Below are 115,343 nucleotides of genomic sequence, written 5' to 3'. Positions count from 1 at the left end.
GCTGCTCAGTCCGGTACAGTGCGTTCACTGCGGCTGCTGTCATTGCTCGACGATCTCGAGGTCATCACCGCCGCCAAGGAAATCGCGCATGCTGTGGTGGAATCCGATCCCGGCTTGGTCGGGCACCCCGGTTTGGCCGGGATGATGCATGCCGCTGTGGACTCCGAGCGGCTGGAGTATCTGGCCAAGTCCTGATATTCGGCTGTCGAGCGTCCTGTTCGGTGGGCTGTGGTGTTGGGGGCCCGGCCGGAGCGCAACGGGATCGAGGCCGCTCAGCGGACGATACGTGGGTAGGGCAGGTCGGTCGTGGTGTGTTCGGTGATCGCCAGCGGGCTGCCGATATGCGGGAACGCCCGCTGCGTGCACGCGGGGCGCTCACATACCTTGCACCCCGCGCCGATCGGTACCGTGGCGGCCGGATCATCCAGTTGTATCCCGGACGAGTACACCAGGTGTTCGGCGTATTCGATATCGCAGCCGAGGCCGATCGCGAAGTTCTTCGCCGTGCCGCCGAATCCGTGCGGTGTGGCCGCGGTGGTGCGGGCTATCCACAGGTAGCGCTGGCCATCGGGCATTTCGGCGACTTGGGTGAGGATCCGGCCGGGATGCGTGAATGCCTCGTGCACCACCCACAGCGGGCAGCTGCCACCCACCCGAGAGAAGTGGAATGCGGTAGCGGACTGGCGTTTGGAGATATTGCCCGCCCGGTCGGTGCGGACGAAGAAGAAAGGTATGCCGCGCTGTCCCTGCCGCTGCAGGGTGCTGAGCCGGTGACAGACCGTTTCGAAGCCGACTTCGAAACGTAGGCCGAGTAGATCGATGTCATAGTGCAGTTCCTCGGCCGATCGCAGAAATCGCCCATAAGGCAGCATCAGCGCGGCCGCGAAATACTTGGCCAGCCCGATCCGGGCCAAGGTGCGGGATTCGCCTCTGAGTGAGGGGGTTTCCGCCAGTACCGCGTCCAGTTCGGTCCCGTACAGCAGGAAGGCGAGGGTGGTGGCGATCTGGAAGGCGCGCTGACCGGGACGTAAGCGTCTGGCCAGCGTCAGGGTGCGGTTTTCCGGCTGGTAATGCCGTTTGGGGACAGTCGGGTCCGCGCCGTCACCGCGGACGAGCACCTTCACCCCGGCGCGTTCTTCGGCGATGCGTGCCAGCTGACGATCGAGTGAGCCGATACTGAGCCCGGAGTTCTCGAACAGCTGCTCGGCGGCGATATCCAGCAGCGAGATGTGGTTGTGATGGTCGTAGAAGAAATCGCGCACATCTTCGTAGGGAAGGGATATCCCCGGCGTGTCCGCAGGCGCGGATACCCGTGCCGAGAGCAGGTCGAGCTGGTCGGTAGTGGCGCGTAACCTGCGGTGCATTGCCACGATGATCTTGGCGATCTCCGGCTGTCTGGTCGCCAGCTCCTCCACCTCGGTCAGCGGCGCGGTATGTCCGCCTGCGGCATCGGCCAGCACTTCGTGCAGGTCGGACACCAGGCGAGCGTCCGAATCGGCGGCGAAGAATTGGACGTCGAGGTCGAAGGTGGAGTTGAGTTTCAGCAGTACCGGAATGGTGATGGGTCGCTGGTCGTGCTCGAGCTGATTGAGGTAGCTGGGCGACAGATCCAGCGATTTCGCCAGGGCTGCCTGGGTCAGTCTCCGCTCTTCGCGTAATCGCCGAAGTCGGGCGCCCGCATACATCTTGCGCACGCGCATGATGGTAGTGGCGACTATTTGCAGTCATCGCAAAATCGCACGGTATTTCCCGTGGAAATGTGCTTCTGTCGAGCTACTCGGCGGTAGGTCGGGGCTGCGTAGGGTGCGAAGGTGCTTCCGGATCCGGCAGGATCACCGCTTGCGCGGCGATCACGTTCGCACCGTTGAAGGTGATCGCGGGCGAGCCGTGCAGGCGATAGCCCTGTGCCAGCAGATCGCTGATCCTGGCGCAGAATTGCGCGTCGTCGACGCCGGTGATCAGTCGGTAGCGTAGTGGTTCTTCTCTGGTCACTTCCTGAGCTTAAGACAGCGCGTGCCGGTGGCGGTGCCGGTGCCGGTGGCGGTGCGAGAAGTCGTCCATCACTTCCATACCGAGCAATCGCTTGGTTGAATCGAGGTGGTCTGTGCACCAGCCGCTCTTCGGCGACAAGAAAGTGAGCCAAGCGAATGACAAGCCCTGACGAACTCGTGCGTGCGATGTGCCGAAGCTGGTCTGCTCCTGATCCCGATCGGATCAGCGCGTACTTCGCCGCGGATGCCGTTTATCACAATATTCCGATGGAACCCATCGTCGGCCGCGATGCCATCCGCGACTTCATCGCAGGCTTTCTGACCACTTTCGATTCCATCGATTTCGATATCCACCATCAAGTTTCGTCCGGAAACGTGGTCATGAACGAACGCACCGACACACTGCACTCCGCGGGAGGGGCGACGCCGCTTCCGGTTATGGGCTTCTTCGAGGTCGCCGACGGTCTTATCACCACATGGCGCGACTACTTCGATATGGCCGCCATCAACCGCGCCTTCGGTCTTTGAGGACGGCGCACTGGCCCGCACCCGGTAGCCGAGCTCGCGCATACAACACGCTCGAGTACCCAAGTGAGAAACCGGACGATCCGGCCTGCGCGGGATTCAGGGCGGAATTCGCTGTCGTCGCGGGGAACCGAATCGGATATGCGCGCGTCGAAGTAGATGAGTAAGGAAAAGCATGAGACGTTGACGACATGCGAGGAGGGGGTGTCGATGGAGCGTTGTCCCGGGTGTCATACCGCGTGGCGGCGGGGGATGCGGCCACGCGCGCGGGTTCTGCCGGTCACACGGAGGGAGGAGCCGTGTGACCGATACACCTCGCGGCGGCAGCACCCGCCGCGTCCGGAACCGGAAACAGGCTGAGAACGGCGATGTTCCGGTGCTCTCTCGCGATAGGAAGGGACACCGGAACATCGTTCGGGCCGAGGTGTGTACCGTGCGGCCATTGGTGACTGCCGTAGGGCTGTCGCGGCAGCGAGCATATTGCGCAGTGCCTGCAGTCGTAAGCGATCCCGCGGTAGTTGGCCGCGCCGGTCGGCGGGGGCGCCGCGCGTGGCGCCCGGTGTCACTGGCTCGTACCTGTGAACTGTTCTGCGGTCGTGACGATCAGGTATCGGTCCGGTGACCGTGTTTTCCCCTCTGCGTCGGTTGCGGTGTGCGGAACCTTGTGATCCTGGATTCCGGGGCTGTGCGGTGTACGAGGGCGGGTACCTTAGGGCAATGTTCTCGAAAGTCTTGGTCGCCAACCGTGGCGAGATCGCTATCCGGGCCTTCCGTGCGGCGTATGAACTCGGCATCGGGACCGTCGCCGTGTTCCCCCACGAGGATCGCAATTCGGTCCACCGGCTGAAGGCGGACGAGTCGTATCAGATCGGCGAGCCGGGACATCCCGTCCGGGCGTATCTATCCATCGATGCGATCGTCGAGGCAGCCAAGTCCGCGGGGGCGGACGCGATCTACCCGGGGTACGGATTTCTCTCGGAGAATCCGGAACTGGCGGCGGCCTGCGCACGCGAGGGCATCACCTTTGTCGGTCCGTCCGCCGAGGTGCTCGAACTGGCGGGTAATAAGGCGCGCGCCATCGCGGCAGCCGAGGCCGCGGGTCTGCCGGTGCTGCGTTCCAGCGCTCCGTCGGCGGATGCGGACGAGTTGATCGCCGCCTCGCGGGAGCTGGAGTACCCGATCTTCGTCAAAGCGGTGGCGGGCGGTGGCGGGCGTGGTATGCGCCGGGTGGCCGCGGCTGATCAGCTACGCGAATCGATCGAGGCGGCCTCGCGTGAGGCGGAATCGGCCTTCGGCGACCCCACCGTGTTCCTGGAACAGGCGGTGGTGAACCCACGCCATATCGAGGTGCAGATCCTGGCCGATCAGCAGGGCAATGTGATGCACCTGTTCGAGCGGGACTGTTCGGTGCAGCGCCGCCACCAGAAGGTGATCGAGCTCGCGCCCGCGCCGAATCTCGACCCAGCGTTGCGGGACCGGATCTGCGCCGACGCGGTGGCCTTCGCCAGGCAGATCGGTTACTCCTGTGCGGGCACCGTCGAATTCCTGCTCGATGAGCGCGGCAATCATGTCTTCATCGAGATGAACCCGCGCATCCAGGTCGAGCACACGGTGACCGAAGAGATCACCGATGTGGACCTGGTGCAATCACAGCTGCGCATCGCCGCGGGCGAAACACTGGAGCAGCTCGGCCTGAGCCAGGAGTCGGTCGCCATTCGCGGCGCCGCGTTGCAGTGCCGGATCACCACCGAGGACCCGGCCAATGGCTTCCGTCCGGACACCGGAAGGATCACCGCCTACCGCACCCCGGGTGGTGCAGGCATCCGTTTGGACGGCGGGGCGAACCTCGGCGCGGAGATCGGTGCCTATTTCGATTCGATGCTGGTCAAGCTCACCTGTCGCGGTCGTGATTTCGGTGCGGCGCTCGCACGGGCGAGCCGGGCGCTGGCGGAGTTCCGCATCCGCGGCGTGACCACCAACATCCCGTTCCTGCTCGCGGTGCTCGATGATCCCGACTTCGCGGCGGGCCGGTTGACCACGTCGTTCATCGATGAGCGTCCGCAGCTGCTCACCCTGCGTGGTTCGGCCGACCGGGGCACCAAGATCCTCAACTACTTGGCCGATATCACCGTCAACAAGCCGCACGGGGAGCGGCCGACCGCGGTGTATCCGCACGACAAGTTGCCTCCGATCGATCTGAGCGTGCCACCGCCGCCCGGTTCTCGGCAGCGGCTGTTGCAGCTGGGGCCGGAGGGTTTCGCGCGGGCGTTGCGCGAGCAACGTGCGGTCGGGGTCACCGATACCACCTTCCGGGACGCGCACCAGTCGCTGCTGGCCACCCGGGTGCGGACCAACGGTCTGCTGGAGGTGGCCGGGCACGTGGCGCGGATGACCCCGGAGCTGTTGTCCATCGAGGCCTGGGGCGGCGCCACGTATGACGTGGCGCTGCGCTTCCTGTACGAGGATCCGTGGGAGCGGCTGGCCGCACTGCGTGAAGCGGTGCCGAATATCTGTCTGCAGATGCTGCTGCGCGGGCGTAATACGGTGGGTTACACACCCTATCCGGAACAGGTGACCCGTGCGTTCGTGCGGGAAGCCACCAGCACCGGTATCGATATCTTCCGCATCTTCGACGCACTCAACAACGTCGACCAGATGCGCCCTGCCATCGACGCCGTCCGCGAGACCGGCACGGCTGTCGCGGAAGTCGCGATGAGTTATACCGGTGATCTTGCCGATCCGGACGAATCGCTCTACACCCTCGACTACTACCTGAAATTGGCCGAACAGATCGTCGACGCGGGCGCGCATGTGCTCGCCATCAAGGACATGGCCGGTCTGTTGCGCGCACCCGCCGCTACCAAGCTGGTCACCGCGCTGCGAAACAACTTCGACCTGCCGGTGCATGTGCATACCCACGACACTCCAGGCGGTCAGCTGGCGACCTACCTGGCCGCCTGGCAGGCGGGTGCGGACGCGGTGGACGGCGCCAGTGCCGCGATGGCCGGGACCACCAGCCAGCCCGCGCTGTCGGCGATCGTCGCGGCCGCGGCGCACAGCGAGTACGACACCGGCCTGAGCCTGCGAAACGTCTGCGATCTGGAGCCGTACTGGGAAGCGCTGCGGAAGGTATACGCGCCCTTCGAATCCGGGCTGCCCGCACCGACCGGGCGGGTCTATACCCACGAAATCCCCGGTGGCCAGCTGTCCAACCTGCGGCAGCAGGCGATTGCGCTCGGCCTCGGTGATCGGTTCGAGGAGATCGAGGCGAAGTACGCCGCGGCAGACCGGTTGCTCGGCCGTCTGGTCAAGGTCACTCCCTCGTCGAAGGTCGTCGGCGATCTGGCCCTCGCGCTGGTCGGTACCGGTGTCGACATCGAGGATTTCGCCGCCGACCCCGGCCGCTACGACATACCCGATTCGGTGATCGGTTTCCTGCGTGGCGAGCTCGGTACTCCTGCGGGCGGCTGGCCCGAGCCGTTCCGCAGCAAGGCATTGGCAGGCCGTTCGGTGGCGAAGCCGGAGACGCCGTTGACTCCGGCGGACGAGGCAGGGCTCGCAGGCACCTCCGAGGAACGCCGCGCGACGCTGAACCGGTTACTGTTCCCCGGCCCGACCGCTGAATTCCTCGCTCACCGCGAGCAGTACGGCGATACTTCCAGGTTGTCGACCAACCAGTTCCTCTACGGCCTGCGTCGTGGCGAGGAGCACCGAGTGCAGCTGGAGAAAGGGGTCACTCTGCTCATCGGTCTGGAAGCCATTTCGGAGCCGGACGAGCGCGGGATGCGCACGGTGATGTGCATCATCAATGGGCAGTTGCGCCCGATCGCGGTGCGTGATCGTTCCATCGCGGGCGAGGTTCCGGCCGCGGAGAAGGCCGACAAAGCCAATGCGGGCCATATCGCCGCGCCGTTCGCGGGCGTGGTGACCCTCGCGGTGTCCGAAGGTGATGAGGTCGTGGCGGGCGATACCATCGGCACCATCGAGGCGATGAAGATGGAGGCGGCGATCACCGCACCGCGCGCGGGCGTCGTCGGCAGGGTCGCGATCGGTTCGCTGCAGCAGGTCGAGGGCGGCGATCTGCTGATCGAGCTGACGGTGCCGGAGCACAGGGAGCGCGCCACCCGATGACCCGGATCGTTGCGGGAACAGCGGGTGGCAGGCGTCTGCGGGTGCCGCCCGCTGGTACCAGGCCGACGTCGGATCGGGTGCGGGAGGCGCTGTTCAGCGCCTTGACCGCCCGGTTGGATTTCGCGGGTGCCAGGGTGCTCGATCTGTACGCGGGCTCCGGTGCGCTCGGGCTGGAGGCACTGTCGCGCGGTGCCGCGCACGCTCTGCTCATCGAGTCCGACCGTAAAGCGGCTGCGGTAGTGCGTGGCAATATCGCCGACCTCGGGCTGCCCGGTGCCGAGCTGCGGGTCGCTACGGTGGCGAACGCGCTGCAAGCGGGTGGGGCGGCCGCGGGCTTCGATATGGTTTTCTCCGACCCGCCCTACGCGGTGGACGATGCCGCTGTGCTGGCGGATCTGCGTGCGCTGGCCGAGCGTGGCTGGCTGCGTCCCGGCGCCATGGTCGTTGTCGAGCGCTCCGCGCGTTCGCCCGAAATCAGGTGGCCGGCAAGCTTTGTCCCTTCCACCTCGCGCCGATATGGCGAAACGCGCATTGAGCTGGCCGAATTCGATCCGGACGGATAGGCGTTATCCGGTCGCTGCTGCTGGACTGCCGGGGTCGGTGCTAGCGTCGGCTCATGGCAGGAGCGCTGTGCCCGGGATCCTTCGACCCGGTGACCTATGGACATCTCGACGTCTTCACTCGGGCGGCGGCCCAGTTCGACGAGGTCGTGATCACCGTCTTGATCAACAAGAACAAGCAGGGCATGTTCAGTGTCGAGGAGCGCATCGAGATGTTGCGCGAATCCACTTCCCACCTGGGCAATGTCCGGGTGGAGTCATGGCATGGCCTGCTCGTCGACTTCGCCCGCGAGCAGGGCGTCACCGCTATCGTCAAGGGTTTGCGCGATGCGGGCGACTTCGGCTACGAGCTGCAGATGGCGCAGATGAACAAGAAACTCTCCGGAGTGGACACCTTCTTCATCGCCACCAATCCTTCGCTCAGCTTCCTATCCAGCTCCCTGGTCAAAGAGGTGGCCGCGTTCGGTGGCGACGTCACCGATATGCTGCCGCCCTCCGTGCACAAACGGATGCTCGACCGGCTCGCCGAACGTCGACGCTGAACTCGCGTCTGCCCGCGCTTCGAATGCCTGGAGGTTCAGAAAACCAGGCCGCGTAACGCCAGAAAGCGCATACCCCCGACCGCGGCGGTGATGGCCAGGATCGCGACCGCCTGTGCGGTATCGCCGAGGCCGGGGGCCCATACCCCGAGGGCGGCCAGCGCCGCGGTCGTGATGCCGAGACCGACCAGTGCCAGTCCGCCACCTTCCCACTGTGCGGTGAACCAGCCGATCCGGCCCGCGGCATGGAAGGTGAGCTGACGGTGCAGCTCATTGGCGATCATGGTGCTGACGAGGGAACCGACGATATTGGCCGACAGTGGTCCGATGCTGTGCATGGCGAAGAACAGCAGTACGTAGGCGATGTTGCTCGATCCACCGACGAGGGCGAACCGGATCAGCTGGGCCGAGGCGTGGTCGCTGCGCAGATACCGGGGCAGCTGTGCCAGCTTATCCGCGACCGGTGTGGTGCGTAGTGCCGGATAAGGCCCGTACCACGGCACGAAGAGGCTGGTGGAGCGCGCTCCCCTCGGCCGAGGTAGTTCCAGAACAGTCATCGTTTTTCCGATCGAACACGAGCCGTCGGCCGGGGCAACGGCAGTGGTCATCGTTTCCTCCGTCGGTTCTCGGCAAGTTCCGTTTGTAGCGCATGCGTAACTATCGCTGCGCGCCGGAGCCTGTCGACACCCGACGGGTGATGCCGATTCCGCCCGCTGTTTCTGCCTTCCGGCTGTTTCCGCTTTCCGGCTGCACCGCCAGCGATCCCGGGATTCGCGGACGATATCGCAGAGCTTGGTCGACCTTCCCGACGAATGTAACATGAAGCGGAGAGTTAATCTCCACTTGATTGTTGTGGCATACAAGACACCGGCGCGACACACCGGAAAGTGCTCGGTGCGGGCCATAGTGCGGGGCAGACTGAGCGTTGGTGGGGAGTCTCACCGTGAGTCCGCAGGAGGGTAGTGAGCATGTATCGCGTATTCGAAGCGCTCGACGAACTGGTCGCCATCGTCGAAGAGGCCCGCGGTATCCCACCCACCCGTAGCTGCATCGTTCCGCGTGGCGATGTGCTCGAACTACTCGATGACGTCCGGGACGCCCTGCCTGGTGAATTGGACGATGCCCAGGATGTGCTCGATCATCGGGACAAGATCGTTTCCGATGCCAGGACCTCGGCCGAGATCACGGTGAGTGGCGCCAATGAGCAGGCCGAGCGCGCCATCGGAACGGCCCGCGATGAGGCCGACCGCATGCTGGCCGACGCCAAGGCCCATGCCGACCGCATGGTCGCCGAGGCGAGCGCGCACGCTGATCGTCTGGTCACCTCCGCGCAGGAGGAGGCCGAACGGGTGATAGCCGACGGCAACGCCGAATACGAGGCGGTGACCGGCCGGGCTCGCGCCGAGGCGGACCGGATGATCGAGGCGGGTAAGGCCGCCTATGAGCGCTCCGTCGCGGAAGGGCTTGCCGAGCAGGAACGGATGGTCGCGCAAACCGAGGTGGTGCGTGCCGCGCATGCCGAATCGGCCAAGGTGATCGACGCCGCGCATGCCGAAGCGGATCGGTTACGTGAGGAGTGCGATCACTATGTCGACTCCAGGCTGGCCGAGTTCGAGGAAACGCTCAGCAGTGTGTTGCGCACGGTAGGTCGCGGACGTCATCAGTTGCGGGTCGGGACGGGAGCGCCCGACTACGCCACGGAATTCCGGAGGTAGTGGTCCCGTCGGTGACAGTTTCGGCGGTGACCGCTCGGTCGGTGACGGTTTCATCGGCGACAGCTGGAACCAGCGATCTTTTTGGGAAAATCGCGTGGTCGCGTATTGTGGAGTGGTTGCCCATAGTCCCCGATCGTGAGTGAGTTCGTGATGTCTGCCGGTTCCGCATCGCGTCCGCAGTCGGCCAAGCGCCGAATGCCGGACGCGGCTTTCGTGCTGGACACCCGCAGCCTCGGCCGCAGGCCGGGAACCATGCGCGAGCTGCACCGCACCGTGACCACGCAGGAGCGGATCGGTCTGGAGTTGATCGCCGTTCCCGTTGGCGCGCCGGTGGAGCTCGACGTGCAGCTGCAGGCGGTGTCCGAAGGGGTGCTGGTCACCGGAACGGTGTCCGCGCCGACGCAGGGAGAGTGTTCGCGCTGCCTGGAGCCGTTCACCGGCGAGGTGGAAGTGCGACTCACCGAGCTGTTCGCCTATCCGGACAGCGCCACCGAACAGACCACCGAAGACGACGAGATCTACCGCATGATCGATGACACCATCGATCTGGAGCCCGTGGTGGTCGATGCGTTCGGCTTGGAGCTTCCGCTGCAGCCGCTGTGCACTCCGGATTGCGCCGGGCTGTGCTCGGAATGCGGAGTACGGATGGCGATTGCGGGATCCGGGCACAAGCATGAGATACTGGATCCCCGCTGGGCCGGGCTGGCCGAATTCGCCTCCGGATCCCCCGGCACAGGCAGCCCCGATGAGGGTGCGGCCGACCGAGACCATTGAACCAAGGCCGATCAGCCGAAGCGGCAAGCCAATGAAGACAGAGGAGAAGTAGTCGTGGCCGTTCCCAAGCGCCGGATGTCCCGTTCCAACACCAGGTCGCGGCGCAGCCAGTGGAAGGCCACCGCGCCGACCCTGATCACCTGCCCGAACCGCTCCTGTGGCGAGAAGACCTTGCCGCATATCGCCTGCCCGTCCTGCGGCACCTACAAGGGCCGCCAGGTCACTGCCGCGATCTGATTCCTTCGAGCTGTCGTAGCGACGTGACCTACGAAAACGACTCGCCCGGTGAGCACGCGACCCTACTTGCCGCGCTGGGCGTCGATGTGCGGCCGGATTTGTTGCGCCTGGCGCTGACACATCGGTCGTACGCGTACGAGAACGGTGGTCTGCCGACGAACGAGCGACTCGAGTTCCTCGGCGACTCCGTACTCGGGTTGAGCATCACCGAGCGGCTGTATCACGAACATCCCGATAAGTCCGAGGGCGAGCTGGCCAAACTGCGCGCAAGCGTAGTGAACATGCGTGCGCTCGCCGAGGTCGCTCGTGGTCTCGGCGAAGGTGGACTCGGGGCGCATTTGTTGCTCGGCAAAGGTGAGGAGCTCACCGGCGGCCGGAACAAGGAGAGCATCCTCGCCGACGGGATGGAGTCGCTGCTCGGTGCCGTGCATCTGCAGTACGGCATCGAGGTGGCGCGCACCGTGGTGTTGCGGCTGTTCGCCGAGTTGCTCGAGCGTGGTCCGCGCATAGGCGCAGGCCTGGACTGGAAGACGAGTCTGCAGGAGCTGACCGCGGAGCGTGGCCTCGGTGTGCCGAGCTACGAGATCACCTCGACCGGCCCGGATCACGACAAGGAATTCACCGCGACCACGGTGATCGGCGGCCGGTCCTATGGCCAGGGTGTCGGCCGGTCCAAGAAAGAAGCCGAGCAGAAGGCCGCTGGCGCCGCCTACACGGTGCTGACCGCAGAAACCTGACGTGCCCGAGCTTCCCGAGGTCGAAGTCGTCCGTCGTGGTCTCGCCGAGCATGTGGTCGGGCGCGTGATCGAATCCGTTGCGGTCACCCATCCGCGCTCGGTGCGTCGTCACCTCGGCGGCTCCGCCGACCTCATTGCACGATTGACCGGACGGAAGGTCGATTCGGTCGCGCGGCGCGGCAAGTTTCTCTGGTTGACCTTCGCCGACCAGGAAGACGCTTTGGTCGTGCACCTGGGCATGAGTGGTCAGATGCTGGTCCAGGCCGCGGACGTTCCGCTGGAAAAACACGCGCATATCCGTGCCGCCCTCAGCGATGGTACCGAGCTGCGTTTCGTCGACCAGCGCACCTTCGGCGGCTGGGCACTCGCACCGCTGGTCGAGGTGGACGGAACATCGGTGCCGGAGCCGGTCGCGCATATCGCCCGCGATCCGCTGGATCCGCGTTTCGACGCCGCATCCGTGATCAGGCTCATTCGAGGTAGGCAGAGCGAGATCAAACGTGTCCTGCTCGATCAGTCCATGGTGTCGGGCATCGGCAATATCTATGCCGACGAGGCGCTCTGGCGGGCCCGCGTCCACGGTGGCCGGTCGGCGGCAAGCCTGTCTCGGCTCACGGTGCGCGGTCTGCTCACCGAGGTCGGTGTGGTGATGAGCGAAGCGCTCGACGTAGGGGGGACATCCTTCGACGCGCTCTATGTGAATGTCAACGGACAGTCCGGTTACTTCGGACGCTCCCTCGCTGTCTACGGCAGGGAGAACGAGCCGTGTAGCCGGTGTGGCGCGCCGATCATCCGGGAGCGGTTCATGAACCGCTCGTCTTATTCCTGCCCACGTTGCCAACCGAAGCCTCGCCGTCGCTAGCCGGAGCGAGCTACGGTTTTCTCATAAGGCCCGGAGTGCTACCGGACCGTGTGGAAGGAAGTATGCGCTAGCTCACGTCTTGTCGATCATCGCAACCGGCTCTGGGGTGCTGAACCATGCGAAAACTCACTTATTACGTAGCGTCGACCATCGACGGATTCATTGCTACCGAAGAAGGCTCTGTCGACTTCTTCCCGGTCGGCGGCGATCACGGCCCGGCGATCAATGCGCAGTACCCGGAGACATTGCCGACCAAAGTGCGGGAAGCGATCGGTGTCGAGGAGCGCAATCGCTACTTCGATACCGTGCTGATGGGACGTAAGACACATGATTTCGGGGTACGTACCGGCACTTCGAGCCCATACTCGCATCTGCGGCAGTTCGTCGTCTCGACCACTCTGCCGGAGAGCCCCGATCCGGCTGTGGAACTGATCGCCGAGAATCCCATCGAGAAGGTCCGCGAGCTCAAGCGGGAAAGTGGATTGGGTATCTGGCTGTGTGGCGGTGGGCAACTGGCACAGGTATTGCTCCCGGAGATAGACCAGATCTTCCTCAAGTTGTATCCGGTCGTGCTCGGTCGTGGCCGCCCGCTGTTCGGTGCGGGGCCACAACTGCCGGAACCGGCCAAGTTCCGGGTGATCACCAGTACGGTTTTCGAGGACGGTGTGGCTGTTGTGAAGTACAGCCGAGTGCGGTAGTTCGGCGTTCGATCGCGGTCACCTGGACGTGGCTGTTCTCTAGGATGCCACCATGGGCCGCCGTCGGTGGCAGGCTTATCGGAAGAGCCTGCCACCGACGGCGGTGGTGGTGTGTTGTTGTTTCCCGGCCGGGTTCTACCGTGTGGGGTGCTGGTGGGGCTCGGCTGCTCGGCGATCGCCAGGAGACTCCGGTGACACTACAGGTAGGTGAATTCGGTAATGGGGGGGTTGGGACCGGACTCTCCTCCTGGGGCAGTGATGAAGACATCGACGGTGGTCCCGGCAGTGTTCGCGGGAGATATCGCGGTGATCTGGGTGTCGGAGTCGATAGTGAACACCGCCGACGTTGGGCCGAAGGCCACTGTGGCGGCATCGGTGAAGCCGATGCCGGCGATCGTCACCGAGGTGCCCCCTGCTGCCGGGCCGGAGTTCGGAGAAAGTGAATCGATGGCAGGTGCCGGGGCATAGGTATAGGGGAACGGGACGCTGGTACCTGCGGGGGCGGTGACGGTGACTCCGATTGTCCCGGTGCCTGCGGGTGCGGTGGCGGTGATCTGGGTGTCTGTGTCGATGGTGAACGAGGTGGCCGGGGTGGGGCCGAAGGTGACCGCGGTGGTTCCGGTGAAGCCGGTGCCGGTGATGGTTACGGTGTTGCCGCCGGCTTCTGGGCCCGAGGGTGGGGAAAGGGTGGTGATGGTCGGTGCCGGGAGGTAGGCGTAATCGACGATGTTGCTGGTGCCTGCGGGGGTGGTGACGGTGACTCCGATGGCCCCGGTGCCTGCGGGTGCGGTGGCGGTGATCTGGGTGGCGGAGTCGACGGTGAACGAGGTGGCTGGGGTGGGGCCGAAGGTGACCGCGGTGGTTCCGGTGAAGCCGGTGCCGGTGATGGTTACGGTGTTGCCGCCGGCTTCTGGGCCTGCGGGTGGGGAAAGGGTGGTGATGGTCGGTGCCGGGAGGTAGGCGTAATCGACGATGTTGCTGGTGCCTGCGGGGGTGGTGACGGTGACTCCGATGGCCCCGGTGCCTGCGGGTGCGATGGCGGTGATCTGGGTGGCGGAGTCGACGGTGAATGTCGCTGGGGTGGGGCCGAAGGTGACCGCGGTGGTTCCGGTGAAGCCGGTGCCGGTGATGGTTACGGTGTTGCCGCCGGCTTCCGGGCCCGAGGGTGGGGAGATCGCGGTGATGGTCGGGGCGGTGGTGGTGTAGGTGTAGGTGACTTGGTTGCTTGTGCCTGCGGGGGTGGTGACGGTGACCCCGACGGTCCCGGTGCCTGCGGGTGCGGTGGCGGTGATCTGGGTGGCGGAGTCGACGGTGAACGCCGCGGGGGTGCCGTCGAAGCTGACCGAGGTGGTGCCGGTGAGGTTGGTGCCGGTGATGGTGACGTTGTTGCCGCCGGTGGCCGGGCCGCTGGTCGGGCTGAGCGCGAGGATGGTTGGGGCGGCGAGGTAGGTGTAGCCGATCGGGCCGCTGGTGCCTGCGGTGGTGGTGACGGTGACTCCGATCGTTCCGGTGCCTGCGGGTGCGGTGGCGGTGATCTGGGTGGGTGAGTCGACGGTGAACGAGGGCGCGGGGGTGATACCGAAGGTGACGGCGGTGGTGCCGGTGAGGTTGGTGCCGGTGATGATGACGGGGTTGCCGCCGGTGGCGGGGCCGGAGGTGGGGCTGAGCGCGAGCAGGGTCGGGGCCGAGAGGTAGGTGTAGCCGATCGGACCGCTGGTGCCTGCGGGGGTGGTGACGGTGACTCCGATCGTTCCGGTGCCCGGTGGTGCGGTGGCGGTGATCTGTGTGGGTGAGTCGACGGTGAACGAGGGTGCCGGTGTCCCGCCGAAGGTGACGGCGGTGGTGCCGGTGAGGTTGGTGCCGGTGAGCACCACGGTGTTGCCGCCGGTGGCCGGGCCCGAGGTGGGTGTGATCGTGGTCAGGGTCGGTAGGGCGGGGGTGCCGTAGGTGTAGGGCATGCCGTTGCTGACGCCGCCGGAGTTGATCACGACGACTTGGACGGTGCCGGATCCGGGTGGGGCCAGTGCGGTGATCTGGCTGGGGTTGTTCTGAATGAAGGTGGTGGCGGTGCCACCGAAGTAGACGGTGGTTGGGCCGACGAAGCCGGTGCCGGTGATGGCGACGAGGTTCCCGCCCGAGGGTGGGCCTGAGGTCGGGAAGATGGCGGTGATGGTAGGCATACCACTACCCCTTTGTGTGGTGATGGGTAATGTGCACCGGGGGGTGCCCGACGTGTGTTGGCCCGGCTGTTTCCATTAACACGCTGGCAACCCTTGTTGGGCAAGGGGTTTCGTGGTCTGTTTTCATCCGTTTTCGGATTGTTGCCGTCCGAGCTGCTCGAGTCGAGTCCAGCGGAGAACGAAGCCCTCGACCAGTTTCGGCCGCTGACGAGGACCGCCATGAATAGGCTCTATATCGAGACGTGCGTCCGCGCCGACCTGGACCTGTTGTGGGAGGCGTACTCAGAACCCGGCCGCTCACCGCCGCTGGGACCTGCGCTTCACCGATATCGACTCTCGCAGAGGGGAGCCGGGGCAGTCCCAGCATTTCCGCTATGCAACTCGCTTCCTACCGCTGCGTCCGATCGCGGGGGCCGGGATCAGCGCGGGAGACCGCGATCGTCCCGACGGCAGTCGTACCTCCGCGCCGAGGCTCCATTCGGCTGACCGGCTCTCGACCATCGAGCAGGGAAGCGGATACTGGCGATATATCCTGACCTCCAATGGAATTCGTTTCTACAGTGGATGTTTGTTTGCCCTTGGTCGCGCACGGCCGCGCTGAGGCACGCGAACGGTTCGATGACACCAGCGGCCGTTTCCGCACCAACGTCCAGGTGACCGATCCACTCATCGGCCCGGTCTTCGGCTCCCGCGGCACGTTTACTGCCGGCTATGTCGATGCTCGTGCCTATGGTCTCCGTCCCGTTCTTCTCCCTCTCCATGCGCAGCCCCGCCGATAGCAGCACGACGGTTGTCCGGCCTCTGGACCGGTGGGGATATGGCGACGGGGGTGCCGCGCGGACTGTCATCGTGGGTTGACACGCGCGGGATACGCGGGTCGCCATGTGGGCGCGGGCCGTGTTCTTCGTGGCCAGGGCAGGCAAAGCGGGTCAACGGACTACCCACTTGACGTGGAATGAACGCGGTATGCGGCGATTTTCCTCGAACTGTTTGGTTTGATCGAACCAGTTTGAGGTACCTACCCAAGTGGCCCCCCTGATCATGTCGCAATCGTGACCAGGCCAACCAAGCCCCATGGACGGCGGTGCAGCACGGTCTTCACCCCCGCCGCGGCGGCCACTAGTTCAGTTCGGCACCCGGTGCTCCGAGTGCTGGGTGGATGCGAGTGTTACTGGTTGTCCCTGGAAGGAGGGTCATGAGCGCTGTTTCGGCGCAGAAGGTACCGTTCGATCTGTCGATGGCGTCGTCCGACTATCCACAGTCCGACTATCTGCGGATAGATCATTCCAGCGGTCCGTTTCGCATTGCGATGGTGGTGCCGCCGTATTTCGATGTTCCCCCGAAGGCGTATGGCGGTGTCGAGGCAGTGGTCGCCGATCTGGTCGACTCCCTGGTCGACCGTGGTCATGAGGTGACCCTGCTCGGCGCGGGGGAGTCGGGTACCAAGGCCAAGTTCATGCCGGTGTGGGATCGGGCGGTGCCGGAGCGTCTCGGAGAGCCGTTCCCCGAGGTCGTACACGCGTTGCGGGTGCGCCGCGCGATCGAAGAGCTCGCCGCCACATCGAGTGTGGATCTGGTACACGATCACACCTTCGCGGGCCCGCTCAACGCGTTCGCTTTTCAGCAGCTCGGCTTGCCGACCGTGCTAACCGTGCACGGGCCGATAGAGGACGATATCTACCGCTACTACCGGGATCTGGGCGATGAGGTGGCGCTGGTGGCGATCAGCGACCGGCAGCGCGAACTCGCCTCCGGCTTGAATTGGTCCGGGCGCGTGCACAATGCGCTGAACGTCGACGACTGGCCGTTCCGGGTGGAGAAAGACGATTATGCCTTGTTCCTAGGCAGGTTCAACGAATGCAAGGCCCCGCATCTGGCGTTGGAAGCCGCGCACGCCGCTGGTATCCCGCTGGTGCTCGCCGGTAAATGCAGCGAACGCACCGAGCAGGCGTACTTCGAGGAGAAAGTGCGGCCGCTGCTGACCGATAACGATCATCTGTTCGGCCTCGCCGACACCTCGGCCAAGCGTAAACTGCTTGCCAACGCGCGTTGCCTGCTGTTCCCGATTCGCTGGGAGGAACCGTTCGGCATGGTGATGATCGAATCCATGGTCTGTGGCACCCCGGTGGTCGCATTGCGCGGCGGGGCGGTGTCCGAGGTGATCGTCGACGGCGTGACCGGTCGGATCTGTGACGATCCCGCCGAGCTTCCCGAGGCCATCGAAGCGGTCAAGGAGATGGACCCGATCGCTTGCCGGGCACATGTGCAGGCGAAATTCGGTTCCGATACTTTGGGTTTCGGTTATGAGCAGGTGTACCGCAGGTTGTTGCGGGCCAAGAAACGTTTCGGCGCAGTGCCCGTCGATGCCAAGCCCATCGATGCAGAGCCCGTCGATACCACAATGCCTGTTCCTACATCGATCAGAGTCGCGGCGAGCGGATTGGCGTGACCGGTAGACCTTTGAATTCCGCCCCCCTGAATTCCGGTGAGCCGACCGGATTCGGGGGGTGCGGTTCGGTGACCCTGGTCGAGGGTGGCACATTCTGTTTGTCGAATCGGCTCGGAGATGTCGAACCGGGTAAGCCGCACGGATTGTTCTTCCGGGACGCGCGGGTGCTGTCCCGCTGGGAGCTGCTGGTGAACGGCAGACCCGCTGAGCCGCTTTCGGTGCTGAGTCCAGAGGCGTTCGCCGCCAGGTTCGTGTTGCGCAGACCGCCGCAAGCCGGTCTGGCCGACAGCACGTTGCTGGTGGTGCGCGAACGGATCGTCGCCGATGGTATGCACGAATTACTCACGCTGGAGAACATGGGGCGTGAGCCCACAGCGGTATTGCTGGAGCTGCACGTGGACGCGGACTTCATCGACCTGTTCGCGGTGAAGGAAGGGCGGGCGGGAAATACGAGGGCCGATGTCACGGTCGCCGATAGCGAGTTGGTGCTGCACGACTATGCCGATCGTAGCCGGGGAATCTCGATCTCGACGACGGTGGAAGCGGAAGTGTTGCCCGGCACCATGATCTGGCGGGTGATCGTTCCGGTCGGCGAGTGCTGGCAGACCGAGATCATCGCGCAACCGACCTTGGGCAATCAGCGTTTTCAAGCGGTCGCCCCCGGCGCGCACTACGGAGTCAGCGCACCGGGCCGCAAGATCGAGGCATGGCGGGATACCGCCACCGATATCACCACCTCTGACCCGGTGCTCACCCGGATACTGCGCCGCACCGAAAGTGACCTCGGTGCGTTGCAGATTCACGACGAATCCAGTGAGGCGCGCCCGTTCGTCGCCGCGGGAGCCCCGTGGTTCATGACCTTGTTCGGTCGCGACAGCCTGCTCACCGCGTGGATGGCGTTACCGCTGGCGGTCGATCTGGCCCTGGGTACCTTGCAGCAGCTGGCAGAACTCCAAGGGCAAGAGGTGAATCCGCTCACCGAGGAGGAACCGGGGCGCATCATGCACGAGATGCGCCGTGGTCCGGCGGGCGGGCAGGTGCTCGGCGGCAATATTTACTACGGAAGCGCCGACGCCACACCGCTGTTCGTGATGTTGCTCGCCGAATGTCATCGCTGGGGCGCGGATCCGGAAGCGATCCGGTTACTGTTGCCTGCTGCCGATGCCGCGCTGCACTGGATCACCGACTACGGCGATCGTGACGGCGACGGTTTCATCGAGTACCGCCGTGCGACCGACCGTGGCTTGATCAATCAGGGCTGGAAGGACAGTTTCGACGGAATCAACCACGCCACTGGCCATCTCGCCGAAACCCCCATCGCGCTATGTGAGGTGCAGGGGTATGTGCACGCGGCATTGCTTGCTCGCGCCGAGCTGGCCGATGCTTTCGACGAGCCGCGATCGGCCGGACGGCTCCGGGAGCGCGCGGAGGTATTGCGCGGTAAGTTCGCCGAGCAGTTCTGGTTACCCGATCGCGGCTGGTACGCCGTGGCGCTGGATGGCAGCAAACGCCAGGTCGACGCGCTCACCAGTAATGCGGCGCACTGCCTGTGGTCGGGTATCGCCAGTGACGAGCACGCGGCCGAATTGATTCTGCATATGGCTGGCCCGGAGATGGACTCCGGATTCGGATTGCGCACCCTGGCATCGAATATGGGCGCCTACAATCCGATGAGCTACCACTGCGGTTCGGTCTGGCCGCACGATACCGCGATCGCGGTGGCCGGTCTGCTGCGTTATCGGCACCTGCCCGGTGCGGTCGAACTGGCTACCCAGCTGACCATCGGTTTGCTGGATGCCGCGGCGGTGTTCGATGGCAGGCTGCCGGAATTGTTCTGCGGCTTTCCGCGGGCGCGTTTCGCCACACCGGTGCCCTATCCGACCTCGTGTTCGCCGCAGGCATGGGCGAGCGCCGCGCCGCTGCTGCTGGTGCGAGCGTTTCTCGGGCTCGATCCGGATGCTCCGACCAGGACGCTCACCGCTCGCCCGCAACTGCCGGAGCACTGGGGCAGGGTCTCGCTGCGCGCGTTGCGGCTCGGCGCCACCACTGTCGATCTGGAGGCGGAGGGCACGCAGATCACCGCGGCGCGTTTACCCGACGACTGGCGTCTGGTATCTAGATGACCCGGGTACGGCAGGCGGATGATGCTCGGTTCCTGGCGCTGGATGGTGCGTGTTCACTATCGCCCCCATCATCACCCTCACCGGAATCAGCACGGAGACTACCGCTCCTCGAAACCGGTCGAATCACCCCGTGCGGATTCCCAGCTTTCCACAACCACTGTTACGTGCCCAGGTGTCTCCCCTGAACGCAACAGTTCCAGCAGGTCCTCACATGCGGATCGCGGTCCTTCCGCCACTACGTGCACCCGGCCGTCTCTGGTATTGGTCGCGCTGCCGACCAGCCCGAGTTCCAGTGCCCGTGACCGGGTCCACCAACGGAAACCCACGCCTTGGACCAGACCGTGCACCCACGCGCTCAACCGAACGGGCTCGTTCATCGAAGATTGCTCCCGTGCCTCGAGTTCTCGTCAGGTTCCCGTTCTTCACGTCTCGTCGTACTTCACGCCTCGGCGTCGAACGAGAGCGTAACCTTCGCCCCTGCCTGCAGGGTCCGTCCCACCGTGCACACCTTGCCGATCGCGCGCTGCACGGTGACCAGCAATCGTTCGCGTGCGTCGTCGTCGAGTTCGCTGAGGTCCAGTTCGAACACTTCGTCCAGCTGGGGGTAGACCTCGTTGTCTCGGTCGGCATCGCCGGAGACCCGGATGGTCGCGTCGAAGTTGTCGCCGAGTTTGCGCGACAGCGGGAAATCCGCGCTCAGGCCGGAGCAGGCGGCTAAGGCGATCTTCAACAGCTCGCCAGGAGTGAACGCGCCGTGGACACCCTGTGAACCGATCAAGACCTCGGCGCCACGGGAGCTGCGGCCGGTGTATGCCCTGGTCCCGGTGCGCTCGACCCATAACGTAGTCGGTTCCTGCGCGCTCGGTGTCGCGGTGGCGGTGGTAGCGGTCTGTTCAGCCATGGGCCAGATCCTGCCATCTCCCTCGCCCCGGGTTCGCGCCCCGGTGCGTAGCGCCCGGCGGCGCCGGTACCGGTAGCCGGGGGTTACTCCTGGAATCGATAGCCCATACGCGCTTCAGTGAGCAGATGTTTCGGCCGGGACGGATCGTCTTCCAGCTTGCGCCGCAGTTGTGCCAGATACACCCGCAGATAGTGCGTCTCGGTGGCATAAGAGGGGCCCCACACCTCGCGGAGCAGCTCACGTTGCCCGACCAGTTTGCCGCGATTGCGCACCAGCATCTCCAGCATGCCCCATTCGGTAGGGGTCAGATGCACGGTCTCGCCGCGTTTGGTGACCTTTTTGGCGGCCAGGTCGACCGTGAACGATTCAGTTGTCACCACCGGCGCCGAATCATCGGCCTCGGTGGTGCCGCGGCGGACCGCGGCGCGTAACCGGGCCATCAGCTCGTCCATGCCGAACGGTTTGGCGACATAATCGTCGGCGCCTGCATCCAGTGCCTGGACCTTGTCGGTGGAGTCGCTTCGCGCGGACAGTACGATCACCGGTGCCGAGGTCCAGCCGCGCAGCCCGGCGAGCACTTCGATGCCATCGATATCGGGCAGCCCGAGGTCGAGGATCACAACGTCCGGATGCTGGTCGGCCGCTGCGCGCAGCGCCGCGCCGCCGGTCGACGCGGTGATCACCTCGTACCCGCGGACAGAGAGATTGATCCGCAATGCGCGCACGATCTGCTGTTCATCGTCGACTACGAGCACCTTTGTCGGCGTAGCCTCCAGCGCCTTCGTCACTATCACCGCCTCCTGGGGGTACCGCCTCCGAAATCGCCGCTTCCTGCTTTTGCGGGGGCGGCACGCTCACCTGCGTTCATCGTCTCGGCTGCGGTCTCGGTATCCAGGGCAGGCACCTCAGCCGAGGGCAGGTCGACCACCATGGTCAATCCTCCCCCCGCTGTCGGCTCGGCTCGTACGGTGCCGCCCATCGCCTGCACGAATCCGTGCACCACCGATAAGCCCAGCCCGACACCGGAGGTATTGTCCCGGTCGCCGAGACGTTGGAATGGTTCGAACAGACGCTCCTCCATGCCCTGTGGTACGCCGGGGCCGGAGTCCACCACGGAGATCGTCGTTCGGTCACCGGTGCATGCGGCAGTGACCAGGATCGGGCTGCCGTCCGGTGTATGCCGCAGCGCGTTGTCGAGCAGGTTGGCCAGTACCCGTTCCAACAGGCCGCTATCGGCCTGGACCACGATATCGCCGACATCGACCCGGACCCGGGCTGTGACGGCGCGCCGCTGCCCGCGTGCACCCATCCCGACGCTCACCATCGCACGATGTACCGCTTCCTCCGCGTACACCCGTTGCACCTGTGGTGTGACCACACCGACCGCGAGCCGGGACGAGTCGAGCAGGTTGTCGACCAGCGCAGTGAGCTGGTCCACCGATTCCTCGATTGTCTCCAAGAGTTCGGCGATGTCCTCCTGGGAGAATTCGATGTCGTCGTCATCGCTGCACAAGCTGGAAACCGCCGCTTTGGCTCCGGCCAAGGGGGTGCGCAGATCGTGGCTCACCGCGGAGAGCAGTGCTTGCCGTAGGCGGTTGGCCTCTTGTAACGCCGCGGCGGCGCTGGCCTCTTCGGCCAAGCGGGTCTGCCGTACCAGCGCGACCGATTGGTTGGCCACCGCGTTGAGTACCGGCCGGTCGGCTGCCGCGAGTGGGCCGCCTGCGAGCAACAGCTGATGGTGGGCGTCGCTCGCTTCGACGACGGTACTCGCCTCCGAGGGCAACCGCGGTGGATCGGCACCGACCTCGGCCAGCACCAGTTCACCCGCCACCAGACTGACCGCTCGTTGCGCGAAGACCTCCCTGAGCTGCTCGAGCAGCTTGGGGAGATCGGCGCCGTGCAGAATGGCGCCGGAGAACATGGTCAGCAACTCGGCCTGCCGAGAGGCTTGACGTGCCTGCCTGGTCTGCTTCGCGGCGAGATCGACCAGTTGCACTATCGCGACACCGACCGCGAGCAGCACGATCAAGGTGATCCATTCGGTCAGTTCGGTGACAGCCAGGCTGTAGCGCGGTGGCGTGATAAATCTCATCAGCAGGCCGGACAACAAGGCCGCGAACAGTGCGGGCACGATCCTGCCGAGTAGCGCCACCGCGACGACACCGACCACGAACAGCGCGCTGATCGCGGCGAGACCCATGAGGTTGTCCAGGACCGTGGCACTGATCGCGAATACCGTGGGGGGGAGGAGAACTGCGGCGAGCCAGGCGATGGTGCGCCGGCGGGCGCCGGGAGCCAGGCGCCGGGTAGCTCGTTGCGCGTATTCGTGGGTCACGATATGAACGTCGATCTCACCGGAGAGCCGCAGCACGGTGGCGCTGGTGCCTTCGGTGAAGAGTCCGCTCCAGCGGGAGCGTTGCGGTGCGCCGAGCACAAGTTGTGTGACGTTGGTCTCGTGGGCGAACTCGAGTAGCGCGGTGGGCACATCGTCACTGGTGATGGTGTGCAGTGAGGCGCCGAGTTCTTCCGCGAGTTCGCGCAGCCAGGTGAGGCGTTCGGCGGAGACCCCGGCCAGATCGGCGCTGCGGACGACGTGCACGATTGCCAGCTCGGCGCTTGACCTGCTCGCGATCCGGCCTGCCCGGCGCACGATGGTTTCCGATCCGGGGCCGCCGGTCACCGCTGCCATAACGCGCTCGGGTACCTCCCGCGGTTCGGTGCTCGGGTGATCGGTCCGGTACTTCGCCAGCGCGGCATCGATCTGACCGGCCAGCCACAGCAGGCTCAACTCCCGTAGCGCAGCGGGTTCTTTCCACTGGGAATAGTCGTGCAGCGCCGCGGCTGTCTTCTCTGCGGTGCTCATGCTTCTATGCGAGAAAGTGCGGCGCAGTATTTCCGGGGTGATGTCGACCAGCTCTACCCGATTCGCGGCGCGCACCACTGCATCCGGCACGGTTTCGCAGTGTGGCCTTCCGGTGAGCTGCGTTACGACGTCGCTGAGGCCTTCCAGCTGCTGCAACTCGAGTGTGGAGAGCACGTCGATGCCCGCGTCGAGGAGATCGTCCACATCCTGCCAGCGCTTGTCGTTTTTGCCGCCGGGCAGGTTGGCGTGTGCCAGTTCTTCGACAAGCACCATCGCGGGGGCGCGCCGCAGTACTGCTTCGAGATCGAGTTCGGCGGAGGTTGTGCCGTGATACTCGATCAGCTTCGGGGGAATGCGTTCGATGCCTTCGAGTAGCCGCGCGGTTTCCATATCGTCGTGGGTTCCGGTTACCGCGGCCACCACATCCCGGCCGAGCTGTAGCCATCGATGCGCTTCGTTCAGCATGGCATGAGTTCTGCCTGCTCCCGGCGCGGCACCGAGGTATATCCGCAGCTGACCGCGTTCCACATCTTCCATCATGGCGCGTCGTGCGTCCCCAGTGGAACAGTCTCCGAATGATTCGTGGCGGGGCGCGCTCGCTACCGGTGTTCACCAGAGCACCACTGACCGAAGCACGTCGCCGGTGCGTATCTTGTTCAGGGCCGGTTCCACTTGATCGATCCGGATGCGTTCGGTGACGAAACGGTCCAGCGGGAGCCTGCCCTGGCGATACAGATCGATCAGGGTGGGGAAATCGCGTTCCGGCAAACAGTCGCCGTACCAGGAGGACTTCAGTGCGCCGCCGCGGGAGAACAGGTCGAGCAGGGGCAGCTCTACAAGCATATCCGGCGTCGGTACACCGACCAGGACGACAGTGCCTGCCAGGTCGCGTCCGTAGAATGCCTGCTGCCACGTCTCCGGCCGTCCGACCGCATCGATGACGATATCGGCGCCCCAGCCGCCGGTATGCCGCTGGATTTGTTCGACCACATTCTCCACGGTCGCGTCGACCGTATGCGTGGCGCCGAACTCGGTAGCCCAGCCCAGCTTCCTGGCATCCCGGTCGATCGCGATGATGGTCTTCGCTCCGGCCAGCCTGGCCCCGGCGATCGCCGCGTCCCCGACTCCGCCGCAGCCGATCACCGCGACGGTGTCTCCTGGGGCTACTTCGCCGGTGTGCAGTGCCGCGCCGAGGCCTGCCATTACGCCGCAGCCGAGCAATCCGGCTACCGCCGGATCGGTTTCCGGGTCGACCTTGGTGCACTGCCGTTCGTGCACGAGAGTCTTATCGGCGAACGCGCCGATACCGAGGGCAGGACTCAGCTCGGCACCATCGGCGAGGGTCATCGGCACGCTTGCGTTGTGGCTGTCGAAGCAGGACCAGGGACGGCCGCGCAGGCATGCTCGGCACTCGCCACAGACCGCGCGCCAATTGAGGACTACGAAGTCGCCCACGGCCACATGTGTGACCGCGGCGCCGACCGTGTGCACCACGCCTGCTGCCTCGTGCCCGAGCAGGAAGGGGAAGTCGTCGGTGATCCCACCCTCCCGATAGTGCAGGTCGGTATGGCACACCCCGCAGGCCCGCATCCGGACCACCACATCGTGTGGTCCTGGATCGGGGATGGTCACATCGACGAGCTCGACCGGCGCCGCTTTGCCGCGCGCTATGATCCCGCGCACCGTTTCCGGCATGTGTGCCTCCTCGCGAATTCACCGATAGCGCGGTTGAGGTCGCTCGGTGACCCGTGTGTCGAGCACCCGTCCGCGCTGCTGTGTCGGATGTTTCGCACGCTACCGCTGGACGATCGGCGAGTATGCCTTTTCGGCATCGGAAAGTGCGTGTTCACCTTCTAGCTCGGATGCGCAACGGTTCGGCTTTGTCGATGACTCTGCGCGCAGAGCGCAGCAGCATGTTCGGTGCGGTGTGCGGTCGGGACAGAGTTCCCGGTGTGCGCCGGATATCATAACTGGTCGCCGATGGCGCTGCCTGCGATCAGGCGGACCGGTGGCGCTGTCCTGGACGGGGTAAGGATCGCCGACCGAGCAGAGTACGGAAAGGCCGAATTTGCACCTGAAAAGTCTGACGTTGAAGGGTTTCAAGTCCTTCGCGTCCGCGACGACGCTGCGATTGGAGCCCGGCATCACCTGCGTGGTGGGTCCGAACGGATCAGGTAAGTCGAATGTCGTCGACGCGCTCTCCTGGGTGATGGGTGAGCAGGGTGCGAAAGCGCTGCGGGGCGGCAAGATGCAGGATGTGATCTTCGCGGGTACCGCGGGGCGCGCACCACTCGGTCGCGCCGAAGTCACATTGACCATCGACAACTCCGACGGCGCACTCCCGATCGAGTACGCCGAGGTGTCCATCACCAGGCGCATGTTCCGGGACGGTGCGGGCGAGTACGAGATCAATGGCAGCTCCTGTCGTCTGATGGATGTGCAGGAACTGCTCAGCGATTCCGGCATCGGCCGCGAGATGCACGTCATCGTAGGGCAGGGCAGGCTATCGGCCATCCTGGAGTCGCGCCCGGAGGATCGCCGGGCATTCATCGAGGAGGCCGCCGGTGTACTCAAACATCGCAAGCGCAAGGAAAAGGCGGTTCGTAAGCTAGAGGCGATGCAGGCCAACCTGTCTCGCCTCACCGATCTCACCACTGAGCTACGCCGTCAGCTCAAACCGCTGGGCAGGCAGGCGGAGGTGGCCAGGAGAGCGGCGACCGTACAGGCCGATCTCCGTGATTCCCGGCTGCGGCTGGCAGCCGACGATCTGGTCATTCGCCGCAACGAACTGGAAAGTCAGCAGAGTAAAGAGGCATATGCCCGCGAGCAGCAGATCACGGTGCAGTCGGAGCTGGACGCCGCGAACGCGGCGCTGGCGCAGCAGGAATTCCAGCTGTCGCGGTTGACTCCGAGTGCCGAGGCCGCGGCGCAGATCTGGTTTCAGCTTTCCGCGCTGGCCGAACGGGTCAACGCAACCATTCGCATCGCTGATGACCGCGCGCGTCATCTGGCCGCCGCTGCTCCGGTCGGCACTGGTCGTGACCCGGAGCAGCTGGAGGCCGAGGCCGATCGGATCGCGGCCGAGGAGGCCGAACTGCGAGAGGCGGTCGAGATCGCGGCCGAGATGTTGGAGGCGGCCAGAGATCAGCTGGCCGACCGCGACCACGCGGCCAAGGCCGCGGAGCAGGCGCATCTGGCCGCGGTGCGTGCGGTCGCCGACCGGCGCGAGGGACTGGCCCGGTTGGCAGGCCAGGTCGACACGCTGCGTACCAGGGCACAGTCGATGGATACGGAGATCGCCAGGCTCTCGGTCGCCGTCGATGAGGCCGGACACCGCGGCGCGGCCGCACAGGAAGAATTCGACAGTGGGCAGGCCGAACTCGACGAGCTGGAGGCAGGCGAGGCAGGGCTGGACACCCAGCATGAACATGCGATGCAGGCCCTGGAGCTGGCCGATCAACGGGTTGCCGAACTGCGTGCACAGGACCGGGAGGCGAGTAAGCGAGTGGCGTCGCTGAGCGCGCGGATCGAGGCGCTCGGGATGAACCTGGCTCGCCGCGATGGGGGAGCTTGGCTGATGGAACACCGGGAAAAGGGTTTACTCGGCCCGCTCTCGGCGCTGTTGGGGGTGCGGGCAGGCTACGAGGCGGCGGTCGCCGCCGCGCTCGGTCCGATCGCCGACGCGGTCGCCGCCGATACCGGTGAATCCGCCCACGCCGCGATCCACGCGCTCAAGGAATCCGATGCCGGGCGTGCCGCGGTGGTTTTCGGCACCGTGCCTACCGATCGGCCGCAGCCCGATGCCTTGCCTACCGGCGCCGACTGGCTGATAGATGTGATCGAGTGTCCCGATACCATGCGCGGTGCGATCACCGCGCTCACGGCGGGTATCGCGGTGGTAGACGATTTGTCCGCGGCCGAGGCCGCTCTCCTGTCCGCCCCCGATATCCGCGTGGTCACTCGTGATGGTGACCTCGCGGGCAATGGCTGGCTGCTCGGCGGTTCCGATCGCGCACCGAGCCAGCTGGAGATCCAGGCCGATATCGATGCGGCCGAGGCCGAGCTGGTGCTGACCCAGCGCCGCGCCGAGGAACTCGAAGCGGCGCTGTCCGGTGCGCTTGCCGAGCAGGCCGATCGTAAGGATGCTGTCGACCAGGCATTACTCGCTCTACATGAATCAGACCAGGCATTGGTGGCGATCTACGAGCGGCTCGGCAGGCTCGGCCAGACTGCCCGCACCGCGCACGCCGAACGTGAGCGGTTATCCGCCCAACGCACCGAGGCCGAGGCGAGCAGAGGGGAGGCGCTGACCTCCCTCGCCGAACTGGAGGATCGCCTGCGGCACGCGGAAGATGAGCAATCCGAGGTCGAGGCCGACGGTGCGAGTACGGCAGGCGCCGAATCCGCGGGTTATGCGCGGGAGGAGGCGGCGGCCGCGCTGGCAGAGGCACGGACGATGGAGGTCGAGGCCAGGCTCGCTGTGCGCACCGCCGAAGAGCGTGCGGAATCGGTGCGTGGCAAGGCGGATTCGTTACGTCGTGCCGCGCGCGCTGAGCGGGAGAGCCGGGCCCGTGCCGAGCGTGCCCAGGCCGCGCGCAAGCGGGCCGCCGAGGTGGCTACCGCCGTAGCCGAGTCCGGTGGGCGGATCGCCGCCGAATTGGAGCAGGTGATCGCCGCGGCGGGTACCAGAAGGGATGAGCTGGTCCGCAGCCGCTCCGAATGCGCTGCTCAGGTCGAGCAGATCAAAGAGCGGGTTCGTGCGCTCACTGCGCAATCGGCCCAGCTCACCGACGCGGTACACCGCGATGAGGTGGCCAAGGCTCAGGCGACGCTGCGTATCGAGCAGCTACAGACGACCATCGCCGAGCAATTCGGCATCGCGCTCGATGATCTGATCGCCGAATACGGTCCCGAGGTACCGGTCCCCCCAACGGCACTGCAGCTGAGCGAGTACGACCAGGCCAAGGAGCGCGGCGAACAGGTCAGCATGCCTGCTCCGATGCCCTATGACCGGTCGACTCAGGAGCGGCGCGCCAAACGTGCGGAGAAGGACCTCGCCACCCTCGGTAAGGTCAATCCCCTCGCGTTGGAAGAGTTCGCGGCGCTGGAAGAGCGCTACAATTTCCTGGCCACCCAGCTGGAAGACGTCAAGAGCGCGCGCAAAGACCTCTTGGACGTAGTCGCCGAGGTGGACGCCCGCATCCTGCAGGTGTTCACCGAGGCCTACGCCGATGTCGAACGAGAGTTCGTCCAAGTGTTCGCGAAACTGTTTCCCGGTGGTGAAGGCAGGCTGTTGCTCACCGACCCCTCCGATATGCTCACCACCGGTATCGAGGTGGAAGCTCGCCCGCCGGGCAAGAAGGTCAAGCGGCTTTCACTGCTGTCCGGTGGGGAGAAATCGCTCACGGCCGTCGCGCTTTTGGTGGCGATCTTCCGCGCCAGGCCCTCGCCGTTCTACGTAATGGACGAGGTCGAGGCCGCGCTGGACGATACCAATCTGCGCCGCCTGATCGGGCTGTTCGAACAGTTACGGGAGAAAAGTCAGCTGATCGTCATCACGCACCAGAAACCGACGATGGAGATCGCCGACGCGCTCTATGGGGTCAGCATGCGTGGTGACGGTATCACCCAGGTGATCTCGCAGCGGTTGCGCGGGGAGAATCTGGCTCCGGCCGGCGCAGTGGGCTGAGCCGCCAGGCGCGGATCATGAGTATGCCGCCGGACAGTGGCCACGGGTGCGCTGGACAAGCCCGCTCAGGACAAATCAGAGTAAGTCACTGACATCGTCCGGTACGTCGACGGCATACTTGCGCAGGATATCCATCGAGATCACTTCCAAGGCGTTCTCATGTGTGGCCGCGAGCACCACCGGTGCGGCGACACCGTCCTCATGCGCGTGTAACCAGCGCACGGCCACCACGCACCACCGATCACCCGGTTGCAGGCCGGGGAAGTTGTTCTCGGGGCGCGGCGTGCTCAGATCGTTACCGATAGACGCTTGATGCTCCAAGAACTCGGCCGTGACGACAGTGCATACGGTATGGCTGCCCAGATCCTCCGGCCCGGTACTGCAACAGCCGTCCCGGTAGAAGCCGGTGAGAGGATCGGTGCCGCACTCTTCTAGCGGCCCCCCAAGCACGTTTCGATCAGTCACGCCGCCGATCCTATTGTCACTTTGCGACAAGTTCCGCAGGACAAGAAATCTCGTAGGCTGTGTCGAGGGTTGTGCCGGGGCTCTCGGAGCGCGGTATCCACGGCACCACCGTGCGCGCCGGGGCGACCCGATCGCATGCGGCGTGGCTCGTGCCCGGTTCGTGCCGGTCGATCTGCAAGGATGGTCCGCGTGAGTTCTGAAGTGTGGATTCTGATCGCCGCGGTCGCCGTATTGCTGCTGGCGGTGGTGCTTGTCGCCGGTTTCATCCGGTACAAGCGTGGCCGCGTGTCGCTGGCCCCGCCCACGCGCGATAAAGAGGTGACCGACCGGTCCGGTGGCTATACCGCGTCCAGCGGATTCAGCTTCAGCGGAGGTGGTGCCGCGACCGAACCGAAGCCCGTCGAGCGCACCGACACCGAAGGACAACCGCATATCGGTGACGACGCCGCGATCCCACGCGACGCGCCGAGGCGGGGTATCACCGATGTTCCGCTACCGGAGACGGGCACTGTCGCGCCGCCGACCGTCGCAGGCGATACGAAGCCGACGACAGCCCCCGCCGAGCCCGAATCCGCGGCACAGCCCCCGACAGCCGATCCGATCCCGCCGGTACCGGCCGATCGAGCGGAATCGCCGGTGGAACAGGCTCCGGCGGACACCGCCTCGCCCGACGTAGGCACGGCCGACACTGGTGTGCCGGATGTGGTTGTTCCCGACGCGGTTGCGCCCGACACCAGCGCGGCCGACACCGCTGTGGCCGACACCGATACCGCCACCGAATTCGTCGCTCCGGAGACCCCGGCGAGCGCGGAAACCGCGGTCGCGCTGGAAGAGATCGAGCCAACCGCGGGCCGCCTGGTGCGTTTGCGCGGACGGTTGTCCCGCTCGCAGAACGCGGTAGGCAAGAGCCTGCTCGGGCTGCTCGGTGGTGGCGATCTCGATGAAGATTCGTGGGAAGAGGTCGAAGACACACTCGTGCTCGCCGATCTCGGCACCGCGAGCACCGAGGCAGTGGTCTCTCGTTTGCGTGCCGAGATGGCCGCGCGCAGTGTGCGTACCACCGATCAGGCACGGTCCGTGCTGCGCGAAGTACTCGTCGAGCAGTTGCGACCGGAACTCGACCGTTCGCTCCGTGCGCTGCCCCACCCCGATCACCCGTCGATCCTGCTTGTGGTCGGCGTGAACGGTACCGGGAAGACCACCACCACCGGCAAGCTCGCCAGGGTGCTCGTCGCCGACGGTCGGCGGGTGCTGCTCGGCGCCGCCGATACCTTCCGGGCCGCGGCCGCCGATCAGTTGCAGACCTGGGGAGAGCGGGTCGGTGCCGATACCGTCCGTGGCCGTGAAGGCGCCGATCCGGCCGCGGTGGCGTTCGACGCGGTGGCCGCGGGTATCGATCGTGGTGTCGATACGGTGCTCATCGACACCGCGGGCAGGCTGCACACCAAGACCGGCTTGATGGACGAGCTGGGCAAGGTCAAACGCGTCGTGGAGAAGAAGGCCGCCGTCGACGAGGTGTTGCTGGTGCTCGATGCCACCGTCGGGCAGAACGGGTTGACCCAGGCGCGGGTATTCGCCGAGGTGGTCGATATCACCGGTGTCGTGCTCACCAAGCTGGACGGGACGGCCAAGGGTGGGATCGTCTTCCAGGTCCAGCACGAGCTCGGGGTGCCGGTGAAGCTGGTCGGCCTCGGGGAGGGCGCCGACGACCTCGCTCCCTTCGAGCCCACCGCGTTCGTGGACGCGCTGCTGGGTTGAGCTTCCGTCCCCGGGATGTGTGGTCGCGGGGGTGTGGCCCGCGGCCGGTGTCGTCGGACACGCCTCGTGAGTCATGCATCTCGGGTCACGCATCCCGAGCCTTTGCTTCCGCGGAGTGGGCGCGATCACACCCTGAAGGTTTGCTGGTGCCGCGTTCCGCGGCGACGAACAGCCACGAATGCCGGAGGGGGTTGAAACGCTGCTCACAGCGTTGAGCGGCCATCGGCTCACTGCGCCGGGAAACTTCCAGCGCACTATATGAAACGTGGAAGCAACACAGCTACGCCATCCGTTCACTCAGGTGAAACACCATAGCTCTCCAGATGAAACACCGACTGAGCACCCTTCTCTGCAGGTCCATTCGCCGGAACCGACTGGGCCCGAGATGAGGAGGACATAAGGTGGAATATCCGTCTATCGGTGTACCGGACACCGGTGATACCGCATGGATGCTGGTGAGCGCAGCATTCGTTTTGTTGATGACCCCGGGTCTGGCTTTCTTCTACGGCGGCATGGTCCGGGCGAAGAACGTGCTCAACATGCTCATGATGAGCATAAGCGCCATGGGTCTTGTCGGTGTGCTGTGGGCGCTGTACGGCTACTCGATCGCGTTCGGCGACAACACCTTCGGCCTGATCGGTGACCCCACGCAGTTCTTCGGCCTCAAGGGTCTGCTCAGTGGTGCGGAGGAGGTTCCGCTCGCGGGCACGATTCCGGCGTCGGTCTTCGTCGCTTTCCAGATGATGTTCGCCATCATCACGGTAGCCCTCATCTCGGGCGCGGTGGCCGATCGCCTGAAGTTCAGCGCGTGGCTGTTGTTCGCAGGTATCTGGGCCACGGTGGTCTACTTCCCGGTGGCGCACTGGGTGTTCGACTTCGACGCCACCGACGACGACGGCAACCTCGTCCACGAAGGCGGTTGGATCGCCAACAAGCTCGAAGCGGTCGACTTCGCCGGTGGTACGGCGGTGCACATCAACGCCGGTGCCGCCGCGCTGGCACTGGTGTTGGTGATCGGTAGGCGCAAGGGCTGGCCCGGCACTCCGTTCCGGCCGCACAACCTGCCGTTCGTCATGCTCGGCGCCGGTCTGCTCTGGTTCGGCTGGTTCGGGTTCAACGCCGGTTCCGCTCTCGGTTCCAACGGTCTGGCCGGTTCCACCTTCGTCATCACCTCCGTCGCGACCAGCACCGCGATGCTGGCATGGCTGCTGGTGGAGAAACTCCGCGACGGTAAGGCCACCTCGCTCGGCGCCGCTTCGGGCATCGTGGCAGGTCTGGTCGCCATCACTCCGTCCTGCTCCTCGGTGAACGTGCTCGGCGCGCTCGCCATCGGCGCGGTCTCCGGCGCGCTGTGTGCCCTGGCGGTCGGCCTCAAGTTCAAGTTCGGTTTCGACGACTCGCTCGATGTGGTCGGTGTGCACCTGGTCGGCGGTATCGTCGGCACGGTGATGGTCGGTTTCGTCGCGGCTCCCGAGATGGGTGCCGGTGTCACCGGTCTGTTCTACGGTGGCGGATTCGATCTGTTGTGGCGTCAGACGGTGGGCGCCGCTGTGGTGCTTGCCTTCTCCTTCATCGCAACGTTGATCATTGCCTATATCGTGAAGTTCACCATTGGGCTGCGCGCGAGCGAAGAAGCCGAGTCGGTGGGCTTGGATGAGTCCGAGCACGCGGAAACCGCCTACGACTTCGCCGCTGTGGGTAGCACGGCACGTTCCGCCGTCAAGGAGGCATGACGAACATGAAATTGATCACCGCAATCGTCAAACCGTTCACGCTCGAAGATGTCAAGGCCGGGCTGGAGCAGGCGGGCGTGCTGGGCATGACCGTCAGCGAGGTGCAGGGGTACGGCAGGCAGAAGGGGCACACCGAGGTGTACCGCGGTGCCGAGTACTCGGTCGACTTCGTGCCCAAGGTCCGCGTCGAGGTCGTGGTGGACGACGCCTCCGTCGACAAGGTCGTCGAGGTGATCGTCGAGGCTTCCCGCACCGGGAAGATCGGTGACGGCAAGGTCTGGGTCACCCCGGTGGATTCGATCATCCGGGTGCGGACCGGCGAACGCGGTACCGACGCGCTATAACGAATACCGAGTCGAGCGGTGGCCCCGCTCCCACCGGCGTGCCGGTCGGGGCGGGGCCGCGCGTGTGAAATGGGTGGTGGCTGTGAGTAGGCAGAACGAGCGAGACAGTAACCAGAGGGGGGCCGCAGCGGCAGCAGACAAGGCAGTAGCGGACAAGGCCCCAGCAGGGGCAGCGGATCTGGTCCGTGCCCGAACCCAGCTGCTCGACGGTGGTTCACCGCGCAGTCCACGCCTTGATGCCGAATCATTGCGCCGCGCTCTGGTCGACCTGTACGAATTCTGGCTCACCAGTAAAGGCGCCGAACTCGGCATCACCGCCGACAGCGGACTGGCTGTGGTGGCCGTCGGTGGGCTCGCCCGCGGTGAGATGTTGCCCTACTCCGATCTGGATCTGGTGTTGGTGCACGCCGATGTCGATCCGGCCAGGGTGGCCGAGGTCGCCGACCAGCTCTGGTATCCGCTCTGGGACGCGCATATCAAACTCGACCACAGCGTACGGACGGTGCCGCAAGCGGTCCGGGTGGCTTCCGAGGATCTCATCGCCGCGCTCGGCATGCTGGAGGCCAGGCATATCGTCGGCGACCAGGAGTTGAGCAATCTGCTCATCAGCGGGGTACGCCGAGATTGGCGTACCGGAATCCGCGACCGCTTCGATGAGCTCGTGGCCTTGGCGAAGGTCCGCTGGGAGCGCAGCGGCGAGATCGCGCATCGTGCCGAGCCCGATCTGAAGAACGGGCGCGGCGGACTGCGTGACATCCAGTTACTCGACGCGCTGGCCATCGCCCAGCTGACCGACGCAATGCCGGGATTGGGGCCGGATGCGCCAGGGGGCGGACTGCGCCAGGCACACCGGCGACTGCTGGACGTGCGCACCGAACTGCATCGGGTGGCAGGCCGTGCCCGCGACCAGTTGCGGGCGCAGGACGCCGATGAGATCGGGGCGGCCTTGCGCCTCGGTGACCGGTTCGATCTGGCTCGTACGCTGAGCGATTCGGCGCGGACAGTGAGTTATTCCGTGGATGTCGGGCTGCGTACCGCGGCCAATGCGCTCCCGCGCCGTGGATTGGCCCGGCTTCGCCGGATGCCGGTGCGCCGACCACTCGATGAGGGGGTGGTCGAGCACGCGGGCGAAGTCGTGCTGGCCAGGGACGCGCGTCCACAGCGCGATCCCGGGCTCGTGCTGCGGGTGGCTGCGGCCTCGGCGCAGACCGGGCTGCCGATGTCGGCCACCACGCTGAACCGGCTTTCCGAAGACGCGCCGGAGCTGCGCGAGCCGTGGCCGAGGGACGCCCTCAATGATCTGTTGATTCTGTTGGGCGCCGGTCGCGGCACCATCGACGCGGTCGAGGCATTGGACCGTACCGGTCTGTGGGGCAGGTTGCTTCCGGAATGGGGCGCCGTGCGTGACCTGCCACCACGTGATGTCGTACATACCTGGACCGTCGACCGTCACCTCATGGAGACGGTCGCCTACGCCGGCGCGATCAGCACCAGGGTGGCCCGACCGGATCTGCTCGCTCTCGGTGCGCTGCTGCACGATATCGGCAAGGGGCGCGCAGGCGACCACAGCATCGTCGGCGCCGAACTCGCCACCCATATCGGTCGGCGCCTCGGGCTGTGGCCATCGGATGTGCGGACGCTCAGTGCGGTCGTCCGTCACCATCTCCTGCTGCCGGAGATCGCGACCCGGCGTGATCTATCCGATCCGGCGACGGTGCGATATGTGGTCGAGGCGCTCGACGGTGATCCGCAGTTGCTGGAACTCCTGCACACCTTGGCCGAGGCGGATTCGCTGGCCACCGGTCCAGGGGTGTGGGGGGACTGGAAGGCTTCGCTGATCCGTGAGCTGGTCCGGCGCTGTCGGGTGGTCATGGCGGGCGGTCAGCTGCCCGTGCCGGAGCCGATCGCACCGGAATTGCTGGAGCGGGCCAGGGCGGGCGGGGTGTATGTCACGCTGGGGCCGGGGGAGAGCAAACACACCTATGCGGTGACCGTTATCGCGCCGGACAATCCTGGACTGCTTTCCGACGCCGCCGGTGTGCTCGCATTGCACTCGTTGCGGGTGTTGTCGGCCACGCTCGGTGTCGAGGGCGCTTCCGCTGTGGACACTTTCGTGGTCGCGCCCATATTCGGTGATCCACCGGATCCCGGCTTGTTACGGCAGGAACTGATCCGCGCCATAGCGGGGGATCTGGACGTGTCCGCAGCGCTGGCCACCAGGGAGTACGCGGCGAGCGGCAGCGGTTCGAGCCGGTACGCGCAAGCTCAGCCGCGGGTGATCTGGTCGGATACCTCGGTGCCAGGTCAAGTGATCCTGGAACTACGCGCCGAGGACCGGATCGGTTTGTTGAGCAGGCTCGCCGCCGCACTGGCCGATTGTGGCGCCGATGTCTGCTGGGCCAAGGTGGTGACCATGGGCTCAGCGGTGGTCGACAGCTTCTGCCTCGAGCTTGGTGCCGAGGACGGTCCGGTGCGTCGGGAAACGATCGAGAAAGCCGTTCTCGCAGTGGTTCCGAGGCCGGCGCCGAAGCCGCCGGAGAATGCTGAATAGCGCCTGGATCGTGGTTACCGCATGACATGGTGCGCGGTGGCCGATACCGCGGTGATCAATATGTTGCAGGATATTCGCTCTGACTGAGCTCTGTACGACGGATCACCCTTTACGATCTAGAGCGTCTGGCTATCGCGAACGCGAGGGGAGCGGGTCGGTGGCAATTGAAGTCGTTTCGGCGTCGACTATGACGAGTGACGAGACCACCCATATGGCGCGCTGCGTCGGAGGTGACCGCTGGGTGGTCTCATGGCTACCTGGGCGCACTGTGACCGGGCGACAGGCGGTGACCGCGATGACGATCGCTTCCGCGGTCGCCGCTACGCCCATCCCGAGTACGGTGGAATGGGCCTTCCTCGATCATCTGGCGCTCGAATTGGGGTTGACCGCCAACGAGGCGGCTTTCCTGGTGGCGGAGGAGAACCACGACTACCGCAAAACCGCAAGACCACGCCGTGGTGTGCTCGACGAGTAGGGTGTTCCGCCGGAAAGGGCGCACCGCCTGCGCGATCGGGTAGGCGATCCCATTACTCTGGGAGGCAATTGTGACGTCCCCCGAGATCAGGAGCGCGATCGGTGTTCGAATCCCTGTCCGACCGGCTTACCGGTGCCCTCAAGGACCTGCGCGGTAAGGGGCGTCTGTCACCGGCTGACATCGATGCCACCTGCCGCGAGATCCGCCTCGCTCTGCTGGAGGCCGACGTCGCATTGCCTGTGGTGCGAGGTTTCATCGGCCGGATCAAGGAGCGTGCCAAGGGGGCGGAGGTCTCCGCGGCGCTGAATCCGGCCCAGCAGGTCGTGAAGATCGTCAACGAGGAGCTCATCGGCATTCTCGGCGGCGAGACCAGACGCGTGCATCTGGCCAAGAATCCGCCGACGGTGATCATGCTCGCCGGTCTGCAGGGTGCGGGCAAGACGACACTCGCGGGCAAACTGGCGAAGTACCTGAAGGGGCAGGGGCATCAGCCGCTGCTTGTGGCCTGTGACCTGCAGCGACCCGGCGCTGTCACCCAGTTGCAGGTGGTCGGTGAACGCGCGGGCGTGCCCGTCTACGCGCCGCACGCGGGCACCTCTATCGGCGGTGGGGAGAACCCGCTCGGTATCTCGGCCGCCGATCCGGTGCGCGTGGCGAGCGGCGGTGTCGAGGAAGCACGTCAGAAGCAGTACGACATCGTCATCGTCGATACCGCTGGCCGTCTCGGTATCGATGAAGAGCTCATGCGGCAGGCGGCGGGCATTCGTGATGCCGTGCAGCCGGATGAGACCTTGTTCGTGCTGGACGCGATGATCGGTCAGGACGCGGTCGCCACGGCCGAGGCGTTCCGTGACGGTGTCGGCTTCACCGGTGTTGTGCTCACCAAACTCGACGGCGATGCCAGGGGTGGTGCGGCACTGAGTGTCCGCGAGGTCACCGGCGTGCCGATCCTGTTCGCCTCCACCGGCGAGAAGCTGGAAGACTTCGACGTCTTCCATCCGGACCGGATGGCAAGCCGCATTCTCGGTATGGGTGATGTGCTCACTCTGATCGAACAAGCCGAGCAGGTTTACGATGCCGAGCAGGCCGAGGAGGCCGCGCGCAAGATCGGCAGCGGCGAACTGACCCTCGAGGACTTCCTCGATCAGATGCTGGCCATCCGGAAGATGGGCCCGATCGGCAATCTGCTCGGCATGCTGCCCGGCGCGGGGCAGATGAAAGACGCCATCGCCCAGGTCGACGACAAACAACTCGACCGGGTGCAGGCGATCATCCGTGGTATGACTCCGGCCGAACGGGATAACCCCAAGATCATCAATGCCTCTCGCCGCTTGCGCATCGCCAATGGCTCGGGTGTACAGGTTTCCGAGGTCAACCAGTTGGTCGACCGCTTCTTCGAAGCCAAGAAGATGATGGCGATGATGGGCAGGCAGATGGGGTTGCCCGGTTCCCGCCGACGTAATACGAAGAAGGGGAAGAAAGGCAAGAAAGGTGGCCGCGGGCCGACGCCACCGAAGGTGCGTGGCGGCTTCCCCGGGATGGGCGGTATGCCGCCAGGGATGCCGGCCGGGATGCCCGATCTCTCCAGCATGCCCGATGGCCTCAACCAGTTGCCTCCTGGGCTGGAGGGCTTCGATCTCTCGGAGCTGGTCAACCGTAACCAGCCCAAGAAGGGCAGCTGATCTGCCGTCGCGCGGATATCGGTACTCCGGCTCCTCGGTGCCATCGCGCACCGGGGAGCTCTGTCGAAAATGTCAGGAAGCCGACATGCTCATGACTGGATGGGCAACTATACGACAACTCGAGCTGTATTGATTCCGCCGACCTCGCCGAGGCTGATGAAATCAGCTCGAGAATGTGTTCATATACCACACAATAGCGACTGCACTCGACTGTTTCTCGAAAAATACTTCAGTTATGTTGTGGCCGAGCAAGAGTACGCAGAATTACCGGCAGATGCGCTTCGTGTGGCGGCACGAAATCTGCTATTCCGGTGCGCGTAGGAAGTATTTCGTGGCGATCACGGCTTGCGGTGTCCGGCTGCCGAATCATCTTTTGCAACTGAAGATTCGGATGATCGTTGTTCCGTGGGGTGTGCGGGTGCCGGCTTCGTGACGTCTGATCGGAATAGCTCGACGGCATCCTGGAGAGCGAGTGTGCCGACTGCATCGAATGCCCTACCACATCGGCATGTGCGGAAAGGTGTAATCGGCTGTATGGAGTTGTGACACAACATTATTCGAATGGTTTGAGCAATTGACTGCCGGATATCGAACACGGTAGAGTTCGGGTGACTCGAACAGAGTGCAGCAGCCCGAGGAAACCAAAATTTCGCTGTCCGAAATCTTTCCGACCTCTCGGCTCGGAGTCCGTCGGAAAGTCAGTCATGGGCCACGTCCGTCGTTGCGCGCGCGCCCTCCCCATGCCGCGTGAACGCGGCGAAACAAGCTAGGGGGATAGACCCGATGCTCGACAGGGTTGATGCCAATGGCCATTTGCGGGAAACCATTACCTCGACCGAGATCTCGCAGACCTTTGATGTGCTGCTCGTGGAGAGTGACGACGAGCATATCGATGTCCTGAGTCGGGGGTTGCAGCGGCACGGGTATTCGGTGACCGCCGTCAAGACTGCGATCGAGGCGTTGCGTACGCATGACGGGGCCTCGATCGTCTTGCTCGACCTGGAATTACCGGATCTCGACGGTATCGAAGTCTGTCGCGCGATCCGATCCTCCAGTGATGTGCCGCTGATCGCGGTGACTACGAGGGAGAGTGAGCTCGATATGGTTCTGGGTTTCCAAGCCGGCCTCGACGACTATGTCGTCAAGCCCTACCGGTTCCGTGAGCTCTTGGTGCGAATGGAGGCGGTGATGCGTCGCACCCTACCGACCAGGGAGGCGTTGCATCGCGTGATCGTGCATGGGCCCCTGCGTATCGACTCCGCCACGCGTGCGGTTCATCTCCGCGATCATCCCGTTTCTGTCACCCCGAAGGAATTCGACCTGCTCTATCTGCTCGCTTCGTCACCGGGGCGGGTGATGCCGCGTAAACAGATCATGCACCGGGTATGGGGCGACTGCTGGTCGCGTCGGACTCTCGACACCCATGTGAGCAGCCTGCGCAACAAGCTCGGCGGCGCCGACTGGATCGTGACCGTGCGCGGCATCGGTTTCCGGATCGGCGAGGTGTAGTGCCCGAACACACGCCTGCTCCTGCGTTCAGGGATCGAGATCTGAGCGCAGGAGCAGGCATTGCTTCACGTTAGGTGCGCGGCGGTGAAGAACACTGTCGCACCGCCCCATCCGCGAGCGACGTGAGATCAGGGGGCGGTGGCCTTCTCGCCGGATCGCGGCGTGGCCGCTTCGAGATTGTCCAGCATCGTGGCGAGTGTGCGCAGGACCGTTTCGTAGTCCTCGGGAGGTACCCCGTCGGATACGATCTCGGCGGTGCGTGCCTGCGTGCGACTCATCTGTTCGAGTAGTTCGCGGCCGGCAGCGGTGATCCGCATGCCGGTGGCGCCGGTAGCTACCGGAACGAGGAGCAGCCAGCCGTTGTCGGTCAGTGATAGGAGCAGCTTCTCGATATCATCGGGGGTGTAGAAGGCGCCGGCCTCCTCGGTGAACTTTTCGCGGGTCAGATCCGGATCATTCTGCGCGGTGCGCAGTGCTTGCCAGTGACCGCGGCTGACGCCGTGGTTCTCGCGCAGCACGCCATCGACATAGCGGTGCAGGGCGTTGTCGAGTGACTTGATCAGATAGCCGAGCGGCTGCTGAGTACTCATGCGGGTGTTTCCTCTTCCACGGGGCTGGATGCATTTGCCGCACTACGCTTTTCCGGATCATTGTCTGCTTCGCTCGCGCCGGTGGAAGCGGTCTCCTCGGCACCACGGATGAGCCACGGGATGGCCACGGCGAGTATCGCCATAGTGACCGCGGCGCCGATCGCGGCGACAGTAAGTCCTGAGGTGAAGGCCTGGTTGGCATGTGCGAGCAGGTCGTCGCGTAATTGTTCGGGCAGGGACGCGGCCGCTTCGCGCGCGCCGGCGAGGGATTCGCGGGCGGCAGCCGGTATATCGCCCACGTTGTCGAGTTCGGATCGGTACACCGCGGCGCCGAGCGAGCCCATGAACGCGATGCCGAGCGCGCCACCGAATTCGGATCCGGTCTCCTGTACGGCGGATGTCGCGCCGGCCTGTTCCGGTGTCGCGGCGGCGATGACGATGTCGGTGGCCAAGGTCATGACGGTGGTCACGCCCGCGGCCAATATCACACCGCCGGCCACCATGATCACGGCACCGTCCGAGGGCGGGGTGAGTGCGATGACAGCGAGTCCGATCGCGGCGGTGGTGAATCCGATGGCGATCGCGACCGCTGTGCTGGTCTTGGCGCGCAGTTGCGGTGCGAGCATCGCTCCCGACATGGCGGCGATGGTCATGGGGACCATCCACAGCGCCGCGGTGAGCGGAGCCTGGCCGATGACGAGTTGCAGGTACTGGGCCAGGTACATATTGGGCCCGAGCATCGCCATGATGCCGAGTGTGATCGCGGTCAGCGCCCCGAGGATACGGCGGTTACGCAGCAGCGAGGTGTCGATGAGCGGATGGGTCGCGGTGCGCAGGCGCAGGATGAACAGTATCGCGCCGACGACGCCGATGGCGGTCGCCAGGGATGCCCGAGCATCCCAACCGGTGATCTCGGCGGCGTGTTTGACCGCGTACACCAGCGGCAGAACCGCCACCATGGACAGCGCCGCGCCGGGGAGATCCAATCGCGCGCCGGAGCGGTCGCGGTGCTCTGGGACCAGAACGGGGGCCGCGATCAGCAGCACGATCAAGACCGGCACATTGATCAGGAATACCGTGCCCCAGGGGAAGTAGTTCAGCAGTGCGCCGCCGATTATCGGGCCGAGGGCGCCACCACCGGCGAAGGCCGCGGTCCACACACCGACCGCCTTGGCGCGTTCGTGGGGATCGTCGAACATATTCCGGATCAACGACAGCGTCGACGGCATCAGCGTCGCTCCGCCCAGGCCCATGAGGGCCCGTGCGGCGATGAGCATTTCCGGGCTGGTGGAGAAAGCGGCGAGCACCGACGCGGCGCCGAAGATCGTCGCGCCGATCAGCAGGATCAACCTGCGTCCGAATCGGTCGCCGAGGGTGCCCATCGTGATCAGCAGGCCCGCGAGGACGAATCCGTAGATGTCGAGAATCCACAGCATCTGGCTGCTGGTGGGAGCCAGATCTGCGCTGATCGCCGGGATCGCGAGATACAGTACCGAGAAGTCCATCGAGGTAAGCAGTACCGGCAGCACCAGCACAGCGAGCGCAGCCCACCGGGCCGGATGCCCGGCGCCGGTGGTCGGCGCGGATCCGTTCATGGGATACTCCTTTGTCTGGATGTGCACTTCGTGCAGTTCGTAGGTGCACTTCGTGCTGTAAACGGAGACTCTCTCCTCTTATTATATGGAGACTGTATCCGGATAGGTCAAGGGAAGGAAGACGCTGTGGCCACATCCACCGGGAAATCCCTGCGCGCCGACGCCGCGCGCAATCGCGCGGCCGTGGTCGCCGCCGCGCGTGCCGCCTTCTCCGGCAAGGGAGTCGAGGCTCCGCTCGACGACATCGCCCGCGCGGCAGGTGTCAGTCCCGGCACGCTGTACCGTCACTTCCCGACTCGTTCCGATCTGGTGGCCGCCACGGTCGCCGACCATGTCGCGGAACTGCGCGCCGACGCCGACCGCTTGGACGAGGCCGACGATCCGGTCGATGCGCTGGTGCAATGGATCCGGTTGCTCTCGGACTACGCGGGCGTCTATGCCGGTCTGCCCGATACCGTGCTGGCCGCGGGACCGGACAGCGAAGGGCCGTTGTCCCATATCTGCCGCAGCCTGGAAGCACTCACCGACGGACTCGTGGCGCGGGCGCGGGGCAGGGTGCGCGCCGAGGTCGACGGCGCGGATGTTTTCGTCCTCGCCAACGCGCTGGCCTGGGCCGATGGTCACGATCCCGAGCGTGACCGCAGTGAGGCCAGACTCGCTGTTCTGATCCGCGGAATCATCGACTGAGGTCGCGCCACAGTACCTGTTCGGCTGTCCGGCGCGGAGTCGGAGCCGATAGGAAGCCTGTGTGCGGATCGACCCGCCCGGAGCGGGGTCACGAACAGTCCTCAGGGTGTCGCGGTGGTCGGCCCCCCGGAATACCTCGACGCCGGGATCGTGGTCGAGTCGATCTCCGGCGCCGGGGCGTCGTCGCGGCGAGGCGCTCGGCTCACAGCCGGCTCAGGACCGAGCGCAGGGCGTCGATGACCCGGTCCTGCTCGCTCTCCGGCAGGGACGGGTACATGGGCAGTGAGAAGATCTCCCCGGCCAGTTTCTCGGTTACCGGTAGATCGCCCTCTCGGTAGCCGAGGTGGGCGAACCCGCTCATGGTGTGCACCGGCCACGGGTAGCTGATATTGAGATCGATGTCGAATGCGCGCAGCGCCTCTAGGATCGCGTCTCGTCGCGGATGGCGCACCACGTAGACGTAGTACACATGGGTGTTGCCCGCGGCGGTGCGCGGCAGCCGGAACCCGCCGGGCCGCTCGAGATCGGAGAGTTGCTCGACATAGCGCCGGGCGACCGCATTGCGCCCGGCGATGTACTCGTCAAGGCGGGTCAGCTTGCGCCGCAGAATCTCGGCCTGCACTTCGTCGAGACGGGAATTGTGACCGGGGCTGCGCACCACGTAGTAGACCTTCTCCATTCCGTAGTAGCGCAATTGCTTCAGATTGTGGTCGATTCGTTCGTCGGCGGTGATGACGGCTCCGCCGTCGCCGTAAGCGCCGAGCACCTTGGTCGGGTAGAAGGAGAACGCCGCCGCCGCGGACATCGTGCCTGCGAGTTCGCCGTGATGGCTGGCGCCGTGCGACTGGGCGCAATCCTCGAACAGCAGCAGGCCGTGCTTGTCCGCGAGCGCGCGCAGTGGTGCCATATCGACGCATTGACCGTAGAGGTGCACCGGCAGAATGACTTTGGTCCGTGGTGTGATGGCGGCCTCGACCGCGTCGGGGTCCATGAGGAAATCGTCCTCGCGCACATCGACGAACACCGGGACCGCTCCGGTGCCCACGATGGCCACGATGGTCGGCGCGGCGGTATTGGAGACGGTGATGACCTCGTCGCCGGGTTCGATGCCGATCGCCTCCAGTCCGAGCTTGATGGCATTGGTCCCGTTGTCGACTCCGGTGCAGTGCGCCACATCGTGATACGCGGCGAACTCGCGTTCGAATCCGCTGACGCTCTCGCCGAGCACCAGCCGTCCCGATTCGAATACGGTCTGCACCGCGGCGAGTATGTCGTCCTTCTCTTTGGCGTATTCGGTGAGGTAGTCCCACACGTAGGTGGTCATAGGGTGGCTCCTGTCGGGTCAGTGGATCGGAAGGGGAGGGGTGGTCTGCGCCGGCGCGGGGGATTCGCGTAGCGGTGCCCACCACTGGTGATTCGACCGGTACCAGGCGACGGTCTCGGCCAGGCCGTCGTCGAAGGCGATGGTGGGCGCCCATCCGAGATCTTCACGGATTCTGTTGTCGTCCACCGAATAACGGCGATCGTGACCGAGGCGGTCGGCGACGTAACGGATCATCGACGGCCCGCACCCACAGAGCTCGAGGATTCGTTCGGTGAGCCGGAGGTTCGACATCGCCTGTCCGCCGATGTTGTAGATCGCTCCGGCTTGTCCGCCCTCCAGTACCAGATCGATGGCGCGGCAATGATCGTCGACATGCAACCATTCGCGGGTGTTGCCGCCGTCACCGTAGAGGGGAACGGGGATGCCTTCGAGCAGGTTGGTGACGAATCGGGGGATCAGCTTCTCCGGGTGCTGATACGGACCGTAATTGTTCGAACAGCGGGTGATCGAGACATCCAGTCCGTGGGTGCGCGAATAGGCGCGGGCGATCAGGTCCGAACCGGCCTTGGAGGCCGCGTACGGCGAATTCGGCAGCAGCGGAGAGCTTTCGGTCCACGAGCCGTGGTCGATCGTTCCGTACACCTCATCGGTGGACACGTGCACGACCTTGCGCACCCGCCCGGCGACGGCGGCTTCGAGCAGGACCTGGGTGCCGAGCACATTCGTGCGCACGAAGGCCGTCCCTGAGCCGACCGATCGGTCGACGTGGGATTCCGCCGCGAAATGGACGATGGCATCGCAGTCGGAGACCAGGGTCTCGACTGTGGGACGATCGCAGATATCGCCGTGTACGAACGTCAGTCGTGCATGGTCGTCGGGCAGATTCGCGCGGTTGCCCGCGTAGGTCAGCGCGTCGAGGACCGTGACCTCGGTGCCCGCGGCCAGCCTGCGGCGGACATAGTGCGAACCGATGAAACCCGCCGCGCCCGTGACGAGAATTCTCATCGACGACTCCTCAGCGGGTCTGTGCCGGAGTTGTACATGAGCTGATTCCTTTCACCGTGTCGGGTCATCGGGCGCTCGCGACGTCCATGATGTAGCGGCCGTAGGGTGAGGTGCCGAGCCGATATCCGAGCTGATGGCAGGTTTCCGCATCGATATAGCCCATGCGCAGGGCGATCTCCTCGATGCATGCGATCCGTACGCCCTGGCGTCGCTCCAGGATCTCCACGTATTGGCCCGCCTCGATCAGGCTCTCGTGGGTTCCGGTGTCGAGCCAGACGAAACCGCGGCCGAGCTGGATCAGTTCCGCGCGGCGCTGGGCGATATAGGCGCGGTTGAGATCGGTGATCTCCAATTCCCCGCGCGCCGAGGGCCGGAGTTCCCCGGCGATGTCGACCACATCGTTGGAATAGACGTAGAGGCCGGTTATCGCGATATTCGACCGTGGCTTTTCCGGTTTTTCCTGGATATCGACGAGTTCGTTCGCACCGTTGATCTCAGCGACGCCGTAGCGCTGCGGGTTGTGCACCGGATATCCGAACAGGACACATCCGTCGACTTCCTTGACCGCGTGTTGCAGCATCAGGCTGAAACCAGGGCCGTGGAAGATATTATCGCCGAGAATGAGCATGACGGAGTCGTCGCCGATATAGTGCTGCGATACCAGGAATGCGTCGGCCAGGCCTCGGGGTTCGGCTTGTTCGGCATAGCTCAACGACAATCCGATCGCGGAGCCGTCACCGAGCAGGCGCTGGAATGCGGGCAGATCGCGTGGCGTGGAAATGATCACGATATCGGTGATGCCGGCCAGCATAAGGACCGACAACGGATAATAGATCATCGGTTTGTCGTAGACGGGCAGTATTTGTTTGGATATTCCGAGGGTGATCGGATAGAGCCGGGTTCCGTGTCCTCCGGCCAGGATGATGCCTTTCACGATGCCGCTCCTACGGTATTGCTGCGAACATTCCTATCGGTGGCGAGGTCGTGCGGGTCTCCGGCATCAGCGGTGATTTCGCCGGGCGAGCTCGAGTGCGGCCACCTGCTCGAAGGGGTGTGGCATCGAGCGGATCTCGTCGCGGAGTTTGCCCGCCGCGGTCTGGAACGAGTTGTCCTCGAGCACGGTCCGGCAGGCCGCGACCGCGCGCTCGATCACCGCTTCGCCCGGGGGGACCGAAACCCCCGCGCCCAATGCCTCGATCTGCTTGGTGGTGCGTTCCCATATCTCGGCATCGGGCAGCATGACCTGCGGCGTACCCGCATCGAGGGCGGTCAGGCTGCTGACGCCACCTGCGTGGTGCACCACCACATCGCAGGATGGCGCGACGATGTCGAGCGGGATGAAGCCCGCGTGCCCCACCGGGATCAGCGGGCCGACCTGTGCGGCTACTCGCTCGGGTGCGGCGACGAGGATCTCCACATCCAGCCCCGCCAGTGCTGTGATCAGGTCGCAGAGCTTCTTGAAGCTGGTGTCGTAGGTATCGACCAGCTGTACCCGGCTGCCCATGGTCACGCACACACGCGGGCGGCCCGACCGTTGCACCATCCACGGCTCGAAGACCGTCTGAATATTGGCTGGGACGAAACGGAGGGGTTGATGGGGTGAGTCGTCGTGGCGGGTTGCCAGCGAGGGCAAGGTCACGTCGAGTGTCATGCAGGGAGTGGGCAGTCCCCGCAGGCCTGCGGCAGCCAGTTCGGGCGCGAGTTCGTGCTCGGCTCCGGCGAAGTACGGCGCTATCTCGTACATATCCCAGGTCTGCCGGACATAGGGGACATCGAGTGCCGCCGCCAAGAGCGGTGCCGCGAATGAGAGGCTGCCGCCGACCACCAGATCGGGCCGGAAGTGCTCGGATAGTTCGGTCAACGCGGACAGCGTGGTGGCGGCGTATCTGCCGAAGAACCGGCCCGCGTTGAATATCATGCCCGCGTCGCCGTCGGCGGGGGCGACGGGGGTGCCGTCGCGTTCGAGCAGGATGAATTCGGACAGCGGTCGGTCGGTGCAGGCGAAGGCCGGAAGCCCGGAGGCGGTGATGGCAGGCACGGTCTGCTGCGAACCGGCCATGACCACTCGGTGGCCCTGGCTCTTCGCGGCGTGGGCCAGCGGCGCCAGCGCGAAGGCTGTCGCGTGACTCGCGTGCGCGGCGAACAATATCTTCATGGTCTTCCCTTCGGGCGTGGGGTGATCAGCGGTGTGTCTGGTGCGGGTCGGACTCATCCGGTGTGCGCGTGGCCGGGCAGCGCCGTCGCGCGAGTAGTGCGGATCTCGTCCCAGAAGGCTTCGACCGATTCCCGCAGCGAGACTTCGGGTCGCCAGCCCAGCTCGAGACGTGCGGGTTCGATATCGACCTTCGTCCAGTTCGAGGCGGCGGGATCCGGTGTGCGTGCCCGCTCGACGAGGCGTGCCCCCGAACCGCTCACGGCGATGAGCATGGTGACCAGCTCGCGCACGCTGATCGCCGCACCGCGCCCGATATCGAAGACGGCACCTGGCCTGCGTACGCGCGCGGCGGCGACGACCGCGGCGGCGACATCTCGGACATCGACGTAGTCGCGGTGGGCCACCAGCGCGTCGAGGGTGATCTCGGGCGGAGTGTCCGAGTCCGCCGCCGCGAGCAGGCGCTGCGCCACGATGCCGAGCAGGCTGACCGCAGGCGTGCCTGGACCCGTGACATTCGCGATGCGCAATACGACCGCATCGACTGTCCCCGCGGCCACCGCGTCCAGCACGGCTTCGGTGGCGGCGAGTTTCGCTTCGCCGTAGGCGCTGGCAGGCCGGGCCAGGCTATGATCAGCGCCCGCCTGCTGCCCTTCGACGATGGGTCCGTACTCCAGGACCGAGCCGAGGTGCACGAGCCATGGGCGGTGCGTACAGCCGCCGAGTGCGGCGATGAGCCTGCGTACGGGTTCGGCTGCCGCCGACCACATCTGTTCGTCGGACCGGCCCCAGATGCTGCCGACGGTGTTGACCACGACATCCGGTCGATACGAATCGATGAGTTCGCCGATCGTCTCCGGTGCGGCAGTGCCGAGATCCAGGGTTGTGAACGGGCCTTCCGGCGGCATATCGGGGCGGCGGCGAGCGACTTCGCCGGTCTCGAACCCGTCGGCCCGCATCGCGGTACAGATATGCCTGCCGACGAAGCCGGTCGCGCCGAGTACGAGAGCGCGCGGCGGTGTGGAAATAATCATCGGGCTGCCACCGTTTTCTCCGCGATATCGTCGTCCATGCAGCTGAGCAGGCAGCGTGCCGCGACATTGACGTGATTGCCGAACCGGACGAATCCGGTCAGCTGGGCGACGGTCATCCAGCAGTAGTCGGCGGGTACCTCCTGCGGCACGCTGTCGCCTGCGTCGATGACGAGATAGCGGTTCTCGGCCTGGTAGAACCGGCCGCCCTCCTCCGAGTGCACGACGTCGACCAGGCGGTCGGCGGGCTCGGACTGCTGGACCACGTCGAGGAACAGTGGTTGATTCGCGTGTGGGGCGTCGTGATAGCTGGCGGGGATGCAGGCGACGGTGGGTCCCATCTCGACGACATCGGCCGTGCCCGCCTCGGTGCGCGCGTGCACCAGGATGTGGAACTGGTCGTCGAAATGGCGTCCGAGAAAGGCGATCACTCCCTGGCCGACCGGCTGCAACATGGGTTGTGCCCAGTGGGCGACCTCGCGGTTGCCTGCTTGGACGTCGACGCCGATAACTGTGAAATGCCTGCCGTCGGGCCGGTAGATGCGACCGGGGGAATAGGTCCATTCGGGCAGATTCCGCAGCGGCACCGATCGCCGGGCGAGCCGATGCCGTGCTTTCGCGTCGGTGAACCAGCTCAGCAGTGCGCCGAGGGGGTGCCGGGCGGGGCCGGACGGCTCGGGCATATCGGCCTCGGCCGCACGGTGGCCGTGATCGAGGAACGGTAGACCCGAAAACACCGTTCGCGAATCCATATTGATGAGGTTGGGTATGCGGATCAGCTCGGTGAGTTGTTCGAGACTCAGCCAGCAGAAGTTGTCACGCAGCGGCAACCAGTCCGGGACCTCGACGATCATGTTTCGATTGCGCTTGCCGAGGAACCACGAGCCCTGCTCGGACTGCAACGAGTCGAAGACCACGCTGCCGGGCGCGGGCGATACGAAATGCTCCAGGTAGGGGACCGCGTTGCCGCGATGCACCCTGGTGTAGTTGCTGCGGGTCGCCTGCACAGTCGGCGAGAGCTGGATCAGGTTGATATTTCCCGGCTCCATCTTCGCCTGCATCAGGCAGTAATAGGAATAGCCGACTCGTTTGACGGCGATGCCGAGTATGCCGATTTCCGGCTGATTGATTATCGGCTGGGACCACGAGGCGCCGTTGTCGGTGTCGACAGCGATGCCTTCCACGGAGAAGAATTTCCCGCTGTTGTGGCGCAGCGTTCCGGTTTCCGCATCGGTTCCCCAGCCGTCGAGTGCGTCGAGCGGGGTAACCGTGACTCGGTAATCGTTTTTCCTGTTCTGGTCGGCGAACCATTCGTGGAACGCCGTAAGCGTGTGGAACACTATATCCTCCGGTATCCGCATCGACCATCGGTGCGTGAGCGTGACAGCAGGAGTTCCGCCGTCGTGACGGCGTATTCGGATCTGAAATGGCTTGTGCGAGCACAAGGCACATATCGATGTGCCTTCGTGCTCTTCCGGTGTGGTGGATTCAATGCATGGGCGTCTCGTCGCGCGCTGTCCGCAGCGCGCGACCCCACCACAGGATGTGCTCGACCATGGTGTCGGCCGCCGCGTTCGCTCCAGCTTCGTCGGTCGGTTGCCCCGTGGCATCGAACCGGTCCCAGGCATTGTGGAAGCTGACGGTGTCGCGCAAGGCGACCGCGTGCACCTCGCCGAGCACCTGGCGCAGTTGTTCGACCGCGCGCAGCCCGCCGGCGAGCCCGCCGTAGGAGACCAATCCCACTGGCTTGGCCCGCCATTCCTCTGGACACCAGTCGATCAGATGTTTGAGCGAGGCCGGGAAGCTGTGGTTGTACTCCGGGGTGACCAGGGCGAAGGCATCGGCCCGCAGGAGTCTGGCGGACACCTCGCCGAGCACTTCCGCATCCCGTGCGTCGGGATGTTCGGTGATCCGCGCGGGCAGCGGATAATCGGCGAGATCGAGATAGTCGACCTCCAGTTGGTCGTTGTGGGCAGCGTATTCGGCGAACCACCGCGCGACGGTGGGACCGAAGCGTCCTTCGCGGACACTGGCGCAGATGACGATAAGGCGGATCGGCTTGTCGGACATGGTTTTCCCTTCCGGGTCGATAATCAGCGCCGCGGCCGGTCACGCCAGCTGCGCGGATTACCCGCGCGCCGGGTCCGTGGTGCGCGGGAAGCGGCGGGATCGGTCTTTGTGTTCTGAGATCCGTTGTGGTGCATGTGCAGCACCGTGACGAGTACGGCGAGTTCGGTCGCGGTGAGGTGACCGGAATGGATGCTGAGGAAGGGCTGGGAACTCATGATGTTCTCCGTGATCGGTGGGGATGCTGAGCTACTGGGGTGGATTTCCGTGTTTGCGGGCGATGGTGTCGAGGTGTTTGTGCCGTAGCATCCGCAGCGCGTCGACGACGATGGTGCGGGTGTGGCGCGGCTCGATGACGTCGTCGACCAGGCCGCGTTCGGCGGCGTAGTACGGATGCATGAGCTCGGTTCGGTACTGTTCGGCTTTTTGCTCGCGCACTGTGTCGGGATCCAGTGCGGTGGCGATCTCGCGGCGGAAGATGATGTTGCTCGCACCGTCCGCACCCATGACGGCGATCTCGTTGCTCGGCCACGCCAGGGCGATATCGGCGCCGATCGAGCGCGAGTCCATCACGATGTAGGCGCCGCCATAGGCTTTGCGCAGTACCAGCGAGACCCGTGGCACGGTGGCGTTGCAATAGGCGTAGAGCAGTTTGGCGCCGCGGCGGATGATGCCGTTGTGCTCCTGGTCGACACCGGGCAGGAAGCCGGGCACGTCGACCAGAGTCAGCAGGGGGATGTTGAAAGCATCGCAGAACTGGACGAAGCGGGCCGCCTTTTCGCTGGCGTCGATGTCGAGCACGCCGGCGAGCACGGCGGGCTGGTTGGCGACGATGCCGGTCACCTGCCCGTCGATCCTGGCGAGCGCGCAGACGATATTCGTGGCCCATTCGGCGTGCACCTCGAGGTATTCGCCGTCGTCGACGATCGCCTCGACGACCTTCTTGATGTCGTAACTGTGCGCGGGATCGTCGGGCACGAGTGCGGCGATATCGTCGACGATGGATTCGACGGGTTCGGTGGGTGGTGGCAGTTCGTGGTTGTTCGACGGCAGCAGCGAGAGCAGATAGCGGACGTCGTCGAGGCATTCGCGTTCGTCGTCGTAGCGGAAGTGCGCGACACCGGATCGCGTGGAGTGCACGCCGGCGCCGCCGAGTCCGTCATGGGTGATGACCTCGCCGGTGACCGTCCGCACCACATCGGGCCCGGTGATGAACATCTGGGATGTGCGCTGGACCATGAACACGAAATCGGTCAGCGCCGGGCTGTAGGCCGCACCGCCCGCGCACGGTCCGAGCATCACGCTGATCTGCGGGATCACTCCGGATGCGCGGGTATTGCGCTGGAAGATGCCGCCGTAGCCCGCGAGTGCCGTCACCCCTTCCTGGATGCGCGCGCCCGCACCATCGTTCAGCGATACCAGCGGTGCGCCCGCCTGCACCGCCATGTCCATGATCTTGTGGATCTTGGCGGCGTGCGCCTCGCCGAGCGCACCGCCGAAGATCCGGAAATCATGGGCGTAGACGAACACTGTGCGGCCGAAGACCGTGCCCCAGCCGGTGATCACACCATCGGTGTAGGGGCGGTTGGATTCGAGGCCGAACCCGCTTGCTCGGTGCCGCCGCAACGCTTCGACCTCGACGAAGCTGCACTGATCCAGCAGCAGGTCGATGCGTTCTCGTGCGGTCAGCTTGCCCTTGGCGTGCTGGCGCTCGGTCGCGGCGAGACTCGGTCCGTTGCGCGCCTGCTCCTTGAGCAGTGCCAGATCGGCGGTCCGCGACCGTAGCGTCGGTTGCGGCGGGCTTTCATGGATGACGACAGTCATGCGTTGCTCACTTTTCGACGCGAGAGTGTTCAGCGTGGTTGCGTGTATTGGCCAGCACGCCTGCGATGGCCGCGGGCACACCGGCCAGGGCGACTACGACTGCGAGTACGACGGCATGCCGGTAGCCAACGACCAGGGCGGCGGTGACGGCGGCAGGCACGATCGCCGCAGCCAGTTGGACCGCGGTCTGGTAGAGGCCGGTGGCGGCGGCTCTGCGCGCCGGATCGACGGTGGACACGGCCTGGGCGTTGAGTGCGGCGAAGCCCGCGGCGAACGCGGCGCCCAGCAGCAGCATTCCAGGCAATACATCGGTGAGGTAGCGGTCAGGGACCGCGGGGTACATGAAGGTCAGCGCGGCGGCGACCGAACTGGCTGTACCCATCGCGACCAGCACCGACATCGGGAATCGCCGCAGCAGCGGTCCCGCCGACGGGGCGGCGACCACGAGGGGGATACTCGCGGGCAGCAGTGCGAGTCCTGTCCTCAGCGGACCCCATCCCAGGTCGTACTGCATGCGGATGGTCACGATGAGCAGCAGCGCCAGATTGGTGCCGTTCATGGCCGCCGCGCCTGCCATCGAGACCAGCAGCGTCCGGTTGGTGAGCACCGGCGAGCGGTACAGCGTGGTCGAACTCCTGCGTTCGACGACGACGAGAACGAGCGCCGACAGCGCGGTGATCACCAGGCACGTCAGGGGAATGCGATCGCGCCACCCGCGCTCGGCGGCCGTGGTGATCGCCAGGACACAGGCCGCCACGCCGAGGGTGAACAACGTCGCGTTCACTGCCCCGAGCGGTTTCGCCGCCGTGCCTCCGAGCGCCGCTCGACCCTCGCGGGGGATGAGCCTGGCGCCCGCGATCAAGACCACGGCCCCGATGATCGCCGGGACAAGGAAGGTCCACCGCCACCCCACCGGCGTCAACCCGCCTGCCAGGATCAACCCCACGGAGAACCCGGCGCCACCGGCGAGGGTGTAGACCGACAGGCCGATATCGCGCGCCCGTCCCCGTGGCAGCGCGGTCGAGATGATCGCAAGTCCCAACGGCGCGGTGAGCGCCGCGCACGCGCCTTTGAGCGCGCGCGCCGCCGCGAGCAGAGCCGGATCGTCGGCCGCCGCCCCTAGCAGTGACGCGAGGACGAAGACCAGCAGCGCGGCCAGATATACCCGGCGCATGCCGAGCCGGGCGGCCAGACGTCCGCCCAGCAGCAGCGCGCCGGCGAATCCGGTGGCGAATCCGGTGATCGTCCAGATCGCCGTAGTCCGGCTGAGGCCGAGATCTTCGGCGATCGTCGGCATGGCGACGATCATGATCGAAACTTCGAGCGCGTCGATCAGCATGTTCGCGGCCAGGAAGGCCACGAGCCCGTGCCTGCGCGCCGATGGTGTGCGCGGTCCGGCGCCCGGTGTGTGTTCCGTGGATGTGATGGGCAACGACCCTCCCTCCCGAGGTGTCCGGCGAGATTGCCGCGGGCCGGTCAGCCCAGCAGCGTTCCGCCGCTGGCGTCCAGGCACGAACCGGTGATCCAGCGCGCGTCGTCGGAAACCAGGAAGGCCACCGTGTCGGCGATATCGCTCGGCTCACCGACCCGGTTGAAGGCCGAGAGCGCCGCCATCTGCTCGACGACCTTGGGGATACCGAAGACCGGATTGTCGTTACGGGTGATTCCCGGCGCCACACTGTTGACCGTGATCCCGCGCTGCGCCAAGTGTTTGGCCATATGGAGGGTCAGCTGTTCGATCGCGCCCTTGGTCATGGCGTAGGCGACTTCGGCGGGGTTGGCGACGCGGGTCAGACCCGAGGAGATGTTGATGATTCGGGCGTTGTCACTCAGCAGCGCAGTGGCGCGCTGGAGGATGAAGAACGGTGCCTTCGCGTTCACCGCGAACAGCCGGTCGAATTGTTCGGGTGTGGTCTCTTCTGGCGTCGTCCCGCCCATGACGCCAGCGTTGTTCACCACGATGTTCAGCTCTGTCGAGCCGGTGCGCTGTTTGAGACCCTGCTCGAGTTCGAAGAACAGCTGGTGGATACCGGCCTGCTCGCCGAGTTCGGCGTGGATGGCGAATGCTCGACCGCCATCCTTCTCGATGGCGGCGACCGTATCGGCGGCCTCGTCCTTGCTGGTGCTGTAGTGGACCGCGACAAGTGCTCCGTCCGCGGCGAGGCGAATGGCGATCGCCCGTCCGATATTGCGGCCCGCGCCGGTGACGAGCGCGGTCTTGCCTGCGAGTCGGTTCATTGTGTACTCCGATCGAGAGATGTTCTTACTGAGGTGTTTTCGTGGTGTGTCGGTGTTCGGGACCTGCCCGTTCGCGACGGGTGCCCGTTCCGGCCCGAACCAGTGGGCGAGTAGATGCGGTGCGGGCAACTCCTCGGCTCCGTCCGTCGCCCAGGCGGCGTAGCCGTCGGGCCGGATGAGTTGGCGTAGCGGATATTCCGCGGGCCGCTCGGTGTCGCGGGCGACAACGATCCGGTCGCGGTAGCCACGCAGTGCGCTGTCGAGCCGCTGGTGTGCGTGCTCGTCCTCGGAGCGGTCGAGCAGTACGCCGAGACCCGCGCGGAGTGCCGTGCGTGCGCGCGCACTCGTGATCGAACGCGGGTCCACCCTGGTGGCGGAGGCCACCGCAGGCGGATGCTCCGAATCCAGTGCCGCGTAGTCGAGGTCGACACCGCTGATCGCCGCCGCGAGCGTATGCTGAACCTCCCGCTGGTCCAGCAGTACTGTGAACACTTGGCGCAGCGGCTCGATCCGCGGTCCTTCCAGCAGCAGGGTGGTCTGTGCCTCGATATCGGCGAGCACCTTCGCCCCGGCTGCGTGCCGTTCGCGGTGATAGCTGTCGAGCAGCGGCTCGCCGCCATATCCGTGCAGATATGCGGCGAGTTTCCAGCCGAGGTTGAACGCGTCCTGGATACCGAGGTTCATCGCCTGCCCGCCGACCGGCATCTGTCGATGGGCCGCGTCACCCGCCAGCAGCACCCGCCCGGACCGGTAGCTTTCGGCCTGTCGTGAGACGTTGCCGAAACTGTCGACCCAGATCGGTGTCGCCGCCCCGATATCCTCGCCGGTGACCCGCCGCCACACCGCGCAAATCTCGGCGAACCCCGGTTCGGTGCCGTCGGCCGAGGGGCGGGCGCCGAACTCGTGCACCATCACCCGGGTGACTTCGCCGCGTCGAGCCGCGACGGCCAGCCCGCCGGGCAGCCGTTGGAACCGTCGGCCGGGTATGTCGATGCCGGTGAGGTCCATCCGGTGCATCTGTTTGTCGGCTGCCCGCCCGCGCAACGGGATGCCGGCCAGCCGCCGCACCGTACTGTGTTCACCGTCGCAGCCGACGACGGCATCGGCCTCGACCGTGCACGGTCCTTCGGGTGTGGATACCGTGGCGAGCACACCCGAATCGTGCTGTGACAGTCCGCGCAGCTCGTGGGCGTCGAGTATCCGCGCCCCCAGCCCCCTTGCCCATTCGCGCAGGACCGCGACGGTCTCGGTCTGGGGTGACTTCCACTGTCCTGGATACGGTCCCGGCCCGGTCAGGGGCAGCGGGATACCCCCGAAATGTCCCATCGGCTCGTTCGGCAGCTCGCCGAAGCGGCCCAACAGTCCGCGTAGCTCGAACATCTCCATCGTCCTGGCGTGCAGAGTCGAGGCGCGTGACTCCGTGCCAGGCTCGGCGAGGCGCTCCAGCACGAGCACATCGATCCCCGCGAGACCGAGTTCCCCCGCCAGGGTGAGACCGACCGGGCCTGCCCCGACGACGGCGACTTGAGTGCGCAGCAACCTGGACATCGTCAGTGGATGCGTTCTGCGTGCTCTTTGGCGTGGTTCAGGGTCGCGAGACTGTTGGTGCTCAGTGCGGTGCGCACGTAGTCGCGTGCCTGCGCGATACCGGCGTCGGCGCCGAGCACCGTCGTGATGTTCTCCTCGCGCAGGACCACAGTGTGCTGGGAGGTCGCGATCGTCTCCGATCCGTTCTGGTCGAAGGTCCACCGGCCGGTGTGCACACTCATCAGTGCGGGCAGCGTGGTCTGCTTATAGGCGATGCGCTGGTGCGGCTGGCACACTCGGAAAGATTTGGTGGTGTGTGTCGAGCCGTCCTTGGCGTAGGTGTCCATCTCCAGGGTTTGCAGGCCTGGTGTCGGCTCGTGCAGCCGAACGGTGGATACATGCGGCAGTCTCTGGTCCCACAGCTGGGCCTCATTGATGAAATCGAAAGCGTCCCGTGCTGAACCGTCGATGCGGACGGTGTCCTCGAATTCGAGGAGCAGGCCGTCGGCGCCGGTGGACAGCTCCGCGCTGTGCGCGAGCGCGGCGAGTTCGGCGTCGGAGTTCCGGTCGACCGCCTCGGCGATCCAGGCGAGTCCGGCCGGATCGTCGTCGACGGCGCGGTAATCGTGGAGAAGCCGCACGTGTGAGCTATCCGCCGAGATCGGCTCGACTATCCAGGTGCCGCCCATGGATGCCACCGGCGGGGTGGACACCTGCTGTCGGAAGGTGATGCGGCGAGTGGCCGGGTCCAAGCTGCGGCGCGAAGTCCAGGACTTGGCGTCACCGTTGGCCGTGGCCCAGATGTGGAGCGTTTGTTCGCGTCCGGTGTCTTCGATCAGGTCGACGAAGATTGTCGGAGGGAAAAGCCGGGGCCAGTTCGTGACATCGGCGATGAGCCCGTAGACGACATCGGCGGAGGCCGCGATATCGATACCGTGCTCGACTTCGTGTGTGGACTGCGTGGGCATGATGGGTCCTCTCTGGTATCGGGATCAGAAGTTGCCCAGGCCGCCACAGACGTTGATGGCCTGCGCGGTGATCGAGGCGGCGGAGTCGGTGACCAGGTAGTTCACCAGGCCCGCGACCTCCTCCGGCGTCGAGTAGCGACCGAGCGGGATCTTGGCGGTGAACTTCTCGAAGATGGCCTCTTCCGAGGTGTCGTAGGCGGCGGCATAGCCTTGCCGGACACGCTGTGCCATCGGTGTTTCGACGTAGCCGGGGCAGACCGCGTTGACGGTGATTCCGGTGGCGGCGAGCTCGTTGCCGAGTGCCTTGGTGAATCCGACGACACCGTGTTTGGAGGCCGAATACGGCGCACCGAGCACCACGCCCTGTTTGCCTGCGGTCGAAGCGATATTGATGATCCGGCCCCGGCTCTTGGCTCGCATCCCACCCGCGCCGAGTACCTCACGGGTCAGCCGGAAGACGCTGTTGAGGTTGGTGTTCATGACGTCGTCCCACAACTCGTCGCTGATCTCGCCGGTGACGCCACCTCCGCTGCGGCCGGCGTTGTTGACCAGCACGTCGACCGTGCCGTACCGGTTGCGCGCGGCCTCGACGAAGTAGCGGATATCCGCGCCCGAGCGCACATCGGTCGCCGTGCCGTCTACGTCGAAGCCCTCGTCGAGGAGCTGCTTCACCGTGGCAGCCACGTTTTCGGCCGAGCGCGCGCCGATGAACACCCGGTGTCCGTTGCTCGCCAGCGTGCGCGCGATCGCCAGGCCGATCCCGCTGGTGGCTCCGGAGACGAGCGCCAGCGGGGCCTCGCTGTGTCCGTTGGTTTCGACCGTTGCCTGCGCGACGGCCGGTGTCGGGGCTTTGCCGCCCAGCTGTGCGTTGACCGCATCGATCAACGTGCGCGGGGTTTTGACGTCCATGAGGACGGATTCATCGAAGGAGATGCCGAATTCCCGCTCGATCCGGCTGCCGGTCTCCAACAAAGCGAGGGATTCGTAGCCGAGGAGTTCGAATTCGGTATCGAGGATATCGCCGTTCAGATCCACGTTCTCGTCGGCGCCCGCACCGGCGAGCAGGATTCGCCTCAGGTCCTCGATGGTGAAGGTATTCGGGTGACTCATGTGCTATGTCCTTTCGAACATGGTGGTAGCGAACTTTTTTGGCTTGTGTCGCCTAGACGGCTCGAACGACGACGGCCGAGTTGAAGCCATGGTGGCCGCGCGCGACGACCAGCGCGGTGCGCACGCAGGCCCGGCGCGGGGTGCCGACGACCAGGTCGATGCCGAGGCCGGGATCGGGCTCGGTATTGACGGTCGGGGGGATGAGTTCCGCCTGAATCGACAGCAGCGCGGTCGCCACATCGAGTGCGCCCGCACCGGAGTACAGCCGCCCGGTCATGGTCTTCGGCGCGGTCACCGGAACGGACCGGGTGCCGAATATCGCGCGCAACGCCGTCGCTTCGGCGTAGTCGAGAGCGGGATCGGCCGCGGCGTCGGCGAAGACGACATCGATATCGTCGACGGTGGTATCCGCGTCGGCCAAGGCGATCTCGATGGCCCGGATCAATCCGGTCTCCTGCCCGCCGCGGTCCTTGGCATCGAAAGTCGATCCGTGGCCGGCGATCTCGCCGTAGATATGCGCGCCGCGTTCCCTGGCCTCCGCGGCGTCCTCGATGATGAGAATGGCACCGCCTTCGCCCGGCACGTGCCCGCATGCCTGCTTGTCGAAGGGAACGTATGCCCGCAGCGGATCGTCCTCGGTGCTCAACGTGCTGCTTGCCAGCAGGGCGACCCAGCCCCACGGGCAGATCGTCGCGTCGACCCCGCCGGTGACGACCAGCCCGGTGCCCTTGCGAATCTGCCTGCGGGCCTGGGCGAGTGCGTCCAGCCCACCGGCTTGGTCGCTTACCACGACACCGCTCGGCCCGCGCATACCGTTGCGAATCGAGATCTGACCGGTGTTCACCGCGTAGAACCACGCGAAGGACTGGTAGGCGCTGACGTGATGGCTTCCCTGGCTCCAGAGTTTGCGTAATTCGTTCTGCCCGAATTCGAAACCGCCGGAGGAGCTCGCGGTCACCACGCCCATGTCGTAGTCGTCGAGTTCCTCGATTTTCACTCCGGCATCGACGAGTGCCCAGTCGGTGGCGACCAGCGCCAGCCGGGTCATCCGGTCGGTCTGGGGCAGCAGCCGACTCGGCAGGTGCTCGGCGGCCTCGAATCCGGGCACCTCACCGGCGAGGCGGACCGGATAGCGGGTGGGGTCGAAATGGGAGACAGTGCCGATCCCGCTGTGGCCCGAGCACGTGGCCTCCCAGAAACTGTTGGTGCCGAGTCCGTTCGGTGCCGCGATACCGATACCTGTTACCACTGCCGACACGGTCATGCCGCCCTCCTGTCCGGATTGCGCAGCACCATCGCGGTCTGGAATCCGCCGAAACCGCTGCCGACGGTGAGCACGGTGTCGGTGTGCCACTCCCGCGCGATCAACGGGACGTAGTCGAGGTCGCATTCGGGGTCAGCGGTATGCAGATTGGCGGTCGGCGGCACGACATTGTGTTTCATCGCCAGTACCGACGCCGCGATCTCGATCGAGCCGATGGCCCCGAGCGAATGCCCGACCATGGATTTGATCGAACTCACCGGGGTTCGGTAGGCGTGTTCACCCAGGCTCTTCTTGAAGGCCGCGGTCTCGTGCCGGTCGTTCTGCCTTGTCCCGGAACCGTGCGCGTTGATGTAGTCGATCTCGGTCGGATCGGTTTCGGCCTCGGCCAGCGCGACGCTGATCGCCTCGGCCATCTCCGCGCCGTCCGGGCGCAGGCCCGTCATGTGGAAGGCATTGCAGCGTGAGGCGAAACCGCCCACTTCGGCGTATATCTCGGCGCCGCGGCGGCGCGCCGTGTCCAGTTCCTCCAACACCAACATCGCGGCGCCCTCACCGAGTACGAAGCCGTTGCGGGTGCCGTCGAAGGGGCGTGAGGCGTGTTCGGGATCGTCGTTGCGCGGGGTTGTCGCCTTGATCGCGTCGAAACAGGCCATGGTGATGGGGGAGATGGGCGCGTCGCAGGCACCGGCGAGCATCACATCCGCCGAGCCCTCGCGGATCAGATCCACCGCGTAGCCGACCGAATCCAAGCCGGAGGTGCAGCCGGTCGACACCACCGCGGTCGGGCCCTGCGCCTCGGTCGCCCACGCGACCTCGGCCGCGAAGGAACTGGGGACGAGGTAGTTGTACAGATGCGGCACCGCGTACTCGTGCTCCACGAGTTCGACCCGACCGGAATCGCTGACCACCTGATATTCCTGCTCCAGGCCCATGGTCGCGCCCACAGCGGTGCCCACAGAGACGCCGACGCGGAACGGGTCGGCCGCGGCGAGTTCGATGCCGCTGTCGGCCACGGCTTCGCGAGTAGCGGCGACCACCAGTTGGGCGGCGCGGTCCATCCGGCGGATCTCGCGTGGGCTCAGCCCATGGGCGAGCGGGTCGAAGTCGATCTCGGCGGCGACGCGGGAGCGGAACTGCGAGGAGTCGAAGAACGAGATCGCCCTGGTCGCGGTGCGACCGGAGCTGATGAGCTGCCAGAAACTGTCGGCGCCGACCCCGCCGGGGGCGATGACACCGACTCCGGTGATGACGATGCGACGGCGGCTCATCGGCCCTCTGCTTCCCAGTGGTAGAAACGGGTCGCCATCGCATCGGCCGGTGACCGCCATGTCGCGGGGTCGTAGGCCTGGATGAACGACTTCAGTTCGTCGCTGATCGCCACGAAGCGCGGATCGTTCTTGGCGCGCTCGATCGACTCCTCACCGTGGTCGGCGTCGAAATCCTGGAGGTGGAAGTACAAACCGCGGTAGTGGAACAGCTGGCGTCGTCGTGTCCCCATCAGATGGGGCATATCGCTGCGATCGAAAGCGGCGAAGGCCCCGGCGACATCGGCATCGGAGGCGGGATCCATTCGCGCGACGATGAGAGTGCTGTGCATGGAGGAGCTCCTAGTGTTGTGCGAGAAGTTCGGGCACGAGCGTGTGGCTGTGCTCGATGCGCGTGCGGTCCGCATGCCTGTGCCCGAACCAACGTTCGAGTGACATCGGCAGATCGGCGTACGCACCGGGTGCGGCCCAGGCGATGTAGCCGTCCGGACGGACGAGCACCGCGGCCGTGTCCCGCGGCCACGAATCGGGCCGCCGCGTGATGCGCCCGGTGACGATGTCGATGCGGTCGTCCCAGTCCGCCGCGACAGCACGGAGGCGGGGGTTGTCCTCGAAGTCGAACAGCACACCGCGGGCCGGGTGCAGCGCGCGTGTCGTCGACGAGGGCGCCGATGGTCCGGTCAGGCCGAGGTCGGGCAGGCGGTAGCCGAGCAGCGGATGCGATCCGCCTCCGACCTCGTAGTTGATCTCCAGCCCGCTGACCATTCCGGCCAGATGGCGCGCGACCTGTTCGTAGCCGATCAGTTCGGCGACCAGATCGCGCATGGGCTGCATCTCGGAACCGGTGAGGAACAGCAGCCCCTGCGCCTGAGTGTTCATCAGCAGTCGTCGGCCCACCGGATGACGTTCGTCGTGGTAGGTCGACAGCAGCGTTTCCGGTGCCCGTCCGGTCACGACCGCACCGAGCTTCCAGCCCAGGTTGACCGAGTCCTGGATGCTGGTGTTCATGCCCTGTCCACCCGCAGGCAGGTGGATATGGGCGGAGTCCCCGGCCAGGAACACCCGGCCGCGTTGGTACTCGGTGGCCTGCCGGGTGGCATTGCCGAACGAGCTGATCCATACCGGTTCACCGTGGGATATATCGGAGCCGGTGATCCGCTGCCATGCCCCCGCGACCTCCGCATAGGGCGGTGCGGATTCGCGGCGCTGCGGGGGCGCGCCGCGTTCGCAGACGATCAAACGGGTGATCTCGCCAGGCAGATGGCCGACCATCACCATCCCGTTGGGCAGGGTCTCGCCGATCATGCGCGGCGGCAGATCGAGACCCTTGACGTCGGCGAGGAACATCTCCATCGTGGACGCGGTACCGGGAAAGTCGAATCCGACCGCTTTCCGTACGGTGCTCCGGCCACCGTCGCAGCCGACCAGATACGGCGCCGACAACTGGATGACCCCTTGCGGGGCAGCGATATCGACCTCGACATGGGTGCCCGTGTCGGTGACCGCGAGCAGGTCGTGACTGCGGCGCAGATCGACGCCGAGACCTACCGCCCACTGCTCGAGGACGGATTCGGTCTCCGACTGCGGGATCGTCTTCACTGCGCGGTCGCCGCCGTCGATCACGCCGAAATCCACCGGTAGGCCACCGAAATGCCCCAAGGCGCTGGTCTCGACAGTGCCGAAGTAGGGCAACAGCCCTCGCTGATCGAACACCTCCATGGTGCGGGCGGTGAAGCCGAGCCCACGTGACTCGCCTGTGCGCTGGGCGAGCCGCTCGAGCAGGACGACGCTCGCGCCCGCCAATCGCAGTTCGGCCGCCAGCGTCAACCCGGCCGGGCCCGCTCCGACGACTATCACATCGGCATCCATAAAACCTCCTCGGTCAGCTGTTTCGCGTACGCAATTCGATCCGGCCGGATCGAATTGCGTACCGCGGTTTCCCGGAATGCACCGGAAATCGAGCGTCACCTATGGACGCTGTTTCTCGAACGGTCGGTTTCGCTTGTTCTCGGAGAGAATTCGCGTGTGCTGCGACACGCGAATACCACACGGTTTCTCGTCCGCGTAAATGGAATTTCCCGCCGGCTTCATCGCGACGGCGATGGTCTTATCGATATCGAGACAGGTGGTGTTCGGCAGGTCCCCGGCGAGCGCGTATATCGCGTCGGTGAGGTGGAGTGCGCGGTGCGTCGTTGCCCGCGTAGCCGGCGGCGCGGGTCATACCGCGGTCCGCAGCGCACACGTGCGCTGCGGACCGCGCTCTCGCCGCGATCAGTGATGAGGACTGTATGAGGTTTTCCCTGCGCTCTCCTCGGCTATCCGTGCCGCTCAGGACAGCGGTGCGATCGGTACCAGGCCGAGAGTCCGCGCAGCGGTGCGCAGTTCATCGTCCGTGGCGGTGGGCAGAACGGGAAGTCCTGGCGCGATCCTGCGGCAGAGTTTGCTCAGCACCCGCCCCGGCCCGACCTCGACCAGGTGTTCGGCTCCTGAGCCGGTGATCTCGGTGACGGTATCGGTCCAGCGCACGCGTCCGGTCAATTGCCTACGCAGTACCTCCCGCGCGAATTCGGCGTCGTGCACCCGACTGGCTGTGACACTGGAGACCAGGGTGAGCCGCGGTGGCCGCACATCGACTTCGGCGACGGCCGCGCAGAACTCGTTCTCGATATCGCGCATCAGGCTGCAGTGGAACGGCGCCCCGACGGGCAGCGGTACCGCGCGCACCGCGCCCTGTGCGAGAGCGCGCCGCGTGGCCAGCGCCACCGCTTCGGTGTGGCCGGAGACGACCACTTGGTCGGGGGCGTTGTCGTTGGCGACCTCGACCACCTGGCCGGTCGCGTCTGCGACCTCGGCGCACAGGGTTTCGACGGTGCGCACGTCGAGTCCGACCACCGCGGCCATCGCGCCGGCCTCGCGTGCGGCGACGCCGGCCATGAGCCTGCCACGCAGGTGGACCAGCGCCAGCGCATCGGTCCAGTCGAGGACACCCGCGCACACCAGCGCCGCGAACTCTCCGAGGCTGTGACCAGCCGCGATCGCCGGCTCGACGCCGTGTTCGCGCAACGCCCGCATCGTGATCACACTGACCAGGAAGATCGCCGGTTGGGTGACCGCGGTGTCACGCAGCGTTTCGGCGTCGGCCACACAACACAGTCGTGACAACGGAAATCCGACGATATCATCGGACGTGCTGAAGTATTCTGCTGTGAACTGATAAGAACTCGCCAATTCGGCGCCCATGCCCGCGCGTTGCGAACCCTGTCCAGGAAAAACGAAAGCCGTCGAAATCATAGCTGTCTTTCATGCATATCGGAGCAATCGAAATCATTGCGTCGAACTCGTTCCTCGTTCATATGTTCGGTGGTACGAGATGAATTTTTGTATGTGGCCCTCGTCCGGTCAATAACGATTTCATCAAGAGGATGCAAAGGAACGTCAAAGTGTCTCTCGGTCAATGTCATCGCCGGTCAGAGGGCGTCGCTCGCACCCGCCGTCCCCACGGATGCGGATCTGGGCCTCTCGATCTATCCGGCTCGTGTCGTTCGGTTGTGCGCCGTGGCATCCGATGCGCGCGCATGTGGCTGTACTCGACACGCTCGGTATCGATGGGATCGTGCGTTGATGCTGACGAGCGCGGCGCGGCGGAGGGTCGGCCACCGGCGGTCGAGTGGGAACCCACCCGAAGTGCGTGGCACAGCCTGCGTCGACCGGAACCCTCTGCCTTCTCAGGCGGGGGAGGGTATCGACACCATGTGATGCGACTGCTTACGGCACCCAGTCATCAACGGAGAACTGCCTGGTATCGATCCGTGTGGACGCACACGTCCTGTGCTCCGGATGTCGTAAGCAGTGGTCCTGCTCACCGACGCGAGCCGAGCGGGCGGAGGTGGACGGTTCCGGATTCCAGATCGAGTATGTCCCCATTGGCGGTTTCGACCCGAGTGAGCCGCTTGTTCATACGCTCTTCGACGATATGTCGAGACGATGGGGTCAGCAGGTTGTCCACCTGCTCGAGCACGCCGACCCCGGCGCCCTTGCGCTCGGAGTTGCGCCAGTAGATCCAGCCTCGGCGTTCGGCCTGTAGTGCGAGCCGGTCGATCAGCACGATCGCTGTGACCGTAGCGATTACGAACACCGCAAAACCCATGATCCCCTCCTCGATAGGTCAGGGGTCACCACCCCGCCGCGGCCATAGTACTCAGGCGTATACCCGGGATGGGTATATTCTCCGATCTCGGACCAGCGCTCGCCGTCGCTGCCCAGGCCGCCTTTCACCAGGATGACGGTCCGAGGGCAGGCCAGTAGGTTGGAGGCAGCCGACGAGGTCCAGGAGGTTGCTGTGCATCTGCGAGGTGTGGTTCTTCCCGAGGGCGAGGTGCGCGATCTCTGGGTGCGGGACGGTCTGGTGTCGTTCGAGCCCGTGCCCGGCGCCGAAACCCTGTGCGATAACGGATGGATCGTGCCCGGCCTGGTGGACGCGCACTGCCATGTCGGTATCCGGCACGGCGGCGGGCATGAGGACCGCGCGGGCGCCATCGCGCAGGCCGAGACCGAACGGGCGGCCGGGGCGCTGCTGTTGCGTGATGCGGGCTCGCCGATCGATACCCGCTTCATCGACGACCACGACGAGCTGCCACGGATCATTCGCGCGGGCCGTCACATCGCCCGGCCGAAGCGCTATATCCGTGAGCTGGGCATCGAACTCGACGACGAACGCGATCTACCGGAGATCGTGGCCGAACAGGCCCGTTTCGGGGATGGCTGGGTGAAGATCGTCGGTGACTGGATCGACCGCTCCGTCGGTGATCTGCGTCCGCTGTGGAGCGACGCGATCCTGAAGGAGGCCATCGATGCCGCGCACGCCAACGGGGCCAGGGTCACCGCGCACGTCTTCGGGGAAGACGCGCTCCCCGGCTTGATCGCCGCGGGTATCGATTGCCTAGAGCACGGCACCGGCCTCACCGAGGACACCATCGAGATGATGGTGGAGCACGGCACCGCTCTGGTGCCGACCCTCGTCAATATCGATACATTCCCGGAGATCGCCGACAACGCGACCAAATTCCCGGTCTACGCCGCGCATATGCGCGATCTGCATCGCCGGGTACGCGGCACCGTGGCCGCAGCGCACGAGGCCGGCGTACGGATCTTCGCTGGCACCGATGCCGGTGGCTCCATCCGCCACGGGCGCATCGCCGACGAGATCGCCGCGCTCACCGCCGCGGGCCTGTCCGGGCACGATGCGCTCGGCGCGGCCTCCTGGGCTGCCCGTGACTGGCTCGGCAGGCCGGTCATCGAGCCCGGCGCCTCCGCGGATTTCGTTGTCTACCAGCAGGACCCGCGCATCCATCCGGAGATGCTCGCCACGCCGTACGCGGTGGTGCTGCGTGGGCGGGTGTATGGCGAGCGTGGTCCGGTCACCGGTCATCGCTGATTCGTGATCTCGGTTTTCTGGTGCATTCACAGCAGGGGAGTAGGGTCGATTTCGTGACCATTCGCCTCGGTTATCAGATGCCCAACTTCAGCTACGGCACGTCGGTGCGGGAACTGTTTCCCACGGTTGTCGCGCAGGCCAAGCAGGCCGAAGCCGCCGGTTTCGACACGGTCTTCGTGATGGATCACTTCTACCAGCTGCCCGGTATCGGTGCGCCAGATGATCCGATGCTCGAGGCGTACACCGCGCTCAGTGGTCTCGCGGCGGCGACGGAGCGAGTTCAGTTGTCGGCGTTGGTGACCGGCAATACCTACCGTAATCCGCCCATGCTCGCCAAGACCGTCACCACGCTGGACGTGGTCAGCGGCGGCCGCGCGGTGCTCGGCATCGGCGCTGGCTGGTTCGAGCTGGAGCATCGCTCCTTCGGCTACGAGTTCGGCACTTTCACCGAACGCTTCCAACGCCTCGACGAGGCGCTGCAGATCATCCAGCCGATGCTGCGCGGACAGCGCCCGAGCTTCCACGGCAAGTGGTATCAGGTGGAGGAGGCCATCAACGAACCAAGGATCCGTGACGATCTGCCGATTCTGCTCGGCGGTGGCGGGGAGAAGAAGACGTTCGGTCTGGCCGCCCGTTTCGCCGATCACCTCAACATCATCTGCAATGCTTCGGAGCTGCCGCGCAAGATCGATGCGCTGCGTGCCCGCTGCGCCGAGGTCGGCCGGGATCCGCAGACCCTGGAGACCAGCTACCTGTGCTTCCTGATGATGGACGAGGACGGGGATCTGGTTCGTAAACAGCAGCAGGACGTGCTCGGCAGTATGGGTATCGATCTGTCGTCGATGTCGGAGGCCGAGCGTAAGCAGAGCCCAGCCGATCGGCAGTTCGTCGGCACGCCGGACGAGGTCGCCGAACAACTGCAGACCAGGGTGCTCGATCAGGGGGTCGACGGGCTGATCATCAATATGATCGTCAACGGACACGCGCAGGGCACGATCGAACTCGCCGGACGCACCTTGGCGCCATTGGTGAGCTGATGAGCGGACCTGGTGCGCTCGCATCGGCGTGAGCGCGGTAGCCGCACTCGCGCGCATACCGTGGTTTCCGGAGCGAGCACGCCATCTGGCACAATGAACCATCGTCCTTCCGGACACCGTGTCAGCCCGTCTCCGGTTACGTACCGCGCGGCGGTCACACACGCCAAACGCGAAACCGGGCTCGCAGACCGTGCGGGTCGCTGAATCGCGTCGTGACCAACCAACGAAAGGCAGATCAGCAGTGGCTGTTCGCATCAAGCTCACCCGCCTGGGCAAGATCCGCACCCCGCAGTACCGTGTCGTCATCGCGGACTCCCGTACGCGCCGGGACGGCCGGGCCATCGAGTCCATCGGCAAGTACCACCCGAAGGAAGAGCCCTCGCTCATCGAGATCGATTCCGAGCGCGTGCAGTACTGGCTCGGCGTCGGCGCGCAGCCGACCGAACCGGTGCTTCAGCTGCTGAAGATCACCGGTGACTGGCAGAAGTTCAAGGGCATCGAGGGCGCCGAGGGCACCCTGAAGGTCAAGCCTGCCAAGCCGTCCAAGCTGGACCTGTTCAACGCGGCACTGGCCGCCGCCGATAACGAGCCGGTCGCCGAGGCGGTTACGCCGAAGAAGAAGGCCGCCAAGAAGGACGCCGAAGAGGGCGCCGAGGCTGCCGAGGCCGCCGAGTAATGAGCGCCGTCGTCGCCGATGCCGTCGAACATCTGGTTCGCGGCATCGTCGCCAATCCCGAGGACGTCCGCGTCGAGCTGATCACCGGCCGCCGCGGACGCACGGTCGAGGTGCATGTTCATCCCGATGATCTGGGCAAGGTGATCGGTCGCGGTGGTCGCACCGCGACCGCGCTGCGCACCCTCGTCGCCGGTATCGGCGGCCGGGGCATCCGGGTCGACGTGGTCGACACCGACCAGTAGATGGAACTCGTCATCGGACGGGTCGCCAAATCGCACGGTGTGCGTGGCGAGCTCGTCGTCGAAGTGCGTACCGATGAGCCGGAGGAGCGGTTCGTGTCAGGCGGCACACTGCGCGGTCGGCTCCCGCGATCCGGTACGGTCCGCGATTTCACCGTGGAGTCGGTCCGGGAACACTCGGGCCGGCTTCTGGTCTCTCTCACCGGTGTCGCCGATCGCACCGCGGCCGACGCACTGCGCGGCCTGCTGTTCGTTATCGACAGCGCGGACCTGCCGCCCTCGGAGGATCCGGACGAGTTCTACGACCACGAGCTGGAAGGGCTTCAGGTCCAGCTCACCGATGGCACCGTGGTCGGCTCGGTACGCGAGGTGTTGCACTCCGCGGCCGGTGAGCTGCTCGCGGTGCGGGCCGCCGAGGACGGACGGGAGATCCTGGTTCCTTTCGTCACCGCCATCGTGCCCACTGTGTCGCTGGCCGACCGTGTCATCGTCCTCGACCCGCCTGAGGGCTTGCTCGACCCGGAATGAGGCAGTGGGCGATCGGTACGCCCGCATGGGGGCGTCCGGGACGTCGCGGCGAGAGGAGACAGATATGAAACTCGACGTCGTCACGATCTTCCCGGAATATCTGGAGCCATTGCGCACGGCGCTGCTCGGCAAGGCGATCGATCGGGGGTTGATCTCGCTTACCGTGCACGATTTGCGCCGTTGGACGCATGATGTGCACAAGTCGGTCGACGATGCTCCGTATGGTGGCGGACCCGGGATGGTCATGAAGCCTGCCGTATGGGGTGCCGCGCTCGACGAGGTCTGCCCGGATGACGCGTTGCTCGTCGTCCCTACCCCGGCGGGGGTGCCGTTCACGCAGGCCACCGCACAGCGCTGGGCCGAGGAAGAACATCTCGTTTTCGCGTGCGGCCGCTATGAAGGCATCGACCAGCGCGTCTTCGATGACGCCGCCCGCAGGGTGCGGGTGGCCGAGGTCAGTATCGGTGACTATGTGCTGATCGGCGGTGAGGCGGCGGTGCTGGTGATGACCGAGGCTGTGGTCCGGTTGCGGCCCGGTGTGCTCGGCAATCAACAGTCCCACCAAGAGGATTCGTTCTCCGACGGTCTGCTCGAAGGTCCCAGTTACACCCGCCCGGTCTCCTGGCGCGGTCTGGAGGTCCCGCAGGTCTTGTTGTCCGGCGACCACGCGAAGGTGGCTGCCTGGCGTCATGAGCAAGCGCTGGCGCGCACCCGCGCCCGTCGTCCGGATCTGCTCGCGGATCAGGGTGCGGAGTCAGGGCCGACCGTTGGGCAGTGACCGAGGTCAGGGCAATAACCCGTGGCGCCGAGCTGTCACCACCGCCTCGTGCCGGGTATGGGCGTCGAGTTTGGTCATCGCATTGCGCAGGTAGCTCTTCACGGTCTCCGGACCGAGTGAGAGGCGTTGTGCTGCTTCTTGATTGGTGCAGCCGAGGGCGATATGGGACAGCACGTCGAGTTCGCGGCGGGACAGTCGCGGGCTGTCCGGGGGTGGCTCGCCTGCCAGGACATGGGTGAGTCGTGCGCATACCGCGTGCAGGCGCCCGCGCAACCGGTCGTCCTCGGCGCAGGAGGCCATACCACGGAGTTCGGCGTGAATATCACGTAGTTCCTCGGCGACCGTTGGGGCGTTGGCTGCCGACTGCGTGGTCAGCTCCAACATCCGTACCCGCTGATCGACCGCGTCCCGGATGGTGATCTCGGTAGCCAGGCGACGACTGGCCTGGACAACGAGTTCCATGGTCCGGTCACCGAGCGGACTGCCGCTGCGAGCAGCGGCATAGAGCACTGCGCGGGGGCATCGGTCCACGATTACCGGGACGGCGAGCATGGAACGAATACCTTCCTCGGAGACCGGCGCGTCGTAGTCATGGGTGATCGAGGTGGCGGTGCGGTAGTCCGCGACCGAGGCCGGACGCCCGGAATCGAGGACGAGCCCGCCGAGTCCGGAAGCGCGTGCGATGACAAGACCGCGCAGCCGGTTGGTCAGGGTGCCGACGAACTCCGACAGCAGCAGCGCTTCGCTGTGGACTTCGCCGCCGAGCGCGACCGACACACCCGTCGTGTTGGCGACCCAACGGATCTCAGCGCGTAACGCGTCGCTGTCTCGTGGGCGTAGCAGGGCGGTGTGGGTCACAGGGACTCACCCCTTTTCGGGGGTAGTGGGCACTGGCATGTGACCCACATCCTATTGCGCACCCGGGTTGCGTTGAATCACCGAAAGAGGAGAACTGATAGATGGGCATCGAGCTGGAGCAGCGGGTGCGTGATCTGCTGGATTGTTATGGCAGCAGCGACGCATCGGCGGCGGAGTTGCTCTGCGATCGGCATCCGGCTGAGGGGGTGGCCTTCACCATCGTGGAGCCGGACCTGTCCTCGACCGACCTCACCTATGGTGAACTGCGGGAACGTTCGGCGCGATGCGCCGCCGCGCTCGCCGAACTCGGTGTCGAACCAGGCGACCGGGTCGCCACGTTGATGGCGAAGTCGGCGGATCTGGTGGTCGCGCTGCTCGGTATCTGGCGACGCGGCGCGGTGCATGTCCCGCTGTTCACCGCATTCGCGGCACCGGCTATCGCGTTTCGGCTGCAAGCGGCCGATGTCTCGGTCGTCATCGCCGACCCCGACCAGGCACCGAAACTGGAGCCGGGTCCGGATATGCCCGCGAACCCGTCCTGGCAGCTCATTGTCGCCGGCGCTGCTGCCCCAGCGGGCGCACTGCGGATGGAGCATCTGCTCGACACCCATTCGGCCCATCACCCGTACGCGCACCCGGTGGCGGTCGGTGGAGCCGGACTGCTCGTCCAGTTGTTCACCAGCGGAACCACCGGTACGCCCAAGGGCGTCCCGATTCCATTGCGCGCGCTCGCTTCCTTCCACGCCTATCAGGAGTTCGGGCTGGACGTCCGACCGGACGACGTGTTCTGGAACGCCGCGGATCCGGGCTGGGCGTATGGGCTTTACTACGCCATCCTCGGCCCGCTGGCCACCGGTATCCGTAGCATCCTGCTCCACGCGGGCTTCTCTGCCTCGTTGACCTGGCAGGTGCTGGAGACTTTCGGTGTCACCAATTTCGCCGCTGCCCCAACGGTCTATCGCGCGCTGCGCGCCGAAAACTCCCCGCCGCCAGTGTCCTGCAGACTGCGCCGAGCTTCCTCGGCGGGCGAGCCACTGACACCCGAGGTCGTCGCTTGGTCGGCGGAGCACCTGGGTGTCGCAGTACGCGATCATTACGGTCAGACCGAGCACGGCATGGTTATTTGCAATGCTTGGCACCGAGATCTCGACACCGAGACACCCGCGGGTTCGATGGGCCGCGCGCTGCCGGGCTGGTCGTGTGCGGTGCTCGCCGAGGACGCCGACATCCTCGCACCCACCGGACACGTGGGCCGGGTCGCTATCGACACCGAGCACAGCCCGCTACTGTGGTTCCCCGGCTATCTCGATGCCCCGGAACGTACCGCGCAGCGCTATACCGTCGACGGCCGCTGGTATCTGACCGGCGACGCGGGCGCACAGGATGCCGATGGTTTCTTCCATTTCTCCGCACGCGACGACGATGTCATCATCATGGCCGGTTACCGTATCGGCCCGTTCGAAGTGGAGAGCGTGCTCGTATTGCACGAGCAGGTGGCCGAGGCGGCGGTAGTGGGGATGCCGGATCAACTGCGTGGTCAGGTCCTGGAGGCATTCGTGGTGCTGCGCGACGGCGTGGCAGGCGGCCCCGGGCTGGAGTCCGAGCTCCAGAGCTTGGTGAAGAGGAAGTTCGCCGCGCACGCCTACCCGCGCAAGGTCCACTTCGTGTCTAGTCTGCCGAAGACACCCAGTGGCAAAGTGCAGCGGTTCGTGCTGCGGCAGGGCGGGGTTCGGTGATGTCTGCTATGACGAACTCGTTACTCAGCTACGCTTCCGGCGACTCCGATGCGCCGCTGCTCGGCGATACCATCGGCGCCGGTCTCGACCGCGCGATCGCCATGTTCCCTGAGCGGGAAGCGTTGGTGGACTGTCCGTCAGGGCGCCGCTGGACCTACCGGCAACTCGGTGCCGTCGTCGATGCCCTGGCCTGTGGTCTTGTCGCGCAGGGCATCGGTAAGGGGGACCGGGTCGGCATCTGGGCGCCGAACTGCGCGGAATGGTTGTTCGTGCAATACGCCACGGCGAAGATCGGCGCGATTCTGGTCACCATCAACCCGGCGTACCGCACCAGCGAACTGGAGTACGCACTGCGGCGAGCAGGCGTGCGGATGCTCGTTGCGGCCGAGCAGTTCAAGACGTCGAACTATGTCGAGATGATCGAACAGGTCCGGCCGGGCTGCCCGGAGCTGGCGCAGGTATTCGTGCTGGGCACACCCGAGTGGGAGGCATTGCTGCGCACCGAGATCGACGCCGCCCGGCTTACCGAGATCGGCGCGCAACTGTCGGCCTACGACCCGATCAACATCCAATACACCTCCGGCACCACGGGTTTCCCCAAGGGCGCCACGCTCAGTCATCACAACATCTTGAACAACGGCTATTTCGTCGGCGAGCTGTGTGACTACACCGAACAGGACCGGATCTGCGTCCCGGTGCCGTTCTATCACTGTTTCGGCATGGTGATGGGCAATCTCGCGAGCACGAGCCATGGTGCGGCCATCGTGCTCCCGGCGCCGTCGTTCGAGCCGAAGGCGACATTGGCCGCCGTAGCGGCCGAACGGTGCACCTCGCTGTACGGCGTGCCGACGATGTTCATCGATATGCTCACCGAACTGGATTCGACTACCCCGGATCTGTCCACCCTGCGCACCGGCATCATGGCGGGTTCACCGTGTCCGGTGGAGGTGATGAAACAGGTGATCGACCGGATGGGCATGCACGAGGTGTGTATCTGCTACGGCATGACAGAAACGTCACCGGTCTCGACCCAGACCCGCCGTGACGACAGCATCGAACGCCGCACTGCCACGGTCGGCCGGGTAGGGCCACATCTGGAGATCAAGATCATAGATCCGGCGACGGGCCGCACGGTACCGCGTGGCGAACCGGGTGAGCTGTGCACCCGCGGCTACTCGGTGATGATCGGGTACTGGAATGAGCCGGACAAGACCGCCGAAGCAGTCGACACCGAGGGCTGGATGCATACCGGCGATATCGGTGTGATGGACGACGACGGATACCTGAGCATCACCGGCCGGATCAAGGACATGGTCATCCGTGGCGGCGAGAATATCTATCCGCGCGAGATCGAGGAATTCCTCTACACCCACCCCGGCATCCTGGATGCCCAGGTGGTCGGCGTTCCCGACCCGAAGTACGGCGAGGAGCTGATGGTATGGATCCGGATGCGCGAGGGCGCAACACCATTGGACGCCACGGCGGTGCGTGAGTTCTGTCGCGGCAAGCTGGCGCACTTCAAGATCCCGCGTTATGTGCATGTGGTCGAGGATTTTCCGATGACGGTCACCGGCAAGGTCCGCAAGGCCGAGATACGGGAGATCTCCCAGCGGCTGCTCGGGCTGGAGGACGGCTGAGACAGTGTGGTTCACCCGGGCGTGAATCGGGTGTCAGGTGGCGACGGTAGTGTCTCCGGACGTGACGACAGCGCCAGAGACCATCAGTGCAGAGTCCGATACCGTGCCTCCCGTGGCGTCGCCGCGTTCCGGCGCCGCGGGGGTGGCAGGCGTGAACCGTCGCCTCGCCGAGGAGCTGGCGGTACGTGAGACCCAGGTACGCGCCGCCGTCGAGCTCCTCGATGGCGGCTCGACCGTGCCGTTCATCGCGCGATACCGCAAAGAGATCACCGGTGGTCTGGACGACGCACAGCTACGTACGCTCGACGAGCGCCTGCACTACCTGCGTGAACTGGACGAGCGCAGGGCCGCGATCGTCGAATCGATCCGGGCGCAAGGCAAGCTCGACGACGCCCTGCATCAGCAGCTCATGCTGGCCGAGACCAAGGCCAGGCTCGAGGACATCTACCTGCCGTACAAGCCGAAGCGGCGCACCAAGGCGCAGATCGCGCGCGAGGCCGGACACGAGCCGGTGGCCGACGCCCTGATCGGTGATCCGGCCACCGATCCGGCGCAGTACACCGCCGAACAGCTCGACGGCGCGCGCGCCATCCTGGTCGAGCGCTTCGCCGAGGACGCCGACCTGGTCGGCGAGCTGCGCGAGTTGATGTGGCAGCGCGGGCAGGTCACCTCGACAGTGCGTGCGGGCAAAGAAGAGGCGGGCGCGAAGTTCGCCGACTATTTCGAGTTCAGTGAGCCATTCGACCAGCTGCCTTCCCACCGCATTCTCGCGTTGTTGCGCGGGGAGAAGGAAGAGGTGCTCACCGTGCACCTCGAGCCGGACACCGAGGAGCCGCAGCCGGGGGAGCGCACCGTCTACGAGGGGCGTATCGCCATCCGTTTCGGCATCGCCGACCATGGCCGCCCCGCCGACTCCTGGTTGCTGGAGACGGTGCGCTGGGCTTGGCGCACGAAACTGCAAGTCAGTCTGGGCATCGATACCAGAATGCGGTTGCGGCAGGCCGCCGAGAAGGACGCGGTCGATGTGTTCGCCGCTAACCTGCGCGATCTGTTGCTCGCCGCGCCAGCGGGCACCCGTCCCACCATGGGCCTCGATCCCGGTTACCGCACCGGTGTGAAGGTCGCGGTGGTCGATGCCACCGGAAAGGTGGTCGCCACCGAGGTCATCTACCCGCATAAGCCACAGGGGCAGCGGGATAAGGCGCTCGCGGTGCTCGGTGCGCTGGTCGCCAGGTTCGGCGTCGAGCTCATCGCGATCGGCAACGGCACCGCCTCGCGGGAGACCGATGCCCTCGCCGCCGAGCTGATCTCGCGTATCGCCGCGTCGTCGGACAGCACGGTGGCCCCGCCGACCAAGATCGTGGTATCCGAGGCGGGTGCCTCGGTGTATTCCGCCTCGGCGTACGCCTCCCAGGAACTGCCCGATATGGACGTGTCTCTGCGCGGTGCGGTCTCGATCGCGCGACGCCTACAGGACCCGCTGGCCGAGCTGGTGAAAATCGACCCGAAGTCCATCGGCGTCGGCCAGTATCAGCACGATGTGTCCGAAACCCTGCTGGCCCGGTCGCTGGGCGCGGTCGTGGAGGACGCGGTGAACGCGGTGGGTGTCGATGTGAACACGGCGTCGGTGCCGCTGCTGTCGCGAGTATCCGGTATCGGTGCTTCGGTGGCGGAAAGCATTGTGGCGCATCGGGATCAGAACGGCCCGTTCCACAGCCGGACGGCGCTGCTCGAGGTGCCACGCCTCGGGCCGAAGGCCTTCGAGCAGTGTGCGGGCTTCCTGCGTATCCGTGGCGGTGCGGACCCGCTGGACACTTCCGCGGTGCATCCGGAGGCGTACCCGGTGGTGCGGCGCATTCTCGAATCGACAGATCGCCCCGTCGCGGAGATCATCGGTAACACCGCGGTGCTGCGCTCACTGCGACCTGGTGACTTCACCGATGAGCGCTTCGGTGTCCCCACGGTCACCGACATCATCGCGGAACTGGAGAAGCCGGGTCGTGACCCGCGCCCGGAATTCAAGACCGCGGAGTTCGCCGCCGGGGTGGAGAAGGTCGCCGACCTGAAGCCGGGCATGGTGCTCGAAGGTGTGGTCACCAATGTGGCCGCGTTCGGCGCGTTCGTCGATGTGGGTGTGCACCAGGACGGGCTGGTGCATGTCTCGGCCATGTCGCACACCTTTGTGAAGGACCCGCGCGAGGTGGTCAAGTCCGGCGATGTCGTGAAAGTGAAGGTGCTGGAGGTCGATGTCGCACGTCAGCGCATCGGTCTTTCGCTGCGCTTGGACGATGAGCCGGGCACGGCTACGAAAGGCGGCGACGCGCAGCAGCGTGGCCGGGGCGCTCGATCCGGAGACGGCGGGCAGCGGCAGCGGCAGAATGGTCGGGGTAAGCAACAGGGCCGCGATCAGGGGCAGGGGCGCGGCGCCGGCCAGCGGCGTAACGCACCAGCTCCGAGCGGAGCGATGGCGGACGCATTGCGCAGAGCGGGGTTCGGCCGCTAGTCCGGTAGTGACGAGAGCAGGCAGCGGGCATGCAGTGGCTCGATGGTGCGGTGATCGCTGGAGAGCGGCTGCCTTTGCTGTGTTTCCTCTGTGGGTTCATCGTCGGCTTCCTGCTCATCCGGATCAGCGTCCGGTTGATCCGCGCGCGGGTGCGCTGGTGGCCGGGCAATCTCCGCGCCGGTGAGACGCATATCCACCATATGGTGTTCGGGGTCGTCCTGGTCCTGGTGTCCGGGATCGGGATGGTCAGCATGGTGCATACCGCGGGCCCGGTGACAGCTGCCGTGCTCGCCGCCGCGTTCGGGGTCGGCGCCGCACTGGTCCTCGACGAATTCGCGCTGATCTTCTACCTGCGTGACGTGTACTGGGAGGAACAGGGACGAACCTCGGTGGACGCGGTGTTCGTCGCGCTCGCGGTGACCGCTCTGCTGGTGCTGGGATTCCATCCGCTGTGGTTACTGGACATCAACGGCTTCCGGGACGAGCCGCATACCGAGGTCCCTTTCCTCGTCGTCGGCTTCGCGGCGGTGAACCTGGCGCTGGCTTCGGTCGTCATCGCCAAGGGGAAGATCTGGACCGGCCTGTTCGGCATGTTCTTCTTGCCGCTGCTCGTGGTGGGCGCATTGCGGCTCAGCCGTCCCGGCGCACCATGGGCGCGCTGGCGTTACGCCGACCGCAGGCGCTTGATGTATCGGGCCGTCGTCCGAGAACGGCGATATCGCAGGCCGGTGATTCGCGCCAAGATCTTCATACAGGATCTGGTCGCGGGGAAACCGGATGTCGAGCATGTCCGCAGGGCGGCGGAGGCGGAACTCACCCGTACAGTGGTGCCCGCGCCGCCCGCGCCGCACCGGCAGCACTGGTGGACCGGCCACGACACGCCGTCTACGTCCACTCCGCCGTCTGCGTCCAGCTCGTCGCCTACGTCCGATTCGCCGCCCGGGTCCGGTCCGTCGCCTGCGGCCGACTCGTCGTCTGCCGTCGACCCGTCGCCACCTGCGCAGGACACGGTGTCCGGTGAATCGAGCCATTGAGATCGGCGGATGTGTTCGAACAACAGGTCGGAGCGATTCGGCGGTCAGCGTAGGAGCGCGGCCGACGCACGTATCGGCCGCGGCGGCACCTGCTGATCCGGTGCGGCCGGGCGCCTCCCCGCAGCCGACGGTCGCGCTGCCTTCTGGATGATTCGGAGCGGGTGATCTCGCGCGCGGTGTCGGAGGAGGGTCGATTTCTCCGTGCGTCGCTGATCTGGCACAATGCACAGGTTGCCCTGGGTGGTTGTCGACCCGGCGCATCCCCTATTCGGAGCATGAACCGGCCGAGCGCGCACAGTGCCGCCAGGGTCCTCTGCTCGCGCGAAACCAGAAGGATGGAAATGAACACCCTTGACTTCGTCGACGAGAAGTCGCTGCGCAGCGATGTCCCCGAGTTCCGGCCCGGCGATACGCTGAACGTGCATGTGAAGGTCATCGAGGGCTCGAAGGAGCGCATCCAGGTCTTCAAGGGCGTCGTGATCCGCCGCCAGGGCGGTGGCATCAGGGAGACCTTCACCGTTCGTAAGGTGTCGTTCGGTGTCGGCGTGGAGCGTACTTTCCCGGTGCACAGCCCCAATATCGACCACATCGATGTCGTGACCCGCGGCGATGTCCGCCGGGCCAAGCTGTACTACCTGCGTGAGCTGCGCGGTAAGGCCGCCAAGATCAAAGAAAAGCGCTGAGCCCGCTTTTCGGTCCAACAGATCTTCTCTAGCCCGGTATCGGACGTCGGTTTCCGATACCGGGCTAGTCTGTTCCGCGTGGCAGAAGAAAGCGGGTCGACGCCGGTGTCCGGATCGGATGACGAGAACAAGCGGCGAAAGCCGAAGAAGCAGCGGCCGTTCTGGCAGGAACTACCGATCCTGATAGTGATCGCCGCGGTGATCGCGGCGTTCATGGTGCACTTCGTCGGCAGACCGTACGTGATTCCGTCGGAATCGATGGAAACCACCCTGCACGGTTGCCCCGGATGCACCGGTGACCGCATCTACGTGGAGAAGTTGAGTTACTACTGGGGCGATCCGCAGCCGGGTGATGTGGTGGTGTTCGTCGGTCCGCCCTCGTGGAACCTCGGGTATCAGTCGATCCGTTCGGACAATTCGACCGTTCGGGGGGTACAGAACTTCTTCTCCTTCTTCGGCTTCGTGCCGCCGGACGAGAACGATCTGGTGAAACGGGTGATCGCCGTCGGAGGTCAGACCGTGGAGTGCTGCGATTCGAAGGGCCGGGTCATCGTCGACGGCAAACCACTGGACGAGCCGTACGCTCTCTATCGGAACGACTATGTGCCGGGACGGCCTTATGGCGTAGTCGGGGGACGTGAGTTTCCACCCGTGCGGGTGCCAGAGGGACATGTATGGGTGATGGGTGACAACCGCGATTTCTCCGCCGATTCCCGCGCCCACATCAAAGATGACCTGGACGGCACCGTCCCGGTGGAGAACATCCGAGGCAAGACCGTGTTCAAGATCTGGCCACCCAACCGGATCGGGCCGGTGCGTTCACAAGATCCCCAGACGAACTGACCCGGTCGGGACCGCACCATAATCGGACGATGAGACAAGGTCGAGTGTCATTGGCCAACGGTTGGCCGCCGCGCATGGTGATGCGCCGGGCGGGCGGGCTGCGCACGCTCGAATCGGCCTTGATCCGCGGCGGCCTCGGGCCGGTCGCCGGGGTGGACGAGGCGGGGCGCGGTCCCTGCGCGGGCCCGCTGGTGGTGGCCGCGTGCCTGCTCCCCCCTAAGGCCTATGACACGCTGGCAGGCCTCGATGACTCCAAAAAGCTCACCGAGGCCGTCCGCGAAGAGCTGTACCCGGTGATCACCCGCCTGGCGCTGGCCTATGCGATCGTCGTGATCCCGGCCGGGGAGATCGACTCGATCGGCATTCACGTCGCCAATATCGAGGGCATGCGCCGGGCGGTCGCGGGCCTCGGCCGGACACCGGGTTATGTGCTCACCGACGGATTCCTGGTGCCGGGTATCCCGGTGCCGTCGCTGCCGATCATCGGTGGCGACGGGGCAGCGGCGTGTATCGCGGCGGCCAGCATTCTGGCGAAGGTGACCAGAGATCGCATCATGGTCGAGCTGGACGAGCGGTTCCCCGGTTACGGGTTCGCGGCGCACAAGGGCTACAACACGGCCGAGCATACGGCCGCATTGCATCGCCTCGGGCCGAGTAGTGAACATCGCCGCTCATGGCGCACTGTGCGCGAGGTCGCCGCGGCACGACCGGTCACCAAGGCAGACTGTGCGACGGATGCTATCGCGGAGGCAGCCGCGGACATCGCGGTGCCAGAGGAATTCCAGGACGGGCGTACGGCTAGCCGAGTAGCTACCGATGCCGCGCATGCGCGATGATGTCAGCACATGACGCGACGCGGCGAGAAGGAGGACGTGCCACCCGATGAGTGCCGAGGACCTCGAGAAGTACGAGACCGAGATGGAACTCTCGCTGTATCGCGAGTACAAGGACATTGTCGGTCAGTTTTCGTACGTGGTGGAGACCGAGCGTCGCTTCTACCTGGCCAACTCCGTGGAGCTGCGGCCGCAGAACGCGGACGGCGAGGTGTACTTCGAAGTGCGGATGAGCGACGCGTGGGTGTGGGATATGTATCGCCCGGCCCGCTTCGTCAAGCATGTCCGGGTGATCACCTTCAAGGACGTCAATATCGAGGAGCTGGAGAAGCCGGACTTGCGGCTGCCGGAGTGAGCGACCGGATAGTTCTCCACAGGAAAGCGCTGATCAACAGTTTTTCTTCGTGCCGAGGTCGGCACGGCTGACCCGGTCCGGCCCCGGCGCAGTCTGGGTGGGTGACGGACAAACAGGCGCTCGGCGCACGCGGGGAAGAGCTGGCGGCGGATTTTCTGCGGGCCGCGGGGATGGAGATCATCGCAAGGAACTGGCGGTGCCGATACGGTGAGCTGGATCTGATCGTCCTCGATCGGGACGTGACCGCATTCGTTGAGGTCAAGACCCGATCCGGCCTCGGTTACGGTGCACCGGCCGAATCGGTCACGGCGGTCAAACAGCGGCGCATCCGGCGGCTGGCCCTGCTGTGGCTGGCCGAACAGGACGGTTCCTGGCGGCGCATCCGGTTCGATGTCGTCTCGGTGCTGGTGGCGCCGGGCCGCGCACCGGTTATCGAGCACCTAGAGGCGGTGTTCTGAATGGCTCTCGGACGGGCTCATTCGGTAGCCGTCACCGGAGTGGACGGGCTGCTCGTGGAGATCGAGGCCGATATCGGTCAGGGCCTGCCCGCCATCCATCTGGTCGGCCTGCCCGATACCGCACTACAGGAATCCCGCGACCGGGTGCGCGCGGCAGTGACGAACTCCGGGGAGAAATGGCCGGACGGCAGGGTGATCCTCGCACTGTCCCCCGCCACCTTGCCGAAGCTGGGAACCGTTTACGACCTGGCCCTCGCGATCGCGGTACTCGATGCGTCCGGCAGTGTCCCAGCCGAGCGGCTGGCGAAAACCGTACTGCTCGGCGAACTAGCCCTGGACGGGCGGCTACGCCGGGTACGGGGGATCTTGCCCGCCGTGCTCGCGGCGCGCACCGCGGGCTGGTCGAGCGTTGTGGTGCCAGCGGCGACCCTGGCCGAGGCCGCGCTGGTCGAGGGTATCGAGGTATTCGGGGCGAGCAGCCTGCGCGAGGTGGTGGCCTGGCTGCGTGGCGAAGGTTCCCTCGCCGAACCGGACGGCAGCATGCCTGGTACCGCGCCCCGGCAAGGTGATCTCAGTGAGGTGGTCGGACAAGCCGAAGCCCGCTGGGCCTTGGAGGTGGCTGCGGCGGGTGGGCATCACCTGCTGCTGACCGGTCCGCCCGGTATCGGCAAAACCATGCTGGCGCAACGTCTTCCCGGTCTGCTGCCACCGCTCACCGAGACCGAGGCGCTGGAGGTGACCGCGATCCACTCGATGGCGGGCATACTCTCCGGCGAGCATCCGCTGATCATCGTGCCGCCGTTCGTCGCCCCGCACCACTCCACCTCGGTGAGCGCGATGATCGGCGGTGGCTCCGGCACCGCCAGGCCAGGTGCGGTCAGCCGAGCTCATCGCGGTGTGCTGTTCCTCGACGAATGCGCCGAGCTCGGCGCCAAGGTGCTGGAGGCGATGCGTACTCCCCTGGAAGAGGGCGAAGTACGCATCGCCCGGCGCGACGGGGTGGCGCGTTACCCGGCCCGTTTCCAGCTCGTCCTGGCGGCGAACCCGTGCCCGTGTGCGCCCGCACGGGAGGTCGACTGCATCTGCGCACCGCTGGCCCGCCGCCGCTACCTAGGAAAATTGTCCGGTCCGCTGATGGACCGCATCGATCTCTGGGTGCGGATGCACGGCCAGCTCGGCGCCACGTTCAGCACCGAAACCGGGGAGAGCAGTGCCGCGGTCCGCGACCGGGTCGCGCAGGCAAGGGGCGCGGCGATAGCGCGCTGGCGCGAGTACGGTTGGCTCGCGAATGCCGAAGTGCCCGGGCATATTCTGCGGCAGCGATTCCGTTTGCCACGGGAAGCGCTTGCACCCGTCGAGGGTGCCCTGCGGCTGGGCCGGATGTCCGCGCGCGGGGCCGATCGCGCCCTCCGGGTGGCCTGGACCATCTGCGATCTGCGCGGTGGAGAAATGCCCTCCGCGCAGGATGTGCTGGCCGCGTTGAACTTCCGGCAGCGGGACACGGAATGAGCGCGCCGCTCCAGGAACAGGATGGTGCGACCGGCGGTCACCACCGCCAGGTATCCGCCGATGCGGATACCGATGCCCGGCGGCTGGCGTGGGTGTATCTGTCGCGAGTGGTGCTCGGCCCCTGCGCACCGCTCTCGGCACTGATCGATTCGGTGGGGGTGGTCGAGGCGGCCCGCGCCGTGCGGGAGTGCGCACTGCCCGAATCCTTGCGCGCACCGACAGCCCAGCGCCGCGATATCGACCTCGCCGCACGGGATCTGGCGGCGGTCGCGCGGATCGGTGGGCGAGTGATCACACCGGATGATCCGGAGTGGCCCGCATGGCGCATGCTCGGCTTCACACAACTGGAGCCGGGCCGCGAGCGCGATGCGGCAGTGCCGCTCGTGCTGTGGGCCCGCGGCCCCGGCTCCCTGCTGGAGCTCAGCGAACGCGCCGTGGCCGTGGTCGGAGCCCGGTGCAGCACCGGATACGGCAATCGGGTCACCGCCGAATTCGTAGGTGACCTCACCGCACAGGGCTGGACCATCGTCTCCGGTGCGGCCTTCGGGATCGACGGTATAGCGCACCGGTCCGCGCTCGCCGCGCATGGCTCGACCATCGCGGTGCTGGCATGCGGTATCGACCGCCCCTATCCGGCCCAGCACGAACGACTACTGGCCGAGATCGCCGAATCCGGTGTGGTGGTCAGCGAATACCCACCCGGCGTCACCGCGCGCAAACATCATTTCCTGGCCCGTAACCGCCTGATCGCCGCACTCGCCGACGGAGTGCTCGTCGTCGAGGCCGGGCTGCGCAGCGGCGCCCGAAACACCGTCAAATGGGCGCGCCGCCTCGGTCGCCCGGCCTTGGCCGTACCGGGTCCGGTGACCTCGGCGGCTTCGGTGGGATGCCACCACATGATCAGCGAAGGGGAAGCCCTCCTCGTCACGCGCGCCGAAGACATTATCGGCGAAATAGGTCCACCGCGCCTGCCTCTCACCGATGCCGCGAACACGGACGATCCGGTACGCAGCCTGACCGGAGACCAGGCCGAAGTCTTCGCCGCCTTACCGAAGACAGGGTCAAGAGTGCCCGCAGAGCTGTCCGCGCACTGCGGGCTTCCCCTCGCCGCGGTGCGCGCGGCACTGCCCGCACTCGAATTGGCCGGCCTGGTGACCGCCGATGGCAGCGGTTGGCATCGAACGGCACGTCGTGCTCGGTCGCGTCCGGTGCGGTGATCGCCTCCGAACGATGCCGCGAACGCAAGTAACCAGGAGATACCTCGCTCGGCGTGAATAGCATCGTGCCATGCGACCGCAATGGCTCATCGATCTTCACGAGGACTTCCCCGGCTCAGCTACCGTCGCGGCCGCGCTCGACGATGCCCTGATTGTCGAACCGCATGATGCGAGGATGGAACGCTGGCCCGTCGTTCAAGACGGGCGTCCGATCGTCGGGTACGGGACGATGCCAACGATGAGGAGCCTGCGTCGCGTGCCGCAGCTCGGAGAAGCGGTCTTCGATGACTACACGATGCTGCGCTGCTCGTTCTACTACCGGCATGTGTATGACCTCCTGCGCCGCACCGCCGTCCTCATGCCATTCTCGGCGGTTCCCGGTCTACCGCTGCGGCGCATGTTCGGCAGTGACCAGGTCTTCATCCGCAGCGATACGAACTACAAGCTGTTTCCCGCCGACGTTCATGCCATCGTGGATCTGGGTCACTGGCTCCGGACTTACGACCAGTACCGAGACGAACTCGTCGTCGTGTCCGAGGTCGTGACCTTCGAGCGCGAGTACCGCTGCTTCTGCCGCGACGGCCGCTTCGTCTGCGGAAGCACCTATTCGATCGAGCCGTACTTGCCCGTCCCCGATCATGTACGTGGTTTCGCGGAGACTGCGGCGGCGCGACTGCTCGTCCACGGCTGCACCATGGTCACCGTCGATGTCGGCGTCGGTCCCGATGGCGTACTCCGCCTCGTCGAGCTCGGTGGCGTGAACAGCTGGGGCATCTATGGCTCGAACGTCGCCGACTTCATCGCTGCGATGGAAGCAGAGGCCCTCGCTCGCGCGGACATGTGACGAGGACGTATCCGCACATTCGTAGCTTGCCAACGAATCACGAACCGCTGGGCATTGCCTGACTCGCGGTCTACGTCACAAGTCAAACGGAGCAGCATCATCCTCGAGGCGATACTGGGTTGGAACGCGAGATAACGCCGCTGACCGCGCTGACCGAACTGGCCGGCGCGGTCAGCGGAAGATCAACTGATCGTACCGATCCGAGGCTGGCGGAACGTCCACAACTGCCGAATGCAGTACGGTCACGGTGGTGATGGCGACTCCTTCGAGAACGACGAGCGCGGCTCGACCGACGTAGCGAGATATTGTGCCGAGCAGTTCCGCCAGCGATCACGTATGAGTTCAGTTGAAGTCTTGTCCATCCAGGACCCAAGCGATACCCCGCGTCGGGTCCTCGATCGCCAGGTGTAGATACCAGATCTCGTCACCGGGATCATGCCAGGTTGCGCAGCGGATCCGATCGACAAGGCTTTCGATCTCCGTCGTCTCGGTCGAGCCCGCGAGCACGCCGAGGAACCGCCATACCTCGAGCCGTCCCAGCCTCCTATCAATCCTCGTGTCCGGTGCGGTGGCTTGCCAACCACGGCAGTGACCTGGACGGTGGGGTGATGGAGGAATTGCCCGAAGATATGGAAGCCCTGCTCGTGGAATACGGCAGGCATTTGCGATTCGGGCGGAATCGCTCGGCGCATACGGTGCGGGCTTATCTGGGTGATGCTCGCTCCCTGCTGTCGCATCTGTATGCGCGCTCGGCGGATTCGGCGATTCGGGAGCTGGACTTACTGTTGCTGCGTTCCTGGTTGGCGCAGCAGGTCGCGGCGGGTGCGGCGCGAACGACATTGGCGCGCCGGGCCGCGTCGGCACGCACCTTCACAGCCTGGCTCACCAGGACCGGCCGGTTGTCCAGTGATCCTGGGCTGCGGCTGGTGGCCCCTACGGCGCATCGGGTGCTGCCAGCTGTACTCGGGCAGCGGCAGGCGATCGGTGTTATGGATGCGGCGGAATCCGGTGCCGCCCAGTGTGAACCGATGGCATTACGCGATCGGGTGATCGTGGAGTTGCTCTATGCCACCGGTATCCGGGTCGGTGAGCTGTGCGGGCTGGATATCGATGATGTCGATCGTGAGCGACGGGTGGTTCGGGTGCTGGGTAAAGGTAATAAGGAGCGCTCGGTGCCGTTCGGCTCGCCTGCCGACGAGGCGGTCGGCAACTGGCTGCGCTATGGGCGTCCTGCCTTCGCGACCGCCGCGTCCGGTCGTGCGCTGCTGCTCGGTCGTCGCGGTAGACGCCTCGATCAGCGTCAAGCCAGAACCGTTGTGCACGAGGTTGTTTCGGCTCTTCCCGGTACGCCTGACCTGGGGCCACACGGATTGCGGCATACTGCGGCGACGCATCTGCTGGAAGGCGGTGCGGACTTGCGGGTTGTCCAGGAACTCCTCGGTCACGCCAGTATGGCGACTACCCAGCTCTACACCCATGTTTCCATCGACCGTTTGAAGAAAGCGCATGACCAGGCCCATCCACGCGCTTGACACAGGCGACCGTGATCGGACTCCAACCGTTCGTCCGGCACCGCATAACCACCGGATCACGGGCGAGTGGAGAGCGTGGACGGCCCCTATGGGTCCGGTTAAGCTAGCGTAGCCAATTGTTTGCCAACGCTACGAGGTTTGCCGAAGCAACGAGCGATGGAGTGATGCCGGTGGTTGTCGTCGACCGGTGCAGTACTGCGGGGCAATGCTGTGGATCGGGCCCTTTTCGTGCTCCGTGGTCGAAAGTGGTGGATAGTCGCCGTACCGGGCGTCCGGTATTGCCCGGTACGTCCACACCGGAAGGTATGGCGGCGCAAGGTCGCGACGTGTCATGGGCCGAAGCAGCGGCGTGTGTTGTGACCATCGTGTGGTGGCCGAGATGTGCCGATACTCGGCATCCCGTGACCAGAGGCAGGACAGCGTGACCCTGCCGAGCCCCGATGCGGAATCCGAGGAGGGCGAAGAAGAACTCGACTACCGGTTCACGCTCGCGAACGAGCGCACCTTTTTGGCATGGATGCGGACATCGCTGGGTTTGCTCGCCGGTGGGGTGGCAGTGCACACGCTGGTGGACCCGTCGCGGATAGCGGGGTTCCGGCGGGCGATCGCGCTGAGCTGTCTGGTGCTGGCGACGATGGTCGCGGTCGGCGCGTACACACACTGGCGGCGCGTCGAGGCGGCCATGCGGCGCGGCGACGCATTGCCGGACACGGTACTGGTGCCGATCCTGTCGGCGGGTATCGCGATCGTGACACTGTTGGCTGGTGTGGCAGTGATGCTGCGATGAACGCACCACATCTGGCCGCCGAACGCACTGCGCTGGCATGGCGGCGCACAGCTGTATCGGCGATAGCGGTGTCCGTATTGTTCCTGCACGCGGCCACCGGCATCACCTGGCATCCGGCCGCGATCGCGCTCATCGGCGCCGCGCTCGCGATGGCGGCGCTTGCCGGAGCCTGTTCGCTGCGTAGCCAGGGGTTACGTCGAGGGCATTTCGCGCACGGGGGCCGCAGTGTCGCCGTGGCAGCGGTGGCGGTGGGCGTCGTCGCGCTCGCGGCGTTCGCGACCTTCACCGTAGGTCTGTTCGATCCACCGCCCTGATGTGGGCGGCCACCGCAGGTTGTCGACATCCAGGAGGACGACAATGAGCACAGCGAGCGAGCCGAGCCGTTTCATCACGGCGGCACAGCAGCGTGCGGCAGATCTGCTGCCGTTCGCCGATACCGCGGATATCGCCGACGCCGAACGTGGTTTCATCGCAGCCTTGGCGCCGGGGGTGGTCACCGCCGAAGACGGAACTGTCGTATGGGACAACGATTCCTACGACTTCCTGCGTGAACCTTGCCCGGCGTCGGTCCATCCAAGCCTCTGGCGGCAGTCCGGGCTGGCAGTGCGACAGGGACTGTTCGAGGTCACCGCGGGCATCTACCAGATCCGTGGCCTGGATCTGTCCAATATGACTTTGGTCGAAGGAGACACCGGTGTTCTCGTAATCGATCCGCTGATCTCCGCGGAGACCGCGGCCGCGGGATTGGCGCTCTACCGCGCGCACCGTGGTGACCGCCCGGTCACCGGGATGATCTATACCCATTCCCATGCCGACCATTTCGCAGGCGCGGCGGGAGTGACCACCGTGGAGGAGGTCGCCTCGGGACGATGCCCGGTGCTGGCGCCCGCCGGTTTCCTGGAGCACGCGGTGGCGGAGAACATCTACGCGGGTACCGCGATGGCGCGTCGTGCGGGGTATATGTACGGGGCGGTGCTGCCACGCGGTCCGCTCGGTTCGGTGGGCGCTGGGCTCGGGCAGACCACTTCGGTCGGTACGGTTTCACTGATTGCCCCCACCGTCGACATCACCAGGACCGGCCAAGAGGAGACGGTCGACGGGATACGGCTGGTTTTCCAGCTCACGCCCGGTACCGAAGCGCCCGCGGAGATGAACTTCTATTTCCCGCAGCGCCGCGCGCTGTGCATGGCGGAGAACGCGACCCATACCCTGCACAATCTGCTCACACTGCGTGGTGCGCTGGTGCGGGACGCGCAGGTCTGGGCGAAATACCTGACCGAGGCGATCAATATGTTCGCCCACGAATCCGATGTGGTCTTCGCCTCGCACCACTGGCCGACCTGGGATACCGCGCGCCTGGTGGAATACCTTTCGATCCAACGTGATCTGTACGGGTACCTGCACGACCAGACTGTCCGGTTGTTGAATCAAGGGTATGTCGGTGCGGAGATCGCCGAGATGATCACGCTTCCGCCCGCTATCGCCGATGCCTGGCACGCCCGCGGTTACTACGGCTCGGTCAGTCACAACGTCAAAGCCGTCTATCAGCGCTATATGGGATGGTTCGACGGGAATCCCGCACATCTGTGGGAATATCCGCCGGTCGAATCGGCGCAGCGGCACGTGGAGTACATGGGTGGTGCGGACGAAGTGCTGCGCAGGGCACAGCGCTCCTTCGATGCGGGTGACTACCGCTGGGTGGCCCAGGTGCTCAACTATGTGATCTTCGCCGATCCCGGTAACGAGGCGGCGAAAGCGTTGCAGGCCAGTACCTTCGAGCAACTCGGTTACGGGGCGGAGAATGCGATCTGGCGTAACTTCTACCTCAGCGGAGCCTATGAACTGCGTTACGGAGTGTTCGGTACACCGGTCAAGAGCAGCGCACCGCCGATGCTCGTGGCGCTGACCGTCGAGCAGCTCTTCGACGCTATGGCCTTGCGGGTCGACGGCCCCAAAGCGTGGGACCATCGGGTGGTGGTGGACTGGATTTTCACCGATGAGGATCGCAGGCATCGGCTCGAACTGCGCAACGGCAGGCTGACCCACTTCGATATCGGACCAGGTATGAGCCTTCCCGAACCGGACGCCGCGTTCACGCTGACCAAGGACACCATGATCCGGGTGCTGCTCGCCGGTGAAGATTTCGGTGTCGCGGCGGCCTCGGGCGATATCCTCACCGAGGGAGATGTCGCCAAACTCGCGGAACTGGTCGCTCTCTTCGATGCTCCGGACCCCGATTTCGCTATCGTCACGCCCTAGCCGGCCGGTCGACGCCGCCACGGGTGTTCGACGCCGCGCTACCTGCCCTCTAGCTTCCGCCGCGCCCCTGTGGGTTCGCGGTGGAAGCACGGGGTGGCTTGCGATGCGGCGGCGTGGGCGGCGTGGGCGGCGTCGCGGACGGTCGGTGGGGTTTATCGGCTTGAGCCGCAGGGGGGTGAGGCGTAAGAGCCCGAGGGGGTCCAGATATCCGGGGTCGCGACGGTTACCGTCCTCCGCGCGTACCCCCCAGTGCAGGCATGGGGTGGCGCATCCAGGATGACCGGACACCAGGGTGCCGATCCGGTCGCCGCGCTCGACCCGGCTCCCGACAGTAACGCTGGCACGCACCGGCTCGTAGGTGGTGCGTAATCCATGGGGATGGCTGAGGGACACAACGGGCTTATCCGCCACCATGCCGGCGAAGACCACTATCCCCGCTCCCGCCGCGAGTACCGCCTGCCCCTCGGTGCCCGCCAGATCGACACCGCGGTGCCCGGGTAGCCAGTTGTGCGTCGGCTTGTCGAACTGGCGCACCACGGTGGGCCGCGGGTGCAGTGGCCAGCCGAATCGTCCCGCCGGTGCCGCCGCCGCTATCGGCGCTGTCGCGACAACTGCGGTGAGGCAGAGACCGAGCAGCACCGAAAGGTTCCGGCGGGTCCGGATACGGCGAGCCGAACCCGACCGAGCCCGACCGTGATTTTCGTCGCGGTACGCACTGGCTCCGGCAGGTGCCTGAGGCAGTGCGTACCGCCTGGGCAGCTCAGCGCCGGAGGGCGGCCCGGCCTGGAGCCGCCGGGGCGGGATGCCCGGCATCGAGGTGGTGTGCGGCGCGGCAGCCAGGGGCGGGAGGGCGGACGGAGAGAACCGGGGCACGCCTCCACTGTCGCGTGCGCCACGCCGCGTGGCGCCCGTGATGCGCCGTATGTGGACAAATTACTCGCCTGTGGAAATTCGCCGTTCCGGCCCGGTATCGGCCCGAACGAGGAGGCTGGATCGAGGAGGCTGGATCGAGCCGATTTAGGACAGGGCGCCCGCAAGCCTTAGACTGGATGAGCGGTCTGTGCTCGCACCGACCGACTTCGCGCGCCACCCGTGCTTGTTCGTAACGGCGCTGCTCGTAGGAAACTCGATGGCCTCGATGGCTCTTGGTCCGCGGCAGCCTGTGCGAAACAGTGAATCGTCGGCTGGTCCCCACATACCGTGGGGTCCGGCGGTTCGGTGGTGCCAGGGCAGCGGATCGCCGATTCGCTGCGTCAACCGGCAACGAAAGAGAGTACGAGAGCCATGGCTGTCGTAACCATGAAGCAGCTGCTCGACAGCGGCGCACACTTCGGACACCAGACCCGGCGCTGGAACCCGAAGATGAAGCGGTTCATCATCACCGACCGCAACGGCATCTACATCATCGACCTGCAGCAGACGCTGACCTACATCGACAAGGCCTACGAGTTCGTCAAGGAAACCGTGGCCCACGGTGGCAGCGTGCTGTTCGTCGGCACCAAGAAGCAGGCCCAGGAGTCGATCGCGGCCGAGGCGACCCGTGTCGGGATGCCCTACGTCAACCAGCGCTGGCTCGGCGGCATGCTCACCAACTTCTCCACCGTGCACAAGCGGCTGCAGCGCCTCAAGGAACTCGAGGCCATGGAGCAGACCGGTGGCTTCGAGGGGCGCACCAAGAAGGAAATTCTCATGCTTACGCGTGAGATGAACAAGCTGGAGCGCACCCTCGGCGGTATCCGCGATATGCAGAAGGTGCCCTCGGCCATCTGGGTCGTCGACACCAACAAGGAGCACATCGCCGTCGGTGAGGCGCGCAAGCTGAACATCCCGGTCATCGCGATCCTGGACACCAACTGCGACCCCGACCTGGTCGACTACCCGATCCCGGGTAACGACGACGCGATCCGCTCCGCCGCACTGCTGACCAAGGTCGTCGCCTCCGCGGTGGCCGAGGGTGTGCAGGCGCGTGCCGGTCTGTCCGGTGGCGACGAGAAGCCGGAAGCGGGCGCGGGTGAGCCGCTGGCCGAATGGGAGCAGGAACTGCTCGCGCAGGCCGCCCCGAGCGCCGAGGCCGCCACCGCTGAGGCCGCTACCGCTGAGGCAGCCCCGGCTGAGACCTCGGCGACCTCGGCCGAAGCCTGAGCCGCCGAAGCCAGAGACTCGTAGGCGAGCACGAGCGAATGTCCTCGTGCTCGCCTCCGCCAAGAACGCACACTTCTCCGAAGGAGGCTCGCCGACAATGGCGAACTACACCGCTGCCGATGTGAAGCGGCTCCGGGAGCTGACCGGCTCCGGCATGATGGATTGCAAGAACGCGCTGGCCGAGACCGACGGTGATTTCGACAAGGCTGTCGAACTGCTGCGCATCAAGGGTGCGAAGGACGTCGGCAAGCGTGCCGAGCGGACCACCGCGGAAGGCCTGGTCGTCGCCAAGGACGGCGTCATGGTCGAGATCAACTCCGAGACCGATTTCGTCGCGAAGAACGCGGAGTTCCAGCAGCTGGCCGAGCAGGTCGTCACGGCGGCGGCAGCGGCCAAGCCTGCCGACTTGGAGACGCTGAAGGCGCTGGATCTGGGCGGCAAGTCCGTCGACGAAGCCGTACAGGCCCTCGCCGCGAAGATCGGCGAGAAGCTCGAGCTGCGCCGCGTGGTCGCGCTGGACGGCCCGGTCGCCACCTACCTGCACAAGCGTGCCTCCGATCTGCCGCCCGCCGTCGGCGTGCTGGTCGAGTACACCGGTACGGGTGACGCCGCGGCCGAGGCGGCGCGTGCCGCCGCCATGCAGGTCGCCGCGCTCAAGGCCAAGTACGTGTCCCGCGATGAGGTTCCAGCCGATATCGTGGAAAACGAACGCCGGATCGCCGAGCAGACCGCTCGCGAGGAGGGCAAGCCGGATGCCGCGCTGCCGAAGATCACCGAGGGGCGCGTCAACGGCTTCTTCAAGGACGTCGTGCTGCTGGAGCAGCCGTCGGTCACCGATTCGAAGAAGACCGTCAAGGCGCTGCTCGATGAGGCCGGTGTTACCGTGACTCGCTTCGCTCGCTTCGAGGTCGGCGCGAACTAAGTCCGCCGTCCCAGTGCGCAGGCCCCTCGCCGACCGGACGACAAGCCGGTGGGCGGGGGGTCTTCTGCTGCGGCCCGAACCGGATGAGGCAGGATAGGTGCCGCTACCTTACTCGGTACACAGGCTGTCCCGAGCACGCTGGATCAGCTGAATTACCGCGAACAACCACAATCCATCGCCGAAGGAGACTGGAGACCCATGACGGACCCGGGGACCGATCGCCCAGGCTATCGCCGGGTATTACTCAAATTGGGTGGGGAGATGTTCGGTGGTGGCAGAGTCGGGCTGGATCCGGATGTGGTGCAAACGGTCGCCGAGCAGATCGCCGAGGTGGTCGCCACCGGTGTCCAGGTGGCGGTGGTGATCGGCGGCGGAAACTTCTTCCGTGGCGCCGAATTGGAGGAACGTGGCCTGGAACGTGCCCGCTCCGACTACATGGGCATGCTCGGTACGGTCATGAACAGCCTTGCGCTGCAAGATTTCCTGCAGAAGCAGGGCATCGACACCAGGGTGCAGACCGCGATCACCATGGGCCAGGTCGCCGAGCCGTATCTGCCGCTGCGCGCCAAACGGCATCTGGAGAAGGGACGCGTGGTCATTTTCGGTGCGGGTATGGGGATGCCCTACTTCTCCACCGATACCACTGCCGCGCAGCGCGCCTTGGAGATCGGCGCGGACGTGGTCTTGCTGGCCAAGGCCGTGGATGGCGTGTTCACCGCCGATCCGCGCATCGACGAGACCGCGACCATGTATTCCGAGATAACCCACAAGGAAGTCATCGAGCGCGATCTCAAGGTCGCCGACGCGACTGCCTTCAGCTTGTGTATGGACAACCAGATGCCGATTCTGGTGTTCAATTTGTTGACCAAGGGAAATATAGCCCGGGCGGTCGCAGGTGAGAAGATCGGCACATTGGTTCGGTCCTGAGGCCTGCGGATCGCGGGTCATGACATGACGACGCTGTGGAGGGAACGGTCGTGATTGAAGAAGCGCTCTTCGATGCCGAGGAGAAGATGGAGAAAGCCGTCTCGGTGGCGAAGGACGATCTCGGAACCATTCGTACCGGTAGGGCGAATCCGGGCATGTTCTCCCGGGTCGTGGTCGACTACTACGGCTCGCCGACCCCGGTCACCCAGATGTCCAGCATTACGGTGCCGGAGCCGCGCATGGTCGTGATCAAGCCCTATGAGGCGGGGCAGCTCGGGGCGATCGAGACCGCGATCCGTAACTCGGATCTCGGCGTCAATCCGACCAATAACGGTGACATCATCCGGATCTCGGTGCCGCAGCTGACCGAGGAACGCCGCCGTGAGCTCGCCAAGCAGGCCAAGAGCAAGGGGGAGGACGCCAAGGTCGCCATCCGCAATGTCCGCCGCAAAGCGATGGATGAACTCAGCCGTATCCAGAAAGACGGCGAGGCGGGAGAAGACGAAGTCGGGCGGGCCGAGAAAGAACTCGACAAGACCACAGCGAAGTATGTCGGCCAGGTCGATGAGCTGGTCAAGCACAAGGAAGCCGAACTGCTCGAGGTCTGAGGCCGCCCGCGCTGCGCGTGCGGGCCCGGAGGCGGTAGCTTGCGTAACTATGGCGGGCATCGTGAATGCCGCCGAGTGCGTACAGCCGAAGGCCTGCCCGGGCGGGGATGAACGGAACAACAAGGTGAGCGACGGGACGATCGTGGCCGAGAATGCCGCCGCGACTGGTGCGGCCGAGGAGCCGCCGATGAACGGTGGAGCCGATGCGATGCGAGAGCATGCGGATGATGCAGGCGCATCCGGGTACATACCGGTCGCCGCGGCGATAGAAAGGGCTGATGCCGTGGCCGCCCATCCCGCCCCGGCCGGGGGTGGTTCGCGTGCCGGCCGCAATCTGCCCGCCGCGCTGACTGTCGGTTTCGGCCTCGGTGTATCGCTGCTAGCGATCCTGTTGTTCGTGCCGAAGGTGTTCATCGGTGTGGTCGGGGCCGCGGTCGGTGTGGCGACCTGGGAGGTGACCAAGCGGCTGCGCGAAGCGGACGTACTCGTTCCTCGGGTTCCGTTACTCCTCGGTGGACAGGCCGTGTTCTGGCTCGCCTGGCCCTATGGCGCGAGCGGTGTCATGGGCGCTTTCGCCGCCGTCACGTTGATCTGCATGGTGTGGCGGTTGTTCGATCGCGGTCTACAGACCGCGCCACGCAACTTCCTGCGCGATACGGCTGTCACAGTCTTCACGCTGGCCTGGATCCCGTTACTCGCCTCGTTCGCCACGCTGTTGTTGCTGGAGCCGGACGGCAACTTGCGGGTACTGACCTTCATGATCTTGGTGGTCTGTTCGGATGTCGGCGGTTATGTGGCGGGTGTGCTGTTCGGTAAGCATCCGATGGTGCCATCGATCAGCCCGAAGAAGTCGTGGGAGGGCTTGTGCGGCTCGCTGGTGTTCGCCGTGATCGGTGGGCTGCTCACGGTGACTTTGCTGCTACAGGCCGATTCGATGATCGGCGTCGTCCTCGGCGTCGGCCTCGTCCTGGTGGCCACGTGCGGTGATCTCATCGAATCGCAGATCAAACGGGAACTCGGTATCAAGGACATGGGTACGCTGCTGCCGGGACACGGCGGCATCATGGACCGCCTCGATTCCATGCTGCCCTCGGCGTTCGTCTCCTGGTTGGTGCTGACCACGCTGATCTGAGCTCTGCGCTGGTCTGAGCTCGGCCCTTGGGTCGGATCGCTGCTCAGTCGTGGGCGAGTACGGCGGTGCTGCGCCCAGATGGGAGAATGGCTCAATTATGACCGTCTCCCTGCCCCTGGTTTTCGATGCCCCGCGCCGTGGCATGCCACCGCGCCATCTCGCCGATCTCGATGCCGAGGGCAGGCGCGCGGCCGTCGAGGAGCTCGGCCTGCCGAAGTTCCGCGCCGATCAGATCGCTCGGCAGTACTATGCGCGTTTGCAGGCCGATCCGGCGCAGATGACCGATCTCCCCGCCGCGGTGCGGGAGCGGATCGGCGATGCGCTGTTCCCACCGTTGCTGAACGTGATCAAGCACGTAGCGTGTGACGACGGTGAGACGCGCAAGACATTGTGGCGGGCGGGCGATGGCACACTGCTGGAAAGCGTCCTCATGCGCTATCCAGACCGGGCCACATTGTGCATTTCCAGTCAGGCGGGCTGTGGGATGGCATGCCCGTTCTGCGCCACGGGTCAGGGTGGGTTGAACCGTAACCTGTCCACCGCGGAGATCGTCGACCAAGTGCGGGCCGCTGCCGCCGCCCTGCGGGACGGGGACGTGGCGGGTGGGCCGGGCCGATTGTCCAATATCGTGTTCATGGGCATGGGGGAGCCATTGGCCAACTACAAGCGGGTTGTCGCCGCGGTCCGGCGGATCACCTCGCCCGCACCGGACGGCTTCGGTATCTCCCAGCGCAATGTGGTGGTCTCCACCGTCGGCCTTGCCCCGGCCATCCGCAAGCTGGCCGATGAGGGACTCACGGTCACGCTCGCGGTCTCCCTGCACACTCCCGACGACGAATTGCGCGACACCCTGGTCCCGGTCAACAATCGCTGGCCGGTCGCGGAGGTACTCGATGCCGCACGGTATTACGCTGACAAGTCCGGTCGCCGTGTCTCGATCGAGTATGCCCTGATCCGTGATGTCAATGACCAGGGTTGGCGGGCGGACATGCTCGGTAGGAAGTTGCATAAGGCGTTGGGGCCGTTGGTGCATGTGAATCTGATTCCGTTGAACCCGACTCCGGGTAGTGCGTGGGATGCGAGCCCGAAACCTGTGCAGGACGAGTTCGTGCGCCGTGTCCAGGCGCAGGGCGTGCCCTGTACGGTACGCGACACGCGTGGACAGGAGATCGCCGCGGCGTGTGGGCAGCTCGCAGCAGAGGGCTGACGCAGAGGCATCGGAGGCCGACGAGTCCAGCCTTCCGGTCCGAATCTGCATCAGCCAGATGCAACGCGGCGGGAAGACTGGATCACCGCAGACGCGGTGATCATGCTTGCGAACATCCTGCGCCGGGTGGATCAGGACTTCTGACCGGTGAACGCAGCCGGGTCGTCAAGGGCTGGTGCCCATCCCATAGACTTCTGCCACTGGTGACGAGAGGGGGCGACCTTGGGCGACCTGCATGTGGCGCAGATCAAGCGTCGGCTCAAGGACACGACCTACCCGCACATCGACGTCTCCGATCTCAGCAAGCACGGCGCCGACTTCGTGGAGCAAGCTCGGCTGACCAGGGCGCTCGCGGCATTCGTGCTCACAAAGATAGCCGGTCTCAGCGCTGAGGACGCAGCGGTGTGCGTAACCGACGGACCGGAAGACAACGGTGTCGACGCGATCGCGTGCGTCGACTCGGAACCCCCGCTCCTGTACTTGATCCAGTCGAAGTGGACGGACGCCGGGAACGGTGGAGGCGCGACGCTCGACGAGATGATGAAGTTCCAGAAGGGGCTGGCTGACCTCGTCACGATGAACTGGAATCGCTTCAACGGCAAGGTGGCCGCACGGGTCGCCGAACTCGACAATGCCCTGCTCAACACCGATCTGCGCATCGAGGTCATCTTCGTGACGATGGGTTCGCCCCAGGTCGCCCCCGCCGTGGCCAACCACATGGGCGACTACATCGCCACCCTCAACGATCCGACCGAGGTCGCGCTGTTCACGTACCTGAACCAGGGCGCGGTCTACAAGCTTCTCGTCGACGACACGCTCTCGACGCAGATCGATCTGACCGTAGAGCTGTCGGACTGGGGACGCATGGAAGGTCCGCCGGACGCCGTGTACGGTCACGTCGGCGGCGCAGAGGTGGCGGGTTGGCTCCATGATCACGGACCCCACTTGTTCGACCGCAACGTACGACTGGTGCTGTCGAGTTCGGAGGTCAACGCGTCCGTGCTCGACACCATCGAAGAGTCTCCTGAGCGGTTCTGGTACTTCAACAACGGCGTGACAGCGCTGTGCGAGTCGATCGACAAGGCCCCTGCCGGCGGCACCGAGCGGCGTCAAGGGACGTTCGGGCTCAAGGGCGTCAGCATCGTCAACGGTGCGCAGACGGTGGGGACTCTCGCGCGTGCACTACGAGCGGGTAAGCAGCAGGAACTGGACGCGGTGCGGGTCATGGTGCGGTTCATCTCGCTGGAGTCCGCCCCCGAGGACTTCGGTAAGCGCGTGACGCGCGCGACGAACACCCAGAACGTCATCGGCGGCCGCGACTTTGTAGGGCTCGATCCCGAACAGACGCGTCTTCGCGACGACTTTTCAGTCGACAGTCTGACCTACGCCATCCGCAGCGGTGAGGAACGCCCCGACCCTGAGAAGGGGTGCGAGTTCACAGAGGCTGCAGTGGCCCTCGCGTGCGCGCGTTCATCGGCACTCGCCACCCAGGCGAAGCGCGAGGTGAGCCGGCTGTGGGACGACACGTCGAAGGCTCCGTACAAGGCGCTGTTCAACGCCAGCACCACCTACGTGCGCGTCTGGCGTTCAGTCCAGATTCTTCGTGCCGTGGAGGCTGAGCTCGACCGGTTGAGGGGTGGGCTCGGCAACCGGGAACGGGGATACGCGGTGCACGGGAACCGTCTCGTCGCCCACGTCGTGTTCGCGAAGCTGGACTCGGCGAGGTTCGAAGATCCCGCAGCGGATTGGGGTCTCATCCTCGCGCAAGTGCCGGAACTGACGGCGAATGCTCTGCATACGATGACGGAGAAGGGCGAGGCCGAATACGGCGGATACACTGCAAGCCTGTTCAAGAACGCGACCAAGACGGATCATCTCGCCAAGATGACTATCGAGGCTCTCGCCTAAAAGGGGTGACCCGTAAGTTGTTGCGCAGCAACGGGTATGGTGTCGACGGCGGTGATCTCGGTGTCTGATCCGGTGATGGTCAAGTTGTTCTCCGGATTGCGACCGCGCACGTTCGCCCGTCTGATCACGCGGTTGCGGAGCGAGGGAGCCGGCCGTTGCGAGGTCGGCCATGCGGGTTGGGTTTCGAGAGCCGGGTGCTGCTGGCGGCCACCTACTGGCGAACCAACTTTACGATGCGCCAGCTCGCTGCAGCGTTCGGTGTATCGAAGTCGGCCGCGGCCGGGTCATCGAGGACCTGGGACCGGTGCTGGTCGGCGCGGACCCCGGCGGTCGACCGCCCGGAGATGGGTGCGGGTCCGCTCCTACTAAGGGTGGGGCTGGTGTCCCTCGATCTGGACATCGCGGATAGTGAACTTGCCCCGGACGTTCACGTCGCGGGCATCAACCACGGTCGCGGCCTTGCCTCTGATCTGGCTGATTTCGAACTCGTCGGCCGACACACGCTCCAGCCGCAACCCCACCAGCTCCGCAGCCTGCGGAGCATGTTCGTGCACGACCCTCAACACGTGCTCAGCGGCCGTGCACAACTCGGAATCGTCGCCGACGCCAGCCTCGACCAGTTCGGCCTCAAGGACGCCTTGCCGCTGCGGGGATTCCGGGTTCGTTTCCACCACCGCGACATCGACTCCCGGATACTTGCGCGTCAACACCGCTTTGAGCAGCTTGTAGGCGTCGGCTACGGCGAGCTTGGCGCCGTCGGTCAAGCCGCTCAAGGCGCCAGTTGAGACCGCCGCCACCACTACATTGGGATCCACTCCGCCGAACCTCCCACTCGACTAGCAAAGGCTGCACCGTCGCGGAACCGAACCATGCGCCGGAAACCCAAACAGTACAAACCATTTCGGGTCATCGTGCGCGAGAACCCCACCTTAACTGGCCCCAGCGGGTAAGGTCGGAGCTGTATGATTCTCGCGGTCGCCGAGCGGTACTGATCGACACTTGACCGGCAGAAGCCGAAGTGGACCGAATCGCAGCCAGTGCGGTCGACCTGCGCCGAGTCTTGGGGCTAGCATTGTCGGCGTCTTGTCAGTTTCACCTGCTGGCATATATGCGTGCTAATTTGATTGCAGGTCAAATAGGATTGCGCCATGAAACTGACCTGATCCCTCTGTTCCGGTCCGGGGTTTGTGAGAGTCTGAATGCCCAGGATCTGGGCGGGAAGGCTCGATGACGATCATGGCGACGCGTAAACGGCACACCCCTGAGCAGGTGGTGCGGAAGCTGACCGAGGCCGATCGGCTGCTGGCCGAGGGTAAGGACGTGGCCGAGGTGTGCCGGGTCCTGCAGGTCACCGAGGCCACCTATTACCGGTGGCGCAACCAGTTCGGTGGCCTGAAGGCCGATGACGCGAAGAAGCTCAAGGAACTCGAACGCGAGAACACCGTGTTGAAACGGTTGTTGGCCGAGGCCGAGCTGGAGAAGGCGGCGTTGAAGGAGATCGCGAAGGGAAACTTCTAGACCCGGAACGCCGGCGCGTGGCGGTCGCTCACCTGCGACGACTGTTCGGGATGAGTGAACGCGCCGCGTGCCGGGTGACCGGGCAGCATCGCAGTACCCAACGCCGTCCACCGGCCGACCAGCGGGGCACCGACCCGGATTCCGGGCTGCGGGAATGGTTGCGGCAGTGGGCGAAAACCCATCCACGGCAAGGATTCCGCCGCGCCTACCACGAGGCCCGCGCCGAGGGATGGGCGGTGAACCACAAGAAGATTCAGCGCCTGTGGCGGGCCGAGGGGCTGCGGGTGCCGGTGCGCCGGCGCCGCAAACGCCTCGGCACCTCCACTGTCTGCGAGGTGACCGCGGACGCGCCGAATCGGGTGTGGGCGATCGATTTCCAGTTCGACGCCACCACCGACGGGCGACCCGTGAAGATCGTGTCGATTGTGGACGAGCACACCCGTGAATGCCTGGGTGGGCTGGTGGAGCGCTCGATCACCGCTGATCGGCTGATCGGCGAGCTCGACCGCATCGCGGCCGAACGAGGCTATCCGGTGGTGCTGCGCTGTGACAACGGACCGGAGCTGGCGTGCTCGGTGATGGCGGACTGGGCCGGTGAGCGGGTCGGGTTGGCGTTCATTCCGCCTGGTCAGCCCTGGCGCAACGGCTATATCGAGTCGTTCAACGGGCGTCTGCGCGACGAATGCCTCAACATCAACAGCTTCTGGTCACTGACCCAGACCCGGGTCGTGATCACCGATTGGAAAACCGACTACAACCAGCGGCGGCGGCATTCGGCCCTGGGATATCGCACCCCGGCCGGATACGCTGCGATCTGCACACATCAATGACCGGCTCTCACAGCCCGTGGACCGATCACCGGGGTCCCGTCAAAACTACAAGCTCAGATCGATTGGGCGTCCTTCGATGTGAACGTCAATATCTCCGCACCCGTGGTCGGCCACTACTACGACCCGGGGCTGATGCAGTGGACTGGGACTGGCACGTACACCGTCAGTTCCGACGATGACATCCCAGCCGACGACGCATCGCTTGGCCTCTCTGTAGTCCACACTGACGAACGTGGCGAACCAGAGAAGCGATGGACGGTGCTGAGGATGCACGGTCTGCTGGTCGATCCGTACATCGTCGAGAGCCGCATTGATGACCTCCTTGATGGCTTGTCCCAGGACTACTCACATTTCGCACCTCTGTTCGGCGGCGACAATCGCTTCCATCCTGACCTCGATGAGATCATCGAAGGCATGAACTCCTCAGCCGTCCTGATCGACCGGGTCTACATGGCGGAGACCTGGCGGGGTCGTGGCGGAGTGGGTCGCCTACTTATCAGTCGCATTCTTCGGCTCTTTACTGAATCTGCTGGTGTGGTGGCCACACATCCTTTCCCGATCGAGCTGTTGAAGGAGCGGGACGACCAGACTGGCCTGACCGAGCATCCGCGCTTTGAGGAAGAGCTGGCGAAGGTACGACGGACCTGGGAATCTCTGGGGTTTGAGCGGTATACCCCGCAGTGCTGGGTAATGGATCCCGCTATGCGGACACACATGGATTCGGTAGCGGGACTTGAGAAGACGCTGTTCGCTGAGACATAACCAGGTCTGCCAACGCAGACGAGTCGTCGCACTGCATCGCTACTCGATGAAGGGCCCCGCCAGCTCGGCGCCGTTCTAAGCCTCGATCCACCGATGCGGTTTTGTGTAGGGTCTACGCGCCTGCGGCGGGCGGACCGCGGGTGTTCGGGCAGGGGGTAGTCGCTGGTCTGTCCAGCTTTTCCACTGTTGTTCCTGGTTGTAGGGGCGGGGTGTGGTGGTCAGGCTGTCGAGGACGCGGTGGTGGCGTGCCAGAGGCGTTGCCATGCGTTGGCCCAGGGCCAGCGGGCGGGTACGGGAGTTGACCCGTTCGTCGCTGCGTTCGCCGTAGCCCGCGCCGCACACGGCGTCGGCCTCGGCGCCCATCAGGGTCTGGATGAACATCGACATCATGTTCCTCCGCAGATCGGGGCTCGCGGCGGCGAGTTGGTCCGACAGCGGCATGGACGGGTCGATAGGCTGGATAGCGGTCATCGCGTGAAAGTCTCCTTCGAAGGCTTGGTCGTCTTGACCGATCACGCGGTGACCATCTCCTACCCGGTTACGACACGCTCAGACTTCGCTGGCGTCCGGTCGTACACCATCTTGGTGGACTCAACCGACTCAAACACACAAACGGTCACGCTCGCGGTCTCCCTGCGCACTCCCGACGACGAATTGCGCGACACCCTGGTCCCGGTCAACAATCGCTGGCCGGTCGCGGAGGTACTCGATGCCGCCCGCTACCGGGTGCGGGCCAGTGCGCCGCCCTTCAGGGCGGTGGTGAAGGCCCGCGTGGGAGGGCCACCAAGGCCCGAGCGTGCCCTGAACGGGGCCGTTGAGTTGCCCGATGTCCTGGCACGCTATTGGACACAACCGTGAAACGGTACGCGCATCAGGGGCGCCGCACCTAGAATTCGGGATCATGCAGTTGCGGTACACCTTCCGCGTCTACCCCACCCCCGGCCAGCAGAACGCGCTGGCGCGGGCGTTCGGATGCGCGCGGGTGGTGTACAACGACGCCCTGCGCACCCGGCGAACCGCCCACACCAGCGGGCTGCCATATCCCTCGGACGCGGTGTTGTCGCACCAGTTGACGATGGCGAAGAAAACCCGCGGAACGCGCCTGGCTGACCGAGGTATCGGCAGTGGTACTGCAACAGGCGTTGGCCGATCTGCACACCGCCTACCGCAACTTCTTCGCCTCGATGACCGGCACACGCACAGGCCCGAAGATCGCGCCCCCGCGGTTTCGGTCCCGCAAAGACACGCGCCAGGCGATCCGCTTCACCCGCAACGCCCGCTTCGCGATCACCCCGGGCGGCAAGTTGCGTTTGCCGAAGATCGGGGATATCGCGGTGCGGTGGTCGCGGGAGTTGCCATCGGAGCCATCGAGCGTGACGGTGATCCAGGACGCGGCGGGCCGGTATTTCGCGTCGTTCGTCGTCGCCGTCGACGAGCAACCGTTGCCGCCGGTCGAGGCGGAGGTGGGGATCGATCTGGGGTTGGCGGTGTTCGCGGTGTTATCGGACGGTCGCACGATCGAGAACCCTCGGTTTCTGCGGCGGACCGAACGCCGCCTGCGTAAAGCGCAACAAGCGTTGTCGCGCAAACAGCAGGGTTCGGCCAATCGGGCCAAGGCCCGCCTACGGGTGGCGAAAGCGCACGCGCGGGTGGCCGATACCCGCCGAGACTGGGCGCACAAACAGTCCACGAGAATCATTCGCGAGAATCAAGCGGTGTTCGTGGAGGACTTGTGTGTCAAGGGGTTGGCGCGTACCCGGTTGGCGAAGTCGGTGCACGATGCCGGGTGGGGGATGTTCACCCGGATGCTGGAGGACAAAGCCGCCCGGTACGGGCGGAGTTTCCACAAGGTGGACCGGTGGTTGCCCTCCACCCGCAGGTGTTCGGTGTGTGGTGTGGTCGGGGACCGCAAACCCTTGCATGTGCGTATCTGGACATGTGGGTGTGGTACGACGCATGACCGTGATCTGAATGCGGCGGTCAATATCCTCGCGGCCGGGCGGGCCGAGAGGTTAAACGCCTGCGGAGGGGCTGTGAGTCTTTCCGCCTAGCGGAGAGCAGGCCCTGGTGAAACAGGAACCCACCGAGAGCGTCCGGTGTGGACGCTGGGAGGAATCCTTGGTCCTTCAGAGGCCAAGGAGGACGTCAATACGCCGATCGGACCGGACGCCGCGTTTCGGTCGAATACGCGCTCATCCGTTCGGTCAACGACCATCCGTGGCGCGCGGATCTGCTCGGGGAGAAGCTGCACCGGGCACTCGGTTCCCGCGTGCACGTCAATGTCATTCCGCTCAATCCCACTCCTGGTTCCCGATGGGATGCCAGCCCCAAGCCGGTCGAGCAGGAGTTCGTCCGCCGTGTGAATGCCAAGGGTGTGCCATGCACGGTCCGCGATACCCGTGGTCAGGAAATCGCGGCAGCGTGCGGTCAGTTGGCCGCGGAGAACTGAATTCCGGTGGCGGTGGCCTTTAGGGGCGCGCGGGCTCGTCCGCGCTCCGGCGGTGTCGAACCATCGGATATTCGGGCGAGCTCGGCTACCCGGAGCCGAGCTCGTCAGCCGCGATTCTTCGCCGGACGGTTGGTGGCGGCGCGCTGTTCGGCTTTCCTCGCTTCGACCCGTGCGTTTTCCGCACGCACCGCCGCATAACTCTCGCGTTCCCGGAGAAGCCATTCCGGCGGATCGGCGAGCAACGCGTTGATTTCCTCCGCGGTGAGCGCATCGGAGACCTGGGCGCGTGCCAATCCGGTATTGGAGACTCCGAGCTTGCGGGCTACGACCTCGCGGGGAAACGGGCCGGTGCGGCGCAGATCGATGAGCCATTCGGGTGGATTGTCGCGCAATTCGTCGAGCTGGGTCCGGGAGATCGGTGTGTTACGGAACTCCTCGGGTGCGGCTGGAAGGTAGATGCCGAGTTTGTTCGCCGCGGTCAGCGGTTTCATCATCTGCGGTTTCTTATCCGAGCTCACCGGTACAGCCTATCGGGCGGTGCGAGTGGTCCTTACCATGCGGTGGCATACGCTTCCCTTGTGAGCGGGTTGGAGTCGATTGATGTGGTGCGTCTGCGTTGGTTTGTCGCGGTCGCGCAAGAGTTGCACTTCGCGCGTGCTGCGAAGTCGCTGCGCATCTCGCGGCAGAAGTTGAGCCACACCGTCATCGACTTGGAAAAAGAACTCGGGGTAAAACTTTTCGTCCCCGGCGCGCAGCCGACCCAGCTGACCGGCGAAGGGCAGGAGTTGCTGGTGCGCGCATCGGCGATCATCGCCGCGGCCGAGTCGGCGGCCGAGCAGCCCCCGGTTCCGGCCGTGCTACGGGTGGGGTTCGTCCCCGGCGTCACGGTCGGTAAGTGGAGCCGGATCTGGGATGAGCGGTTTCCGGGCAATACGCTGGAGCTCATCGCGCTGACACAGGCCGATCAGGAGGTGGCCTTGCGTTCGGGCCGGGTCGATATGTGCTTCGTACGGCTGCCGATCGACCGCGCCGGTATGAGTGCTATCCCGCTCTATCGGGAGGTTCCGGTCGTCGTAGTACGCACCGATCATCCGCTCTCGGTGTTCGATGAGGTGGGCATGGCCGATATAGCCGGTGAGCATCTCCAGGACACCTCGGATATCGACGCGGTCGGCTCCGCGCTGGAACTGGTCGCCGCGGCGGGCGGGGCGGCCATCGTGCCACATTCGCTCGCCCGCCTGCACCATCGTCGTGACCTCGGCTACCGCCCGATAGCCGATGCCCCCGATACGGAGATCGCTATAGCCTGGCCGACCGAACGCACCACAGACTTGGTCGAGGACTTCGTCGGTGTGGTGCGTGGTCGCTCTGTGCGCAGCTCACGCACCGCTACCAAGGGGAAAAGCATCTCTGTCGGGGGAAAAGCGGAACCCCGTAAGAAAAATCCGGCCGCCCGCGCGGGCAGCCGCTCGGCTCCCGCCGCGAAGAAGCCCGCGCGGCGGCGCAAGCGTTAGCGTGGCTTACGCCGCAGTACCGAGTCGCGGACCATGATGCCTGCGAGCAGTGCGGCGAAGCCGACCAGGAAGAGGTCCTCGACTCTGCCCTGGTGGTTGCCGATCAGCATGGCCAGCAGGATGAAGGTGACGATCCAGCCCGCTACACGGAAGGTGCGGCGAGACTCGCCGCTCCACCCCCAGGCCGCGGAGGGAACTTCGGCGGGGTCCACCCGAGTGACGATGCCGCGTTCGGTGTCGGCGTGTTCGAGTTCCGTGGCGGCCACGATCGCTCCTTTAGCTGTTCCAGTACCGAGTTCGCGGTACACACTCGATGAGCTGTTGGCACATATCGTGACATACGACGGTGCGTCGTTGTAATTCGGCCCGCGCCGGCCGAGTGTGTTTCCGGCAGTAGGACACAATGAAGTTGTGTCCGACATCGTGAGAGTTCTGCTGCTCGGCAGCACCGGATCCATTGGTACCCAAGCGCTCGAGGTGATCGCCGCCAATCCCGATCGCTTCGAGGTCGTCGGGCTCGCCGCGCGCGGGGGCAATACGGCATTGCTCGCCGCGCAGATGGCCACTACCGGCACGCGTAATGTCGCCGTCGCCGATCCGGCCGCGGCCGGGCAGTTGGACCTGGCCCTCGGTGGTCCGGGGGCGGTAACCGAACTGGTGCGCCGTACCGAGGCGGATGTCGTGCTCAACGCCCTGGTCGGATCGCTCGGGCTGGAGCCGACTCTGGCCGCCCTCGAGTCGGGCGCCCGCCTGGCCCTCGCCAATAAGGAGTCCTTGGTCGCAGGCGGGGCTCTGGTAACCCGCGCCGCGGCTCCCGGTCAGATCGTCCCGGTCGATTCGGAGCATTCCGCATTGGCGCAATGCCTGCGCGGCGGGCGCGCCGAGGAGGTCGATCGCCTGGTGCTGACCGCCTCCGGTGGACCGTTCCGGGGCTGGACCGCCGAGATGCTGGCATCGGTCGATCCCACCGCGGCGAAAGCGCACCCCACTTGGTCGATGGGCCTGATGAATACGTTGAACTCGGCGTCACTGGTGAACAAGGGGCTCGAGCTGATCGAGACGCACCTGCTGTTCGGCATCCCCTACGACCGCATCGATGTCACCGTGCATCCGCAGTCGATCGTGCACTCGATGGTCACCTTCACCGATGGTTCCACCTTGGCTCAGGCGAGCCCGCCGGATATGAAGCTGCCCATCGCGCTGGCGCTCGGCTGGCCGGACCGGGTACCCGGCGCCGCCGCGGCCTGCGATTTCACCACCGCGTCCACCTGGACATTCGAGCCGATCGACACCGAGGTCTTCCCGGCCGTCGAACTGGCAAGGACGGCAGGGCAGGCCGGTGGCAGTGTCACCGCGGTGTACAACGCTGCCAATGAAGTGGCGGTGCAGGCATTTCTGGATGGTGTCATCCGCTTTCCGGATATCGTCCGTACGGTAGCCGCTGTGGTCGAGGCGGCCGGGCAATGGCATGCCGAGCCGGATTCGCTCGAGGCGGTCCTCGCCGCCGATACCTGGGCACGGGAGTTCGCCGCCGCTCGCATTCGATCCTGAGGCGTGCTCGATCCTGAGGGGATAGCGCTGATGATCGGACTCGCACAGCGAGCGGGTCCTGGCACACTGAACACGCACGGCGTGTCTATGCCCCACTAGGGTGATCGAAGTGCTCGCGGCCAGGAGCGGACGCGTGCGTGCGGGATAGAACGAGCTGCGCAACCGCAGGAGGGCTGTAGAGCAAATGGTGTTCGCCGTGGGATTCGTGCTGTTCGCACTCGGTATCACGATATCGATCGCGCTGCACGAATGCGGGCATATGTGGGCCGCCCAGGCGACCGGCATGAAGGTCCGCCGCTATTTCATCGGTTTCGGACCGAAGATCTTCTCCTTCCGGCGCGGTGAGACCGAGTACGGCCTCAAAGCGCTCCCGCTCGGTGGTTTCTGCGATATCGCGGGCATGACGGCACTGGATGAACTGAGCCCGGAAGAGCTCGACCGCGCGATGTACCGCCAGGCCACCTGGAAACGGCTGTTGGTCATGTCCGGCGGCATCATGATGAACTTCCTCCTCGGGCTGGTCCTGATCGTGATACTGGCGGTCGGCTGGGGTCTGCCCAGCCTGGACCAGCCCGCGCCGACCGCATTGGGCGAGATGAGCTGTATCCGCAGCGAGCTCCCCGGCGGGATTCCGCAGGATTGCACGGGGCCCGGCCCCGCACAGCGTGATGGTCTGCAACGCGGTGATGTGGTCACCAAGGTCAACGACGTCCCAGTGGAGGAATGGCGGCAGCTCGTCGCCGAAACGCAGAAACAGGTAGGCACGATCAGGTACACCGTCGAACGCGACGGACAAACCCTGGTTATTCCGGTGACACCGGACCGGGTGATGCGCTATCCGGACGACGGCGGACCAGGGCGTGAGATCAGCGCCATCGGGGTCGCCGCGGAGTCCTACGGTCTGGTGCAGTACAACGTGCTTTCGGCGATTCCGGCTTCGGTCGCGTTCACCGGTGATCTCGCGGTCGAGACCTTCCGGTCCCTTGCTCGGATGCCTGCGAAGGTGATGGACTTGTGGGAGGCCGTCACCGGGGGTGTTCGTGACCCGGAGACACCCGTCAGCGTCTACGGTGCCAGCCGCATCGGTGGCGAGACCGCTGCCGCGGGTCTGTGGCAGATATTCATCCTGCTGCTGGCGAGTCTGAACTTCTTCCTCGGCGCCTTCAATGTTCTCCCGTTGCTTCCCCTCGACGGTGGTCATATCGCGGTGGTGCTCTACGAGAAGATCCGTGACATGGTGCGTGGCCTGCGTCGACTGCCGCCGGGAGATCCGGTCGATTATCTGAAGTTGCTGCCGGTCACCTATGTGTTCGTGGTGCTCGGTGGCGCCTATATGTTGCTGACACTGACGGCGGATATCGTCAACCCGATAGAGCTGTTTCCGTAACCTACTGGAATCTTTTTCGTGATCGGCTCGTACGGTTTCGTGTGCATATAGAAATCCGAGTTCGCTGTCCCCGTGGTTTTCTGCTGCAGCAGATGACTCATAAGACGATCGATCCTGCTATTACTCTCGCTTTTTCTTGTGTTCTGGATGATCGAATCGATCAGGGGCATGTATGAGGGAATTACGAATGTGCCGTGTATGTGGTGCGGTCGAGTACGGGCGCCGCTGCGCCCTGGCTTCGCTACCGTGGCATCGATCTCATCGTTGGTGAATTCAGTGAGCCGCTACAGGCAGGGTGGCTCGACATCGGCGAACTCATCTGTTGCAGAACGATTCTGCCGGACCCTGGCCGATTGATGTCAGGCGATCCGGATCTTTCCGTTCGGATGATCTTTATGAACCATAGAATGGTGGTCGTAAAGCTGTCGGCAGGCTGAACGTACCGGCGTATGGGCGACAGCTGTGTGTTGGTTGCCGAATGAATGTAAGGAAAGGGTATCTCGGATGTGCGGTATAAATGTTGTCGTATCGTGGTGTGCGGATATCGGCTCGGCCGAGATATCCGATCTGCTCGGTGATATGAATAGTTGTCTTGCTCATCGTGGTCCTGATGATGCGGCGGTCTGGGTAGAGGGCAATGTCGGTGTAGGGCATACACGGTTGAAAGTCATCGACTTGGAGGGCGGGCAGCAGCCTGTTGTCGGTGAACGGTATGTTCTCGTATTCAACGGCGAGATATACAACTACCTCGAGTTGCGTGAGGAACTGCGGGAGCTGGGCTACGAGTTTCGGGAGCACGGTGATACCGAGGTATTGAGTATCGCATTGGAGTGCTGGGGTGAAGGTGCGGTCGATCGTTTGAACGGCGATTTCGCATTCGTGCTGCTCGATCGCGTGGACAATACCATCCTGATGTGCCGGGATCGGCTGGGTGTCAAACCACTGTACTTCAAGGACGGACCCCGCTGTACCATCATTTCTTCGGAGCCGAAAGGGATACTCGCCGCCGAAAAGCGCCTCGATCCTGCTTCGGTGCCTGTGCTGAACCGAATGGCTTTAATGCAATCCATGCTCTATGGAACCCCTGTTCCACCGACAACTTTCTTCGAGGGCATCGAGGCGCTCCGCGGTGGTGAATTCGTTTCGCTGTGCCTCCGGACCAGGCGTGTACGCCGTACCCGATACTGGGACTTCGCCGACGGCGACAATGCCGATAGCCGGCCAGCCGCACTCGGGAGAATAAGTGGCCTTCTGGAAGACTCTGTCGCGTTGCGGATGCGATCGGATGTCGATTATTCGTTGATGTTGAGTGGTGGTCTGGATTCTTCACTGGTGGCGTATCTGGCCGGTGCGAGAGAAGGCGGTACCCGTGCGTATACCATCGGTGATCACAAGGAGCGGGAACATTCCGAGAAGAGTCTTATGACCGGATCGGATCTCGTTTACGCGCGCACAGTAGCCGCGGAGGCCGGGCATGCGTTGAAGGAGTTCGATCTGGACGGTGGCGCTGTCTCGTATGTGCGGCGCTGCGCGCTGGCGCGGGACAGCGTGGTGACAATCGCCAGTGAGGTTTCGATGATGAAGCTCTTCGAGAAGGTCACGGAATCCGATACTGTGGTTCTTTCGGGGGAGGGTGCCGATGAAGTGTTCCTCGGCTACTACTGGCAAACCGACAGGGGAAAAATATCTCCGTATTTTGCTTCGCAGCGTGCGCTACTGGGTTTCATACTGCTGAACCCTGGATTCATGAATCTTCGGCGTGCTAGTGCCGAAGCGCGCAGGCATTTCGATGAGGAAATCTCTCGTCTGCCGCGGGGGATCAGAGAAGACAACAGCAGAATGATGCATTATCTGCAACTCAGGTTGATATTGCCTTATCTCCTGGACCGCGCCGATCGCCTCAGTGCGGCGCATTCCCTCGAGCTCCGTGTCCCATTCTGCGATCATCGACTCGCCGAATATGTATTCGGTCTCCCTGCCGAGCACAAATATACCGAAGAAGAGAAGAAGATTCTTCGTGATAGTTTTGCCGGTCGATTCAATGACGATGTAATCTATCGTAAGAAGAGCATGTTTCCCTACTCGGAAGATGCTGCCTATCTCGAGGAAATGCGTAGTGAGGTGGCGAGGATCCTTGCCGATAATCGCAAGCGAGGTGGGATAGTTTCGCAAGTCTATCGGACATCTTTTATTCAGTTGTTGGGTACTCGGTTTCTGGGCACTCCAGTTCTATTCCGCTTGCTGATTCGGGTAGTGGGTACGTACTATACGCAGGCGTTCATGTGTCAGATCATCTCGATCGATACGCTCGAACAAAGATATGGTCTCACTGTGCAGGGCGGATCGAAGAAAAAGAGTGGATCGTTCCTGCGTAGGCTTATCGGCCGAATTCGATAGAAATGTATTCCTGATATGATGACGGTTTCCTCGAAACGGCCCTCGCTCGGCGATCGAGGAAGAGGCGATCGAGGAAGAGCTGCCAGAATTACGCCGCAGTGGCGATTCGACCGCACACCTGCTGTTCACTTCGGCCGGTGATTCTGCCGCAGGAACGATACGGCCGTAGGCTCGGGCTGTCGGCGGACCAGGCTGTGGTCAACCAGTGGTCTGCCGGTTGACCACAGTGCGCGACGTATTCTGTCGCAGTCGAGCGGGACATGCTGTCGTCGCTGTCACAGAGTGGGTGTGCTGCGCCACGGCTAGACTCGGCACCACATGGGCCGGACACAACGAAAGTAGGCAGCCGAAGGTGACCAGCACAATCGGATTGGGGATGCCGACCGCTCCTGCGGCCGTGCTCGCTCCGCGGCGCAAGACCCGCCAGCTCATGGTGGGTGGTGTCGGAGTGGGTAGTGATCATCCGATCTCGGTGCAGTCCATGACCACGACCAAGACGCACGATGTGAACGCCACCCTGCAGCAGATCGCGGAGCTGACCGCCTCGGGGTGCGATATCGTGCGGGTGGCCTGTCCGCGGCAGGAGGACGCGGACGCGTTGGCCACGATCGCGCGGAAATCCCAGATTCCGGTGATCGCCGATATTCATTTCCAGCCGCGTTATATCTTCGCCGCGATCGATGCCGGGTGTGCCGCGGTGCGGGTCAACCCGGGCAACATCAAGGAGTTCGACGGCAGGGTCGGCGAGGTCGCCAAGGCCGCGGGTGCCGCGGGGATCCCGATTCGCATCGGTGTGAACGCCGGTTCACTGGACAAGCGCATGCTGGAGAAGTACGGCAAGGCCACACCGGAGGCGCTGGTGGAATCGGCGTTGTGGGAGGCGAGTCTGTTCGAGGAGCACGGGTTCGGCGATATCAAGATCTCGGTCAAACACAACGATCCGGTGATCATGGTGGAGGCATACCGCCAGTTGGCAGCGCAGTGCGACTACCCACTGCATCTCGGTGTCACCGAGGCGGGGCCGGCGTTCCAGGGCACGATCAAATCGGCGGTGGCGTTCGGTGCGCTGCTGTCGGAGGGGATCGGCGACACGATCCGGGTGTCGCTGTCGGCGCCCCCCGCCGAAGAGGTCAAGGTCGGCGGGCAGATCCTGCAGTCGTTGAACCTGCGCCCGCGCAAGCTGGAGATCGTGTCGTGCCCGTCCTGCGGCCGTGCCCAGGTGGACGTGTACACGTTGGCCGATGAGGTGACCGCGGGCCTGGAGGGCATGGAGGTGCCGCTGCGGGTAGCTGTCATGGGGTGTGTGGTGAACGGTCCCGGCGAGGCGCGTGAGGCCGATCTCGGCGTGGCTTCCGGTAATGGCAAGGGGCAGATTTTCGTCAAGGGCGAGGTCATCAAGACGGTTCCGGAAGCGATGATCGTGGAAACCCTCATCGAAGAGGCTATGCGTCTCGCCGAAGAGATGGGTGAGACCGCGGGCGAGCCGGTGGTCACCGTCGGCTGAACAGCCCTCGGCGATCCACATCGTCTACCTGTTATTTCGGTATGTTGATACCGCGCGGCGCCAGTTCATGGCAGGCTGGCATCGTGCGGAGTCTGTTGGTGCCGACGCGACGGGCCGGATACGCCCCCGTACGGCAGCTCACCAATCAGGACCTGGCGCAGGTTCTGCGAGTGCTGGATGCCGATCCGGTGGTTTCGTGCATGATCGCCGCCCGGTTACAGGAGTTCGGTATCGATGCCAGGTGTGGTCAGGGGGAACTCTGGACCAGGGATGACCCTGGGACATCATTGTGCTTCTCCGGTGCGAATCTGGTGCCGTTACGGGGTGACCGCAGTGCACTGCGCGCGTTCGCCGACCGGGCGTTGCGCTGGCCTCGCGTCTGTTCCTCGCTGGTGGGGCGTAAGGAACTGACCCTGCCGTTATGGGAGATGTTGGCCGAGCACTGGGGTCCGGAACGAGAGCTGCGTGCGGATCAACCGCTGCTCGCCCTCGCTCGGCCGTCGCTGATCAGGCCCGACCCGCAGGTCCGCCGGGTGCGGCCGGATGAATTCGATCGTTACCTGGTGGCTGCGATCGCCATGTTCATCGCTGAGGTCGGTGTCGATCCGCGTACCTGCGATGGTGGGCGCGGATACCGGCGCCGCATCCAGAGCCTGATCGAATCCGGCCGCGCCTGGGCCCGCTTCGAAGACGGAGAGGTTGTTTTCAAGGCGGAGGTCGGCGCGTTGTCCCAGCGTACCGGCCAGATCCAGGGGGTATGGGTGCATCCGGACCATCGTGGGAAAGGTCGTGGTACCGCGGGCACCGCGGCGATCGCGAACGCGGTGGTCGCCTCGGGGCGTACCGCGAGCCTGTACGTGAACGACTACAACTGGATCGCCCGCCGCATCTACAGCCGGATCGGGTTCCGTCAGATCGCGACCTTCGCCACCGTCCTGGTCGACTGATCGACCGCGACGAATTTCTGGTGCCGCGGGAATCCGCCTGTTCATCGGCCACTACTATCGGGTCGGGTGTCGACTCGGATGCTGCTGCTGCTTCCTGTCGTGGTGTTCGCGATGTCCACCTCCGGGTGCGTGAGCGGGCCGCCAGGGCCGGTCTTCGTCGCGGACGCGTTCGTCAAGGCTTTCGCCGAGCATCGCTTGGACTCCGCTGCCGAACTCACCAATCTGCCCGAGCAGGCAGGTGCCGCATTGCATTCGGCGTGGGACCAGCTGCAAGCCGAACAGCTCATCGCGCATACCGGCACCGTGCGGGTGAACGGTGACACCGCGACCGTCGCGTACACCTATCAGTGGCAGTTGCCGAGGCACCGAGTGTGGAGCTATTCAGGGCATCTGCAGATGGGTCGCAGTGGCGGGCGCTGGATGGTTCGTTGGACCTCTTCGAATATCCATCCGGAACTCGGCGACACCCACACTATGGCGTTGCGGTCCAATCCGCCGCCACGCGCGCGGGTAAACGAACACTCCGGCAGCGATGTGCTGGTGCCAGGCACAGTGCACCGGGTGGCCTTCACCGCCGCGGAGGCGCCGAATGCCGTGGCGGTCGCGGGCACGCTGGCCGCGACGCTGAATCGTTTCGACATATCTTTGACCGCCCGATCGATCCTCGACGCGGCGCGCCGGACCGACAGCGCACACCCTGTCGCGCTGCTCAGTGATCACGAAGCCGGACAGGTGGCTACTGATCTCACCGGACTGCCCGGCGTCACGGTGACCCCCCAGTGGGACCTGGTCGCCACCGACCGCGATTTCGCTCCGGAACTGCTCGCTCAGGTGCGTGCGACGGTGATCGAGAAGGTAGACGGTACGGCGGGCTGGAGTGTGGTCACTGTGAACGCCAACGGCGTCGATACCAGGGTGCTCACCGAAGTACTCGCGCAACCAGCGCCGTCGTTCACCCTCGGCCTCGACCGCACAGTGCAGAACGCCGCCCAGCATGCGGTGGATTCCAGAATCGAGCAAGCTGTCATGGTGCTGTTGCGTCCGTCCACCGGCGCGATTACGGCGGTGGCACAGAACAACGCCGCCGACCGCGACGGGCTGATCGCCACGATGGGCCGGTATCCGCCTGGTTCGGTATTCAAGACTGTGACCGCCGCTGCCGCGATATCGGTCGGGCTCGCCACCCCGGACACCGTTCTGCCGTGTCCGAGCCGGATCCGTATCGGGGAGCGGACCATCCCCAACCACCACCGGTTCACGGCAGGCAGTGTGCCGATGTCCATCGCCTACCAGCGATCCTGTAATACGTCATTCGCTGAACTCGCCAGTCGTCTGCCCGGTGCCGCGCTGCCCGATACCGCGGCGAAACTCGGTGTCGGGCTTGATTACTCGGTGGCCGGTTTGCCTATGGCATCCGGTTCGATACCACCAGCCGATGACCTGGTCCAGCGCATCGAGGATGGTATCGGTCAAGGCCGGGTAGTGGTTACTCCGTTCGAAATGGCGCTTATGGCGGCGACCATCGCGCAGGGCTCGGCGCCGGTGCCCTATCTGATCGAGGGATGGCCCACCGAGGCCGATGGCGACCGCTCCGGTATCGCCTCCGATGTGCTCGAGGGAGTGCGGCTGATGATGCGGAGTGTGGTCACCGGTGGCACGGCCGGACGGATCGCCGATCAGGGCGAGGTGTACGGCAAGACCGGTGAAGCGGAAACCGAGGGCGGATCGCACTCCTGGTTCGTCGGTTTCCGCGGTGACCTCGCATTCGCCACCTTGCTGGTCGAGGGCGGCAGTTCCGATAATGCCGTCGAGGTGACCCGGACGATGTTCGCGGCATTGCCCGCTGGGTACTGATGTGCTCGCGCTGCGCGCGCCGTGTCTCCCTGAGTGCAGGCCCCTCGCGGTCGCAGACCGGGCGGGGCGGGTCATATCCGTTCGGCCGAGGCGATCAGCAGATGTTCCAAACCGGCTGTTCGGTCGGAGTGGGTGCCGATACCGAGCACCGCGACGAATTCACGATCACCAGTACGCTGCTGCAGCGGATGCCAATAGTTGGCGAGATACCATCCGGCTCCGGCGGTACCGCGTGAACCCAAGCCCGCGCAATATATCCAGTACCGGTCGGGGTGTAGTTCCGGGTTCGGCCGCACGCGCGCGATGATGCCGACATTGCGGTCGTCGCTCGCGGTATACCGGCTGCCGTCGGTCAACTGCAGTTGCATAGCGCAGGAGCGGTTCTCCGCAGTGCTGTAGCGGATGGTGAACAGCGGAAGCTCGACGGTATCGAGATACATATGGGTGCAGTCGTTATCGGTGAGTCCGAAGCTGATGTACGGGCGATCGCGATGTGCTACGACATTGCGGTCGCTTTGGATGTCGATCGGAATGCTGGTGTGGCGTTGCAGCAGTGATAGGACATACAGCAGTCCACGAAGATCGTCTTCTGCCACCACGGAGGGGACATCGATATGGTGGCGGTCGGCGAACAGGCTGTGGGGTTTGCCGAACGTATGCCTATGGGTGCTCTCCGCTGCTTGCCGTGCATCTGTGGCCGCATCGGTCAAGCCGAATGCCGGATACACCATAGTGATACCGCTAGTAGCCATTTCGGTTCCGAGGAACGTTTCCAGCCGAACCTCGGGATCGGGAAGACGTGCCCGCTGCCACCGAGTCCCAGGTGTTGCCGAGTCGGCCGTCTGAAACAGTTCTTCTATCGTCCAACCAGGGAACATCTGTTCCAGCACCCGACAGTGATAGTTACGCGGGAGCCCGACCATGCGCCCCGACAGCCACTGGTAGTACTGCGCTTTCGCCGGACCGTACCCCGGGGGAATGGGTGGGTCGAGCTGTGCGGCATAGCTGTCGTAAGCGGCAAGGAAATCCGGGTGACTTTTGAGATGCCGCTCTGCCAGCAGGATCTTCAGTACGGTCGCCAACGTACACCCCTTACCAAGGCAGCTGCTGTTCGCGATGGCGGAAATCGGTTGATAGGCGCATACGCGTGATCAGTCCGGCCTGCCGGCGACAGTGTGCCGCGGGCACAGCAGCTGCCTCCTTGTTGCTGTGGTGCTGGTTTCTCCGTGCCGGGGGGTGCTCGATCAAGTTGGCGGCCCGGCTCTTTCCATTAACACCCAGGTACCGGCGCTTGGGCAATGTGTCGTACGATCCGTTTTCGTCTGTTTTTCGGATTGTTGCCGAGCAGTTGACAGCCCTCGGCATTGACTTCCCCTCCCGCTTGAAGGCGGGAGTTTCCCAGGTTCACACCCGAGGTTTCCTGTTTCACCGACAGTCGCCTCCCTACATCAATTGTGGGGCGGTCTCGCACCATCTCCGCAGGCTTCGACGGCCAGCCCGGCCGCAAGAATATTCCTCGCCGCATTCACATCCCGATCGTGGCAAGCCCCACATGGGCATTCCCACTCATTGGCGATCTTCTCCCCGGTCGAGAACGTGTACAGGCTGCTGAGCCCAGCGTCCACGCCCACAGAACTCATCCGCCGCGGATCCACCGTGCGGGGATGGCACTCCTGGGTCAATTCCGGCGTAAGGTGGCGGCGAGGTGATGTCGCAGTGGTTCGCCGACCGCCGCCATGCGCAGTGTGTAGTCGATGGTGTCACCGGACAGGTGGATCGAGCGGCTCAGGGCGGTGACGATTTTCGCGGTGCTGCTGCGACCGATATCGGTGGAGTCGAGCTCCATGTGCAGCGCGCCGTCCTCGA

General features: G+C 65.1%; 100 protein-coding genes and 6 pseudogenes (2 of these 106 only partly in view). 66 read left to right on the top strand and 40 right to left on the bottom strand.

What is annotated here, in order from left to right; translation table 11 throughout:
- A protein-coding gene (recG, locus tag ACL02S_RS13205; RefSeq protein WP_412802659.1) for an ATP-dependent DNA helicase RecG crosses the window boundary here: on the top strand, positions 1–195 show its final stretch. The gene continues 2,085 nt to the left of window position 1, outside the view; the window shows 195 of its 2,280 coding nt (coding positions 2,086–2,280); its start codon lies off the left edge, out of view; it ends in the stop codon at positions 193–195.
- Between the two features lie 77 nt (positions 196–272).
- Here the strand turns inward: recG and ACL02S_RS13200 are convergent, their stop codons facing one another.
- On the bottom strand, positions 273–1,700 hold the full coding sequence (locus tag ACL02S_RS13200; protein ID WP_412802658.1) for a short-chain fatty acyl-CoA regulator family protein: 1,428 nt from the start codon (positions 1,698–1,700) through the stop codon (positions 273–275).
- A 73-nt stretch (positions 1,701–1,773) separates the two neighbouring features.
- On the bottom strand, positions 1,774–1,992 hold the full coding sequence (locus tag ACL02S_RS13195) for a DUF1737 domain-containing protein (RefSeq protein ID WP_412802657.1): 219 nt from the start codon (positions 1,990–1,992) through the stop codon (positions 1,774–1,776).
- A gap of 155 nt (positions 1,993–2,147) precedes the next feature.
- Between ACL02S_RS13195 and ACL02S_RS13190 the strand changes: the two genes are divergently transcribed.
- From ACL02S_RS13190 to coaD, 4 genes are all read left to right on the top strand, one after another.
- Complete coding sequence (locus ACL02S_RS13190) at positions 2,148–2,519, top strand: nuclear transport factor 2 family protein (RefSeq protein ID WP_412802656.1); 372 nt, start codon at positions 2,148–2,150, stop codon at positions 2,517–2,519.
- A 714-nt stretch (positions 2,520–3,233) separates the two neighbouring features.
- Entirely contained in the window at positions 3,234–6,647 is a 3,414-nt protein-coding gene (locus ACL02S_RS13185; RefSeq protein ID WP_412802655.1) for a pyruvate carboxylase, read from the top strand.
- Positions 6,644–7,210 (top strand): 16S rRNA (guanine(966)-N(2))-methyltransferase RsmD, encoded by a 567-nt coding sequence (gene rsmD, locus ACL02S_RS13180; RefSeq protein WP_412802654.1) that lies wholly within the window; start codon positions 6,644–6,646, stop codon positions 7,208–7,210. The genes ACL02S_RS13185 and rsmD overlap by 4 nt, the downstream gene beginning before the upstream one ends.
- A 53-nt stretch (positions 7,211–7,263) precedes the next feature.
- Positions 7,264–7,749, top strand: coding sequence for a pantetheine-phosphate adenylyltransferase (coaD, locus tag ACL02S_RS13175; protein WP_412802653.1), 486 nt, complete (start codon positions 7,264–7,266; stop codon positions 7,747–7,749).
- 35 nt (positions 7,750–7,784) lie between these two features.
- Here coaD and ACL02S_RS13170 read toward each other — a convergent pair whose 3' ends face one another.
- Entirely contained in the window at positions 7,785–8,303 is a 519-nt protein-coding gene (locus ACL02S_RS13170; RefSeq protein WP_412802801.1) for a GtrA family protein, read from the bottom strand.
- Positions 8,304–8,714: 411 nt separating this feature from the next.
- Between ACL02S_RS13170 and ACL02S_RS13165 the strand changes: the two genes are divergently transcribed.
- The 6 genes from ACL02S_RS13165 to ACL02S_RS13140 all read left to right on the top strand — a co-directional run bounded on the left by ACL02S_RS13165 (position 8,715) and on the right by ACL02S_RS13140 (position 12,769).
- On the top strand, positions 8,715–9,461 hold the full coding sequence (locus tag ACL02S_RS13165; RefSeq protein ID WP_412802800.1) for a DivIVA domain-containing protein: 747 nt from the start codon (positions 8,715–8,717) through the stop codon (positions 9,459–9,461).
- A gap of 150 nt (positions 9,462–9,611) precedes the next feature.
- A complete protein-coding gene (locus ACL02S_RS13160) occupies positions 9,612–10,235 on the top strand; it encodes a YceD family protein (protein WP_412802799.1) in 624 nt (207 codons plus the stop codon).
- 54 nt (positions 10,236–10,289) lie between these two features.
- Positions 10,290–10,472: a 50S ribosomal protein L32 gene (gene rpmF, locus ACL02S_RS13155; RefSeq protein ID WP_412802652.1), complete on the top strand. Its 183-nt coding sequence runs from the start codon at positions 10,290–10,292 to the stop codon at positions 10,470–10,472.
- A 23-nt stretch (positions 10,473–10,495) separates the two neighbouring features.
- Complete coding sequence (rnc, locus tag ACL02S_RS13150) at positions 10,496–11,209, top strand: ribonuclease III (protein WP_412802651.1); 714 nt, start codon at positions 10,496–10,498, stop codon at positions 11,207–11,209.
- Position 11,210: 1 nt separating this feature from the next.
- The gene (gene mutM / locus ACL02S_RS13145; RefSeq protein WP_412802650.1) at positions 11,211–12,071 is read left to right on the top strand and encodes a bifunctional DNA-formamidopyrimidine glycosylase/DNA-(apurinic or apyrimidinic site) lyase; all 861 of its coding nucleotides are present in this window, start codon (positions 11,211–11,213) and stop codon (positions 12,069–12,071) included.
- 116 nt (positions 12,072–12,187) lie between these two features.
- Complete coding sequence (locus ACL02S_RS13140; protein ID WP_412802649.1) at positions 12,188–12,769, top strand: dihydrofolate reductase family protein; 582 nt, start codon at positions 12,188–12,190, stop codon at positions 12,767–12,769.
- A gap of 197 nt (positions 12,770–12,966) precedes the next feature.
- On the opposite strand, the gene ACL02S_RS13135 is transcribed toward ACL02S_RS13140, so the two are convergent.
- The gene (locus ACL02S_RS13135) at positions 12,967–14,949 is read right to left on the bottom strand and encodes an IPT/TIG domain-containing protein (protein ID WP_412802648.1); all 1,983 of its coding nucleotides are present in this window, start codon (positions 14,947–14,949) and stop codon (positions 12,967–12,969) included.
- A gap of 542 nt (positions 14,950–15,491) precedes the next feature.
- On the opposite strand from ACL02S_RS13135, the gene ACL02S_RS13130 reads away from it, so the two are divergent.
- The 3 genes from ACL02S_RS13130 (at position 15,492) to ACL02S_RS13120 (ending at position 19,521) form a co-directional block, all read left to right on the top strand.
- A complete protein-coding gene (locus ACL02S_RS13130; protein ID WP_412802647.1) occupies positions 15,492–15,728 on the top strand; it encodes a DUF4166 domain-containing protein in 237 nt (78 codons plus the stop codon).
- Positions 15,729–16,186: 458 nt separating this feature from the next.
- Positions 16,187–17,398 carry a glycosyltransferase family 4 protein gene (locus ACL02S_RS13125; RefSeq protein ID WP_412802798.1) on the top strand — a complete coding sequence of 404 codons (1,212 nt, stop codon included), beginning with the start codon at positions 16,187–16,189 and terminating at the stop codon, positions 17,396–17,398.
- Positions 17,399–17,409: 11 nt separating this feature from the next.
- A complete protein-coding gene (locus ACL02S_RS13120; protein ID WP_412802797.1) occupies positions 17,410–19,521 on the top strand; it encodes an amylo-alpha-1,6-glucosidase in 2,112 nt (703 codons plus the stop codon).
- 98 nt (positions 19,522–19,619) lie between these two features.
- On the opposite strand, the gene ACL02S_RS13115 is transcribed toward ACL02S_RS13120, so the two are convergent.
- The 5 genes from ACL02S_RS13115 to ACL02S_RS13095 form a co-directional block, all read right to left on the bottom strand.
- Positions 19,620–19,898, bottom strand: coding sequence for an acylphosphatase (locus tag ACL02S_RS13115; RefSeq protein ID WP_412802646.1), 279 nt, complete (start codon positions 19,896–19,898; stop codon positions 19,620–19,622).
- A gap of 62 nt (positions 19,899–19,960) precedes the next feature.
- Positions 19,961–20,422 (bottom strand): OsmC family protein, encoded by a 462-nt coding sequence (locus ACL02S_RS13110; protein ID WP_412802645.1) that lies wholly within the window; start codon positions 20,420–20,422, stop codon positions 19,961–19,963.
- Between the two features lie 83 nt (positions 20,423–20,505).
- Positions 20,506–21,210: a response regulator gene (locus tag ACL02S_RS13105; protein ID WP_412802644.1), complete on the bottom strand. Its 705-nt coding sequence runs from the start codon at positions 21,208–21,210 to the stop codon at positions 20,506–20,508.
- Between the two features lie 2 nt (positions 21,211–21,212).
- On the bottom strand, positions 21,213–23,822 hold the full coding sequence (locus ACL02S_RS13100) for an ATP-binding protein (RefSeq protein ID WP_412802796.1): 2,610 nt from the start codon (positions 23,820–23,822) through the stop codon (positions 21,213–21,215).
- 72 nt (positions 23,823–23,894) lie between these two features.
- The gene (locus ACL02S_RS13095; RefSeq protein WP_412802643.1) at positions 23,895–24,980 is read right to left on the bottom strand and encodes an S-(hydroxymethyl)mycothiol dehydrogenase; all 1,086 of its coding nucleotides are present in this window, start codon (positions 24,978–24,980) and stop codon (positions 23,895–23,897) included.
- Positions 24,981–25,353: 373 nt separating this feature from the next.
- On the opposite strand from ACL02S_RS13095, the gene smc reads away from it, so the two are divergent.
- On the top strand, positions 25,354–28,974 hold the full coding sequence (gene smc / locus ACL02S_RS13090) for a chromosome segregation protein SMC (protein ID WP_412802642.1): 3,621 nt from the start codon (positions 25,354–25,356) through the stop codon (positions 28,972–28,974).
- Between the two features lie 75 nt (positions 28,975–29,049).
- Here the strand turns inward: smc and ACL02S_RS13085 are convergent, their stop codons facing one another.
- Positions 29,050–29,439, bottom strand: a complete 390-nt coding sequence (locus ACL02S_RS13085) for a DUF2237 family protein (RefSeq protein WP_019048221.1) — start codon at positions 29,437–29,439, stop codon at positions 29,050–29,052.
- Between the two features lie 180 nt (positions 29,440–29,619).
- Here ACL02S_RS13085 and ftsY point away from each other — a divergent pair, with 180 nt between their 5' ends.
- The 7 genes from ftsY to ACL02S_RS13050 all read left to right on the top strand — a co-directional run bounded on the left by ftsY (position 29,620) and on the right by ACL02S_RS13050 (position 39,491).
- On the top strand, positions 29,620–31,197 hold the full coding sequence (gene ftsY / locus ACL02S_RS13080; RefSeq protein WP_412802641.1) for a signal recognition particle-docking protein FtsY: 1,578 nt from the start codon (positions 29,620–29,622) through the stop codon (positions 31,195–31,197).
- Positions 31,198–31,646: 449 nt separating this feature from the next.
- A complete protein-coding gene (locus ACL02S_RS13075) occupies positions 31,647–32,930 on the top strand; it encodes an ammonium transporter (protein WP_412802795.1) in 1,284 nt (427 codons plus the stop codon).
- Positions 32,931–32,935: 5 nt separating this feature from the next.
- A complete protein-coding gene (locus ACL02S_RS13070) occupies positions 32,936–33,274 on the top strand; it encodes a P-II family nitrogen regulator (protein WP_412802794.1) in 339 nt (112 codons plus the stop codon).
- A 178-nt stretch (positions 33,275–33,452) separates the two neighbouring features.
- Entirely contained in the window at positions 33,453–35,825 is a 2,373-nt protein-coding gene (locus ACL02S_RS13065) for a [protein-PII] uridylyltransferase (RefSeq protein WP_412802793.1), read from the top strand.
- Positions 35,826–35,982: 157 nt separating this feature from the next.
- Positions 35,983–36,300, top strand: coding sequence for a hypothetical protein (locus ACL02S_RS13060; protein ID WP_412802640.1), 318 nt, complete (start codon positions 35,983–35,985; stop codon positions 36,298–36,300).
- A 101-nt stretch (positions 36,301–36,401) separates the two neighbouring features.
- Positions 36,402–37,982 (top strand): signal recognition particle protein, encoded by a 1,581-nt coding sequence (ffh, locus tag ACL02S_RS13055; protein ID WP_412802639.1) that lies wholly within the window; start codon positions 36,402–36,404, stop codon positions 37,980–37,982.
- A 783-nt stretch (positions 37,983–38,765) separates the two neighbouring features.
- On the top strand, positions 38,766–39,491 hold the full coding sequence (locus ACL02S_RS13050) for a response regulator transcription factor (protein WP_412802638.1): 726 nt from the start codon (positions 38,766–38,768) through the stop codon (positions 39,489–39,491).
- Between the two features lie 128 nt (positions 39,492–39,619).
- Here ACL02S_RS13050 and ACL02S_RS13045 read toward each other — a convergent pair whose 3' ends face one another.
- Complete coding sequence (locus ACL02S_RS13045) at positions 39,620–40,081, bottom strand: winged helix DNA-binding protein (protein ID WP_412802637.1); 462 nt, start codon at positions 40,079–40,081, stop codon at positions 39,620–39,622.
- Complete coding sequence (locus ACL02S_RS13040; protein ID WP_412802636.1) at positions 40,078–41,676, bottom strand: MFS transporter; 1,599 nt, start codon at positions 41,674–41,676, stop codon at positions 40,078–40,080. The genes ACL02S_RS13045 and ACL02S_RS13040 overlap by 4 nt, the downstream gene beginning before the upstream one ends.
- A 126-nt stretch (positions 41,677–41,802) precedes the next feature.
- Between ACL02S_RS13040 and ACL02S_RS13035 the strand changes: the two genes are divergently transcribed.
- On the top strand, positions 41,803–42,363 hold the full coding sequence (locus tag ACL02S_RS13035) for a TetR/AcrR family transcriptional regulator (RefSeq protein WP_412802635.1): 561 nt from the start codon (positions 41,803–41,805) through the stop codon (positions 42,361–42,363).
- A gap of 202 nt (positions 42,364–42,565) precedes the next feature.
- Here ACL02S_RS13035 and ACL02S_RS13030 read toward each other — a convergent pair whose 3' ends face one another.
- From ACL02S_RS13030 to ACL02S_RS12940, 19 genes are all read right to left on the bottom strand, one after another.
- Positions 42,566–43,687 (bottom strand): DegT/DnrJ/EryC1/StrS family aminotransferase, encoded by a 1,122-nt coding sequence (locus ACL02S_RS13030; protein ID WP_412802634.1) that lies wholly within the window; start codon positions 43,685–43,687, stop codon positions 42,566–42,568.
- A gap of 18 nt (positions 43,688–43,705) precedes the next feature.
- Entirely contained in the window at positions 43,706–44,692 is a 987-nt protein-coding gene (gene rfbB / locus ACL02S_RS13025) for a dTDP-glucose 4,6-dehydratase (protein WP_412802633.1), read from the bottom strand.
- Between the two features lie 64 nt (positions 44,693–44,756).
- Positions 44,757–45,626, bottom strand: coding sequence for a glucose-1-phosphate thymidylyltransferase RfbA (gene rfbA, locus ACL02S_RS13020; protein WP_412802632.1), 870 nt, complete (start codon positions 45,624–45,626; stop codon positions 44,757–44,759).
- 66 nt (positions 45,627–45,692) lie between these two features.
- Positions 45,693–46,847, bottom strand: a complete 1,155-nt coding sequence (locus ACL02S_RS13015) for a glycosyltransferase (protein ID WP_412802631.1) — start codon at positions 46,845–46,847, stop codon at positions 45,693–45,695.
- Between the two features lie 53 nt (positions 46,848–46,900).
- Complete coding sequence (locus ACL02S_RS13010) at positions 46,901–47,878, bottom strand: NAD-dependent epimerase/dehydratase family protein (protein ID WP_412802630.1); 978 nt, start codon at positions 47,876–47,878, stop codon at positions 46,901–46,903.
- Positions 47,875–49,236, bottom strand: coding sequence for an NDP-hexose 2,3-dehydratase family protein (locus ACL02S_RS13005; protein ID WP_412802629.1), 1,362 nt, complete (start codon positions 49,234–49,236; stop codon positions 47,875–47,877). The genes ACL02S_RS13010 and ACL02S_RS13005 overlap by 4 nt, the downstream gene beginning before the upstream one ends.
- 127 nt (positions 49,237–49,363) lie before the next feature.
- A complete protein-coding gene (locus tag ACL02S_RS13000; protein WP_412802628.1) occupies positions 49,364–49,945 on the bottom strand; it encodes an NADPH-dependent FMN reductase in 582 nt (193 codons plus the stop codon).
- Between the two features lie 23 nt (positions 49,946–49,968).
- Positions 49,969–50,160, bottom strand: a complete 192-nt coding sequence (locus ACL02S_RS12995; RefSeq protein WP_412802627.1) for an acyl-CoA carboxylase epsilon subunit — start codon at positions 50,158–50,160, stop codon at positions 49,969–49,971.
- A gap of 31 nt (positions 50,161–50,191) precedes the next feature.
- Complete coding sequence (locus tag ACL02S_RS12990; RefSeq protein WP_412802626.1) at positions 50,192–51,766, bottom strand: acyl-CoA carboxylase subunit beta; 1,575 nt, start codon at positions 51,764–51,766, stop codon at positions 50,192–50,194.
- A gap of 7 nt (positions 51,767–51,773) precedes the next feature.
- Entirely contained in the window at positions 51,774–53,198 is a 1,425-nt protein-coding gene (locus ACL02S_RS12985; protein WP_412802625.1) for an MFS transporter, read from the bottom strand.
- 44 nt (positions 53,199–53,242) lie between these two features.
- Positions 53,243–55,552 (bottom strand): SDR family oxidoreductase, encoded by a 2,310-nt coding sequence (locus ACL02S_RS12980; protein ID WP_412802624.1) that lies wholly within the window; start codon positions 55,550–55,552, stop codon positions 53,243–53,245.
- 2 nt (positions 55,553–55,554) lie between these two features.
- Positions 55,555–56,499 (bottom strand): aromatase/cyclase, encoded by a 945-nt coding sequence (locus tag ACL02S_RS12975; protein WP_412802623.1) that lies wholly within the window; start codon positions 56,497–56,499, stop codon positions 55,555–55,557.
- A 24-nt stretch (positions 56,500–56,523) separates the two neighbouring features.
- Positions 56,524–57,609 carry an SDR family NAD(P)-dependent oxidoreductase gene (locus tag ACL02S_RS12970; protein ID WP_412802622.1) on the bottom strand — a complete coding sequence of 362 codons (1,086 nt, stop codon included), beginning with the start codon at positions 57,607–57,609 and terminating at the stop codon, positions 56,524–56,526.
- Positions 57,610–57,661: 52 nt separating this feature from the next.
- Complete coding sequence (locus tag ACL02S_RS12965; RefSeq protein WP_412802621.1) at positions 57,662–58,873, bottom strand: ketosynthase chain-length factor; 1,212 nt, start codon at positions 58,871–58,873, stop codon at positions 57,662–57,664.
- Positions 58,870–60,141 (bottom strand): beta-ketoacyl-[acyl-carrier-protein] synthase family protein, encoded by a 1,272-nt coding sequence (locus ACL02S_RS12960; protein WP_412802620.1) that lies wholly within the window; start codon positions 60,139–60,141, stop codon positions 58,870–58,872. Before ACL02S_RS12960 ends, ACL02S_RS12965 begins: the two co-directional genes overlap by 4 nt.
- Entirely contained in the window at positions 60,138–60,470 is a 333-nt protein-coding gene (locus tag ACL02S_RS12955; RefSeq protein ID WP_412802619.1) for a TcmI family type II polyketide cyclase, read from the bottom strand. The genes ACL02S_RS12960 and ACL02S_RS12955 overlap by 4 nt, the downstream gene beginning before the upstream one ends.
- Positions 60,471–60,480: 10 nt before the next feature.
- Complete coding sequence (locus tag ACL02S_RS12950; protein WP_412802618.1) at positions 60,481–62,007, bottom strand: FAD-dependent monooxygenase; 1,527 nt, start codon at positions 62,005–62,007, stop codon at positions 60,481–60,483.
- A gap of 459 nt (positions 62,008–62,466) precedes the next feature.
- On the bottom strand, positions 62,467–63,429 hold the full coding sequence (gene fabD, locus ACL02S_RS12945; protein ID WP_412802617.1) for an ACP S-malonyltransferase: 963 nt from the start codon (positions 63,427–63,429) through the stop codon (positions 62,467–62,469).
- 568 nt (positions 63,430–63,997) lie between these two features.
- A complete protein-coding gene (locus ACL02S_RS12940; RefSeq protein WP_412802616.1) occupies positions 63,998–64,285 on the bottom strand; it encodes a hypothetical protein in 288 nt (95 codons plus the stop codon).
- Positions 64,286–64,417: 132 nt separating this feature from the next.
- Here ACL02S_RS12940 and ACL02S_RS12935 point away from each other — a divergent pair, with 132 nt between their 5' ends.
- The 6 genes from ACL02S_RS12935 to trmD all read left to right on the top strand — a co-directional run bounded on the left by ACL02S_RS12935 (position 64,418) and on the right by trmD (position 68,830).
- Positions 64,418–65,572 carry an amidohydrolase family protein gene (locus ACL02S_RS12935; protein ID WP_412802615.1) on the top strand — a complete coding sequence of 385 codons (1,155 nt, stop codon included), beginning with the start codon at positions 64,418–64,420 and terminating at the stop codon, positions 65,570–65,572.
- A gap of 53 nt (positions 65,573–65,625) precedes the next feature.
- Complete coding sequence (locus tag ACL02S_RS12930) at positions 65,626–66,609, top strand: LLM class F420-dependent oxidoreductase (RefSeq protein WP_412802614.1); 984 nt, start codon at positions 65,626–65,628, stop codon at positions 66,607–66,609.
- 241 nt (positions 66,610–66,850) lie between these two features.
- On the top strand, positions 66,851–67,285 hold the full coding sequence (gene rpsP / locus ACL02S_RS12925) for a 30S ribosomal protein S16 (protein WP_412802613.1): 435 nt from the start codon (positions 66,851–66,853) through the stop codon (positions 67,283–67,285).
- Positions 67,285–67,527: an RNA-binding protein gene (locus ACL02S_RS12920; protein WP_040708791.1), complete on the top strand. Its 243-nt coding sequence runs from the start codon at positions 67,285–67,287 to the stop codon at positions 67,525–67,527. Before rpsP ends, ACL02S_RS12920 begins: the two co-directional genes overlap by 1 nt.
- The gene (gene rimM, locus ACL02S_RS12915) at positions 67,528–68,052 is read left to right on the top strand and encodes a ribosome maturation factor RimM (RefSeq protein ID WP_412802612.1); all 525 of its coding nucleotides are present in this window, start codon (positions 67,528–67,530) and stop codon (positions 68,050–68,052) included.
- A gap of 64 nt (positions 68,053–68,116) precedes the next feature.
- A complete protein-coding gene (gene trmD, locus ACL02S_RS12910) occupies positions 68,117–68,830 on the top strand; it encodes a tRNA (guanosine(37)-N1)-methyltransferase TrmD (RefSeq protein WP_412802611.1) in 714 nt (237 codons plus the stop codon).
- Between the two features lie 6 nt (positions 68,831–68,836).
- Here trmD and ACL02S_RS12905 read toward each other — a convergent pair whose 3' ends face one another.
- Entirely contained in the window at positions 68,837–69,688 is an 852-nt protein-coding gene (locus ACL02S_RS12905) for a LuxR C-terminal-related transcriptional regulator (RefSeq protein WP_412802610.1), read from the bottom strand.
- A 101-nt stretch (positions 69,689–69,789) separates the two neighbouring features.
- Here ACL02S_RS12905 and ACL02S_RS12900 point away from each other — a divergent pair, with 101 nt between their 5' ends.
- The 16 genes from ACL02S_RS12900 to ACL02S_RS12825 all read left to right on the top strand — a co-directional run bounded on the left by ACL02S_RS12900 (position 69,790) and on the right by ACL02S_RS12825 (position 87,918).
- Complete coding sequence (locus ACL02S_RS12900) at positions 69,790–71,424, top strand: AMP-binding protein (protein ID WP_412802609.1); 1,635 nt, start codon at positions 69,790–69,792, stop codon at positions 71,422–71,424.
- An 8-nt stretch (positions 71,425–71,432) separates the two neighbouring features.
- On the top strand, positions 71,433–73,061 hold the full coding sequence (locus ACL02S_RS12895) for an AMP-binding protein (RefSeq protein WP_412802792.1): 1,629 nt from the start codon (positions 71,433–71,435) through the stop codon (positions 73,059–73,061).
- A gap of 112 nt (positions 73,062–73,173) precedes the next feature.
- Positions 73,174–75,564, top strand: a complete 2,391-nt coding sequence (locus tag ACL02S_RS12890) for a Tex family protein (protein ID WP_412802608.1) — start codon at positions 73,174–73,176, stop codon at positions 75,562–75,564.
- A gap of 29 nt (positions 75,565–75,593) precedes the next feature.
- A complete protein-coding gene (locus ACL02S_RS12885) occupies positions 75,594–76,598 on the top strand; it encodes a hypothetical protein (RefSeq protein ID WP_412802607.1) in 1,005 nt (334 codons plus the stop codon).
- A gap of 341 nt (positions 76,599–76,939) precedes the next feature.
- A complete protein-coding gene (gene rplS / locus ACL02S_RS12880; RefSeq protein WP_040780792.1) occupies positions 76,940–77,281 on the top strand; it encodes a 50S ribosomal protein L19 in 342 nt (113 codons plus the stop codon).
- 78 nt (positions 77,282–77,359) lie between these two features.
- A complete protein-coding gene (gene lepB, locus ACL02S_RS12875; RefSeq protein WP_412802606.1) occupies positions 77,360–78,124 on the top strand; it encodes a signal peptidase I in 765 nt (254 codons plus the stop codon).
- Positions 78,125–78,153: 29 nt separating this feature from the next.
- Positions 78,154–78,960, top strand: a complete 807-nt coding sequence (locus ACL02S_RS12870) for a ribonuclease HII (protein WP_412802605.1) — start codon at positions 78,154–78,156, stop codon at positions 78,958–78,960.
- 46 nt (positions 78,961–79,006) lie between these two features.
- Entirely contained in the window at positions 79,007–79,312 is a 306-nt protein-coding gene (locus tag ACL02S_RS12865) for a DUF2469 domain-containing protein (RefSeq protein WP_011210678.1), read from the top strand.
- Positions 79,313–79,413: 101 nt separating this feature from the next.
- The gene (locus ACL02S_RS12860; RefSeq protein ID WP_412802604.1) at positions 79,414–79,770 is read left to right on the top strand and encodes a YraN family protein; all 357 of its coding nucleotides are present in this window, start codon (positions 79,414–79,416) and stop codon (positions 79,768–79,770) included.
- On the top strand, positions 79,771–81,279 hold the full coding sequence (locus ACL02S_RS12855; protein ID WP_412802603.1) for a YifB family Mg chelatase-like AAA ATPase: 1,509 nt from the start codon (positions 79,771–79,773) through the stop codon (positions 81,277–81,279).
- Entirely contained in the window at positions 81,276–82,496 is a 1,221-nt protein-coding gene (dprA, locus tag ACL02S_RS12850; protein WP_412802602.1) for a DNA-processing protein DprA, read from the top strand. Before ACL02S_RS12855 ends, dprA begins: the two co-directional genes overlap by 4 nt.
- A gap of 175 nt (positions 82,497–82,671) precedes the next feature.
- Complete coding sequence (locus ACL02S_RS12845) at positions 82,672–83,340, top strand: ATP-grasp domain-containing protein (protein WP_412802601.1); 669 nt, start codon at positions 82,672–82,674, stop codon at positions 83,338–83,340.
- Between the two features lie 608 nt (positions 83,341–83,948).
- Positions 83,949–84,872: a tyrosine recombinase XerC gene (locus ACL02S_RS12840; protein WP_412802791.1), complete on the top strand. Its 924-nt coding sequence runs from the start codon at positions 83,949–83,951 to the stop codon at positions 84,870–84,872.
- 421 nt (positions 84,873–85,293) lie between these two features.
- The gene (locus tag ACL02S_RS12835; protein WP_412802600.1) at positions 85,294–85,659 is read left to right on the top strand and encodes a YidH family protein; all 366 of its coding nucleotides are present in this window, start codon (positions 85,294–85,296) and stop codon (positions 85,657–85,659) included.
- Positions 85,656–85,973 (top strand): DUF202 domain-containing protein, encoded by a 318-nt coding sequence (locus tag ACL02S_RS12830; RefSeq protein ID WP_412802599.1) that lies wholly within the window; start codon positions 85,656–85,658, stop codon positions 85,971–85,973. Before ACL02S_RS12835 ends, ACL02S_RS12830 begins: the two co-directional genes overlap by 4 nt.
- Positions 85,974–86,016: 43 nt before the next feature.
- The gene (locus tag ACL02S_RS12825) at positions 86,017–87,918 is read left to right on the top strand and encodes an alkyl/aryl-sulfatase (RefSeq protein WP_412802598.1); all 1,902 of its coding nucleotides are present in this window, start codon (positions 86,017–86,019) and stop codon (positions 87,916–87,918) included.
- 150 nt (positions 87,919–88,068) lie between these two features.
- Here the strand turns inward: ACL02S_RS12825 and ACL02S_RS12820 are convergent.
- Positions 88,069–88,581, bottom strand: a pseudogene (locus tag ACL02S_RS12820) (M23 family metallopeptidase); the annotation flags it as partial.
- 621 nt (positions 88,582–89,202) lie between these two features.
- Between ACL02S_RS12820 and rpsB the strand changes: the two are divergent.
- From rpsB to ACL02S_RS12780, 8 genes and pseudogenes are all read left to right on the top strand, one after another.
- On the top strand, positions 89,203–90,060 hold the full coding sequence (gene rpsB, locus ACL02S_RS12815) for a 30S ribosomal protein S2 (RefSeq protein WP_412802597.1): 858 nt from the start codon (positions 89,203–89,205) through the stop codon (positions 90,058–90,060).
- Between the two features lie 97 nt (positions 90,061–90,157).
- Positions 90,158–90,982: a translation elongation factor Ts gene (tsf, locus tag ACL02S_RS12810; protein WP_412802596.1), complete on the top strand. Its 825-nt coding sequence runs from the start codon at positions 90,158–90,160 to the stop codon at positions 90,980–90,982.
- 198 nt (positions 90,983–91,180) lie between these two features.
- Positions 91,181–91,909 (top strand): UMP kinase, encoded by a 729-nt coding sequence (pyrH, locus tag ACL02S_RS12805; RefSeq protein WP_412802595.1) that lies wholly within the window; start codon positions 91,181–91,183, stop codon positions 91,907–91,909.
- A gap of 50 nt (positions 91,910–91,959) precedes the next feature.
- Positions 91,960–92,517, top strand: a complete 558-nt coding sequence (frr, locus tag ACL02S_RS12800) for a ribosome recycling factor (protein WP_412802594.1) — start codon at positions 91,960–91,962, stop codon at positions 92,515–92,517.
- A 187-nt stretch (positions 92,518–92,704) separates the two neighbouring features.
- Complete coding sequence (locus tag ACL02S_RS12795; protein WP_412802790.1) at positions 92,705–93,649, top strand: phosphatidate cytidylyltransferase; 945 nt, start codon at positions 92,705–92,707, stop codon at positions 93,647–93,649.
- A 97-nt stretch (positions 93,650–93,746) separates the two neighbouring features.
- A complete protein-coding gene (gene rlmN / locus ACL02S_RS12790; protein WP_412802593.1) occupies positions 93,747–94,856 on the top strand; it encodes a dual-specificity RNA methyltransferase RlmN in 1,110 nt (369 codons plus the stop codon).
- A 222-nt stretch (positions 94,857–95,078) separates the two neighbouring features.
- Positions 95,079–96,764 carry an AIPR family protein gene (locus tag ACL02S_RS12785; protein WP_412802592.1) on the top strand — a complete coding sequence of 562 codons (1,686 nt, stop codon included), beginning with the start codon at positions 95,079–95,081 and terminating at the stop codon, positions 96,762–96,764.
- A gap of 36 nt (positions 96,765–96,800) precedes the next feature.
- Positions 96,801–97,074, top strand: a pseudogene (locus tag ACL02S_RS12780) (helix-turn-helix domain-containing protein); the annotation flags it as partial.
- A 55-nt stretch (positions 97,075–97,129) separates the two neighbouring features.
- Here ACL02S_RS12780 and ACL02S_RS12775 read toward each other — a convergent pair.
- Entirely contained in the window at positions 97,130–97,579 is a 450-nt protein-coding gene (locus tag ACL02S_RS12775; protein ID WP_412802591.1) for a Het-E N-terminal domain-containing protein, read from the bottom strand.
- A 421-nt stretch (positions 97,580–98,000) separates the two neighbouring features.
- On the opposite strand from ACL02S_RS12775, the gene ACL02S_RS12770 reads away from it, so the two are divergent.
- Positions 98,001–99,112, top strand: a protein-coding gene (locus ACL02S_RS12770) for an IS3 family transposase (RefSeq protein WP_412802789.1) whose coding sequence is annotated in 2 segments (ribosomal slippage) — positions 98,001–98,268 and positions 98,268–99,112 — 1,113 coding nt in all. Because the reading frame shifts where the segments join, the coding sequence is not laid out codon by codon here.
- 78 nt (positions 99,113–99,190) lie between these two features.
- The gene (locus ACL02S_RS12765; RefSeq protein WP_412802590.1) at positions 99,191–99,874 is read left to right on the top strand and encodes a hypothetical protein; all 684 of its coding nucleotides are present in this window, start codon (positions 99,191–99,193) and stop codon (positions 99,872–99,874) included.
- A gap of 291 nt (positions 99,875–100,165) precedes the next feature.
- Here ACL02S_RS12765 and ACL02S_RS12760 read toward each other — a convergent pair.
- Positions 100,166–100,345, bottom strand: a pseudogene (locus tag ACL02S_RS12760) (transposase); the annotation flags it as partial.
- 141 nt (positions 100,346–100,486) lie between these two features.
- Here ACL02S_RS12760 and ACL02S_RS12755 point away from each other — a divergent pair.
- The 4 genes and pseudogenes from ACL02S_RS12755 to ACL02S_RS12740 all read left to right on the top strand — a co-directional run.
- Positions 100,487–100,597 (top strand): annotated as a pseudogene (locus ACL02S_RS12755) (23S rRNA (adenine(2503)-C(2))-methyltransferase RlmN); the annotation flags it as partial.
- Between the two features lie 103 nt (positions 100,598–100,700).
- A pseudogene (locus ACL02S_RS12750) lies at positions 100,701–100,844 on the top strand (helix-turn-helix domain-containing protein); the annotation flags it as partial.
- Positions 100,845–100,998: 154 nt separating this feature from the next.
- Positions 100,999–101,925 carry an RNA-guided endonuclease InsQ/TnpB family protein gene (locus ACL02S_RS12745; RefSeq protein ID WP_412802589.1) on the top strand — a complete coding sequence of 309 codons (927 nt, stop codon included), beginning with the start codon at positions 100,999–101,001 and terminating at the stop codon, positions 101,923–101,925.
- Positions 101,926–102,017: 92 nt separating this feature from the next.
- A pseudogene (locus ACL02S_RS12740) lies at positions 102,018–102,323 on the top strand (23S rRNA (adenine(2503)-C(2))-methyltransferase RlmN); the annotation flags it as partial.
- Between the two features lie 104 nt (positions 102,324–102,427).
- Here the strand turns inward: ACL02S_RS12740 and ACL02S_RS12735 are convergent.
- Positions 102,428–102,841 (bottom strand): DUF5997 family protein, encoded by a 414-nt coding sequence (locus ACL02S_RS12735; protein ID WP_412802588.1) that lies wholly within the window; start codon positions 102,839–102,841, stop codon positions 102,428–102,430.
- Positions 102,842–102,901: 60 nt separating this feature from the next.
- On the opposite strand from ACL02S_RS12735, the gene ACL02S_RS12730 reads away from it, so the two are divergent.
- Positions 102,902–103,837 (top strand): LysR family transcriptional regulator, encoded by a 936-nt coding sequence (locus ACL02S_RS12730; RefSeq protein WP_412802587.1) that lies wholly within the window; start codon positions 102,902–102,904, stop codon positions 103,835–103,837.
- Here the strand turns inward: ACL02S_RS12730 and ACL02S_RS12725 are convergent.
- Positions 103,834–104,103, bottom strand: a complete 270-nt coding sequence (locus ACL02S_RS12725) for a DUF2631 domain-containing protein (protein WP_412802586.1) — start codon at positions 104,101–104,103, stop codon at positions 103,834–103,836. The two genes, ACL02S_RS12730 and ACL02S_RS12725, sit on opposite strands and share 4 nt — an antisense overlap.
- Before the next feature lie 145 nt (positions 104,104–104,248).
- Here ACL02S_RS12725 and dxr point away from each other — a divergent pair, with 145 nt between their 5' ends.
- The 6 genes from dxr to ACL02S_RS12695 all read left to right on the top strand — a co-directional run bounded on the left by dxr (position 104,249) and on the right by ACL02S_RS12695 (position 113,477).
- Positions 104,249–105,388, top strand: coding sequence for a 1-deoxy-D-xylulose-5-phosphate reductoisomerase (gene dxr / locus ACL02S_RS12720; RefSeq protein ID WP_412802585.1), 1,140 nt, complete (start codon positions 104,249–104,251; stop codon positions 105,386–105,388).
- Between the two features lie 184 nt (positions 105,389–105,572).
- Positions 105,573–106,775 (top strand): M50 family metallopeptidase, encoded by a 1,203-nt coding sequence (locus ACL02S_RS12715; RefSeq protein ID WP_412802584.1) that lies wholly within the window; start codon positions 105,573–105,575, stop codon positions 106,773–106,775.
- Positions 106,776–107,279: 504 nt separating this feature from the next.
- Positions 107,280–109,172, top strand: a complete 1,893-nt coding sequence (asnB, locus tag ACL02S_RS12710) for an asparagine synthase (glutamine-hydrolyzing) (protein WP_412802583.1) — start codon at positions 107,280–107,282, stop codon at positions 109,170–109,172.
- Positions 109,173–109,524: 352 nt separating this feature from the next.
- The gene (ispG, locus tag ACL02S_RS12705; protein WP_412802582.1) at positions 109,525–110,676 is read left to right on the top strand and encodes a flavodoxin-dependent (E)-4-hydroxy-3-methylbut-2-enyl-diphosphate synthase; all 1,152 of its coding nucleotides are present in this window, start codon (positions 109,525–109,527) and stop codon (positions 110,674–110,676) included.
- Positions 110,677–110,759: 83 nt separating this feature from the next.
- Entirely contained in the window at positions 110,760–111,623 is an 864-nt protein-coding gene (locus ACL02S_RS12700) for a GNAT family N-acetyltransferase (RefSeq protein WP_412802581.1), read from the top strand.
- A gap of 78 nt (positions 111,624–111,701) precedes the next feature.
- Positions 111,702–113,477, top strand: coding sequence for a penicillin-binding transpeptidase domain-containing protein (locus ACL02S_RS12695; protein WP_412802788.1), 1,776 nt, complete (start codon positions 111,702–111,704; stop codon positions 113,475–113,477).
- A 71-nt stretch (positions 113,478–113,548) separates the two neighbouring features.
- Here ACL02S_RS12695 and ACL02S_RS12690 read toward each other — a convergent pair whose 3' ends face one another.
- The 3 genes from ACL02S_RS12690 to ACL02S_RS12680 form a co-directional block, all read right to left on the bottom strand.
- Positions 113,549–114,559: a hypothetical protein gene (locus ACL02S_RS12690; protein WP_412802580.1), complete on the bottom strand. Its 1,011-nt coding sequence runs from the start codon at positions 114,557–114,559 to the stop codon at positions 113,549–113,551.
- Positions 114,560–114,925: 366 nt separating this feature from the next.
- Entirely contained in the window at positions 114,926–115,117 is a 192-nt protein-coding gene (locus tag ACL02S_RS24385) for a zinc ribbon domain-containing protein (RefSeq protein WP_503129056.1), read from the bottom strand.
- A gap of 38 nt (positions 115,118–115,155) precedes the next feature.
- Positions 115,156–115,343: the final stretch of a peroxynitrite isomerase gene (locus ACL02S_RS12680; protein ID WP_412802579.1), read on the bottom strand. 310 nt of this gene lie beyond the right edge of the window; 188 of the gene's 498 nt are visible here — the last part of the coding sequence; the start codon falls outside the window, past its right edge; the stop codon is at positions 115,156–115,158.

The sequence above is a fragment of the Nocardia spongicola genome (assembly GCF_047200775.1).
Classification (GTDB): Bacteria; Actinomycetota; Actinomycetes; order Mycobacteriales; family Mycobacteriaceae; genus Nocardia.
This window is presented reverse-complemented; position numbering and strand designations above follow the sequence as displayed.

What these genes read in the sequence shown, in the direction of transcription:
- ACL02S_RS12795 (WP_412802790.1), top strand. Translation starts at nt 92,705, where the DNA reads ATGAACGGTGGAGCCGATGCGATGCGAGAGCATGCGGATGATGCAGGC.
- dprA (WP_412802602.1), top strand. Translation starts at nt 81,276, where the DNA reads ATGAGCGCGCCGCTCCAGGAACAGGATGGTGCGACCGGCGGTCACCAC.
- ACL02S_RS12715 (WP_412802584.1), top strand. Translation starts at nt 105,573, where the DNA reads ATGGTGTTCGCCGTGGGATTCGTGCTGTTCGCACTCGGTATCACGATA.
- ACL02S_RS12955 (WP_412802619.1), bottom strand. Translation starts at nt 60,470, where the DNA reads ATGCACAGCACTCTCATCGTCGCGCGAATGGATCCCGCCTCCGATGCC.
- ACL02S_RS12855 (WP_412802603.1), top strand. Translation starts at nt 79,771, where the DNA reads ATGGCTCTCGGACGGGCTCATTCGGTAGCCGTCACCGGAGTGGACGGG.
- ACL02S_RS12950 (WP_412802618.1), bottom strand. Translation starts at nt 62,007, where the DNA reads ATGGATGCCGATGTGATAGTCGTCGGAGCGGGCCCGGCCGGGTTGACG.
- ACL02S_RS13160 (WP_412802799.1), top strand. Translation starts at nt 9,612, where the DNA reads ATGTCTGCCGGTTCCGCATCGCGTCCGCAGTCGGCCAAGCGCCGAATG.
- ACL02S_RS13125 (WP_412802798.1), top strand. Translation starts at nt 16,187, where the DNA reads ATGGCGTCGTCCGACTATCCACAGTCCGACTATCTGCGGATAGATCAT.
- ACL02S_RS12970 (WP_412802622.1), bottom strand. Translation starts at nt 57,609, where the DNA reads ATGAGTCACCCGAATACCTTCACCATCGAGGACCTGAGGCGAATCCTG.
- rplS (WP_040780792.1), top strand. Translation starts at nt 76,940, where the DNA reads ATGAACACCCTTGACTTCGTCGACGAGAAGTCGCTGCGCAGCGATGTC.
- rlmN (WP_412802593.1), top strand. Translation starts at nt 93,747, where the DNA reads ATGACCGTCTCCCTGCCCCTGGTTTTCGATGCCCCGCGCCGTGGCATG.
- ACL02S_RS12975 (WP_412802623.1), bottom strand. Translation starts at nt 56,499, where the DNA reads ATGCCCACGCAGTCCACACACGAAGTCGAGCACGGTATCGATATCGCG.
- ACL02S_RS24385 (WP_503129056.1), bottom strand. Translation starts at nt 115,117, where the DNA reads ATGAGTTCTGTGGGCGTGGACGCTGGGCTCAGCAGCCTGTACACGTTC.
- ACL02S_RS13135 (WP_412802648.1), bottom strand. Translation starts at nt 14,949, where the DNA reads ATGCCTACCATCACCGCCATCTTCCCGACCTCAGGCCCACCCTCGGGC.
- fabD (WP_412802617.1), bottom strand. Translation starts at nt 63,429, where the DNA reads ATGATTTCGACGGCTTTCGTTTTTCCTGGACAGGGTTCGCAACGCGCG.
- ACL02S_RS12995 (WP_412802627.1), bottom strand. Translation starts at nt 50,160, where the DNA reads ATGAGTTCCCAGCCCTTCCTCAGCATCCATTCCGGTCACCTCACCGCG.
- ACL02S_RS13030 (WP_412802634.1), bottom strand. Translation starts at nt 43,687, where the DNA reads ATGACCACCTACGTGTGGGACTACCTCACCGAATACGCCAAAGAGAAG.
- ACL02S_RS13130 (WP_412802647.1), top strand. Translation starts at nt 15,492, where the DNA reads ATGGAATTCGTTTCTACAGTGGATGTTTGTTTGCCCTTGGTCGCGCAC.
- ACL02S_RS13095 (WP_412802643.1), bottom strand. Translation starts at nt 24,980, where the DNA reads ATGCCGGAAACGGTGCGCGGGATCATAGCGCGCGGCAAAGCGGCGCCG.
- ACL02S_RS13190 (WP_412802656.1), top strand. Translation starts at nt 2,148, where the DNA reads ATGACAAGCCCTGACGAACTCGTGCGTGCGATGTGCCGAAGCTGGTCT.
- ACL02S_RS13015 (WP_412802631.1), bottom strand. Translation starts at nt 46,847, where the DNA reads ATGAAGATATTGTTCGCCGCGCACGCGAGTCACGCGACAGCCTTCGCG.
- ACL02S_RS12695 (WP_412802788.1), top strand. Translation starts at nt 111,702, where the DNA reads ATGCTGCTGCTGCTTCCTGTCGTGGTGTTCGCGATGTCCACCTCCGGG.
- rfbB (WP_412802633.1), bottom strand. Translation starts at nt 44,692, where the DNA reads ATGAGAATTCTCGTCACGGGCGCGGCGGGTTTCATCGGTTCGCACTAT.
- ftsY (WP_412802641.1), top strand. Translation starts at nt 29,620, where the DNA reads ATGGTCCGCGTGAGTTCTGAAGTGTGGATTCTGATCGCCGCGGTCGCC.
- ACL02S_RS13050 (WP_412802638.1), top strand. Translation starts at nt 38,766, where the DNA reads ATGCTCGACAGGGTTGATGCCAATGGCCATTTGCGGGAAACCATTACC.
- trmD (WP_412802611.1), top strand. Translation starts at nt 68,117, where the DNA reads ATGAAACTCGACGTCGTCACGATCTTCCCGGAATATCTGGAGCCATTG.
- ACL02S_RS12940 (WP_412802616.1), bottom strand. Translation starts at nt 64,285, where the DNA reads ATGGGTTTTGCGGTGTTCGTAATCGCTACGGTCACAGCGATCGTGCTG.
- ACL02S_RS13070 (WP_412802794.1), top strand. Translation starts at nt 32,936, where the DNA reads ATGAAATTGATCACCGCAATCGTCAAACCGTTCACGCTCGAAGATGTC.
- ACL02S_RS13115 (WP_412802646.1), bottom strand. Translation starts at nt 19,898, where the DNA reads ATGAACGAGCCCGTTCGGTTGAGCGCGTGGGTGCACGGTCTGGTCCAA.
- ACL02S_RS13075 (WP_412802795.1), top strand. Translation starts at nt 31,647, where the DNA reads ATGCTGGTGAGCGCAGCATTCGTTTTGTTGATGACCCCGGGTCTGGCT.
- ACL02S_RS13010 (WP_412802630.1), bottom strand. Translation starts at nt 47,878, where the DNA reads ATGATTATTTCCACACCGCCGCGCGCTCTCGTACTCGGCGCGACCGGC.
- ACL02S_RS13045 (WP_412802637.1), bottom strand. Translation starts at nt 40,081, where the DNA reads ATGAGTACTCAGCAGCCGCTCGGCTATCTGATCAAGTCACTCGACAAC.
- coaD (WP_412802653.1), top strand. Translation starts at nt 7,264, where the DNA reads ATGGCAGGAGCGCTGTGCCCGGGATCCTTCGACCCGGTGACCTATGGA.
- ACL02S_RS12870 (WP_412802605.1), top strand. Translation starts at nt 78,154, where the DNA reads ATGAGACAAGGTCGAGTGTCATTGGCCAACGGTTGGCCGCCGCGCATG.
- ACL02S_RS12900 (WP_412802609.1), top strand. Translation starts at nt 69,790, where the DNA reads ATGGGCATCGAGCTGGAGCAGCGGGTGCGTGATCTGCTGGATTGTTAT.
- ACL02S_RS13040 (WP_412802636.1), bottom strand. Translation starts at nt 41,676, where the DNA reads ATGAACGGATCCGCGCCGACCACCGGCGCCGGGCATCCGGCCCGGTGG.
- ACL02S_RS12840 (WP_412802791.1), top strand. Translation starts at nt 83,949, where the DNA reads ATGGAGGAATTGCCCGAAGATATGGAAGCCCTGCTCGTGGAATACGGC.
- ACL02S_RS12845 (WP_412802601.1), top strand. Translation starts at nt 82,672, where the DNA reads ATGGAACGCTGGCCCGTCGTTCAAGACGGGCGTCCGATCGTCGGGTAC.
- ACL02S_RS12980 (WP_412802624.1), bottom strand. Translation starts at nt 55,552, where the DNA reads ATGTCCAGGTTGCTGCGCACTCAAGTCGCCGTCGTCGGGGCAGGCCCG.
- ACL02S_RS13110 (WP_412802645.1), bottom strand. Translation starts at nt 20,422, where the DNA reads ATGGCTGAACAGACCGCTACCACCGCCACCGCGACACCGAGCGCGCAG.
- asnB (WP_412802583.1), top strand. Translation starts at nt 107,280, where the DNA reads ATGTGCGGTATAAATGTTGTCGTATCGTGGTGTGCGGATATCGGCTCG.
- ACL02S_RS13185 (WP_412802655.1), top strand. Translation starts at nt 3,234, where the DNA reads ATGTTCTCGAAAGTCTTGGTCGCCAACCGTGGCGAGATCGCTATCCGG.
- ACL02S_RS13100 (WP_412802796.1), bottom strand. Translation starts at nt 23,822, where the DNA reads ATGGAAGATGTGGAACGCGGTCAGCTGCGGATATACCTCGGTGCCGCG.
- ACL02S_RS12960 (WP_412802620.1), bottom strand. Translation starts at nt 60,141, where the DNA reads ATGAGCCGCCGTCGCATCGTCATCACCGGAGTCGGTGTCATCGCCCCC.
- rsmD (WP_412802654.1), top strand. Translation starts at nt 6,644, where the DNA reads ATGACCCGGATCGTTGCGGGAACAGCGGGTGGCAGGCGTCTGCGGGTG.
- pyrH (WP_412802595.1), top strand. Translation starts at nt 91,181, where the DNA reads ATGACGGACCCGGGGACCGATCGCCCAGGCTATCGCCGGGTATTACTC.
- ACL02S_RS12830 (WP_412802599.1), top strand. Translation starts at nt 85,656, where the DNA reads ATGAACGCACCACATCTGGCCGCCGAACGCACTGCGCTGGCATGGCGG.
- tsf (WP_412802596.1), top strand. Translation starts at nt 90,158, where the DNA reads ATGGCGAACTACACCGCTGCCGATGTGAAGCGGCTCCGGGAGCTGACC.
- ACL02S_RS12885 (WP_412802607.1), top strand. Translation starts at nt 75,594, where the DNA reads ATGCAGTGGCTCGATGGTGCGGTGATCGCTGGAGAGCGGCTGCCTTTG.
- ACL02S_RS13005 (WP_412802629.1), bottom strand. Translation starts at nt 49,236, where the DNA reads ATGCGGATACCGGAGGATATAGTGTTCCACACGCTTACGGCGTTCCAC.
- rimM (WP_412802612.1), top strand. Translation starts at nt 67,528, where the DNA reads ATGGAACTCGTCATCGGACGGGTCGCCAAATCGCACGGTGTGCGTGGC.
- ACL02S_RS12935 (WP_412802615.1), top strand. Translation starts at nt 64,418, where the DNA reads ATGACGGTCCGAGGGCAGGCCAGTAGGTTGGAGGCAGCCGACGAGGTC.
- ACL02S_RS12895 (WP_412802792.1), top strand. Translation starts at nt 71,433, where the DNA reads ATGACGAACTCGTTACTCAGCTACGCTTCCGGCGACTCCGATGCGCCG.
- ACL02S_RS13200 (WP_412802658.1), bottom strand. Translation starts at nt 1,700, where the DNA reads ATGCGCGTGCGCAAGATGTATGCGGGCGCCCGACTTCGGCGATTACGC.
- ACL02S_RS13170 (WP_412802801.1), bottom strand. Translation starts at nt 8,303, where the DNA reads ATGACTGTTCTGGAACTACCTCGGCCGAGGGGAGCGCGCTCCACCAGC.
- ACL02S_RS12990 (WP_412802626.1), bottom strand. Translation starts at nt 51,766, where the DNA reads ATGACTGTCGTCATCCATGAAAGCCCGCCGCAACCGACGCTACGGTCG.
- ACL02S_RS13000 (WP_412802628.1), bottom strand. Translation starts at nt 49,945, where the DNA reads ATGTCCGACAAGCCGATCCGCCTTATCGTCATCTGCGCCAGTGTCCGC.
- ACL02S_RS12825 (WP_412802598.1), top strand. Translation starts at nt 86,017, where the DNA reads ATGAGCACAGCGAGCGAGCCGAGCCGTTTCATCACGGCGGCACAGCAG.
- rpsB (WP_412802597.1), top strand. Translation starts at nt 89,203, where the DNA reads ATGGCTGTCGTAACCATGAAGCAGCTGCTCGACAGCGGCGCACACTTC.
- ACL02S_RS12865 (WP_011210678.1), top strand. Translation starts at nt 79,007, where the DNA reads ATGAGTGCCGAGGACCTCGAGAAGTACGAGACCGAGATGGAACTCTCG.
- ACL02S_RS12920 (WP_040708791.1), top strand. Translation starts at nt 67,285, where the DNA reads ATGAGCGCCGTCGTCGCCGATGCCGTCGAACATCTGGTTCGCGGCATC.
- ACL02S_RS12965 (WP_412802621.1), bottom strand. Translation starts at nt 58,873, where the DNA reads ATGACCGTGTCGGCAGTGGTAACAGGTATCGGTATCGCGGCACCGAAC.
- ACL02S_RS13165 (WP_412802800.1), top strand. Translation starts at nt 8,715, where the DNA reads ATGTATCGCGTATTCGAAGCGCTCGACGAACTGGTCGCCATCGTCGAA.
- ACL02S_RS13140 (WP_412802649.1), top strand. Translation starts at nt 12,188, where the DNA reads ATGCGAAAACTCACTTATTACGTAGCGTCGACCATCGACGGATTCATT.